Genomic DNA, 110,688 nt, shown 5'->3' with positions numbered 1-110,688 from the left:
CGCGCAAAACTCTGCCCATGCGGCGGCCTGCGCGTCGTTAAGTGCCGTCACCGGTAATTGCGTGATGGCTTTCAAAAAGGCGACCAGCGGAAAATGTGCCAGCCCGCCCAGGTTGGAAGGATTGATGGAGGTCAGTACGCCGTTTTGAATAATCCCTGTCGACGCCACCGCCACGCGACGGGCATGCGTAACGAGAGGTAAAACCAGGGCACGTAACGCCTCCTCCAGCGCGCCCGGCGTCTGACTGGCGGGAGTCTGGCACTCCCTACGCATCGACAGAACGTGTCCCTCAATCAGGGCGGCGGCGAGCTTTGTTCCGCCAATATCAATCGCCAGCGTCGTCATTTCACCACCTGCTCGCGTTTGACCGCCCCCGCCGGGAAGGCCCCGCTCAGCGGTTTACCGTCGATAGCATCGTGAGTGCGTAGCGCTTCCGGCCTGATCCAACGCTGAACGCGAGACGGCATATCCAGGCCGATCAACAGGATAACCACAAACGTCAGGCCAAAGGAGAGCGATCCCAGCGCGGTTCCCAACTCCATCCGTTGCGACAGCAGCGCGCCGATCACCGGTGCAAGCGCCCCGCCCAGCGCGCCGACGTTATAGGTAAATCCAAGCCCGGCCGCCCGCTGGTCGGTATCGAAGTAACCACCGATGAGTTTAGGCAAGATCCCGGAAATACCCTGACCCAGCATCTGCTGGAAAAAGAGCAACAGCCCGAGCACCCAGATATTCGCACCGCCGATCGCAAACACCGGAATGATGAGCATCTGCGAGGCCAGCAGGCTGCAGACGTACGCTTTACGGGTTCCCAGCCAGTCGCCAAGAAAACCGCCTACGCAGCAGCCCACCGCCGCGCCAAATCCGCTGAAGAACAGCACGCGGGCCACCGTAACCGGATCGTAGGCCAGCTCCGTTTTCAAATAGGTTGGCAGTAGCGCCTGAATCGGCCACGAGTACAGAAAGGCGAATAGCACCACTACCATCAGCGTTACGCCAGTAGGCCAGCGTTTGCCGCTGCTTTGCACCATAAAGCTGATAAAAACGACAGCGCACAGCAGCCCCAGAATGACCACCATCCCGACGTTGTTTAGCTCCCCGGCAAAGCAGAGCCACAGCGCCATACCGGCAAACAGCGTCATGGCAATATTGATTACGCGGTATTTGCCGCGATAAAGAATATCAACCATCGTACGCACCGGGGCTTTACCTTCATGCTTCGCTTGCCAGTCCTCCGCTTCCGGGATGTTTTTACGCAGCCACAGGGCAAAGACGATGGGCAAAATGCCGATAAAGAATAGCGCACGCCAGCCCCAGACGGGGACCACGAGACTGTAAACCTGCGCGGCAATGACGGCGCCCACGGAGAAACCGGAAATCAGAAAACCGCTCGCCTTGTTGCGCAGATGCTTCGGCCAGCTTTCAATCACGTAGGTTGCGCTGGAACCATATTCGCCTGCCATCCCCATGCCAATCACCATTCTGGCAATAAACATGGTGACGTAGCCTGGCGCAAACCCGCAGGCCAGAGTACCGCAGGAGAACAGAACAATGCTGGTTATCATCGCCAGCTTACGGCCATAGCGATCGCCCATCGCCCCCAGCAGCAGGCCACCAAACCAGCGTGAGATAAAGGCCGCCGAAATTAAACTCGCGGCTTCCACCGTCGTCAGGCCGAACTCACTTTTTACTTCCGTCAGAACTAAGGCAATCAGGACAAAATCGAAGCCATCAAGCAAATATCCCAACCAGGCGGCGGAGAAGGCACGCCACTGCGGGCGGCTGAGATGGCGGTACCACGGGATGCTTTGGGTAGATATACTCATTTCACTCTCCCGACGATTTATCTGTCGTTTTGCCGGACGGCGGCTGCGCCTTATCCGGCCTGCGTAATGCGTTAGCGTTTTTCCGCCATCAGCTGTTCTGCCAGGGCTTTTAACGCTGGCACAAATTTTTCGTCCACAGGGGAAAACGGCTTGCGGCACAGCGGTACGGAAACCACGTCCATGTAGTGCAGCACCGTTTTCAGACCACGGAAGACACCGGCTTTGAGCAGCAGGTCGATAACCTTATTGCACTCGCTTTGCAGACTCTGCGCGGTGGCGTTATCCCCATCCCGAACCGCTTTAGCGATTGCCTGGTAGCGCCAGCCCATGATGTTGTACGTACTGCCGATCCCTCCGTCAGCGCCTGCAAGCAGACCGGAGGCGAAGATCTCGTCGTAGCCGTTGTAGAGCACAAGTTCCGGATGCGCACGGCGGATCTGTTCCATCTGGAAGAGATCGCCAGAGGTTTGCTTCAGCGCGCCGACGCCCGGCAGCGTGACCAGGGTGTTGATCTGCTCAAGCGTCAGCTTCACGCCGCTGAGGGCCGGAATGTTGTAAACCACCATCGGTAACCCCTCTGCAGCGTCAATAATTGCACGATAGTGATCACAGTGTTCTTCAAAGCTGAACGGATAGTAAAACGGTGTGACGGCGGACACGGCGTCAAACCCAAAGCGGGCAGCAGCGGTGGCCAGCCGCTGGCTCTCTGCTGTGCTGACGCAGCCAACATGGGCAATGAGCGTAATTTTCCCCTTCGCCTCTTCCGCCACGATCTCCATGACTTGCTCACGTTCGGAAAGGCTTTGTACAAAAGCCTCTCCTGTTGAACCACCCACATAAAGCCCGTCGATGCCCTGCTCAATATTGAACTGCACCAGACGGCGCAGGCTCTCTGTATCCAGCATTTGTTGTTGAGTAAACGGGGTCAGAAGTGCGGCCATTACGCCGCGTAATTGCATTGCCATAGATACCTCAATCGATCGTGTGTTTGTTATAACGACATACCTTTATACCTTTTATACCAGACCAATTATGCAGCAGTGGAATACAGAACGCTTATATTGCGATCTGCTTCACTAAAGGATCGTTATTTTTTGGCTTTTGAATGTTGGCCGAAAGCGTGCCAGGTGGCAGAAACGCTGTTGAGATGGGTCTGGAGCGCGCGATCGGCCTCATCCGGGTCCCGGCGGCGGATCGCATCGACGATCGCAATATGCTGGTGATAGCTGACTTCATTATGCTTATACAGCTCGGCATCCGGCACTTTAGGGCGCGCGGCAATCAGCCAGTCGAGCAGCGCAACGTGGATCGCATTAAAGATCGGATTGCCGGGAATTTCCGCCAGCACGCGGTGAAAATCGACGTCGGAACGGATAAACAGGGCGTTATCATCCAGAGACTGGCTGTTGATCTCCAGCGCTTGTGTCAGCCGAGCGATTTGCTCGTCAGTGGCAAATTCAGCGGCAAAACGGACAAGGCTGGATTCAAAGAACAGACGTAGCTGTTCAAAATGGGCAATGCCGCCGGGCTGGGTAAGGAAATCTTTCGCCATGCCTGAAAGCTCGTTGATGATGGTATCGGCAGAAGGCATGGAGACGCGGGCACGTTCACCGTTGTTGATCTGCACCAGTCCTTTACGCTTTAGCGCCGCCAGCGCCTCCCGCACCGAAGGGCGACCCACGTTGAAGAACTCCATCAGCTCACGTTCGGAGGGAAGTTGTTCTCCCTGAGCAAACTCTTTGCGGCGGATCATCTGCTCGAGCTCTTCTTCCACCATATCGGACAGCTTTTTGCGCGCCAGAGGACGACGTCGCAGGCTGCGGCCAATAGTTTCATCAGAGTTTTCAGCTTTAAGATCAGTTGGTTTCATTGCAGTCCGGTGCCATAGAAGTAAAACAATTTATCATAACACAGGAAATTAGAGGGGGCGAAAAGGGGCAGAAAGCAAAACAGGCCCGATTGGGCCTGTTTGATTATTTCACGACGCGAAGAGCCGGACGACCACCACGCGGAGGCGGATCGTCATCAGGGTCATTGTCGTCGTGATGATCGGGTTTATCACCATCGATAAGTGACATCACCGTGTCGCTTTCGCGCTCATCGGATGCGTTGTCATCATTCAGGCTGGCAACATCTTCATCATACGCCGCTTCCGGCTCGAACATGGTACCCGCACCGTTTTCACGCGCGTAGATAGCCAGCACGGCTGCCAGAGGTACGGAAACCTGACGCGGCACGCCGCCGAAACGCGCGTTGAAGCGCACTTCATCGTTTGCCAGCTCCAGGTTACCCACCGCGCGCGGCGCAATGTTCAGTACGATCTGCCCGTCACGCGCGTATTCCATTGGAACCAGCACGCCCGGCAACGTCACATCCACAACCAGGTGCGGCGTGAGCTGGTTATCCAGCAGCCATTCATAGAAGGCGCGCAGCAGATACGGACGGCGTGGGGTAAGTTGTGACATTTCCACAGTCATTAGCCTCGGCCGAGACGCATTTCACGTTCCGGTTCAGTTAAAGATGCCAGGAAAGAGTCGCGTTCAAATACGCGAGTCATATAGCCCTTCAGCTCTTTCGCGCCAGGACCGCTGAATTCTACGCCCAGGGTTGGCAGACGCCACAGCAGCGGTGCCAGGTAGCAATCCACCAGGCTGAACTCATCGCTCAGGAAGAATGGTTTCTGACCAAACACAGGAGCGATCGCAAGCAGCTCTTCACGCAGTTGTTTACGTGCAGCGTCAGCTTCAGAAGCAGAACCGCTGGTAATCACGTTCATCAGCGAGTACCAGTCTTTTTCGATACGCTGCATGTACAGGCGGCTTTCACCACGCGCGACAGGGTAAACAGGCATCAGTGGCGGATGCGGGAAACGCTCATCCAGATATTCCATAATGATACGGGATTCCCACAGGGTCAGCTCGCGATCCACCAGCGTCGGTACGCTTTGGCTCGGGTTGAGATCGATCAGATCCTGAGGCGGGTTATCCTTTTCCACATGCTCGATCTCAAAACTGACACCCTTCTCGGCCAGCACGATACGAACCTGATGGCTATAAATGTCAGTAGGACCAGAAAACAGCGTCATTACCGAACGTTTGTTGGCAGCGACAGCCATGAAAACCTCCAGGTATATTCAGAATTTTTACTGCTACCAGCCCAACAGGGGCCAGCCAGATGTTGTATCGCCCATCCCAGAGAAAACACATTGTTCAAGAAACGAACAAAAATCGAGTATTCACCGATATTTGGGCAGAAAATTGGATGATAGTTTACCAGATTTTGATGGCTTTGTGGTGAGGGGATTCTGGAAATGTGGAAAAAGAGAAGATATATGCATGGATATTGTGGATAACCTGCGCATTATCCATAAAAAAACCCGCCGAAGCGGGTTTTTCGCCAATCGTTCTGCGTAAGCAGAATGGATTAACGTTTGGAGAACTGTGGACGACGACGTGCTTTACGCAGACCCACTTTCTTACGTTCAACCTGACGCGCGTCACGAGTAACGAAGCCAGCTTTACGCAGTTCAGAACGCAGGGATTCGTCGTACTCCATCAGAGCGCGGGTGATACCGTGACGGATCGCACCTGCCTGACCGGAGATACCACCACCTTTAACGGTGATGTACAGATCCAGTTTTTCTACCATGTCAACCAGTTCCAGCGGCTGGCGAACTACCATGCGGGCAGTTTCGCGACCGAAGTATTGTTCCAGAGAACGCTGGTTGATTACGATTTTACCACTGCCCGGTTTGATGAAAACGCGAGCTGCGGAACTTTTGCGGCGACCAGTGCCGTAGTATTGATTTTCAGCCATTGCCTATAATCCCGATTAGATGTCAAGAACTTGCGGTTGCTGTGCCGCGTGGTTGTGCTCGTTGCCTGCGTAAACTTTCAGTTTACGGAACATAGCACGACCCAGCGGGCCTTTTGGCAGCATGCCTTTAACCGCGATTTCAATCACACGCTCAGGACGGCGGGCAATCATCTCTTCAAAGGTCGCTTCTTTGATACCACCGATGTGGCCAGTGTGGTGATAGTACACTTTGTCAGTACGCTTGTTGCCGGTTACAGCAACTTTATCAGCGTTCAGAACGATGATGTAATCACCGGTATCAACGTGCGGAGTGTATTCCGCTTTATGCTTACCGCGCAGGCGACGAGCCAGTTCAGTAGCCAGACGGCCCAGAGTTTTACCGGTCGCGTCAACAACATACCAGTCGCGCTGTACGGTTTCTGGTTTAGCTGTAAAAGTTTTCATTAAAAGCTTACCCAAATAATAAGTTACACGTTGGTGAACACCCAAACGTTTAGTCAGTTGAGGTTCACACGACAAAGTCCGGCAAACCTACCCCTTCGAATAGCACATGCCGACACATAGAAAGTTTCGGGAAAAAAACCTTCTCGTAACGTGGGGTCGCAAGATTATAGAGAAGTTGAGGTCAAAGATCGACCCTTAAATGTGATTTGGAATGGGTTTTTCGGGGGTGTGGAAAATGCCGGGTGGCGGCTGCGCCTTACCCGGCCTACAAGGTTCCCTTCTCAGGGAGAGGGTGATATTTATGGCATATGCTCCAGCTTCAGGTATTCCTCACTCTGCATCTCCTGCAGGCGCGACAGGCAGCGCTGGAACTCAAATTTCAGCCGCTCACCCTGGTAAATCTCATATAAAGGTACCTCGGCGCTGACCACCAGCTTGACGTGGCGCTCATAAAACTCATCCACCAGCGCAATGAAGCGCCGTGCTTCGCTCTCCATCAGCCGCGTCATCACCGGCACGTCCAGCACCATCACGGTGTGGAACAGACGCGAAAGCGCAATGTAGTCGTGCTGGCTGCGGGCATCCACGCAGAGCGTCGTAAAGGAGACCGCCAGCGTTTGGTTTTCGACGCCAAGCGTGGGCAGCGGTCGATGGTTAATCTCGAGTTCCGGGGCGTGCTCGCGTTTTGCCCCCGCCAGCGCCAGCCAGAGTGTATCCATCTCGCGGGTGGTCTCTGCATTTAACGGCGAGAGCCACAGGTGCGCCTGGGTCAGCGTGCGCAGACGATAATCGACACCGGCATCGACGTTCATGATGTCGCAGTGCTGCTTGATGGCATCGATGGCGGGCAGGAAGCGTGCCCGCTGCAGGCCGTTACGATAGAGCTCATCCGGCGGGATATTCGACGTGGCCACCAGCGTGATCCCGCGGGCAAATAGCGCTTTCATCAGGCCGCCTAGCAGCATGGCATCGGTGATGTCAGACACAAAAAACTCGTCGAAGCAGAGCACGTCGGTTTCAGCTTTGAACCTGTCGGCCACAATCTCCAGCGGATCGCTTTTGCCCTGCAGTGCGGTCAGCTCTTCATGCACCCGCAGCATAAAACGATGGAAGTGCAGACGCTGCTTACGTGCGCCAGGCAGGCTCATGTAAAACAGGTCCATCAGCCAGGTTTTTCCGCGACCGACCCCGCCCCACATATATAAACCGCGTACCGGCGCGTGAGCCTGTGGCGCTTTTTTACCGAGCAACCGCCCAAATGCCGCCTTTAGCCCACCGTTCTGTTCGACTTCAGCGGGTTTTGCCGTGAGCTCCTGATAAATCATCTCCAGACGGTTTACCGCCTCACGTTGAACGTCATCAGGCTGATGAGTGCCCTCGTTAAGGGCCAGTTGATAACGCGATGCAGGGGACAGGTTTTGCATAATCTTATTGTTATTCCTTCAATTAACGCTCACCAGCAGACGTGACTGATGAAAAAAAGGCCGTTCTACACTACGCGATGATACGTCAGGATTCCACTTCTGCAGAAATAGCGGTTATAGTGGCATTATCAGGCACAGGCAGGAGCCGAGCCAACACCCTACGGAACAACAAGACAACGGGAGAAGTTCATGACCTGGGAATATGCGCTAATCGGTTTAGTCGTCGGCATCGTCATCGGTGCTGTGGCCATGCGTTTCGGTAATCGCAAATTGCGTCAGCAGCAGTCACTGCAGTACGAACTGGAAAAGAACAAAGCCGAGCTGGAAGAGTATCGTGAAGAGCTGGTCAGCCATTTTGCCCGCAGCGCCGAGCTGCTGGACAACATGGCAACCGACTATCGTCAGCTGTATCAACATATGGCAAAAAGCTCCAGCAGCCTGCTGCCGGAAATGACCGCGGAAACCAACCCGTTCCGCAACCGTCTGGCTGACTCTGAAGCCGGTAACGATCAGGCGCCCGTTCAGATGCCTCGCGACTATTCCGATGGCGCGTCCGGCCTGCTGCGCGGCGGTGTAAAACGCGATTAATCGCACAACCTGAATTTATTTTACGGGCGCAGCGATTGCGCCCGTCCTTTCCTGATGACCCCAGCTATCATTTAGTTAAACACCTCATTGTTCAGCGGTTTAAAATTCAATAACATCAACGTGTTTTTAGGGCCGTTTTTCCTTTATTCCAGGTTACGAGAGTCAACATCGATGAAGAAAAAAAACCAGCTGTTGAGCGCTATCGCGTTAAGTGTCGGGTTATCTCTCTCGGCGTCCGTCCCTGTATTTGCCGCCATTCCTTCCCAGGTGCCTGGCCAGGCGGCCATTCCAAGCCTCGCGCCCATGCTGGAAAAAGTGTTGCCTGCGGTCGTTAGCGTTCAGGTTGAGGGCACCGCAGTACAAAGCCAACGCGTCCCTGAAGAACTGAAAAAATATTTCGGCGATGAGTCTCCCGACCAGCAGGCGCAGCCTTTTGAAGGCCTGGGCTCTGGCGTCATTATTGATGCGGCAAAAGGCTATATCCTGACCAACAACCACGTCATCAGCCAGGCCGATAAAATCAGCGTCCAGCTTAACGATGGCCGTGAATTTGATGCCAAACTGATCGGCGGCGACGACCAGAGCGACATCGCGCTGCTGCAGGTACAAAACCCAAGCAACCTGACCCAGATTGCCATAGCGGATTCCGACAAACTGCGCGTCGGCGATTTTGCCGTCGCCGTGGGCAACCCCTTTGGCTTAGGGCAGACCGCAACTTCCGGGATCGTCTCGGCGCTGGGACGCAGCGGTCTCAACCTGGAAGGGCTGGAAAACTTTATCCAGACCGATGCATCAATCAACCGTGGTAACTCCGGCGGAGCATTGCTTAACCTTAACGGCGAGCTGATCGGGATTAACACGGCTATTCTGGCCCCGGGCGGCGGCAGCATCGGGATCGGTTTTGCTATCCCCAGCAATATGGCCAAAACCCTGGCGCAGCAGCTGATCCAGTTCGGTGAAATCAAACGCGGGCTGCTGGGTATTAAAGGTATGGAGATGAGCGCGGATATCGCAAAAGCCTTCAATATCAACGTACAGCGCGGGGCCTTTGTCAGTGAAGTGCTGCCAAACTCCGGCTCGGCAAAAGCGGGCGTGAAATCAGGGGATGTGATCGTCAGCCTGAACGACAAACCGTTGAACAGCTTTGCAGAACTGCGTTCACGGATTGCCACGACGGAACCTGGCGCCAAAGTGAAGCTGGGCCTGATACGTGACGGCAAGCCGCTTGACGTTGAGGTGACGCTGGATAAGAGCACCTCGTCCTCGGCCAGCGCGGAGCTTATCGCCCCGGCGCTACAGGGGGCTACGTTGAGCGACGGGCAGCTGAAGGACGGTACGAAAGGCATTAGCATCGATACCGTCGAGAAGAGCAGCCCTGCCGCACAGGCCGGATTGCATCAGGATGACGTGATTATCGGTGTCAACCGCAACCGCGTGCAGTCTATTGCCGAACTGCGCAAGGTGCTGGAAAGCAAACCAGCGGTTATTGCCCTGCAGGTCATGCGTGGCAATGAGTCCATCTATATTCTGTTGCGCTAAGCATTTGCGACCCGGACATCACCGCTGCGTGTGATGTCCGGATAACTCATGTTATGCTGCAAATCGTTCCTTTTTTAACGACACGCGCATCATGCTTTTAAAGCTCTTACGTTCTACTGTCATCGGTTTGATTGTCGCTGGCCTGCTGCTGCTGGCGCTGCCGTCTTTACGTCAGTTCAATAAACTGTCGGCTCCCCAGTTCGATAGCACGGATGAAACGCCGGCCACCTATAACCAGGCCGTCCGCCGTGCCGCACCTGCCGTGGTTAACGTCTATAACCGAGGCCTGAATACCTCAGCCCATAACCAGCTGGAGATCCGCACCCTCGGCTCCGGCGTGATCATGGACGAGCGCGGCTACATTATTACCAACAAGCACGTGATTAACGATGCCGACCAGATCATCGTCGCTCTGCAGGATGGCCGCGTGTTTGAGGCGTTACTCGTTGGTTCTGACAGCCTGACCGACCTGGCCGTTCTGAAAATTAACGCCACGGGCGGTTTGCCGGTCATCCCGATCAACCGTAAACGTACCCCGCATATTGGTGACGTCGTACTGGCTATCGGTAACCCTTACAACCTGGGCCAGACCATCACCCAGGGGATAATTAGCGCGACCGGTCGTATCGGTCTGAACCCCTCCGGGCGGCAGAACTTCCTGCAAACCGATGCCTCCATCAACCACGGTAACTCCGGCGGGGCGCTGGTCAACTCGCTGGGCGAGCTGATGGGTATCAATACCCTCTCGTTCGATAAAAGTAACGACGGTGAGACGCCGGAAGGGATCGGCTTTGCCATTCCGTTCCAGCTGGCGACCAAAATTATGGATAAACTGATCCGCGACGGACGCGTGATCCGCGGCTATATCGGTATCGGCGGGCGCGAAATTGCACCGATGCATACCCAGGGCGGCGGTATCGATCAGATTCAGGGCATCGTGGTTAACGAGGTGGCACCGGGTGGTCCGGCGGCTAACGCGGGGATTCAGGTAAACGATGTGATTGTTTCGGTCAACGGCACGCCAGCGGTCTCTGCGCTGGAGACGATGGATCAGGTGGCAGAAATTCGCCCGGGTTCTATCATCCCTGTTGAGGTCATGCGCAACGATAAGAAACTGACGCTGCACGTGACGATTCAGGAATACCCAGCCACTAACTGACAGGCATAAAAAAACGGAGCGATAAGCTCCGTTTTTTTTACCGGGAGACGGTTCGTATTACTTGTTAACGAACTCTTCGCCCAGGGTGATATCTTTCTTCAGCGTATCCAGCATGCCTTCCATCGCGTGTTGTTCAAACGCGCTCAGCGTACCAATGGATTTACGCTCTTCGATACCGTTTTTACCCAGCAGCAGCGGTTGGGAGAAGAAGCGAGCGTGTTCGCCATCGCCTTCAACGTAAGCGCATTCAACAACGCCTTTCTCGCCCTGCAGAGCGCGAACCAGTGACAGACCAAAACGCGCAGCCGCCTGGCCCATAGACAGGGTTGCAGAACCGCCACCCGCCTTCGCTTCCACCACTTCGGTGCCCGCGTTCTGGATACGTTTAGTCAGGTCAGCCACTTCCTGCTCGGTGAAGCTCACGCCTGGGATCTGCGACAGCAGAGGCAGGATGGTGACGCCAGAGTGACCGCCAATTACCGGTACTTCCACTTCTGTTGGCTGCTTGCCTTTCAGCTCAGCAACAAAGGTGTTGGAACGGATGATATCCAGCGTGGTTACGCCGAACAGTTTGTTTTTGTCGTAGACACCCGCTTTCTTCAGCACTTCTGCCGCGATAGCCACGGTGGTGTTCACCGGGTTAGTGATGATGCCGATGCATGCTTTCGGGCAGATTTCTGCAATCTGCTGCACCAGGTTTTTCACGATGCCCGCGTTGACGTTGAACAGGTCTGAACGATCCATGCCTGGCTTACGCGCCACGCCTGCAGAAATCAGCACCACGTCGGCACCCTGCAGCGCAGGACGTGCATCTTCACCGGAGAAGCCTTTGATTTTTACAGCAGTCGGGATGTGGCTCAGGTCAACCGCCACACCTGGGGTTACCGGAGCAATATCGTACAGGGAGAGTTCTGAGCCTGAAGGCAGTTGGGTTTTCAGTAGTAGGGCAAGCGCCTGGCCGATACCACCAGCAGCGCCGAGGACTGCGACTTTCATCCTAAACTCCTTATTATGGTTAACTTAAGTATCTGTAAATCCGTTGCGGCGACCATAATTCAGCAAGTAAATAATTACAATTTTCGTAGCTAAAGAATTTGAGGTCACGCGACTTTATCTCTCACCAGAAGACTATCTGACGACAGAGGGCAACGCATTAAGAGGTGGTTACAATACACCCTGCCCCGCCACCAAAACAACATCATTTTGATAACATTTAATTTACTTTTAAGCTTATTTGCGTGGCGTGACCTAGGCATGTTTTCTGATAACGAAATCTGATAAAATCACTCCCTTTCATAACATTATTTCAGCCTGGCGCTGAGTAGATAATTTGCATAAAAATTCATCCACATGCATAATAATGTTGTTTCTATCGTCATATTCCGGGTGACTTATGCGAAGCTCGTCTAAGCAAGAAGAATTAGTAAAGGCCTTTAAGGCGCTACTCAAAGAAGAGAAATTCAGTTCTCAGGGAGAAATTGTTCAGGCGCTGCAGGAACAAGGCTTCGATAATATCAACCAGTCGAAAGTCTCCCGCATGTTAACGAAATTTGGCGCGGTGCGTACGCGTAACGCCAAGATGGAGATGGTCTATTGCCTGCCGGCAGAACTTGGCGTGCCGACCACCTCCAGCCCGCTCAAAAATCTGGTTCTGGATATCGATCATAACGACGCCGTCGTGGTGATCCACACAAGCCCGGGTGCCGCGCAGCTGATTGCCCGCATGCTGGACTCGCTGGGTAAAACGGAAGGTATCCTCGGGACTATCGCCGGTGATGACACCATCTTTACCACACCGGCTAGCGGTTTCTCCGTGAAAGATCTCCACGAAGCCATTCTGGTACTGTTCGAACAGGAACTCTAATCCCCTCTCCCCGTAGCGCCGCTGCGGGGATCGTTCTGCTTCCGCTGCGTTTCTCACTTTTTTCCTCTGCTCTTCACTTTGACAAATAGTGCTTTTTACCACCTATTAACATTCATCTGGTGAATGCTAAATCAAAAAATCGCACAAAAAATCAAAGACTGATATCCATATGATTTTATTAGATATAACCAACAAAAACGAACAAAAAACGTTCAATATTATGCAATTTAGTTATAAAAAACAGGCTGGTTAACACGTAATAACAAGAGAAACCATTAGTCTGGTATTAATTTTTGCCGTTATTAGTGTATACTTGATTTTGTGATGAGGGTCACGAAACAAGACCCCACGAAAAAATTCGACGAGGTAAGAATCATGAAAATCAAATCAACTGTAGCGGCGCTCAGCGTCCTGTCCGTCTTGTCATTCGGTGCTTTCGCAGCAGACTTTATCAATGCTGACCAGGCGCAATCCCGCCAGGCCATCGGTACGGTTTCTGTCGGCGCGGTCGGCACATCGCCAATGGACATGCATGAGATGCTGAACAAAAAAGCGGAAGAACAGGGTGCGTCATCCTATCGCATCATCGAAGCGCGTTCTGGTGACCACTGGCACGCCACCGCTGAGCTGTACAAATAAGTTTTAGTAATAACTGAAGACGAAAATCTCCACTCAACGGCACCAGGCATAAAAATAGCTGTTCAACCCTTCTCGCCGTTGAGTAAAAAACCCTATTCAGGAGTAAAGACTATGAAAACCAAATTGATCATCGCAACCCTTGGTATGGCATCCGTTCTCTCTTTCGGCGCAAGCGCAGCCGTACAGCAGGTAAATGCCGACCAGGCACAAAATCTACAGCGTATGGGCAGCATCTCCGTAACGTCTGTCACCGGTTCACCGATGGATATTCGTCACGAACTTGCCGCCAAAGCTGAAAAAGCAGGCGCCAGCAGCTATCGCGTCACCGAACTGAATCAGGGTGACCACTGGCATGCAACGGCAGAGCTGTATAAATAAACCCTCGTCGTATCTCATCATACGACTTGCCCCTGGCCTCATGGTCAGGGGCTTTTTTCATTCAATGCCGCGCGTTAAAGCGCAGCTGCCCTTCAAGCTCTTCTTCCGCTTCATCGAACAGCAATATCAGCGCGCCAAAACGTCTTCGCAGCTTATCGGGCAAATGGATGAACTCAATTTCCAGCGGTAGCGGCAACTGACTGCCGGTGACCACGTCCCACAGCGTATCCAGATTCGTCACGCTTTCTCGTTCAAGATCAAACGCCCGGATAAATTCACGGTAGAAGTCTTCCTGACTGTCGATCTCGTCAAAATCAAACGTATAGGTTTTCATTGCCAGCCACCCAGTCCAGGCGAGCGGCAGATGCCGCCCTGTCTATTATAATCCCCCAATATGCAGGGTTTTAACTTCCAGATACTCTTCCAGCCCCAGCACGGAGCCCTCTCGTCCAAGACCTGACTCTTTTACGCCGCCAAAGGGCCCAAGCTCCGTGGAGACAGCGCACTCGTTGATGCCGATCATCCCGCTCTCGATGGCCTGTGAAACGCGGAAGACCCGAGAAAGATTCTGGGTGTAGAAGTAAGCCGCCAGTCCATAGGGGGTGTTGTTGGCGCGCTGGATAACTTCATCTTCCGAGGTGAAACGGAAGCACGCCGCCACCGGGCCAAACGTCTCTTCTTCTGCCAGCTTCATGCCTTCATGGCAGTCGCCCAGTACGGTTGGCATCCAGAAATTCCCGCCAAGTGGATGAGGCTTACCTCCTGCCAGTACGGTTGCGCCCCGGGCAACGGCGTCGTCGACATGCTCACGCACCTTGTTTACCGCAGAAGGTTCAATCAGCGGCCCGACCACGACCCCCTCCTCAAGACCATTACCCACCTTCAGCGCATTCACCGCATCGGCGAGTTTATTCACAAATTTGTCGTAGACGGTTTCCTGAATATAAAAACGGTTCACGCTGACGCAGACCTGCCCGGCATTGCGGAACTTGTTGGCGATCGCGCCCTTAACCGCGGCATCGATATCCGCATCCTCAAAAACGATATACGGGGCATTTCCCCCCAGTTCCATCGAGACTTTTTTCATGGTTTCTGCGGCGTTACGCACCAGCGTTTTGCCGACGGAGGTTGAGCCGGTAAAGGAGATTTTACGTACGTCGCGGCTTGCCATAATCGCATCGCTGATTTCATGCGTATTCCCGGCTACGGCGTTGAGAACACCGTCGGGCACTCCGGCCTGTTTCGCCAGCGTAAGCAGCGCAAAGGCGCTGAGCGGCGTGTTATTGGCCGGTTTAATGACCCCGGTGCATCCTGCTGCCAGCGCCGGGCCTAACTTGCGGGTGAGCATGGCCATCGGGAAGTTCCACGGCGTAATCGCCGCGACCACACCAATGGGTTCACGGGTCGCCAGGATGCGTGAGCCGGGTTTTATCGGCGGAATAATTTCACCGTTCGCGCGTTTGGCCTCTTCGGCAAACCACTGGATAAAGCTGGCGGCGTACTCGACTTCTCCCTCCGCTTCTTTCAGGGGTTTGCCCTGTTCGGTGGTCATCAACCGCCCGAGCCAGCTTTTATTCTCAATAATCAGTTCGTACCAGCGGTAGAGAATCGCCGAGCGTTCTTTCGCGGTTTTGGCACGCCATGCCGGGAAGGCCTGGGTAGCCGCTGCAATAGCGTCTTCGGTCTGTGCTTTACCCGCTTTTGCGACTTTAGCAATGACCTCGCCGGTCGCGGGATTCAGCACATCAAAGGTTGTATCCAGCGTTTTCCAGATTCCGTTGACCAGATAACCGGTCTGAAAAAGGATGTGGTCCTGAAGCGCCTTGGTCGTCATGTGTTCTCCCTTTCTGAAATGTAAGAACGTGCTGGAATAAGTATAGCCACAAAAAAACCGACGCTTTTGGCATCGGTTTTTTACTTCAGTCAGTTATCCGTGAGGGCATTCTGGTAGCGATGCAGCATAAACACCAGCCGTCCTACCGGCTCGGTCACCTGAGGCGGCGCCTCCCAGTGCTTGAGCTTTTCCTGATAGATATCGAGCTCTTCAAGCAGCTGCGTAAAGTAGCGGCGCCGTTTGTCATCGCTGCTGGCAGAAAGCACGTGATCGGCGGTACGACGCAGCTGGCGGTGGTATGCCGACAGATCGTCGTTGATCGGCACGGGCGCGTTACGCAAACGCTGGTGCGCAATGATCATGGTTAACGCCAGGCGGAACTTCGCGATATCGCCCGGGAACTTGTTCAGCAGCAAAAACAGCTGCTGGTACAGCGCGGGGAGGTGGTTCTCTTTACGGCGCGCGGTATTGGTTGTCAAAGATGACACGGCAGCCGACACGAACTGGTTCAGCAGCACGCGGCCCGTTCTTGCCTGCGAGTTATCCCGCACCAGCAGTATCACCATCATGGCCAGGAAGCAGCCCACCAGCTGGCCTAACGCGCTGTCGAGGAACTGGCTGAAATGGAAGGTCATCGGGTTATCGAGCACGATGATGTTAATCGTACTCGCCAGCGCCCCCAGCGATCCCAGACGCCGCTTTTGCACTTCAATGCCTATAAAGAACGCCATTACCGCCAGGCTAATACAGAGCAGCAGCATGCTCTGTTGCGTCGACGGGATGATGACCAGGAAATAGAGCGCGCCTATCGGCAACGCGGCAATCGTGCCGTAAAGGAAATCAATGGCGACCATACGCGGATTAGGCAGACGCATCGCCAGTGCGGTCACAACGGCAATCATCACCATCGCGCCGCTGCCGGACGTCCAGCCCGTCCACAGCCAGAACAGCGTGCCGAGCATGCAGGCAAGCGTCGTACGCCAGAAATTGACCATGGCGTGATGGCGCTCGGCGGATTCCGCCTTGATCACCACTTCCCCCTGCAGCACCTCTTCTTCCGCCGCGCTGATTTTGGTGTTACCGATTACGCCGCGCTTCAGCAGCAGATAGCGCGTCGCGGCGCCGACCCAGGTGTAGATGGTCACCGGCGTGTCGCGCTCCCCGGTCCAGGCAATCACCCGGCGCATGCGCTTAAGCTGCTTATGCACGTCCTGTACGGTTTCCACCGGCTCGGCAAACAGTTCGCGGAACGTATCGGTGACCGCTTCCGGCCGGGTGTTCTGAATCAGATAGGTTTCACAGGCCTGGGTAATCAGCATCAGAGAGACGGTGTTGAGGGCTTTAAGACGTCGATTCGCGCGGGCCCAGCGCGAGGACTCCATGTTAAGGTTGCTGCGCATACCTTCCAGCGCCTGCGTACGGCGTACCAGCCCGCTCCAGGCTTTATCCACCTCTTCGCTATCGCCATGCTTAATGCACAGCTGCATCAGCTGATACTGGGCAACAATCAGCGCGTCGAGCTCACGGTCGACCTCCTGCTTGATGGAGCGCGGGGAGAAAAGCAGATCAGCGACGATCGCGCTGACAATACCAATCACAATTTCGCTGCAGCGCTCCACCGCAAACTGCGGGGCCAGCAGCGGTTCGCTTTGGATAGTGATGATAATAATCAGCGCGGTATAGCCCGCCAGTCCCCAGGCGTAGGAGTTTTCCACTTTCACCAGAGACGAGATCCAGGTGCAGAAACCCGCCCAGATGCAGCAGACCATCAGCATCAGCAGCGGGGTGCGGATCATGAGAATAATAATGGTCAGCGCCGCGAAACAGCCGATAAACGTCCCGATAATACGCAGCATCCCGCGATAGCGGATCGCGCCAGAATAGGGTTCCCCGCCCGCGGCAAAGGCAGGGCCCGCCGCGACAATCGCAGCCGTCAGCACTGCCCAGCGAGGGGTTTCAAGCTGGAAGTGAAAGCCAACAAACAGCGCCAGCACGATGGCGCACGCCAGCTTTACGGCGAAGCGAATGTGCTGGCTGGCGATGGAAAAGATACCCATGGCGATTAACCAAACTCGCGCAGGCGGTGGGCAATTTTACGGAAGAACGAGTCCTGGCTGGCATCCCGGTCCTTTTCACCGGTGATCACCACCGTCGCCGTGGTACCCGCAGGCCACAGATTTCCCTGCTGTTCATCCAGATGAATACGTACCGGCACGCGCTGGGCCAGACGCACCCACTCCAGGTTGGAATCGACCGTCGCCATCCCTTTGGCATCGTTAGAGCTGCTGGAGTTAGTCACCCCTGCGGCAACGCTGTCGACGGTGCCTTTAAAGACGCGATTGCTGCCGAGCGGCGTAATTTCCGCCCGATAACCTGGACGCACGCCTTCCAGCTTGGTCTCTTCCATATAGGCGAGCACGTAGAAGGAGTTCTGTTTAACCAGCGCCACGGCGGTTGAGCCACGGGTAATGAATTCCCCGGCATAGACGTTGAGGTTGGTGACCCAGCCATCGGACGGCGCGCGGATCACGGTGCGCTCGAGATCGAGCTTCGCCAGATCGCGCGTTGCCTGCGCTTTCGCCAGCTGGTGCAGCACGGTTTGCAGCACGTTGTTGGACTGGTCAATCTCTTCGCGGGACATTGCCTGAACGCCCAGCTGATTACGGCGGCCTGCCTCGCGGCGTTTCTCCGCAGCGAGCGCCTGATAATAGGCCACGTCCGCTTCCGCCTCTTCCAGCGCTTTCTGGTAACGAGGCTGGTCGATGGTGAACAGAACCTGATCTTTTTTCACCAGCTGGTTATCGTGGACGTTGACCGCCGTGATAAGACCGGCCACGTCAGGGGCTATTGCCACCACATCGGCGCTGAAGCGTGCATCACGCGTCCACGGTGATTCGGTGTAATAAACCCAGGCGCGGAAAATAGCGATGAAGGCGAGGATAACCAGCGCCATTGTGATGGCAGTGCGGGAGATTTTTCTTGTTAGCGTTTTCACATCAACCTCAGACAAACATGCGCGATATCAGATAAAACAGGCAGCAATACAGCGCGGTATTGAACAATGCAGGGTGCCAGACGAAATCGTAGATCCCGGTAGGGACCAACACCTTGCGCACCAGCCAGAAGATCGCCAGTGATAAAAGAAGCTCGAAAAATATCGGTGGGAACGACAGACCGAACACCACGATAACGGGAAACAGACTCATGTTGACCTTGATAAGAGAGAGTGCAGGCTTCAGAATTTTTTAGCGCACGCCACCGCAGGAGAGCAAGAAACGCCGGGCGAGAATGGCGCAGCCGTTATGTAATTAATAATATATTAACGTAACTGTTATGCTGTTATCTATAATATGTGATCTAAATCACTTTTAAGCCAGAGTGAACAATGGAACGTTTAAAACGCATGTCGGTCTTCGCCAAAGTGGTTGAACTGGGCTCTTTTACCGCCGCTGCACGCCAGCTTCAGATGAGCGTCTCATCCATCAGCCAGACGGTGTCCAAACTGGAAGATGAGCTTCAGGTCAAGCTGCTCAACCGCAGTACCCGCAGCATTGGGCTGACGGAGGCGGGTAAAATTTACTATCAGGGCTGTCGCCGCATGCTGCTTGAAGTGCAGGATGTTCACGAACAGCTCTATGCCTTCAACAACACCCCCATCGGCACGCTGCGCATCGGGTGTTCTTCAACTATGGCACAAAATGTTCTCGCTGCCATGACGGCGGATATGCTGAAAGAGTATCCCGGTCTTACGGTCAATCTGGTGACGGGTATCCCGGCGCCGGATCTGATTGCCGACGGGCTGGACGTGGTGATCCGCGTCGGCGCGTTGCAGGATTCCAGCCTGTTCTCGCGACGGCTGGGCAGCATGCCGATGGTGGTCTGCGCATCGAAAAGCTATCTGGCGCAGTACGGCGTTCCGGAGAAACCCGCCGATCTCACCAACCACTCGTGGCTGGAGTACAGCGTGCGGCCCGATAATGAATTTGAGCTGATCGCTCCGGAAGGGATCTCTACCAGGCTGCTGCCGGAAGGACGGTTTGTCACTAACGATCCGATGACCATTTCGCGCTGGCTGGTGGCCGGCGCCGGGATCGCCTACGTGCCGTTAATGTGGGTGATCAACGAGATCAACAGCGGCGTGCTGGAGATCCTCTTCCCGCGCTACCAGTCCGATCCGCGACCGGTGTACGCCCTGTATACCGAAAAAGACAAACTCCCGCTCAAGGTACAGGTGTGTATTAACTATCTGACCGAGTATTTTGTGGACGTAGCGGAGCTGTTTCAGGGGATGCGGGGGAGAAGGAAAGAGTAGACCTTTTCCAAAAGGACGAGGGAGAAAAGACTGCGCGGAGCAGTTTCCTCTCCCCTTTGGGGAGAGGGTCAGGAAATCACGCCGTGCCGCCCACCGTCAGGTTGTCCACCTTCAGCGTTGGCTGGCCCACGCCAACCGGCAGGCTCTGGCCCTCTTTACCGCAGACGCCCACGCCGTTATCCAGCTTCAGATCGTTACCGACCATAGAGATCTGCTGCATGGCTTCAATACCGGAGCCAATCAGCGTCGCACCCTTCACCGCTTTGGTCACTTTGCCTTTCTCGATCAGATACGCTTCTGACGTGGAGAAAACAAACTTACCGGAGGTAATGTCCACCTGGCCGCCGCCAAAGTTTGGCGCAAAGATACCGTAATCAACGGATTCGATAATCTCCTGCGGCGTGGATTTGCCCGGCAGCATGTACGTGTTGGTCATGCGCGGCATCGGCAGGTGCGCGTAAGATTCACGGCGTCCGTTGCCCGTCGGCGCCACGCCCATCAGACGCGCGTTGAGTTTGTCCTGCATGTAGCCTTTCAGCACGCCATTTTCGATCAGCACATTGTACTGCCCTGGCGTACCTTCATCGTCGATAGCCACCGAGCCGCGACGATCGCGCATGGTGCCGTCATCCACCACGGTGCACAGCTCAGAGGAGACAAGCTGCCCGATTTGACCGCTGAACACGGACGTCCCGCGACGGTTAAAGTCGCCTTCCAGGCCGTGGCCTACGGCCTCGTGCAACAGCACGCCCGGCCAGCCAGCGCCCAGCACCACCGGGAATGAGCCCGCCGGCGCCGCGACGGCATTCAGATTCACCAGCGCCATACGCACGGCTTCTTTCGCCCACGCGTCGGCGCGAGCTTCACCGTCAACGTCGCCCAGGAACCAGTCATAGCCAAAACGACCGCCGCCGCCGCTTGAGCCGCGCTCGCGTTTGCCATCGTCGTCGACCTGCACGCTGATGGAGAGACGTACCAGCGGGCGAACGTCTGCCGCCAAAGTGCCGTCCGTTGCCGCCACCAGAATCAGTTCATACACACCGCTCAGGCTGGCTGAAACTTCCTGCACGCGTTTATCCGCCGCGCGGGCGACTTTGTCCACGCGACGCAGGATATCCAGCTTCTCTTCACGGCTCATGCTCTGCAGAGGATCGATGCTGGTATAGAGCGCAGAGTGCTGCACTTCTCCAAGGGTTTTCACGCGACCATCGCCGGTATCACGCACAATGGTACGCGCAGCCTGCGCGCTCTGCTCAAGTGCAGCCAGGCTAATCTGATCGGCATAGGCGAAACCGGTTTTCTCGCCGCTAACGGCGCGGACGCCGACGCCCTGGTCGATGTTGTAAGAGCCATCTTTAATGATGCTGTCTTCTAAAACCCAGGATTCGTGATAGCTCGACTGGAAATAAAGGTCGCCGTAGTCGAGACGGCGTTCGGTCAGTTGACCAAGAATGGAGAACAGGTCCTGATGATTCAGGCCGTTCGCTGCGAGCAAATGTTCACTTACCAGGTTCAGACTCATCGTATTGCTACTCGTTCGTTGCCGCCCGTGGCGGTATAAAGATCGTATTTATTGAGAGTGAGGCAATTACCTGCCCACGTCAAATCATTGCTGTGCATCTTTGCGCGGCTGGCGCAGCACCTCGTTAATCTGCGGTTTATCTACCGGACCGGTAATGCGGTAGCGCAGAATGGAGACTTTGCTCCACAGCGGACCCAGCACTTTGCTGGCGGCAAACACCGCCGCACCGACAATCGGGTTCACCACAAAGGCCGCCGCCACGCCCACGCTCGCGGAAATTTCCGGTGCCACCACGGCTTCCATATCCAGCTCGCGACGCACGAGGTTAACGGAGCCTTTCATGGCGATATCCGCTTCCAGGCCATCCACCAGCGTGTCGTCAGTATGCAGAACGCCGTCCTTGATCCACGCCGTGCTGCGGATGGAATCGTAGTAGAAACCTTCGCTGAAGGTGTCGCTGAAATCGAAGCGCAGCTTGCGCAGCAGAGCATCAAAACTCAGCAGGCGCAGGATCTGCCCGGCGCGCCCCGTGCTCACGTCGGCAATTTCACCTTTGCCGAAGCGGGTTTTCAGAATACCGTTCAGCGAGGCTTCATCCGGCTTCCACGGGGCGTCACGCCAGTGAAGATCGTAATCGACGTCAAATGACGAGCCGCGCAGCGGCGTGCTGATACCAAAGAAATTGGCTGCCGCATCCAGCTTGTTGCCTTTAATGTCACCCTTCAGGGAAGTTCGCTGCTCGCCCGGGTTATTCACCCATTCCCCTGCGGCCGTCATGCGGCCAAAACCGGTATCAACCAGGCCACCGGAGAGCGTAAGCGTATTTGCCTGGATGGTGAAATCGCCGTCGATACGGCCATATTTCTGCCCCCACAGCCAGCACTCCGCGCAGCGCAGCTGGAGATCGGGCCAGCCGCTAAAATCGACGCGGGAGACATTACTCAGCGGCGACGTCTCTGCCGGTTTATCTTTCCCGCTCGCGGCGCTTGCCGGGTTGTAGTAGAGGTAGCGGATCGCCGCCTGCCATGGCGCGTGATTGCGCATGGTCAAAGTACCGTTGATCTCTCTGCCCTGGGCCTCTACCTTCGTGCCGTTAGCGCCAGGCTGCGAGACGATGCTCAGGTTGTTCCACTGCTGCCCGCCCAGCATCAGCGACGGCGTACGTACGGTAATGGCTTGCGGGAACTGGGCGGTTTCATCAACGTTTTGCCCAACGCCTTTCTGGAACAGCGCCAGCCACTCTGCGCCGTCCATCGGCGGGAGATTCAGCTCAATGCCAGCCTGCTCCGGCAGAGGCGGCGTGGAGCGGCTATCCGTTGTCCAGATGGCTTTGTCGAGGGTGAGCTTGCGGTTAAGTAGCCATCGGCTGTTGAAGTGGTTTGTCCCGCCCGCGCTTCCGGTCAGCGCGAAGCTGTTCAGGTTGCCATCGACGTTCAGCTTTACCGGCAGGGGCTGTCCGGCCTGTTTATCCAGCGGCGCAGGCAGCTGGCTCTGAAGGTTTTTCAGATCGCCCGTGATGTCGACCTTATACCGGGCGCCCGCGTGATAAGGCAGGTCAATTGCCACTTTCCCCTGCCAGGCGACTGCGCCCTGCACTGACGCCTCAATGGGCTTCGGCAGGACGTCCATGCGCGCTGGCTGCCAGTTACCGTCCAGATTGACGGCCACCTGATAAGCCTTTTCACCCTCGGTGGTCGTGAAGTCGATATTAACGGGCTGATTAAACCAGCTGGCCGTAAGCGGCTCGCTCTTAAGGTTTCCGTTGTCAAAGCTGAACTGCCCGCTGAGATTTTTCAGCGTGCTCTCAAGGGGTTTGATGAACAGACTGTTGTTCTTCAGGCGGACGTCACCTTTGGCTGTGGTCATCTCTCCGTCCAGCGGGATATCAAGATGTAAGCGAGCATTCACATCGCCATCAAGCTGTAGCTGCTGGAGCGTCGCCGCCAGCGACTCTTTCAGGGGCGTCTCCTCAAAGTACGGTCCCACCGCTTTGCCCGGACCGTTGATGTCAGCATCAATCAGCAGCTTCTCTTTGGAGTAATCCGGGATGTTGGCCGTCAGGTTGCTGGCCGTCACGCCGCCCAGCGCCACGCTGTCGGACTTCATCCATAGCCCGTCATTGAGGAAGTTGAGCTCGATATCCAGGTCTTTCAGCGCAGGCCAGCCGGGCTGGAACGCAAAGGTCGCGTTATGCAGCGGCACCAGCACCTGGAACTGGCCTTCATTATGTTTGTACGGGAATAGATGCGGGTTACCGCCGTACACTAGCGTGGCATTGTCCGCCTGACCGCCCTGAATCGCGCCGCTGAGATAGTCCACCAGGGCTTTTCCCATCAGGTTTTCCGGGAAATAGCGCCAGGCCTGAGAGCCGTCATCGGTGCTGATCCCGGCCAGAATGCCCAGCCACGGCTCGTCACCTGCAGGCTGCATATAGCGGAAATCACCGCGCGCGTGCACCGCTTTGGCTTTCACATCGATATGGCGACCATCAAGCTGGAAACCCTTGTCGTTACGGAGCCAGTTAAGCACCGCGCTGCCCTGTTCGATTTCCAGCGGCGCGCGGAAGACCGTCTCGTAAGGCATTTTGGCGTCGTGCATATCAACCGTCAGCCTGCCGTTTTCCACGCTACCTTCCAGCTTGCCGCTAAAGTGCTCCGCCCCCGGCAGCAGCTTCCACTGCTTCCAGGCAAGATCTTTCCACGTTGCCTGGAAGCGGGTTTTTTCCGTCGCCTGGAGCGGGATATCCAGCCCCAGAGCATCGATCGTCCCGCTCGGCTGCGTTGCCAGCCAGATCTCGCCCAGGTCCGGAGAGAGCTTTGCCGCCATCGAGCGCAGGCCTTCAATGGCCGCCAAATCGAGGTTGCTGGCGCGGATGCGCAGCTCGTCGCTGCGTTTACTGGCCGTACCGCCGACGTCCTGCTCCGGCATCCAGGCCAGCGTCAGCGCACCGCGCGGCCACGGCTTGCCGTCCATAGTGATGCGCGTATCCGGAATGGCAAACTGCCAGCCCTCTTTCTCCTGCGTCACGTGCGCGGTGAGGTTATCGACGGAAAGCTGATGCTGCTGTTTTTCGCCTTTCCAGCTGGCCCCCCCCTGCTTGAGCCAGATATCGCCGCTGGCAAATTCGCCTTTGGTCAGGGTCAGCCAGCCTTCAAGGCTGAAACGGGCAGTCTCCAGCTGCATATTTTGCTGGATCCAGTCACCCAGCCACGGCTTCACGTCAACATCGTCGGCCTGCAGCCAGACTTTGCCGTTGTTTAACAGGCCGTCATCGTCCCGCAGATCCATGCGCACCTGCATCACGCCGTGCTGGCCGTTCAGGCTTGAGAGATTGACCTGCCCCTCGGCGCGGTGACGTTCTTTACCGTTGAGCCAGGTCAGCTGAGGGATCGCCAGTTCGGCGCGCTGGCCGGAAAGGGTAATGAAGCTCACTTCGCTGTCGCGCAGATCGAAGTGATCGAACTGGCGGAGGAAAAGATCGCTGAAGCGGTTGGCTTCAAGACCCTGACCGCTATCGCCGCCGGACAGCGGCGTATTGGTCAGGAACTGGAGCTGATAAAAGGTGAGATCGCGAAACTGCCAGCGCAGATGCAGCAGGCTTTGCCAGACGTCCAGCGCCAGGGTCACGCGTTTGATTTTCAGGTGGCCGCCATCTTTCAGGCTGGCGTTGATATCCCGGACATCGAGCGTCGGGCCAAAATTCTGCCAGTTAGCGCTTAGCTGGCTTACGTTCACCGGCACGCCAGTAGTGGATTCGATTTTAGCCAGCAGCTGCGGACGCCAGCTGTCCAGATGCGGTAATACGAGGCGTAGCCCGCTCACGAGCAACGCGACAATCACGACCAGCGTTGCCCCTGTAAGCAATAAAATCCCCGGCAATCGCCTCACGCATCTCTCCTTGTCAGCTTTCGTCACGCAGCGTACTGCGTCTTACATCATCACGACGTCAAACTGCTCCTGGTTATAGAGCGGTTCAATTTGTACTTTTACCTGTTTGCCGACAAAGATTTCCACTTCCGCCAGCGCGTGTGACTCTTCGCCTTTCAGCGCTTCAGCCACCGCAGGGGAAGCATAGACCAGAAAACGATCGGAGTCGTAGGCATGATGAACACGGACGATTTCACGCATAATTTCGTAGCAGACGGTCTCAACCGTCTTTACCGTTCCGCGTCCATGGCAGGTTGGGCATTCATTACACAGCACATGCTCAACGCTCTCGCGGGTACGCTTACGCGTCATTTCCACCAGCCCCAGCTGTGAGAAGCCGTTAATGCTGGTTTTCACGCGGTCTTTGCTCAGCGCCTGCTCAAGCGAGTGCAGCACGCGGCGACGGTGGTCTTCATTACTCATATCGATGAAGTCGATGATGATAATGCCGCCCAGATTGCGCAGACGAAGCTGGCGCGCAATCGCCTGCGTGGCTTCGATGTTGGTGTTGAAGATGGTGTCATCCAGGTTGCGATGGCCGACAAACGCGCCGGTGTTGATATCGACGGTGGTCATCGCTTCGGTCTGATCGATGATCAGATAGCCGCCTGACTTCAGTTCGACCTTACGCTCCAGCGCGCGCTGGATCTCGTTTTCGACATCATAGAGATCGAAGATCGGCTGACGCCCTGAATAATGCTCCAGCAGGCCGGGCATCTCCGGGATGTACTCAGCGGTAAATTCCAGCAGCGCTTCATAGGTCAGGCGCGAGTCCACGCGAATGCGGTCGAGCTGCGCATCAGCAAAGTCGCGCAGAACGCGCTGAGCAAGCGCCAGTTCACCGTAAAGCTGGTAGCGGGTCTGGTTGCGTTTTTTACGCTCCATTACCTTGGTCCAGACGCGCTTCAGGTAAGCCGCATCCGACGCGAGGTCTTCTTCGCTGATCCCTTCCGCAGCGGTACGGATGATAAACCCGCCCTGTTCATCGCAGTAGGCGCTGACCACTTTCTTCAGACGCTCGCGCTCGGTTTCGCTCTCAATACGCTGCGAAACGCCCACGTGCGACGCGCCGGGCATAAAGACCAGATAGCGGGAAGGTAAGGTGATGTCGGTGGTCAGACGGGCGCCTTTGGTACCGAGGGGATCTTTCACCACCTGCACCATCAGATCCTGCCCCTGACGTACCAGTTCAGAAATATCGCGCACGGCAAACTGCTTTTGCTCTTCGCCCGCGACGCACTCGGTGTGCGGCATGATATCGGAGGCATGTAAAAACGCCGCCTTATCCAGTCCAATATCTACAAAAGCCGCCTGCATACCCGGTAGTACACGACTGACACGACCTTTGTAGATATTGCCTACTATTCCGCGCCGCGCTTCACGCTCAATATGAATTTCCTGAAGAATGCCACCATCAATATAGGCCACACGGGTTTCCGATGGCGTTACGTTTACCAACAATTCAGCCGTCATAATTATCCCTTCCCTCACGCAGTGAGTTAAAATTGCTCAGCAACTCATACGTTTCCACCAGCGGTAAGCCGACTACGGCGTGATAGCTGCCATTAATCTTCCTGACAAAACAGCCACCCAGCCCCTGAATACCGTATGCACCTGCTTTATCCATCGGTTCACCGCTGGCAATATAAGCGGCGATGTCGTCGTCGGTAAGTACTCTGAACGTCACTTCGGTCACCACCAGGCAATCCAGCACGTGCTGGCGGTCAGCCAGCACGACGGCCGTCATCACCTGATGCGTTTGTCCGGACATTTTGTGCAGCATGCGCGCCGCATGATCGGCATCGCGCGGTTTCTCAAGCACTTCACCGTTCAGAATAACGATGGTATCTGCTCCCAGCACGGGAAGATCGCTTGGCACACTGGCCACGCCCGCCTGCGCTTTCTCGCGCGCCAGGCGAGACACATACTGTTGAGCGCTTTCGCCCTCAGCACGCTTTTCTTCAATGCCGGTAACGATGCGTTCAAAAGAGACCCCTAGCTGCGTCAGGAGTTCCTGACGGCGCGGGGAGCCGGAAGCGAGATACAAAGACGTCATAGAAACCTTTTATTGCACAGCAAACTGCTGGCGAACCTTACGCATCAGCAGGAATAACCATGGCCAGAGCACACCGTTTACTACACTACTCCAGAACACTTCCGGTCGGAAAGAGACGTTGATCACTAAAAACTCTGCCCAGAAAACAACGATATCCGCAGCGAGCGACAATAACATCACCACCAGGGCCTGTTGCCAGAGCGCAAGGTTACGAAAGAGCTGGAATTTGAGTGCGACGAGGTACGCAATAATGCTCATGGACAAGGCGCGCACGCCAAGCGTAGAGCCGCTAATGAGATCCAGTATGGCACCCATCACGAAACCTGTGCCGACATTTACGCGATGCGGCAGGGCAAGGATCCAGTAGAGTAAAATGAGCAATACCCAGTTTGGCCGGAAAACGAGAATGTCATCCGGCCAGGGCATCACTTGCAGTAACAGTGCAATGAGAAACGAGAGCCAGATGACCCAGCGCCCCTGGCTACGATAGCTTGCCACTACTGCCCTCCCGAAGAGAGTTTAGGCGGTGGCGGCGCATCCGGCAGCGGCTGCGTTAACCCTGTTGCCGGCGCCGGTACTGGCGCAGGCGGCCCCATGGAATCCGCAGGCGGGAGAACCTGCGGCATCATCTGCATCAGGCGCTCGTTTGCTACGCGATGCACCTCTTCAGGCGTCATCGGGTTAGCACCGTTACGATCGGCGCCCCACAGCAGCAGCAGATAGCGCAGACGCTGCAACCCGGCGGTTGGACGCGCCTGAATCACGGTATAGGCACGCTGGGTGTCCAGCTTGACCGAAGAGACCACCGCAACCGGATAGCCTTCAGGGAAGCGTCCGCCCAGGCCGGACGTGACCAGCACGTCCCCCACGCGAATATCCGTGTTAGCCGGCAGATGTTCCAGCTGCAGGTCGTCCGTACAGCCGTTACCGGCCGCAATCACGCGGATGTCGTTACGCAGGACCTGGATCGGCAGCGCATGCGTGGCATCGCAAATCAGCAGCACGCGGCTGGTCAGTTTGGCCACGGCAACAACCTGGCCCACAACGCCTTTATCACTGATAACAGGCTGACCTTCATACACCCCGTTCACGCTCCCTTTGTCGATCACAACCTGATCGCTGTAGGGGTCGTTCACGGTGGAGATCACCTGCGTGACCATTTTCTGCTCATCCTGACGCAGCGGCGAGCCGAGCAGTTCACGCAGACGCGCGTTTTCCTGCTTGTATTGCCCCAGCATCAGCAGTTCGCTGTTTTTCAGCAGCAATTCCTGACGTAATGCCCGGTTTTCGAGTTCGAGTTGGTCGCGCGAAGACAGCGTTTGAGAAACGGAGTCGAGCAGTTCACGGGGACCATTTGAAACAAAGTAGAAAGGACTGACGGCGGTATCCATGTACGTTCTGATCTGGCTGAACGTACCGAGGCGGCTATCGGCAATAATGACCCCAAGCGCAACCAGAACCGCCAGAATAAGGCGAAACTGTAGCGATGGGCCACGGCTAAAAATTGGCTTCATAGGCTATGCGTATTCTCGCGTCAGAGAGAAAGGGTAGCAAATTGCTACCCTCTCAAACTCGACTACTCTTCGCTGAACAAATCGCCGCCGTGCATGTCGATCATTTCCAGCGCCTTGCCACCACCACGGGCGACGCAAGTCAGTGGATCTTCTGCAACTACGACAGGAATACCTGTCTCTTCCATTAACAGGCGGTCGAGGTTACGCAGCAGCGCACCACCACCGGTCAGAACCATACCGCGCTCGGAGATATCGGACGCCAGCTCTGGTGGGCACTGTTCCAGCGCAACCATTACCGCGCTCACGATGCCCGTCAGTGGTTCCTGCAGAGCTTCCAGAATTTCGTTGGAGTTCAGGGTGAAACCGCGTGGAACACCTTCAGCCAGGTTACGGCCACGCACTTCGATCTCACGCACTTCATCGCCCGGATACGCAGAGCCGATTTCGTGTTTGATACGCTCTGCGGTGGCTTCACCGATCAGAGAGCCGTAGTTACGGCGCACATAATTAATGATGGCTTCATCGAAGCGGTCACCACCGATACGTACGGAAGAGGAGTACACCACGCCGTTCAGAGAGATAACGGCCACTTCAGTGGTACCACCACCGATATCCACCACCATAGAACCGGTAGCTTCGGAAACAGGCAGGCCCGCACCGATGGCCGCAGCCATTGGCTCTTCAATCAGGAACACTTCACGTGCACCTGCACCCTGGGCAGATTCACGGATTGCGCGACGCTCTACCTGGGTTGCGCCAACCGGCACACACACCAGAACACGCGGGCTTGGACGCATGAAGCTGTTGCTGTGAACCTGCTTGATGAAGTGCTGAAGCATTTTTTCAGTCACGAAGAAGTCGGCGATAACGCCGTCTTTCATTGGGCGAATGGCGGCGATGTTGCCAGGGGTACGACCCAGCATCTGCTTCGCGTCATGACCCACTGCAGCCACGCTTTTCGGCGAGCCTGCACGATCCTGACGAATGGCCACAACGGAAGGCTCATTCAATACGATGCCTTGTCCTTTTACATAAATAAGGGTATTCGCGGTACCCAGGTCAATGGACAGGTCATTGGAAAACATGCCACGAAATTTTTTCAACATACTAAGGGATAATCCTGAAAGCTGGGGCGGAAAACAAAATCCGCTTACTTTACCAACCACACGCAGCAGCGACAAGGCGCAAAAATCATCTGCAACGGTGAAAATTTGTGCAGTACGTTTCCTGATGTTACAAAACATCCCCTGACTCCCTCAGGGCTGAGTAAACAGTAGCGTTCCCCACTGACGTTTGTAACCCGTTACAGGTCGTTCACTGGCTTTTTGCTCGACATACTCAAAGCTACAGGCGCGATATTCTACGTGAAAACAGCGTAAACGGCAGGTCAAACAGAGTATCTTTGCAAATATTTTTTCACGTTGGTGTCAAGCGGTTGAGAGGCAGCAAAAAAATCCCCCTGACCGCCCATCACGCCGCGCGCTATTAACATCTGCCATTCGCTTCTGGAGCGCACGCCCGTGGCAAATACTTGTGTTCGCGTACCCTTGCACGCTTCTGCCAGACTCTGTACCAGCAGCTGGTTTTCCGTACGCTTCTCAATATTCCTTACCAGCCCCGGATGTAACTTTAATAACTCTACATCCAGCTCCTTGATCCAGTTGGTGCTGACCAGCGTTAAACCTGCCTGCGTCACAGCGATGCGTGCACCGAGCGCATTGATCAAACGTACCACCGGACGTAACCGGCTGATGTGTTGACCTACATCGGCCTCAGCAAGTTCAAAAATAATGTGTTTACGCTGCGATTTTTCGCATTGCATTAACGTATCACGTAGCCACCGCTGAAAACGTGGGCGTATTAACGACTCCACGGTGACCTGCAACGCCAGGTTTTCTTCAGGCCAGAAGGATAAAAACGGAATCAGCCGGGTAATTTGCTGGCGGTCATACTCTTCGGACAGGCCAAATTGCAGCACCATCGGCAGATATTCCGCAGAGATGACCTCTTCGGTGCCGTCAAAAATACGACACATCAGTTCACGGTGATGAACGTTGCCGTTTTTCATGACTGCGGGTTTTTGATAAATACGTGGACCGCCGCGGCTGAGCATTTGCTCAATCAGCGTTCGCCAGCGCACGTTGCCGCGCCCTTTTTCCGGCAGCGAGTCATCGTAAACCGCCCATCCGTTGGCCCCCTGCAACACGGCGTTGCGGGTAGCGGCTTCCGCATGTTCCATCACCTGCTCGGTGGATTGTCCGCCACGCCAGGCGCAGATCCCCATGTGGACCATATCGTCCCTGTCGAGCATTTTGCTCTGCGGCAGCGCATCTACCGCCTTCAGCAGCTGGCTGGCGATGCTTTCGGATTCCTTCAGCGTACGATGAGGCAACAGCACGGCAAAGTCGCTGCGGTGATAGCGGGCCAGCAGCGCGCCCGGGTAGCGCATAATAAAGGTGGAGAGCAGGTTGATCAGCGTAAAGAGGTTTTCTTCCGCGGCCCGCTGTCCCCAGGTGTCGCGCAGGAGATCGAAATCGGGCAGGCGAATCATCATCACCACCCCGTGAGTCCCCACTTTCTCTGAATCGTCGAGCAGCGTGGCGAGCTGATTATCAAAGAAAAGACGGTTGTTAAGGCCGGTTTTATTATCCTGCGCCGCATAAGAGCGGATCAGCGTATCCATACGGCTGCGCTGGTCGCTGGCAAACTGGATTTCGGAGAGCAGGGTATCGAGCGCGCTGCTGGCGCGTGACGGCCACTCGTGAACGGAGCCACGCACCTGCGGGCCGCGCTCACCGTTCAGGATCCGCACGGAGCGCATCTCCAGCAGCTCCTGACCGGAAAGCTGGCGGCGCAGCCAGCGGACCGCGAGAAAGATCAGCAGGACGATAAACGCAACGGCGACGGTGAGCGGCGCGGTGGTCATCATGGAACGAAAATAGCTGGCCATCGGATCGAGGTAGACCATGTGTATGGTCATCCCCGGATTTTTAAGGGAATGCACCGTCACTTCCCGATACTGGCTCACCACGCCCGCAGGCCGATAACTTCCCGGCCGTTCATGGCTTAAAACACGATGCTTTCCCTGCTGAATGTCGATCTGAACAATATCAACAGGTACCATCAACTCATCGAGCTCACGGGAGAGCGCCGGTAGCGGCGTCGTCAGCAGACGCGTATCAATCACCGAGGCAACAGACTGTACCCGGTTAACCAGCTTGTCCTGAATGGCGGTGTAAAAACTCAGGGAACAGCCCAGAAGCGTGACAAAAATGGTAAGCCCCGTCAGCAAGGTGATAAAAGCTGAGAACTTCGTCGTTAATCGCATCCTTGAGATTACTCCGTGGGTTGATGGGGTAGCGAGTGAGCGCTAACTTGCATTTCAAATGCGGCATACTACCAAATCAGGTGTATCTGGCAATTTATTGCGTTAAATCGGCACTGCGTTTCCCTGAGCGAGTATAGTCTTCAGAAATTATTTTCCAATCATCTGAGTCGTGAGGACACCGTATGCAGGCTTTGATCTTAGAACAGCAGGACGGCAAAACGCTTGCCTCAGTGCAGCCGGTAGAAGAGAACCGCCTGCCGGAAGGCGAAGTAATCGTCGACATCGACTGGTCCAGTTTAAATTATAAAGATGCGCTGGCTATTACCGGTAAGGGTAAAATCATCCGAAATTTCCCTATGGTGCCGGGTATTGATTTCGCGGGCCGGGTTCATACCAGCGAGGATCCGCGCTTCCATCCAGGCCAGCATGTACTGCTCACCGGCTGGGGCGTGGGTGAAAATCACTGGGGCGGGCTGGCAACGCAGGCGCGCGTGAAGGGCGACTGGCTGGTGCCTGTGCCGAAAGGCATGGATGGCCGCAAGGCAATGATCGTCGGCACGGCAGGCTTTACCGCCATGCTGTGCGTGATGGCGCTGGAAGATGCGGGTATCCGCCCTGAGTCAGGGGAAATTGTCGTCACCGGTGCCAGCGGCGGCGTGGGCAGCACGGCTGTCACGCTGCTCCACAAGCTGGGCTATCAGGTCGCTGCGGTTTCCGGCCGAGAAAGTACCCATGACTATCTGCGCCAGCTCGGCGCCAGCCGCATTCTCAGCCGCGACGAATTTGCCGAAACCCGTCCGCTGGAAAAACAGGTTTGGGCAGGGGCGGTGGATACCGTCGGCGATAAGGTGCTGGCAAAAGTCCTGGCGCAGATGAACTACGGCGGATGCGTGGCAGCCTGCGGTCTGGCCGGCGGATTTGCCCTGCCAACTACCGTGATGCCATTTATTCTGCGTAACGTACGCCTGCAGGGTGTGGATTCCGTGATGACCCCTGCGGCCCGTCGTCATGAAGCCTGGGAACGGCTGGTGCGAGATCTGCCGGAATCTTTCTATACCCAGAGCGCAACGGAGATAACCCTCAGCCAGGCGCCGGAATACGCCAGTAAGATCATGGACAACCAGTTCCACGGTCGTGCGCTGGTGAAAATCGCCTAATCTTCAAATTTTCGTGACATATTCGCGCGAATCCCTCTCCTCCGTCATGCTTAGAAAAACGCATGACGGAGGATGCCATGAAAAACCGAAAACTGACGGAAGCCGACGTAACGTCTGAGTCTGTCTTTATGTTACAGCGCCGCCAGATCCTGAAAATGCTTGGCATCAGCGCCACTGCCCTGACGCTCTCGCCAGCGGCACACGCCGACCTGCTCGACTGGTTTAAAGGCAACGATCGGCCAAAGGCTCCATCCGGCGCCCCGCTCACCTTTACGAAACCGGCCGAATGGCAAAACAAGCTGACGCTCACGCCGGAAGATAAAGTTACCGGCTACAACAACTTCTACGAATTTGGTCTCGATAAGGCCGATCCTGCCGCCAACGCGGGGAGCCTCAAAACCGATCCGTGGACGCTGAAAATTGATGGCGAAGTGGCGAAACCCCTGACGCTGGACCACCACGATCTCACTACCCGCTTCCCGCTCGAAGAGCGTATCTATCGCATGCGCTGCGTGGAAGCCTGGTCGATGGTGGTGCCCTGGGTCGGCTTCCCGCTTCATAAGCTGCTGGCGATGGTTGAACCCACCAGCAATGCGAAATATGTCGCTTTCCAGACGCGCTATGCGCCTGACGAGATGCCCGGGCAGAAAGATCGGTTTATCGGCGGCGGGCTTGAGTATCCGTATGTGGAAGGGTTACGCCTCGACGAAGCTATGCACCCCCTTACCCTGCTGACCGTTGGCGTTTATGGCAAAGCGCTTCCGCCGCAGAACGGCGCCCCCATCCGTTTAACCGTACCGTGGAAATATGGCTTCAAAGGGATTAAATCTATCGTCAGCATTAAGCTTACCCGCGAACGTCCGCCAACCACCTGGAATCTGGCGGCCCCGGACGAATACGGCTTCTTCGCCAACGTGAACCCGCACGTGGATCATCCGCGCTGGTCGCAGGCAACCGAGCGGTTTATTGGTTCCGGCGGTGCGCTGGACGTAAAGCGCCAGCCGACGCTGCTGTTTAACGGCTATGCGGATGAAGTGGCTTCGCTTTACCGTGGTCTCAACTTACGGGAGAATTTCTGAGTGCGTTTAACGGCAAAACAGATTACCTGGCTGAAAGTGCTGCTGCACCTGGCCGGGCTGCTTCCTTTTATATGGCTGTTCTGGGCCGCCAGCCAGGGGCTCTTTAGCGCAGACCCGGCAAAGGATATCCAGCATTTTACCGGTCGGATGGCTCTGAAATTTTTGCTGGCCACCTTGCTCGTGTCGCCGCTGGCGCGCTACGCTAAACAGCCCTTATTGATACGCACCCGTCGGCTGTTAGGGCTATGGTGTTTTGCCTGGGCGACGCTGCACCTCACCAGCTACGCCCTGCTGGAACTGGGAATTAACAATCTGGCGCTGCTTGGCCGCGAACTGGTGACACGTCCTTATCTGACGCTGGGTATCGTGAGCTGGGTGGTTTTACTGGCGTTAGCGCTGACATCCACGCAATATGCGCAGCGAAAACTGGGCAGGCGCTGGCAGCTTCTGCACAACTTCGTCTATCTTGTCGCGATCCTCGCTCCCATTCATTACCTGTGGTCGGTGAAGATCCTCTCGCCGCAGCCAATCCTTTATGCACTGGCGGCCGCGGCGCTTTTGGCATGGCGTTACAAGAAGTTCCGCCAGTGGTTGCGATAGTTCGCGAAACTGTGCGTTTTCCCGCAGATTACCCGTCAAACGCAAATCTTTTTCGGATAGCGGTTGATAATCTTCCCTGATAAGACCAGTATTTAGCTGCTAAATGCTACGAAATCGTTATAATGTGCGACCTTGGTTCGCCTGACAGCGGTTTTAAGCCTCTGAAAAGGTGACATTTGCGTTTCGAAGGTATATTTTGTTTTTTACCCGAAAATCGCAGGAGATAGCGGCATTATGACTGATAAGTTCCATATCTTAGTTTTGAACGGACCGAACCTGAACATGCTCGGCACCCGTGAGCCAGAGAAGTACGGCACGCTAACATTGAGTGAAATTGTTAACCGTCTGGGAACGGAAGCAGCGTCACTGAATGTGGATTTGGATCATTTTCAGTCGAATGCGGAGTACGCACTCATCGACCGTATTCATCAGGCTAAAGACAATGTGGACTATATCCTGATCAATCCGGCCGCGTTTACGCACACCAGTGTTGCTATCCGCGACGCACTGCTCGCGGTGAGTATCCCGTTTATCGAGATCCACCTGAGTAATGTGCACGCCCGAGAGCCGTTCCGTCACCATTCGTATCTGTCGGATATCGCTGCTGGCGTTATCTGTGGACTGGGCGCAGACGGCTATTCATACGCTTTACAGACAGCGGTAAAACGCTTGTCACAATCACACTAAACAAGAGTACGGAACCCACTCATGGATATTCGTAAGATTAAAAAACTGATCGAGCTGGTTGAAGAATCAGGCATCTCCGAACTGGAAATTTCTGAAGGCGAAGAGTCTGTACGCATCAGCCGTGCAGCCCCAGCCGCTAGCTTCCCGGTAATGCAGCAGGCTTATGCTGCGCCAGTGCAGCAGCCTGCGCTCTCCGCAGCCGTTGCGCCAGCAGCTGAAGCCGCACCTGCCGCTGCAGCAGAAATCAGTGGTCACATCGTACGTTCCCCAATGGTTGGTACTTTCTACCGCACCCCGAGCCCGGACGCGAAGGCGTTCATCGAAGTGGGTCAGAAAGTCAACGTAGGCGATACCCTGTGCATCGTTGAAGCGATGAAAATGATGAACCAGATCGAAGCAGACAAATCAGGTACTGTGAAAGCGATTCTGGTCGAAAGTGGTCAGCCGGTTGAATTTGACGAGCCGCTGGTCGTCATCGAGTAACGAGGCGTACATGCTGGATAAAATTGTTATCGCCAACCGCGGCGAGATCGCACTGCGTATTCTTCGTGCCTGTAAAGAACTGGGCATCAAGACCGTCGCTGTGCACTCAAGCGCGGATCGCGATTTAAAACACGTATTGCTGGCGGATGAGACGGTCTGTATTGGCCCGGCTCCGTCCGTAAAAAGCTATCTGAACATCCCGGCTATCATCAGCGCCGCTGAAATCACCGGCGCGGTGGCAATTCATCCGGGTTACGGCTTCCTCTCTGAGAACGCCAACTTTGCTGAGCAGGTTGAACGCTCTGGCTTCATCTTCATCGGCCCGAAAGCCGACACCATCCGCCTGATGGGCGACAAAGTGTCTGCAATCACCGCGATGAAAAAAGCCGGTGTTCCAACCGTACCAGGCTCTGACGGCCCTCTGACCGACGATATGGATGCTAACCGTGCTCATGCTAAACGCATTGGCTATCCGGTTATCATCAAGGCGTCCGGCGGCGGCGGCGGTCGCGGTATGCGCGTTGTGCGCAGCGATGCTGAACTGGCGCAGTCCATCTCCATGACCAAAGCAGAAGCGAAAGCCGCTTTCAGCAATGACATGGTGTACATGGAAAAATACCTGGAAAACCCACGCCACATCGAAATTCAGGTGCTGGCTGACGGTCAGGGTAACGCGATCTATCTGGCAGAGCGTGACTGCTCCATGCAGCGTCGTCACCAGAAAGTGGTCGAAGAAGCGCCAGCACCGGGCATTACTCCGGAACTGCGTCGCTACATCGGCGAGCGTTGCGCCAAAGCGTGTGTCGATATCGGCTATCGCGGTGCAGGTACCTTTGAGTTCCTGTTCGAAAACGGCGAGTTCTATTTCATCGAAATGAACACCCGTATTCAGGTTGAACACCCGGTTACCGAGATGATCACCGGCGTTGACCTGATCAAAGAACAGCTGCGTATCGCTGCGGGCCAGCCGTTGTCCATCAAGCAGGAAGAAGTTGTGGTGAAAGGCCATGCGGTAGAGTGCCGTATTAACGCCGAAGACCCGAACACCTTCCTGCCAAGCCCGGGTAAAATCACGCGTTTCCACGCGCCGGGTGGCTTTGGTGTGCGCTGGGAGTCTCATATTTACGCCGGTTACACCGTACCGCCGTACTATGACTCAATGATCGGCAAGCTTATCTGCTACGGCGAAAACCGTGACGTGGCGATTGCCCGCATGAAAAACGCCCTGCAGGAACTGATCATCGACGGTATCAAAACCAACGTTGATCTGCAGATGCGTATCATGAGCGACGAGCACTTCCAGAATGGTGGAACTAATATCCACTATCTGGAGAAAAAACTCGGTCTGAACGAGAAGTAAGAGACCTGTGTTGCTAAAAGGCCGGATTATCCGGCCTTTTTTATTTCTGGGGCCTGGAAAGCCTCATCATGTACAATCCCCGCTTTCTTCATCCACAAGGGACAAAAAATGGACAAACGTTTTGTTCAGGCCCATAAAGAAGCGCGCTGGGCGCTGTGGCTGACCCTTCTCTATCTCGCAGCATGGTTAGTAACTGCTTACTTACCTGACTCCGCTATTGGCATCACCGGCCTGCCGCACTGGTTCGAAATGGCGTGTCTGCTGGTACCGCTGGTCTTCATCCTGCTGTGCTGGGCAATGGTGAAATTCATCTATCGCGATATTCCGCTGGAGGACGATGATGCAGCTTGAAGTCATTCTGCCGCTTATCGCTTACCTGTTAGTGGTGTTTGGTTTATCCGTTTACGCCATGCGTAAAAGAACGACGAGCACCTTCCTGAACGAGTATTTTCTTGGCAGCCGCTCGATGGGCGGCGTCGTGCTGGCCATGACGCTGACCGCGACCTACATTAGCGCCAGTTCGTTTATCGGCGGGCCAGGTGCAGCCTATAAATACGGGTTAGGCTGGGTGCTGCTGGCGATGATCCAGCTTCCTGCCGTCTGGCTCTCGCTGGGGATACTGGGTAAAAAATTTGCCATTCTGGCGCGCCGTTATAATGCCGTGACGCTCAACGATATGCTTTTTGCCCGCTATCAGAGCCGTTTACTGGTGTGGCTGGCCAGCTTAAGCCTGCTGGTGGCCTTTATTGGCGCCATGACGGTGCAGTTTATCGGTGGAGCGCGCCTGCTGGAAACGGCTGCCGGGATCCCCTACGAGACAGGCCTGATTATCTTCGGCGTCAGCATTGCACTCTACACTGCGTTTGGCGGATTCCGCGCCAGCGTGCTGAACGATACAATGCAGGGCATGGTGATGCTTGTTGGCACCCTTGTTCTGCTGGTCGGCATTGTGCATGCTGCTGGTGGCCTGAGCCATGCGGTTGAAACGCTCGAGGCGATCGATCCAAAACTGGTTTCGCCGCAGGGCGCGGATGACATCCTTTCGCCAACCTTTATGACCTCGTTCTGGGTGTTGGTATGCTTTGGGGTGATTGGCCTGCCGCATACCGCCGTGCGCTGTATCTCTTACAAAGACAGCAAAGCCGTGCACAGAGGTATCATTATCGGCACTATCGTTGTCGCAATCCTGATGTTTGGTATGCACCTGGCAGGCGCGTTAGGTCGGGCAGTTATTCCTGACCTTACCGTACCCGATCTGGTTATCCCAACCCTGATGGTTAAAGTACTGCCGCCATTTGCCGCCGGGATCTTCCTCGCCGCACCGATGGCCGCCATTATGTCGACCATCAACGCTCAGCTGCTGCAAAGTTCCGCTACGATCATTAAAGATCTCTATCTGAACCTGCGTCCTGACCAGGCAGAGAATGAACGGCGCCTGAAGCGCATGTCGGCCGTTATTACTCTGGCGTTAGGGGCATTGCTGCTGTTAGCCGCGTGGCGCCCGCCGGAGATGATCATCTGGCTGAACCTGCTGGCATTTGGTGGGCTTGAAGCGGTATTCCTGTGGCCTCTGGTGTTAGGGCTCTACTGGGAGCGCGCGAATGCCGCCGGTGCGCTGAGCGCGATGATTGTCGGCGGCGTGCTTTACGCCGTCCTCGCAACGTTTAAGATTCAGTACCTGGGCTTCCATCCAATTGTGCCTTCGTTACTGCTAAGTTTACTGGCGTTTGTGGTGGGGAACCGTTTCGGTCAGCCCGTCCCACAACCCGCTATGATTTCTACTGATAAATAAAGAGTTTTGACATGCCGTGGATCCAACTAAAACTGAACACAACCGGAGCGAACGCCGAAGAGCTGAGCGATGCGCTGATGGAGGCCGGATCGGTCTCTATCACCTTCCAGGACACGCATGACACGCCGGTCTTTGAGCCGCTGCCGGGTGAAACCCGCCTGTGGGGTGATACCGACGTTATTGGCCTGTTTGATGCCGAAACCGATATGAAAGAGGTTGTCGCGATTCTGGAGAATCATCCTCTGCTGGGCGCGGGTTTCGTGCATAAAATCGAACAGCTGGAAGACAAAGACTGGGAACGCGAGTGGATGGATAACTTCCACCCGATGCAGTTCGGCAAACGTCTGTGGATCTGCCCAAGCTGGCGCGACGTCCCGGACGAGAATGCGGTCAACGTGATGCTCGACCCGGGTCTGGCGTTTGGTACCGGCACTCACCCCACCACGTCCCTGTGCCTGCAGTGGCTGGATGGTCTCGATCTGGACGGTAAGACCGTGATCGACTTCGGCTGTGGATCCGGGATCCTCGCGATTGCAGCCCTGAAGCTGGGCGCGGCAAAAGCCATCGGGATCGATATCGATCCGCAGGCGATTCAGGCCAGCCGCGATAATGCCGAGCGTAACGGCGTCTCCGATCGTCTGGAGCTGTATCTGCCGGATGGTCAGCCAGAAGCCATGAAAGCCGATGTGGTGGTCGCAAACATTCTGGCGGGCCCGCTGCGTGAACTGGCTCCGTTAATCAGCGTGCTGCCCGTTGAGGGCGGTCTGCTGGGGCTTTCCGGTATCCTGGCGAGCCAGGCCGACAGCGTGTGTGAAGCCTACGCCGATCTCTTTGCCCTTGATCCGGTAGTGGAAAAAGAAGAGTGGTGCCGCATCACCGGTCGTAAAAAATAAGAATCTGGCGTGGTCATCTGACCACGCCTCTCCCCCTCTGATAATCCTCTCTCCCCCGTTCATTCTTCGGTAAAATAACCCTACAAATCATGTTGATTTGTATTACAAAAATTCACCGGAAGAATATGATGACACAGGTTACAGGCAAGGCAGCGCTGCTGGCGCTGAGCATGATCTCGGCTTCAGCATTCGCATCACACTGGAGCTATGAAGGGGAAGGTTCACCGCAACACTGGGGCGAGCTGGACGAGGCATATAAGACCTGTCAAAGCGGAATGAACCAGTCCCCTATTAATATTGATTCGACCGCTATCGCCCATCTCTCCCCGCTACAAACCCACTACGTTGATGGCCCTGTTACGCTGACAAACAATGGCCATACCATTCAGGCAGGTGAACAGGCGAACACCCGCGATACTCTTACTCTCGATAAGCAAACCTGGACGTTACAGCAGTTCCATTTCCACGCGCCGAGCGAAAACACCGTACATGGCAAGAGATACGCGATGGAAATGCATCTGGTTCATAAAAATGCCAGTGGGGAACTGACGGTGGTGGCGGTCATGTTTGATAAAGGAACCGCAAACCCGGAGCTAGAAAAACTGTGGCGCGTTATGCCTCAGCAGGCCGAGCAGAACGTCTCCATCAAACAGGATCTCAACCTGAACAAACTGCTGCCAAAAAATAAAACGTACTGGCGCTTTAGCGGTTCACTGACCACTCCACCGTGTTCAGAAGGCGTTACCTGGATTGTACTTAAACAGCCCATGACGATTTCTGCAGAACAACTTGCCAGATTCACCCAGACAATGCATCACGATAATAACCGTCCGGTACAGTCGCTGCATGGGCGCGTCGTGGTCGAATAACACGCATTTTTCGCATGACGATCATGTTCTAAAATGCGACGCAGATCGCAAAGAAGAAGGGAAATCTGCTGCTAAAAACAGCAGATTATCCCGCTTCAGCGACGCATTTATTCAGAAATGATGAGAAGTTACGGGAAATTGTAAGCGCCCATAAAATAACCATTATCATATAACTTAATGATTTAAATAATGAATAATTTTTAACGGGAAGATTTGGTGGCGATTCCTTGATCTACAACAGTGGATTGTTCAAAGTTTGGCCTTTCATCTCGTGCAAAAAATGCGTAATATACGCCGCCTTGCAGTCACAGTATGGTCATTTCTTAACTCATGCGCATCGGACACCACCAGCTTAGAAATCGCCTGATCGCAGCCCCAATGGCAGGTATTACAGACCGGCCGTTCAGGACGCTGTGCTATGAGATGGGAGCCGGTTTAACCGTATCCGAGATGATGTCGTCTAACCCGCAGGTTTGGGAAAGCGATAAATCCCGCCTTCGGATGGTGCACGTTGATGAACCAGGTATTCGCACCGTGCAAATTGCCGGAAGCGTGCCTGAAGAGATGGCAGATGCCGCGCGGATTAACGTGGAAAGTGGTGCCCAGATTATTGATATCAATATGGGGTGCCCGGCCAAAAAGGTGAATCGCAAGCTTGCAGGTTCAGCCCTTCTGCAATACCCCGACCAGGTGAAAGCTATCCTGACGGCGGTTGTCAGCGCGGTGGACGTTCCTGTTACGTTGAAGATTCGCACGGGTTGGTCGCCGGAACACCGTAACTGTGTAGAGATTGCCCAACTGGCCGAAGACTGTGGCATTCAGGCCCTGACCATCCATGGACGCACTCGCGCCTGTTTGTTCAACGGTGAAGCTGAATACGACAGCATTCGGGCAGTTAAGCAGAAAGTTTCCATTCCGATTATCGCGAATGGCGACATAACTGACCCGCTTAAAGCCAGGGCTGTACTCGACTATACGGGAGCTGATGCTCTGATGATAGGACGTGCAGCTCAGGGAAGACCCTGGATCTTCCGGGAAATCCAGCATTATCTGGACACTGGGGAGCTGCTTGCCCCGCTGCCTCTGGCAGAGGTTAAGCGCTTGCTTTGTTCGCATGTTCGGGAACTGCATGACCACTACGGTCAGGCAAAAGGGTACCGAGTTGCGCGTAAACACGTCTCCTGGTATCTCCAGGAGCACGCTCCAGATGACCAGTTTCGGCGCACATTCAACGCCATAGAGGATGCCAGCGTACAGCTGGAGGCGTTGGAGGCATACTTCGAAAATCTTGCGTAATGAAATAAAGAGCTGACAGAACTATGTTCGAACAACGCGTAAATTCTGACGTACTGACCGTTTCTACCGTTAACTCTCAGGACCAGGTAACTCAAAAGCCCCTGCGTGACTCGGTTAAACAGGCACTGAAGAACTATTTTGCTCAACTGAATGGTCAGGATGTTAATGATCTGTATGAGCTGGTATTGGCTGAAGTTGAACAGCCACTGTTGGACATGGTGATGCAATACACCCGCGGTAACCAAACCCGCGCTGCGCTGATGATGGGTATCAACCGTGGTACTCTGCGTAAGAAACTGAAAAAATACGGCATGAACTGATACTAATCAGTTAAGTGTTTGTTTAAAAAGGCGCTCTTCGGCATGGGGAAGCGCCTTTTTTATTGGATTGACTGCACCACTGACTGCACTAATTGACGAACAAATTAGAGCAATAGCGAACGGTAAAAACTAAACTCCCTTAATCAAACGCCACAATGGTGAGCCAGGCATACTGGCCTGCTCGTTAATAACGCCAGTGATGGCATCTTTCAGTTGTCTGCCAGCGGCACCGGCTGTTCCCTGACTGGCCGCCTGTGGTGATCCACCCTGAATATTGATATCGCCGAAGTTAACTGAAGGCACACCACCGGAGACCTGAGGAGTGCCAACAGCCCGAACGCCCAGCGAACCATCAGCTGCACGGGTAAGCGGCATAATGGCTTCAGGTCCAGCCTCCGCAAATACACCCGCTCCTTTGGCAAACGCAAACAGCTGAGGCGTCTGAAAAACGCCATTGCTGTAAGCGCTCAGGGACGGAGAGTCGTAAACATTACCCTTCGCATTAAAGGTGAAGTTCGCACCAGCATTCTGAATAGCGGTGCCGCTACTGGCGGCTGCGGCGGAAGATGCACCGAAGCTGAAGAATGAGCCTAACGAGCTAACACCATTAGCAAGAGCCATGTTGATTGCAACATTTTCAACAATTTTGAGAACACTTATTCCCCAGTCCTTCCAACTGTCTACGTTACCGTTAAGCATGTCAGTAATGGTGGTAACCGCCCCGCCCATCGCCTGCTTCATCCCGTCAGCTGCCGTGGAAGAGTAATCTGTCGCTTCATCCACCCAGTTGGCATAGCCTTCAGACAAGCCCGTCATCCAGTCATCCCGCTGAGCATCAGAAGCAGCGTAATATCCTTCCTGGTCGCGCAGGCGCTCTTCAAGGTAACGCTTATTGAGGGCTAACTCCTGCTGGTAAACGTTCTCATTAATTTGATCGGCTTGTCGCTGGCGAAGGAGATCGGTGTTCTTCTGCTCAAATTCCTTGCGGATATTAAACTGTTCCTGCATTCGTTCACGGAACCGGGTTCCTTGCCCGTAACCAATAAGCTGAGCATCATTAGCTGCGCGGGCGCTGGCATTGCTGTCAGCAAGGCTGGCTTCGTAATTTCGCAGTTGCTCACGCAATTTAACCTGGTCTATTAGCGCAGCATTCTGTAATACCGTCTTTTTCTGGGCTTCCGTCAGAGCAGCAAGCTCTCCCTGACTGACCTGGTATTTAACCTTGGCCAGTTCAGAGCTCTGATCTTGCAGGGCGATCTGCTCTTTTTGCTGTTTGATGAGACGGTTATAAACATCCTCAGTTTTTTGTTCCGAGGTTTTACCGCGGGGCTTCTTTTGTGATTCCAGCAGATTAAAATCAGTGGCCGCATTGGACTGAATGGCGGCGATTTGTTTTTCCTGTCCCGGCAGAACGGCACCGCTGTTGTCCGTGCGAATAGCCCCCTGTCGGATGGCATCCTGTAGCGCCTTGAGCTTTGCTCTCTCCACTCCCTCACGCTGGGACAGTGCAATACTCTCTTCCTGCTGTTTAATAAACTTGTCGTAGGATGAATTATTAATTTCAGGTTTACCTGTAACCCCGCCAGACTTCTTACGCATCTCATCCATAAACTGGATGGTCACGGACATGGAAGCCGCCATCGCATCGTTAACGTTGATCGCGTTCTGAATATCCTGCTGAATCTTTCTGAAAGCAGCCCCAGAGACAGAAACCTTGTTCGCAAGCTCATCCTGTAGCTTGTTCTGGCTCTCAACGACCTTATTTAGTTGAGCCGTGGTATCGGCAATATCACGCGAAATTTGGTTATATTCCCTCTGCGCTTTGGCAGCATTGCGCACATAACCATTATTTTGATCATGCTCAACGCCAAGCTGGCGGGCCAGTTTGGTATATTCAGCAATGGAAGCCGCCGCCTCATCTTGTTTAGCCCGCAGGTCTTCCAGCTTGTCTTTCAGCGCGTCAATGGATGCCCCGGAGTCAGAGATCGAACCACGAAGCTGAATCTCGCTCATCTCCTTCGCTTTTTCCACGACACCATCGAGCGTGGACGCGTACTGAATAGCAGACTGTCGGGCCTGCTCCTGATTCTGATACCAGGCGTACCACGCGCCAGCCCCCAGCATCAGAATGCCGGGAATCCCACCAAACAGAGAAGACACGCCAGCCCATGCGGTGCGGGTGATAGAGGTCATGGCATTCAGGCGCTGATTCGCAGCAGCCAGGGCGTTCACCGTCGCTATCTCTGAGCGGTTGACCTTCACCAGATCGGCAGAGTTTTTGGCAAGGAGACCACGGATAGCCGTTCGCTGTTTCTCAGTCGTTGCAAGCTCAAGCTGAGCAACCAGAGACTGCTGGTTGCTCACCAGCATGGCCTTATCTGCTGTGATCTGCGCCAGAGAAGCGCTTGCACCTTCAATTTTTGCCGCCGTCAGGGAAATTTCCTCTGTTCTTGCGGCGATAAGCTGCTCAGTTTGCGTCTTAAGCTGCTGCGTCCAGTTGCCAAAGTAGCGGGATACGCCCACAGCGGTAAGCACACCTGCAGCGGTAGCAACGGTATCAATATTGCCTGCCAGCGATTCCAGACCTCCAGCCAGCGTGGCGGAGGCACCATAGGCATCGTTAGCGCCGCCAACCCACTGCATAAAGGAGTTTTCCACCTTCTGGAAAGAGCCGGATACCGTTTTCGGCATGGCTTCAAACTCTCCCTGCATGGCCTGTAGCTGACTCGTAATCGCAGGGACGACCTTATCAATCGTGAGCAAGCCCTGATCGGCCATTGCTTTCAGGTCTTTTCGGGCAACGCCCATGCCAGCGGCCAGCGCCCTGATAATGCGGTCGCCGTTCTCGTTCACTGAGTTAAATTCTTCACCGCGCAGCACGCCCTGCGCGAGAGCCTGGCTAAGCTGCGTGATAACCGAGCTGGCTTCCGCTGTACTGGCCCCGGATAACTTAAGGCCGGTACTCACCGCCTCTGTCACTTTAAGCACTTCGGCTGACGAATAACCGAACTCACGCATTGACGCAGAGGAACGGGCGAACAGTCCGGCATTGTCGCTGAATGCGGTGCCTGTTTTCTGGCTTATCTCCATCAGGGCACGCTGAGAATTGGAAAAATCTTCCGTCGAAGTGGAGGCCTGTTTTAGCCTCGCGTTAACGGAATTCCACTCATCGGCCAGCGTAATGAGGTGCCCGGTGGCAAATGCCCCCGCAAAAGCCCCCGCCAGCCCCGTAGCGGCCCTTTTGGTTTCACTCAGTTGCGCAGATACCGCCGCCAGCGCCTGTTGTGTTTCTCTCGTTGCAGATGATGCCTTTCGACCTCCATCCTGCATCGTTTTGTAATAGTTTTGCCCCAGACGAGAGGCCCGCTGTATCTCCGCCTGAAACGACTGTGAGTTTGCCGAAATTTTAATAATCAGCTCTCGCAACGTTGCCATAAATTACCTCGATTCAGATGCCGTCAAACTTAGCGAGACGCTGTTTGTGGCTTTCACTCATATCAAACGCAAAATCCTCGTGCTCAGCCTGGAAGGTACCGAACGCCATCAGCGCGGATACAGCCGGGTCTATCTTGTTGGAGGATTTCTTCTTGTTGGGCTTAATGTTGGCGTTGGCATCCGTCTCCATCACCACGTTACCAATCGCCCAGGACAAAACAGGATCGCCGCGATGGCGCACCACCTTACGGTTAACGAACACCTCAAAGGATTTAGCCACCGGACTGAACTTGAGATAGGTTTGCGGGAAAGGCTCCACATCAAGCCCTGCTCCCTGTAGCTGGGTGCGCAGGTGCGTGGCGTTCCACGTATCGAAACCCACCAGCCGGATATTGAAGGTTTCAGCGTCGCGCAGAATATCGTCACGGATGCGGTCATAGTCGATGCAGTCGCCGGGTGTGGTGCGTATCCATCCCGCTTTTACCCACTGTCGGTAGATGGCGCGGTTTTTGTTGGCGACGTTGAGCAGCTGTGCTTCCGGCAGATAATGACGGGTAAGGAGTCTGATCTCCCTGTCGAACGGGAACGCGTAGCTTACGCTGGTGATATCGCTGGTAGAGGACAGATCAAACCCGGCGTAGCACTCCATCCCGGCAAGGTCTTCTTCGGTGTAGTCGAGCGCACAGACATCCCATGCACCGGCCCCCATCCACGGCGTGGAGCCCTGGCACCAGATATTGAAACGCTTGGTCAGCATTTCCACCCACTGCGACGGTATGCCCCGCGCTTTCTGGATAGTGGATTCCAGTTTCGCCGCGTCAACGGACACATGCAGGTTAGGGTTAGCCTTGATCCACATTTCCGGCTGCTCAACCTCGCTTTCGTCGTCCAGCTCGTAGATCAGGACAAACAGCGAATCGTTGCTCTCTTCCCCGGCCAGAATCTGGCAGCAGTAGTCATAATGCTGTTTACAGGCAGAGACAACGTTACTCCCGGCTGTCGTGATGGCGAACAAAATCGCCTCCGGACGTGCGCCCATACCCAGCTCAAGCGCGGAATAAACGCCGTTATCCGGGTGAAGGTGGTATTCATCGACAATCGCCAGGCTGGGGTTAGTCCCCTCAATGGTGGCCGCTTTCGCCGCCAGCGGCTTTAACAGGCTGTTGCTCTTCGGGAAAATGACCTTATGCGCCTGGATATTGACGCGCTTTTTCAGCGGTTTTGACAGCAGGCACATCTGGCGGGCATCGTCGAACACGATTCGGGCCTGATCACGACTCACCGCCGCCGTGTAGATATCCTGCTGGCCCTTCTCCATTACCAGAAACCAGTTAGCCAGCATGGCGGCCACGGTTGATTTGGCGTTCTTACGCGGTACCTCAATAAATGCGCTGCTGTACTTACGGCGGCCTGACTCCCTGACTTTGAAACCCATCAGGTTAGCAAAGGCGAACTGCTGCCACGGCTCAAGCTCTATTGGCTGGCCCCGAAGCGGGCCTTTGACGTGTGGACAGAGCCGCGAGAACGCAATAAACCGCTCTACAGTCGCCGTATCGAACTCATAACGGGGGTCATTAAGGTCTGAAAAGTACCTTTCCACGGCCTGTTTTACGCGCTTACAGGCCGGAATTTCGCCCATTTTTATCGCGTTTGCGTAGTCATTCCAGACGGTCAAGTTCGTCTTCCTCTTCCGTTTCCACCGGATTCCGGCGGCGGCTTACCGGATCAAAGCCCAGCAGCGACGACATTTTAATCATGATTTTTTCAGCGTCGGCCTTTGCGCTCAGTGCCGGGTTTCGGCTCTCGCCGCCCTGGCTGTTAACAATGCTGAATCCTCGGCTGGCAAGGTCTTCAACGGCTTTGCGGTACATCGAATAGTTAACGCAAAAAAGTTCAAGGTTGTTCCAGTCGGCGGGAGTCAGATCACCGCGTTCGGCCAGCTGCTTCGCCTTTGCTTTCCACTGCTGCGCGGCTAACTCATCAAGATAAGCTGGCGGTTTTGGTGGTCTTGCCATAAAAATTTCTCGTTTCCATCGCGTTTTATTTTCAAAAAATTCACCGTGCGTAAAAATTTGAGGGGGCAGGCGGTGCCTTGCAGCAGGGGGTTTGTCTTTAAAACCTCCCCCACCCCGCCCATGCCGCCTGTCATCGGTTGCGGAAGCATTCCATAAGTTCCCGGTCACGCTGGCTCATGCGCTTTGCTACGGGCTTCGTGTGCGCTCTCTGTCTGGCTGGTTGCCATGCCTCGCGCAGCTTTATCAGCCCACTAATCAGCCGCTGCTGTTCCTGCTCAGTCATTGTCAGCCTCATGCATCCAGTCATTGCGACGGGCTGCACGATCTTCCTGCTCACGGTACAGCCCTGCTTTGCGCTTCGCTTTGGTGGTTGGGTCTTGCTGTGTGGTCTTCTGGTTATGATGCGCCTGGCATAACGGCTGGTGATTCCACTCAGGCCAGAACAGAACATCATCACCGCCGTTGATAGGGATGATGTGATCGACAATCTTTGCAGGCACGTAGAGGCCCAGCTTCTGACACTCAACGCACAGCGGATAGCGCTTAAGGTACTGAGCGCGGTACTTCTCCCATGAGGCTGAGTAACCACGCGCGCGCCGGTGGCCGCGTCTGGCATCCTCTGCCCGCCACGCTTCCCGCTTATGCTCGTCACACTTGCCAGACTTCACCCGTTTATTGCATCCCGGCTCTGTGCACCGGCGTAGTGGTTGCCACGGCATCAGTACACCCCCACATCTCGGTAGACAGACCACAAGGCAGAGACAGCCATCGGTATCTCTTTGGCGTCGGTGTCACCAATCATCGTGCGGTACTCGTACAACTGAGAAACGTACATCAGACAGCCGATCTTGATAGCAGGGGTGAACTCCAAACCGTTATCAAATCGCTTGCCGATATGCTTCTGGCAGACCTCCAGCGCAGCTTCGATGTACGCCTGTATCAGCGTGTCTTCATAATCATCATCAATACGGCAATGCAGCTTTGCTTCTTCCAGACCGATTAACTCACTCATTGAAAATGCCTCCCTTGCACAGCAGCTCAAGCCGGGTGTGATCCACATCAGGAATGACGGCCACAATGCCGTAAACCTGCCCCCGGACGTTTGGAGAGCGGTACAGAATGCGGTTTGCGGCGGTTATATCGTGGCGGTAGCGCGTCCAGATTCGCACTGTAGCCTCGGAGTAAAGTGCCCCGGAAGACATGCGCTCACGCCCGCTGATAGCACGAATTTCAGCCCAGACTGTGGCAAGGTCAGCCCATTCATAGATAACCTGACCAGTCGGGTCGCGGTGAGATTCAGACTTCTGAAAGATAACGCGGCGTTTCATCTTTCCGGCTCTCATTCGTCCCCCTCCTTGCCGTCTTTGCTGATCTTCACTTCCTGCTTCCATGCCTGGCTGAATTCGTCACCACCTTCACGCGGCGGCATCCCCTCACGTTCACGGGCTTCGTTCGGGTTCATGATCCCGTTCTTAATACCGCGCTCATAAGTGGCATAACGTTCGGTTGGCGTGGCGCGGAGAAGATCAGCAGAGTCAAACTCCACCTGATAGCGGGTTCCCGGAACGGGAGAGGCCACCAGCAGCGCAGATTTGATTTGCTGTTCGAAGTTAGCCAGCCACGGGCGCATCGTCATGGTGAGGAATGCGCGGCTCGCTTCACTAAAGTTGCTGTAGGTGCTGTTGCTGTATTCCTGGAGGAAAATAGGCGACACGTTGAACATGCGGGCAATGTCTTCGATGGTGAAGCGGCGAGAGGCCAGCCATTCGGCATCCTGGTTGCTCATACCAAGCTGCTTGTAGTCCATCCCGCCCTCAAGGATCGGCACTTTCCCTGCATTTTTAGCGCCTTTATATCGATCCAGTGCATCCATAGCCTGCTTGCCCTTTACGCTGTCGAGATACTCAGCTGTGGTTATGACTCCCGCCGCCATCATGCCATCTTTCATAATGCTGGCACCGTGGCGCTGCTGTGCCAGACCTAAACCCAGCGCCTCACGGCAGATGGAGATCGGAGAACGCCCCAGAAAACCATCATCGGTGGAGTAACGCAGGTGCAGGATCTCTTCCTGTAGATAGGTGCGCACAGCCCCGCTAAACGGCTCAGTAACAGTGTATTTGTACTTATGCTGGCCGATACGCTCAGGAACAACCGCCCCCGGCGCATACGGATGCAGGGATTGTGGCTGGCCGTCACGGCCCCACTGGATCACCGCATAGGCGTTACCATTAAGTAGGCAGTGACGCATCATCGTGCGTTTAAACTGGTAAGGCGTCTGGCAGTCGTTCGGCTGCTCGTTCAGGAGAAAATCCACTGGGTGATTACTCAGCCATTCTCGCGCCTCACGACCATTATCATTACGGACGCGGTAGAGATAGCAGGGCATTGTTGCCACCGCCTCACTGATAACTGATACGGCGTTCATGACCGCAGGCAGAGATTCCGCAGTACCCGCAGACACATGCTCGCCTGATCCGGTATTAGGAATCCCTGCCATCGCCAGCCACTCATCAATGGTCATACTGCGCTGTTCGGAGGGTTCAGACTTACGGCCAAACGGCCAGATATTCCACATATCAGAGCCCCGCTAATTCAGCCCAGCGGCGACGGTTATCGCCAGCGCGGCGCAGTTCAGGATGTTGGGAGAAAAGAGAACGGTGCGCGATTTCCACGCCAGACTCAGGATAAGCAGGCATAGAGGTAACGGTAATCTCCCGCAGTTCGGCAGCGGTAACAGTGCGCAGATATGGAGACTGAGCAATATCCCACGCCTCTTTCAGCGCACGAAAACCGAAGCTCATGCCAGAGATATCCCCGCGCTCCACCAGCTCCAGTACATCGTTGCCAAGCTGGGTATTCGGCGGGGTCAGCTCGAAGCGCAGCCCGGTATCGTCTTCGGACAGCACCAGCGTGCCGGATTTGGTACGCCCCAGCAGCTGGGTATAGTTATGCTCGTACAGCGCCCGCACATCGCTACCGGATGCCAGGCTGTCTTTAAACGCTCCCGGCGCAAACTGCTCGCGGAACTCGTCCCAGATAATTTCTGAGAGACTGTTCCAGCGCACGGCATAGCCCACCAGCTTTTTGTTGCTGGCGCTCACTTCGGAGGTACGGATTTCAAAATCTATTGTTTTCATTACTGGACTCCACAGAGGGCAAAAAGGGGCCGAAGCCCCTTAAACGTCAAATCAGGAACCGGAGCCGGAAAGCTCAAGCACCTTGATGGCGTTGGAGTCCACCACGCCGCCGCCCAGGTATTTATCGGTATGCACCTTGTAGAAACCCGGTTCGGTGATGTTGTCAGGACGGGTACGCACGCCAGTGGTGTGATCAACGATGAAGTAGCCGCGCTTGAAGTCGCCCACAGCGAGGAACGCTTTACCTGCCTCCGCATCCGGCATGGTTTCCAGGTACTGAACAGGACGGCCCAGCAGCGTATCGGGAGAACCGGCAACCAGACGATCGCGCCAGATGTAATCCCCGTTGCCGTTTTTCAGCTTTTGCAGTTTGGCTGCGGTGTTGGAGTTCATCACCCATACGGCGTTTTTGCGGTATTTGGCTTTCAGCTTATACAGCAGGTCGATCAGGCCATCAGAGGAAACGTCAGCGGCTTCCATCTTCTCCAGCGTACCGAACGGACGGGTTTTATCGGCAGTGGCCGCGCGAGGGTAAGACAGGAAGCCCTTGGATTTTTTATCACCGTCGCCGTTTACGAAGTCACTCTCTTCGGTCGCGGTGAAGGTGTCGGCAATTTCAGAAGACAGCCAGCCCAGAATGTCCACCTCGGAGAAGTCGAGAATCTCCTGAGTGGTTTTCGGGTAGGCGTAGATCGGGTTGAGTTTGATATCAACGCGCTCCATCTTCGGCGTGCTGGTTTCGGTACGTGGTTCACCTTCGGTGCCGCGATTAACGGTAGTGCCGCCTACAGATACCAGCTTCTGGTATTCGTTGGTTTTGGTGGTCTTCACCGTTGCGATGGAGCGCATCACGCTATCATCCTGCAACTGGCGCATAATCTCTTTGTCCAGCTCAGGGATAACGGTATAGCCGCCGTCAGCCTGCACCAGCATGGAGAGAGAGCGGGTATCACCGGTCATGATGTAGTGGCGTAGCTCGTCGTTGCTTACTGGCTCACCTTCAACGGAAGTACCAGGCAGATTGCGCTGATCGTCGGCGACGGCTTCAAGACGGGTAATTTCAACTTCAAGCGCATCAGCCTGGGCGCGGAGTTCGTCGAACTGTTTGCCCTCTTCATCGTTCAGGCTGCGTTTTTCGGTGTCGGCTTTGTCCAGCATGGAACGCATCTGGGTTTTGAGTGCGGCTTTCTGCTGGCGTAATTCGAGTAATTTCTTCATGGAGTGGTTTCCGTAACAATTAACGTTGAGACGTGAAACCAGCGCGGGAAAGGGTGAGGCCGTTTAATCTTTTTCTGCATCCCACAGGCTACTTCGCGCAGCTTGATTAAACGGCCAGTGGCGGCTCACGTCTGAGTGCCACTCTTCAAAATATACATACTTATTAATAAGTAAACGTCATTTTTCAGTGATGAACAGTAATGAAAATTAACGAGCAATTAATTTACAAATCTATTCTTTAGCGCAGTCAAGAGCGTCATCAAGAAGCTCTCGCTTCGCTTTCAGTTCCCCGATAAGAATATCCAACTGCTCTTTGCTGGCGGCAATAACTTCACCAGAAAATTGATGCCGTAGAAAGCCATTGTGATCGATGAAAAAGAATGACTCCCGCTTTACCATCTCGCGGTATTCACTCAGCGGCATAAGCTGTAATTCCGCTTTGCTGTCTGGTATACCGAACGTATCTTTGTGCTCTACTATTTTCTGGATCAGAACCTTCGAATAAACAACATCATCAGTTTTACTTGTCATGAAATTTGTCCTTTAGTGGATGGTTTTTCCGAGTGTGACAACATTAGCTGTCTTCTTCATTGAGCTGAGTAAGTGGCGCATGGATTCCACTTCTGAAAGCCCCATGCTGGCACCATGCTCAATAATTCTGCCTATTGCCTCCGTAGCCATTTCCGAGGCAGCCTGCTCTGCAATGTCACGGGGCATATCAGGATGCAGGTAGCCCAAAAAACAAAGCCTTATTTCCGACTCCATTTGCTCAATCAATTTTTCACTTTCTTTGCTCATAATTAAACCGCCATAATTTAAATGCCACTCATGCCGCACTTAGCGCCGCTCTTGCTAATGCCACACTTAATGCCGCGCCAGATTTTTCAAAAACACGCTCAAAGCCAGTAATGACGGGGGTTTCAGCTACCCGCCGCATTTAGCGCGTGTATACAGGGGCAAAGTGCGGCAATTGGTCAAAAAACGCACCAAACGCCGCACATGCCGCTTTTACTGCCGCGCTTGGTCGATTGTTGCCGGATAGAGGTTGTCACCTTCAATGCGAATGATTTGCTCACTCTCCAGCTTGTTCAGCCAGCGTGAGAAGGACTTTCTTACATTCTCTGCACCCAGCGTTGCACGCAGATCGTCTTTAATGACAGCGATAGTACAAGGCTCACCGCTTGCTGTTCGGCTGCGTACCGCCTGCCACAGCGCCTGATGGTTATCGCTAAGGCGTGACACGCTGGTAAGCTCAGGCTCTACCTCCCTTGCGTCTCTCGGATGATCATGTACCACCAGAGAGCAAACCAGCTCACCATCATCATCGGTGTAAAGCTCAGCCGTTCTCAGGTCATACGCCTTACGTTCTGGCTCCTCCGCGTCTTTCATCTTGGTACAGGTCAGAATAAGCGCCTTTCCATCCCCTTCACGCTTAACGTTAAATTCAGTATCAAGCGCAGCGCGGAAAGCACTGGAACCGCGAGCGCCTTTCCCTTCATCTTTGCCGGAGTGGTGAACTACCAGCACCGTTGCACCCGTTTTCTGTTTGATAACGTCACACCCTTCAATAAATGCCCCCATATCACGAGCATCGTTCTCGTCGTTACCGCCAAAACAACGGGCCAGGGTATCGATCACCACCATGCGAACCGGCACACCACATTCAGCTTCAATCTGCCTGGCAGCCAGAAGCACTTCCGTTACCTCTGACTCGCGCACAGGAAACACCGGACGATTGACCAGCCAGAGGTTGTCTGCCTGTATGCCGTGCACCTGCTCCCAAGCCTTTATACGCCGGGGAACGCCTACGCCCCCCTCACCAACCACATACAGCACCGCGCCGGAAGTGACCTTCTTCCCAGCCCATGGCAGACCCGCAGCAATGTGACAGGCCCACGACACGGCGAGAAAACTCTTATACGAACCGCTGGGACCGTAAATGCTGCACAGTGATTGCGCTGGCAGAAAGTGTTTAAGGATATAGTCCTGACGGATATCAAATCCCTCAGAACCGCGAGAGAGAGGCAGCTTTGTCCTGAACTTTGCACCAGCATCAGGGAAGACGCGGTGAATGCGCTGCACGTCAGACAGCATGGCATTCATTTCCCCTTCGCCTATCTCTTCCACCAGCACAGAACGCCGCGCAGTAATCATTTGTTTGCGGTCAGTATCAAGATACCCGGCATCACAAAGCTCCTCATACGGCATTGCTGCTATCTGGTTGAGGCGAGCCACCAGCTTCCCGTAACGGGTAGTTGGATCTTTATGCTGGTGGAGCGCTTTATCCAAATCGCTGCGGCTGTACTGCTTGCCGTGCGCCCACAGATACGAACAGGTAAACAGGGCATCAGATACAGTTTCTACAGCTGTCAGTTGTACCGTCATTTTGGAATGCCCCCGCTCATCTGGAATTTACCGATCAGAGGATGGAACCAGTACGCAGAGCCATATTTGCGCTTAGCGCTGCGTAACACCAGCCGAGCCGCTTCCCTGAACTTTTCATCAGGCGCAACAAATCCGCCAGATTTCAGCTTAACCAGCATCACCCCTGTGTTTTTCGCCAACTCCTCAGCCTTTTTGGTTGAGATACCGTATTCAGCGGCCAGTGTTGCTACTGGCGTCATACCCGGAGGGATTTCTCCTCCCTGACTATCGGTGAGTGACTTAACCTGTGCCTCAAGATGCAAAATCTTTTCAACCAGCAGATCAACGCGGTTAGCCAGCTCGTTGAATTTCACGTTACTGATCATTTGCGTTCCCCTTCAGCTGGAAGGACGAATGACTTATCCAAAGCGTTAGCCAGATCATCAGCCAAGCGCGATGCAATATCCATTAAAGCCATCAGGTGGATGCGCTTCTTTTCATCGTTCGCTATAGCTACAAAAGCTGCACACGAAAGAAGAGCCGAAACCTCTTGAGCAGTGGTCAATAAGTCTTGATCGCTCTTGTAGGTATAAAGGTTATCCATTGAGCGCCCCCTTTGAATTCTGCTCGACCATGCTTGCCGCCAGTTGATCCGATACTCGTCTGGCCAGACTGATAAGGTTTTCACGCTCAACCTGATCTACGTCGCACTCCTCGACAACCATCAACAACGCAGCCAGTTCACAGGCTATTGACGTGCTTTTATTGGTTAATTCACGCATGGCAAACCTCCACAACCCGAAGATCATGAAATGGCAGGCGAGCAGCAAAAATGAGGTTTACCCCCGGCATAGTCTCGCGGGCCTCCTGTTCGCTGGATGCGTTGACGTAGATCACCAATGGTTTGGCGGTAGGGTAGTGCTCAGAAGCGGAGAGAAATCTCCATGTAAATTCCGGGCGAGTTTGGGTAGACTTCTTGAAAGCCATAGCTGTTACCTCAGATAACGGTTTGGTTAGAGGCCCGTTGGTGTTGGTAGCGCCAGCGGGCTTCGTCTTTTCTGTACCCTGATTATCAACCAAGGTGTAAGTAACTTTATTTTTAGGTGGCTTACATGTCAATGCTTTTGTGTAAGACTGATTCTGTGTATATTGTCTTACACCAGCATACGGAGGATTGCAGATGGCTACAGGCCCCAAAAACACGAAGTCACAATCATTAACCGCCCGCATCCCACACGATGTCATAGAGGGAATGGAGTCCGTCAAACGGAACGACGAAAGCAATGCAGCGTTCATCGTAGCCGCCATGCGCGGGGAGATCGCCCGACGCCAAGCAGAAGGAAACGGGGAAAATATCCTTGTTTCTTCCCTCGATACGCTAGCGCAGGCAGAAAAGATTGGAGTCAAAGCCTCCGAAGAGATCGGACAACTTATCAGCGTTGTTCGTGACGAACTCCAGCGCAGGAAGGCCAAGTAAGCAGACAAGGAGTGATACCCGATATCTGGATAACGGTCGAAACTACGGGATTTTCCCGGGGTATGCTGCATTGCAGTACACCCGGCACTCTGTTCCAGTTCTCCCGAAGTTTCGGGAGATTGGGTATGCGCCAATGCCGTACACCCTAAACAGCCCAATTTCTGGGTAGTTTCACGTAACCGCTCCATTGACGCAGTTCCTGTAATCACAGGAGCGCTCAGGCTTTGACCACCAGCTATAGGCCTGGTATGCTGATTCTGTTCTTTGTTTTCGGTACTACACTGGCGGCCCTGCATGGTCGCCTTTGTTTTTTGTGCCATACCTCCCCCTTAAGCTGCTTTGCAGCGGCTTTGCTGCCACTCAGAAACTTCAGAGAGAAGCCAACCCACAGCACGGCCACCCAGTTTACGGCGGGCTGGGAATTGACCTTCTTTTTCCATCATGTAGCGGGTTGTACGGCAGATGCCTGTTAACTGGCGGCACTCGGCTTCGCGGATAACTCTTTCTGCTGGCAGCTGGGGTTGTTTAATGTTGTTCATAAAAAAATGCTCTCGTTCGCTAAGGTTCGAGAGCATTTAAAAACAACGTTAAAATTGATCGGGTGATATCACATTATCTAGTGGTGATATCACCTACCTAAATATTTCTGCCATGTCTGCCGGTGGGTTTCCGGGAGGTCAACACCTTTCCTCGCTGCTGTTGCTTCTATGATGTTTACGATTTTTGATACAGGGGTATTATCGAAATCTACATCAGACATATCATCAATGAGACGTAATAAGCATTTAATTAACTCGCCTTTTTTAGCAACTGTTTTTCCAGACTCATCCATAGACGGGAAAGATGGTTCCTGCTTTATGTCTTCCAATTGCTCAGCCATTACGCAAAGAAATCTCTTTGAAATTCTAAAGTCCTTTTCAAAGAGAACTACAAGTGCTTCTTCTGATGTAATATCTGGCTCAGTAGATATACCTGACACTGAGAAATAGTCGTCTTCATCTGTAAACTCCAGATCTATGCAGTCAATTGGCCCAATATAGAAAAAGCCCTTAACCTTTTCGACGTTATACCCTCTACCAAAATCACCATCTTTATTAATGATGTTAGAAATAGAAATGCGCCAATGCTCATCAACAATATCAGTTGCATTGCCAATATCCTCATGAAAACCAAAAGGAACATTCATAACCATTCGCCCTATATTTTCGTCGGGCACAATATCACAGTAAAAACACAATCTTAGCGATTCAGTCGCTGCATAATGAAAAATATCTCTCGCAGAGCAATGTAATTTTTGCGCAGCAATATCAATCGGATAATATAATCTTTCAGGAAGCTCGTACTTCTTTTCATCGGTTCTTTTCATTATTTCACCGCCATTATAACAACATTATTTTGGCTTTCAGAGAGCAGGTCTAAACGATCCATCCACTTATTCAATGCGTCCAGCTTTTCAGGTAAATACTGACTGCGGTTATAAACGGACATGACACCCCCCAGCGCATGGCCCAGAAGCTGCTCGACAACATGCGGAGCAATTCCCATGTTGTTCAGAGTCGTGGAAAACGTACGGCGTAGATCGTGAAGCGTCCACGGTTCAGAGTGGCCCAGACGCTTATACAACATCCTTCCCCACTGACTGACAGCTTCCGGTTTCTTTATCTCTCCAAGCAAAAGCCCTGTGCTTTGGTGCTGCTCTAAGAGCTGTTTGATAAATGGGCGGATATCTACGGGAATAGGCCGTAGTATTTTCTCACCACCTTTGCTGTGCTCTTTTGGTACCGTCCAAACCCAATCATTTAGATCCCATTCGCTTACGCGAGACAATCTCAATTCCTGAGTTCGGCACCCAAACACCACTAGCAGACGTAAAAGCGCTGAGTAGTAGGGCTTAAATTTCAGTCCGGTACTTTCCCGCCAGATATCGGCAAGCTCCTGTCTGGTATGTTCCCGGTCGCGCTTATTCTGCTTTCTGCCTACATCGTCGATCGTCAGGTCGTCCAGGACGTTGCTCACCGCGTACCGATGAACCCGGCAGAACTTAAGAGCTTGCTTACACATCTGCAAAAGATAGCCAGCAGCTACAGGCGCTTCGTTCCTTACCCTGGCGAAACATTCCAACCAGTGGCGAGTTTCACACATAGAAAGCGGATAAGTGCCTATATAAGGAAAGATATGCTTATTGAGCTGCTCAATGTGCTTTTCAACATTAGCGCGGTTATGGGTGGCATATTCCCTGATCCAGTATTCAAGGACATCCCTGACCGTCACCGGTTTTAACGTTTCCTGAGTGGTAACGCTCAACTGGTGCTTTGGATTCTTTCCTTCTGCGAGCCATGCGCGACACTGCTCTCGTTTCTCACGAGCTGCTTTAAGTGAAAGGTCTGGATAATTACCCAGCTTTATACGCTGAGATTTTGATTCCCGGCCACCTATGCGGAAAGTGAAATACCAGGTCAATACGCCCGATCTGGACACCTTCACACTTAGCCCATCGCCATCAGCATAGAAGCTGTCTCCGGGGCTTTCTCTTCCCAGCATTTTACGAAGCGACGTGTCGCTTAATTTGTTCGTTCCACCAGCCATAGAAAACCTTAGTTCATATTGGAGACTGACTGCACCACTGACTGCACATCTCAATGTTACTCTATGAACGGCAATGAACAAAGGCAAACCAGAAAAACAATTTTATTGTTTTGTATCAGCATGATAGACGAACATTATCAAACATAGCCAAACGGTAAAAAACGTAGGTTTTGAAAATACGGCATGAACTGATACTAATCAGTTAAATGCTTGTTTAAAAAGGCGCTCTTCGGCATGGGGAAGCGCCTTTTTTATTACCTGCGCTTCTCCGTCAACGCATTGTAAACCTTCGCCTCTCCCGCTTTTCAACCACGGTTTTTCGTGTATATTTCCCCCACCTTACTGGCGATCTTCTCGCGGAATGACACAATGATTCGTAAATACTGGTGGCTGGTTGTCTTTGCAATCTCCGTTCTCATTTTCGATACACTCCTGATGCAGTGGATTGAACTGATGAGCACCGAAACCGATAAGTGTCGCAATATGAACTCCGTTAATCCGCTGAAACTCGTGAACTGCTCAGAGCTCGACTAACCGCCCGATTGCGCAAACCACCCCGTTATTACCCACTAAAAACGGGGATTTAAATCCCTTTGAGCCATTACCTGACGGTGATAATGTCTCGCCCTTCTCAACCGCTCTAGCGTAACCCCACACTCGAGTAGAACCGTCCATGCTGGTCAGCCAATACAACCCTATCCTTGTCGTCCTCTCCTTTGTTGTTGCCATTCTTGCTGCGTATACCGCGTTGAACATGGCTGCACGCGTCGCCGGGAGTGAAGGTGTCGCTGCCCGCGTCTGGCTGGCTGGCGGCGGTATTGCTATGGGCATCGGCGTATGGGCCATGCATTTTATCGGCATGCTGGCGATGGACCTCTCCATGAGCATGAGCTACAACGCCACCCTGACGGTGTTATCCATGGTCATCGCCGTGGGTTCGTCGCTGTTTGCGCTATGGCTCGTGAGCTGCGAGCAACTACGCCTGCGCCGACTGCTGCCCGGCGCGCTGGTGATGGGGAGCGGTATTGTTGCTATGCATTACACCGGCATGGCGGCGCTGGAAGTGATGCCCGGGATTATCTGGGACAAGATGTGGGTGGCCATGTCGGTCGTGATTGCGCTTGCCGCTTCGCTCGCGGCATTATGGCTCACCTTCCGCCTGCGTCGCGAAGCCGCGCAGGTCGTGCTGATGCGCATGGGTGCCGCCATCACGATGGGAATTGCCATTGCCGGCATGCACTATGCCGGGATGAAAGCGGCGCAGTTTCCGATGTCCACAATGGTTCACCATGAGGGAATCAACGGGAGCTGGCTGGCGGTGCTGGTCAGCGTCGTCGCGCTCTCAATTCTTGGGATCACCCTGCTGGTGTCGATGCTGGATGCCCGCCTTCAGGCACGTACCGCCCTTCTGGCCTCGTCGCTGGCAGAAGCTAACCGGGAACTCGCTCAACTGGCGCTACACGATACCCTGACGCGCCTGCCCAACCGTATCCTGCTGGAAGACAGACTCGATCAGGCCATCAGCAAAGCCGATCGTGAAGGGAACCACTTTGCCCTGATGTTCATGGATCTTGACGGCTTTAAAGCCATCAATGATGCCTACGGCCATGATGTTGGTGACAGGCTGCTGGTCGCAGTTACGCAGCGTCTGCTGCTTCTTCTGAAAGGCCAGTTCACCCTTGCACGTATCGGCGGTGATGAATTTGTTCTGCTGGCAGAGGGAGAAGGTCCGGACGACGCTGCATCGCTTGCGAATTCGCTGGTGCGCGCGATCGATAGCCCGTTCAACCTCAGCCCCTATGAACTGGTAGTGACCCTCAGCATTGGTATCGCGCTGTACCCTCACGACGGCAAAACCGAGCGTGAGCTGATGTTTAACGCCGACGCGGCGATGTATCACACGAAGCATATGGGCCGTAACGGTTACCACTTTTTCCAGCCCTCCATGAACACCCTGGCGCAGACCCATCTCCAGTTAATGAACGATCTGTGGATGGCAATCGATCGCAATGAGCTGCGCCTGCTGTATCAGCCAAAATTTCACGCCCCGGCGGGCCCGGTCCTCGGATTCGAGGCGTTATTGCGCTGGCAGCATCCTAAGCAGGGGCTACTGACGCCGGACCTTTTTCTGCCGCTGGCGGAAAAAACGGGGCTAATCGTCCCCATTGGCAACTGGGTGATTCATGAAGCCTGCCGCCAGCTGCGGGAATGGCATCTCCAGGGGCATCAAAGCTGGTCAATGGCGGTAAACCTGTCGACACTGCAGTTTGAACAACCTTCACTGGTTAAAACGGTTCTCGACTGCCTGGCACTTCACCAGGTGCCACCGGAAATGTTGATCCTCGAAGTGACGGAAACCACGGCGATGAGCAACCCGGATGAGAGCGTACGCGTGCTGACAGAGCTGACGGATGCGGGCGTGAAGGCTTCCATTGATGATTTTGGCACCGGATATTCGAGCCTGCTGTACCTCAAGCGATTACCGGCCTGCGAATTGAAAATCGACAGGGCGTTTGTGAAAGAGCTCAGCGGCGAGAGCGAGGATGCCACTATTGTCTCAGCAATTGTGGCTCTCGCTAAAACACTTAACCTGAAAGTCGTGGCTGAAGGTGTGGAAACCGAAGCGCAGCAAGCCTTTTTAACCGAGCTTGGCTGTAACACCCTTCAGGGTTATCTGTTAGGTAAACCCGTCAGCGCGCAGACCATAGAGGCACTTTGTGCCCGAGGGGAAATGTTACCTGGCGCTGAACAGTAAGCACCCCCATCTGGCGACACGCGAATAACCGGGAGTGTCGCCAGTATGCTATCGACCAGAACGGGAGCCTGCTGATAAAGATTAAAGCTGTCGTTATTCATTAACCAGTTTTTGATTATTCCGCTAAAAAAACCGTGGAATACAATCAAGGTGAGATCAACATTCACCTGTGGCGAAATGATGTTTCGCGAAATACAGGTCTCCAGCGCGGCGCGTAGCGTGTCATCGTTGAATCCGATACGCTTTCTGATTTCACGCTCAGAAATCATATCACTGCTAAATTCACACTTATGATACAGAATTTGTAAAAGCGCACATTGCCGGGGGTCATGGGCAATATACTGCAGCGCGGTAATAAATTGCTCACGAAGTTTTAACAATGGATCATCACTATCGGAAAGGGAAAGCCTGTCGTGAATAATGTCGCGAAGCGGTAATTGCTGTTCCCAGATGGCATTAAATATTTCAGATTTACTGGTGAAGTGCCAGTAGATCGCACCGCGCGTCACCTTAGCGGCATCAGCGATATCCGTCAGCGTCGTGCTGGCTACGCCACGCGTGGCAAACTGTCCGATAGCCGCCTCAATCAGCTGCTGCCGGGTTTGTTGAGCCTCTTCTTTCTTTTTACGCGCCATAGGCAACTACTCGTTACTCACAAGGTTTAAAGATCATATTGCGTTCATGCAAATGTAAGTATTCACTAAAATCCGTTTTAATTTTGCACAAAAAAAGTCACCCCTCTTGATTTATAATTAATACAAATATATCCAATCAATTAAATTGACGGAATGAATAATTATAAAATATTAAACTCATTTACCTGATTAACATGTCTGACTATATCCCAGAATGAAGCCGGCCTGATTCTTATTTTTTTCTACAAACATGGTCATTCGCACTTATAAATTAAAAAACATTAAATACCCTCATTATTATACGCAGCTACATTTTATTTTTATCCCTCTGCCCCTGCTACCGATTCGCGGCATATATCGGTTAATGGGTATTTAAAGGAACAGTAATGACGAATCATTTCAGACTCTTGCCTTTATCCGGTTTCATTGTCTGCACGGTACTGCTCACTGGATGCGATGGTCAGGAAAATCAACAACAGCATCTGCAGGCGCCTCAGGTCAGCGTGCATATTGTGAAAAGCGCGCCTCTGGCTGTCACCACTGAACTCCCGGGCAGAACAGATGCATTTCGCGTTGCGGAGGTTCGTCCTCAGGTCAGCGGCATTATTCTTCGCCGCAACTTCGCGGAGGGTAGCGATGTAAAAGCGGGCGAGTCACTCTACCAGATCGATCCTGCGACCTATCAGGCGGCCTATGACAGCGCGAAAGGCGAACTGGCGAAGGCTCAGGCGGCAGCCAATATTGCACACCTGACGGTGAAACGTTATCTCCCGCTGGTAGGCACCCGGTATGTCAGTAAGCAGGAGTATGACCAGGCCGTAGCGACGGCTCAGCAGGCAGATGCCAGCGTGGTTGCCGCAAAAGCGGGCGTTGAAAGCGCACGTATCAACCTTGCCTACACCAAAGTAACCTCTCCGGTTGATGGTCGTATCGGAAAATCCAGTGTGACCGAAGGGGCGCTGGTGACGAACGGGCAAGCCGCAGCGCTGGCAACGGTCCAGCAGCTCGATCCGATTTATGTCGATGTCACCCAGTCCAGTAATGATTTTATGCGCCTGAAACAGACGAGCCTGCAAAAAGGCGATACCGCCAGCAGCGTTGAACTGCTGATGGAGAACGGGCAGTCCTATCCGCTGAAAGGCACATTGCAGTTCTCTGACGTCACGGTTGATGAAAGTACCGGCTCGATCACCCTGCGCGCCATTTTCCGTAACCCTCAGCATCAGCTGTTACCCGGCATGTTCGTTCGCGCCCGCATTGATGAAGGCACCCAGCCGGATGCGATTCTGGTACCACAGCAGGGCGTGACCCGCACACCGCGAGGCGATGCAACCGTCCTGGTGGTGAACGATAAAAACCAGGTTGAGCCGCGAACCGTCGTGGCCCCTCAGGCAATTGGCGATCGCTGGATGGTAACGGAAGGGCTGAAAAACGGTGATCGTGTGATTGTCAGCGGGCTACAGAAAGTCAGACCCGGGGTAACCGTCGTCGCCACGCCGGATACCACCACGACCCCAGCCGGTTAAGGGACGACGACATGGCTAATTTCTTTATTCAGAGACCGGTTTTCGCCTGGGTACTTGCCATCATTTTGATGATTGCAGGCGGGCTGGCCATTCTCAAACTTCCCGTCGCACAGTATCCGACCATTGCCCCTCCCGCTGTGGCGATATCCGCGACCTACCCGGGAGCTGACGCTCAAACGGTGCAGGATACCGTGACCCAGGTTATCGAACAGAACATGAACGGTATCGATAAGCTGATGTATATGTCCTCCACCAGCGATTCAGCGGGTAACGTCACCATCACCCTGACCTTCGAGTCAGGAACCGATCCGGACATCGCCCAGGTGCAGGTGCAGAACAAGCTGCAGCTCGCCATGCCGCTACTGCCGCAAGAGGTACAGCAGCAAGGGATTGGCGTGGAGAAATCCAGCAGCAGTTTTCTGCTGGTCGCCGGCTTTGTTTCAGACAACAAAAATCTCACGCAGAATGACATCTCTGACTATGTCGCGTCGAACGTCAAAGATGCCATCAGCCGAACGTCTGGCGTCGGTGACGTTCAGCTGTTTGGCGCTCAGTATGCGATGCGTATCTGGCTCGACAGCAACGCGATGAACAAATACCAGCTGACGCCGCAGGATATTATCAACCAGCTGAAAACGCAGAACGACCAGATAGCGGCAGGCCAGTTGGGCGGGACGCCGTCCATTCCCGGGCAGCAGCTGAATGCCTCGATCATCGCGCAAACCCGCCTGAAATCACCGGAGGAGTTTGGCCGCGTGACGCTTAAGGTGAACCAGGACGGCTCGATGGTTCATTTGAAGGACGTGGCTCGCATTGAGCTGGGTGGCGAAAACTACAATATGGTCACTAAAATCAACGGGCAGGCGGCAACCGGTCTGGGGATTAAGCTGGCAACCGGGGCAAATGCGCTGGACACTGCGGCAGCCATTAAGAGCAAGCTGGCGCAACTGCAGCAGTTCTTCCCGCAGGGGCTGAAAGTGGTCTATCCCTATGACACCACGCCTTTTGTGAAGATCTCCATTCACGAAGTGGTGAAGACCCTGTTTGAAGCAATCATTCTCGTCTTCCTGGTCATGTACCTGTTCCTGCAAAACCTGCGCGCGACCCTCATCCCAACTATCGCGGTGCCGGTCGTTCTGCTGGGTACCTTCGCGGTTCTGGCGGCATTCGGTTTCTCCATCAATACCCTGACGATGTTCGGCATGGTGCTGGCGATAGGTCTGCTGGTCGATGACGCTATCGTGGTCGTTGAGAACGTTGAACGCGTCATGGTCGAGGACAAACTGCCGCCGAAAGAGGCCACGCAGAAGTCTATGGAGCAGATCCAGGGTGCACTGGTCGGGATCGCCATGGTGCTCTCGGCGGTCTTTATTCCGATGGCCTTTTTTGGCGGCTCGACGGGGGCAATCTATCGCCAGTTCTCGCTGACTATCGTTTCAGCGATGGCGTTGTCCGTTCTGGTTGCGCTAATCCTGACGCCCGCACTCTGCGCAACATTGCTTAAGCCCGTATCCGGCGACGATCATGAGAAAAAAGGTGGTTTCTTCGGCTGGTTTAATGCGCTCTTCGATAAAAGCGTGGAGCACTACAGCAACAGCGTGAGCGGTATTTTGAGTAAGGCAGGGCGCTATCTGGCGGTGTACGTCATTATCGTCGGTGGGATGGCGGTGCTCTTCCTGCGCTTGCCTACCTCCTTCCTGCCCGAAGAGGATCAGGGGGTGTTTATGACGATGGTTCAACTCCCGGCGGGTGCAACCCAGACGCGTACTCAGCAGGTCCTTGATCAGGTTCAGGACTACTATCTGAACAAAGAGAAAGCGAACGTTGATTCTGTCTTTACCGTAAACGGCTTTAGCTTTAGCGGCCAGGGCCAGAACGCCGGTATTGCCTTCGTCAGCCTGAAGCCCTGGGAGGAGCGACCGGGGTCGGAAAACGGCGTTGAAGCCATTGTGGGTCGCGCGACAAAAGCCTTCAGTCAGATTAAAGATGGCCTCGTGTTCCCTTTTAACCTGCCTGCCATTATTGAGCTGGGTACCGCCACGGGCTTCGATTTTGAGTTGATCGATCAGGCGAACCTGGGGCATAACCAGCTGACGCAAGCGCGTGATCAGCTGCTTAGCATGGTGAAAGAGCACCCTGACCTGCTGGTTCGCGTGCGACCTAACGGCCTTGAAGATACGCCTCAGTTCAAGCTGGATGTCGATCAGGAGAAAGCGCAGGCGCTGGGCGTCAGTCTTTCTGACGTCAACCAGACGATTTCGACGGCCTTAGGTGGCACCTATGTGAACGACTTTATCGATCGTGGGCGCGTGAAAAAGGTCTACGTACAGGCCGACGCAAAATTCCGTATGTTGCCGGGAGATATTAATAACCTTTACGTACGCAGCGCGAATGGGGAAATGGTCCCGTTCTCCGCCTTCAGCAACGCTCGCTGGGTGTATGGTTCACCTCGTCTGGAACGCTATAACGGGATGCCTTCTATGGAGATCCTGGGTGAATCAGCCCCGGGTAAAAGTACCGGTGAGGCCATGGCTATGATGGAAAGCCTCGCGGCAAAACTACCTTCCGGTATCGGCTATGACTGGACGGGGATGTCTTATCAGGAGCGCCTCTCGGGTAACCAGGCGCCAGCACTGTACGCCATTTCACTGATCGTGGTGTTCCTGTGCCTGGCTGCGCTGTATGAAAGCTGGTCCATTCCGTTCTCCGTCATGCTGGTTGTGCCGCTGGGGGTCATTGGGGCTCTTCTCGCAGCGTCGCTGCGCGGGTTAAACAACGACGTCTATTTCCAGGTCGGTCTGCTGACGACGATTGGTTTATCGGCTAAAAACGCCATCCTGATCGTCGAATTTGCTAAAGACCTGATGGATAAAGAAGGCAAAGGCATTATTGAAGCCACGCTGGAAGCTTCCAGGATGCGCCTTCGACCGATCCTGATGACGTCCCTGGCCTTTATTCTTGGCGTCATGCCGCTGGTGATCAGCACCGGGGCCGGGAGCGGTGCGCAAAACGCCGTCGGTACGGGTGTGATGGGGGGAATGCTTTCCGCAACGCTTCTGGCGATTTTCTTCGTGCCCGTCTTCTTTGTGGTTGTTCGTCGACGCTTTACCCGCCATAAAGATTAACATTTCCCTAAAAAGGCACCTCTGGTGCCTTTTTTATTTTTAACATAAACAATGAATTAGGCATTAAGCAAAAGCCATGTTAAAAATACAGTGATTTGTATTAAGTAAAAACACTCTCTTACCCCTTCATAATTTCTCCATTAATTCGTCCTGAAATCGATTTTTCTCCACGATTTTTACAAACTACATAATTTGAGATTATTCCTCGTGTAACGCGGACTTACCCCGGTGGTAAAATAACCTCCAGTTCGTTAATTGCCCTCCTGGCTTTATAGCGGACGAGAAATAATACTGAGGTAACATCATGAAAAGATTCATTTCCGTTGCACTTCTCGCTGCGCTGCTTGCTGGTTGCGCGCACGACTCTCCATGTGTACCGGTTTACGACGACCAGGGCCGACTGGTTCATACCAATACCTGTATGAAAGGCACCACCCAGGATAACTGGGAGACTGCGGGTGCTATCGCCGGCGGTGCTGCCGCAGTAGCGGGTCTGACGCTGGGTATTGTTGCCCTGACCAAGTAAAATTTGTTGAGAAAGCGCGGCTCTGGCCGCGCTTTTGCTTTTAATGAGTGCAGTATTTTCAAATAAGTAAAAAAATAGCCCCGTATTTATTCACGTAATTAATCTAAGCCTGAAGTCAGTCACAGCTTTTTTGCATACTCATTCAAATTACTTATTCTATCGTGATGATTTTCACACATTAATATTATTGAATACCCTGCCAATATTCACGCTAAAAACTATCTCTTCTTTTTCCAGACCCGACTCGCAACTTTTGCTCCAATTTGTGGCACAGGTTGTAATTTCGCACCGTTTCGGGGCGCTCGTTTTATTTAAGCCTGTCTACACTCAGCATTAAGCGTTCACTCGTCTCTTATTTTGTCGAACGCAAAACTGGCATTACGTTTGCTTTATAAACGTTGGCCAAAGCCACAGACAGGTAAAGCGTTTAAAAACGCCTCTATAACGATAAATTACGCCACACAGGATGCATTATGAAAAAGACGATGATAGCCAGCCTGGCCGCTGCAGGTATGTTGTTTGCCGTAGCCGGTCAAGCCCATGCGGGAACGACACTGGATGCCGTTAAAAAGAAAGGTTTTGTTCAATGCGGTATCAGTGACGGTTTGCCTGGCTTCTCTTATGCCGATGCGAACGGCAAATTTACCGGTATTGATGTGGACGTCTGCCGTGGCGTTGCAGCCGCCGTTTTTGGCGATGACAGCAAAGTAAAATATACCCCGCTGACGGCGAAAGAACGCTTTACGGCGCTGCAGTCCGGCGAGGTCGACATGCTCTCCCGTAATACCACCTGGACCTCCTCCCGTGATGCAGGCATGGGGATGTCATTTACGGGCGTAACCTATTATGACGGCATCGGCTTCCTGACCCACAATAAAGCCGGCCTGAAAAGCGCTAAGGAACTGGATGGCGCCACCGTTTGTATCCAGGCGGGCACCGATACCGAGCTGAACGTGGCGGATTATTTCAAAGCAAACAACATGAAATACACCCCGGTGACATTCGACCGCTCGGATGAATCGGCCAAAGCGCTGGAATCCGGCCGTTGCGACACGCTGGCCTCTGACCAGTCACAGCTGTATGCCTTACGCATTAAGCTGAGCAATCCGGCAGAGTGGATTGTCCTGCCTGAAGTGATCTCCAAAGAGCCTCTCGGCCCCGTCGTTCGTCGCGGCGATGAAGACTGGTTCTCTATCGTTCGCTGGACGCTGTTTGCCATGCTGAACGCAGAAGAGATGGGCATCAACTCTAAAAACGTTGATGAGAAAGCCGCTAAGCCATCCAACCCTGATATGGCGCACCTGCTCGGTAAAGAAGGTGATTTCGGCAAGGATCTGAAGCTGGATAACAAGTGGGCTTACAACATCATCAAACAGGTGGGCAACTACTCTGAGATCTTTGAACGCAACGTGGGATTGGAAAGCCCGCTGAAGATCAAACGCGGCCAGAACAATCTCTGGAACAACGGCGGTATTCAGTACGCACCACCAGTACGTTAAGTCATAGCTGTAACGGGCACTGCTCCGGCAGTGCCCACTCCAGAGTCATGGTTACTGAGGTTTCTTTATGTCCCATCGCCGCTCAGCCGTAAAAGGATCGCTATCCTTTTCTCATCCCGCGGTCCGCGCCTGGCTATTCCAGATTATTGCTATTGTTGCGGTTGTTCTCATCGCCGTGTATCTCATCCATAATACAATCACCAACCTGAATAATCGCGGCATTACCTCCGGTTTCGCGTTTTTAGACCGCAGCGCGGGGTTTGGTATTGTTCAGCACCTTATTGATTATCAGGAAGGTGACACGTACGGACGCGTGTTCGTGGTCGGTTTACTGAATACGCTGTTGGTATCGGCGCTTTGTATCGTTTTCGCGTCGGTACTGGGCTTCTTTATTGGCCTGGCGCGTCTTTCTGAAAACTGGCTCCTGCGGAAACTGTCGACCGTTTATATCGAGACGTTCCGTAATATCCCCCCGCTCCTGCAGATCTTCTTCTGGTATTTCGCCGTACTGCGTAACCTTCCCGGTCCCCGTCAGGCCGTCGACGCGTTTGAGCTGTTTTTCCTGAGTAACCGTGGATTGTCCATTCCTTCTCCTCAGCCGGGTGAAGGGCTGTACGCTTTTATCGGCGCGATTGTGATAGCGCTTGCGCTCTCTGCGGGGGTATTCCGTTTTAACCGCAAGCATCAGATCAAAACCGGTCAGCTTCGTAGAACCTGGCCCACGGCAGCTGTCCTGATCGTTAGCCTGCCGCTAATTGCACACTGGCTGTTTGGGGCCGCTTTGCACTGGGATATTCCACATCTGCGGGGCTTTAACTTTCAGGGCGGGATGGTATTAATTCCCGAGCTGGCAGCCCTGACGCTGGCGCTGTCGATTTATACGTCCGCCTTTATCGCAGAGATTATCCGTGCAGGGATCCAGGCAGTTCCTTATGGGCAGCACGAGGCGGCGCGCTCGCTGGGATTACCCCATACCGTGACGCTTCGCCAGGTCATTATTCCGCAGGCTTTACGGGTCATCATTCCCCCCCTGACCAGCCAGTATCTCAATATTGTCAAAAACTCGTCTCTGGCCGCTGCCATTGGTTACCCGGATATGGTGTCACTCTTCGCCGGAACCGTGCTTAACCAGACCGGACAAGCCATTGAAACCATCGCCATCACGATGTCTGTCTATCTGATCATCAGCCTGGTAATTTCACTGCTGATGAACCTCTATAACCGTCGTATAGCACTGGTCGAGCGCTAAGGATTTATGATGACAAAAGCGATACTGTCGCACTCCTCGCGCCCTGCCAACTCGACAGGTGGACGTTTCATTCTCTGGGCGCGCAAGAATCTGTTCTCCAGCTGGAGTAACAGCCTGCTGACGATTGTCTGCCTGTGGCTCATGTGGGAGTTGATTCCTCCCCTGCTGAATTGGGCGTTTTTACAGGCCAACTGGGTCGGTTCAACCCGGGCAGACTGTACAAAAGCCGGCGCCTGCTGGGTGTTTATCCATGAACGCTTCGGTCAGTTCATGTATGGGTTGTATCCCCATGAACAGCGCTGGCGGATTAATCTGGCGCTGGTTATCGGTCTGCTCTCTGTCGCAGTCATGTTCTGGAAAAAACTGCCTCACCGTGGACGCTATATTGCCGTCTGGGCGGTGGTTTATCCGATTATTGTCTGGGTGCTGCTGTATGGCGGTTTTCTGGGGCTGGAACGCGTTGAAACACGCCAGTGGGGCGGGCTGACGCTGACGTTGATTATCGCATCAGTGGGGATAGCCGGTGCTCTGCCGTGGGGGATTTTACTGGCCCTGGGACGGCGTTCAAAAATGCCGATCGTCCGCGTGCTCTCCGTTATCTTTATTGAGTTCTGGCGCGGCGTACCGCTTATCACCGTCCTGTTTATGTCGTCGGTCATGCTGCCGCTGTTTATGGCAGAGGGAACAACCATCGACAAGCTGATCCGTGCCCTGGTGGGGGTGATTCTCTTCCAGTCCGCCTATGTCGCTGAAGTTGTGCGAGGTGGTTTGCAGGCGTTGCCTAAAGGCCAGTACGAAGCGGCGGAATCACTGGCTCTCGGTTACTGGAAAACGCAGGGACTGGTCATTCTTCCACAAGCACTCAAGCTGGTCATTCCGGGTCTGGTCAACACGATCATTGCCCTCTTCAAGGATACCAGCCTGGTGATCATCATCGGATTGTTCGATCTCTTTAGCAGCGTGCAACAGGCAACCGTTGACCCTGTCTGGCTGGGTATGTCCACCGAAGGATATGTCTTTGCTGCCCTGATCTACTGGATCTTTTGTTTTAGCATGTCGCGCTACAGCCAGCATCTGGAAAAGCGCTTTAACACCGGGCGTACACCGCACTGAGGAAATTATGAGCCAAATAACTATGACACCCGCCGACGCGATGATTACGCTGGAAAATGTGAATAAATGGTACGGACAATTTCATGTCCTGAGGGACATTAATCTTAAGGTAAAGCAGGGAGAACGCATCGTCCTTTGCGGCCCTTCGGGCTCCGGAAAATCCACAACCATTCGCTGTATTAATCATCTTGAAGAACATCAGCAAGGACGCATTGTAGTTGATGGTATCGAGCTGAATGAAGATATCCGCAATATCGAACGCGTACGTCAGGAAGTAGGAATGGTATTTCAACACTTTAATCTGTTTCCGCACCTGACCGTTCTGCAGAACTGTACGCTTGCGCCGATTTGGGTACGAAAGATGCCGAAAAAGGAAGCGGAGGCATTGGCAATGCACTACCTGGAGCGTGTACGTATCGCAGAGCATGCCAATAAATTCCCTGGCCAGATATCGGGTGGCCAACAGCAGCGTGTGGCTATCGCCCGTTCGCTGTGTATGAAACCGAAAATTATGCTGTTTGATGAACCGACATCTGCCCTCGATCCGGAAATGGTGAAAGAGGTTCTGGACACCATGATTGGGCTGGCTCAATCCGGCATGACCATGTTGTGTGTGACGCATGAGATGGGGTTTGCGCGAACCGTGGCCGACCGGGTGATCTTTATGGACCGCGGGGAGATTGTTGAGCAAGCTCCGCCGGATGAGTTCTTTGCGCATCCGAAGTCAGAACGTACGCGAGCATTCCTGTCGCAGGTGATTCATTAGTTGTTTGCTCTGCCGGGTGGCGGCTTCGCCTTACCCGGCCTACCGTTTTATCGGCGCATAAACGCAAAAAGGCCATCCTTTCGGATGGCCTTTTCACTTATTTGATGTCTGGCAGTTCCCTACTCTCACATGGGGAGACCCCACACTACCATCGGCGCTACGGCGTTTCACTTCTGAGTTCGGCATGGGGTCAGGTGGGACCACCGCGCTAAAGCCGCCAGACAAATTCTTTTACTTCTTGCCGAACTTTAACCTAAGTATAAAGTGGTGCTGATACCCAGAGTCGAACTGGGGACCTCACCCTTACCAAGGGTGCGCTCTACCAACTGAGCCATATCAGCACGCTAAATTTGATGCCTGGCAGTTCCCTACTCTCACATGGGGAGACCCCACACTACCATCGGCGCTACGGCGTTTCACTTCTGAGTTCGGCATGGGTCAGGTGGGACCACCGCGCTAAAGCCGCCAGGCAAATTCTGTTAATCTGTATCAGGCTGAAAATCGTTGTCTGTCTCTTCGCCGAAACAGCTTCGGCGTTGTAAGGTTAAGCCTCACGGTTCATTAGTATCGGTTAGCTCAACGCATCGCTGCGCTTACACACCCGACCTATCAACGTCGTCGTCTTCAACGTTCCTTCAGGACCCTTAAAGGGTCAGGGAGAACTCATCTCGGGGCAAGTTTCGTGCTTAGATGCTTTCAGCACTTATCTTTTCCGCATTTAGCTACCGGGCAGTGCCATTGGCATGACAACCCGAACACCAGTGATGCGTCCACTCCGGTCCTCTCGTACTAGGAGCAGCCCCCCTCAATTCTCCAGCGCCCACGGCAGATAGGGACCGAACTGTCTCACGACGTTCTAAACCCAGCTCGCGTACCACTTTAAATGGCGAACAGCCATACCCTTGGGACCTACTTCAGCCCCAGGATGTGATGAGCCGACATCGAGGTGCCAAACACCGCCGTCGATATGAACTCTTGGGCGGTATCAGCCTGTTATCCCCGGAGTACCTTTTATCCGTTGAGCGATGGCCCTTCCATTCAGAACCACCGGATCACTATGACCTGCTTTCGCACCTGCTCGAGCCGTCACTCTCGCAGTCAAGCTAGCTTATGCCATTGCACTAACCTCCTGATGTCCGACCAGGATTAGCTAACCTTCGTGCTCCTCCGTTACTCTTTGGGAGGAGACCGCCCCAGTCAAACTACCCACCAGACACTGTCCGCAACCCGGATTACGGGTCTACGTTAGAACACCAGCCATTAAAGGGTGGTATTTCAAGGACGGCTCCACGCAGACTGGCGTCCACGCTTCAAAGCCTCCCACCTATCCTACACATCAAGGACCAGTGTTCAGTGTCAAGCTATAGTAAAGGTTCACGGGGTCTTTCCGTCTTGCCGCGGGTACACTGCATCTTCACAGCGAGTTCAATTTCACTGAGTCTCGGGTGGAGACAGCCTGGCCATCATTACGCCATTCGTGCAGGTCGGAACTTACCCGACAAGGAATTTCGCTACCTTAGGACCGTTATAGTTACGGCCGCCGTTTACCGGGGCTTCGATCAAGAGCTTCGCGTTGCCGCTAACCCCATCAATTAACCTTCCGGCACCGGGCAGGCGTCACACCGTATACGTCCACTTTCGTGTTTGCACAGTGCTGTGTTTTTAATAAACAGTTGCAGCCAGCTGGTATCTTCGACTGATTTCAGCTCCACCCGCAGGGGCTTCACCTACATATCAGCGTGCCTTCTCCCGAAGTTACGGCACCATTTTGCCTAGTTCCTTCACCCGAGTTCTCTCAAGCGCCTTGGTATTCTCTACCTGACCACCTGTGTCGGTTTGGGGTACGATTTCGTGTTACCTGATGCTTAGAGGCTTTTCCTGGAAGCAGGGCATTTGTTACTTCAGCACCGTAGTGCCTCGTCGTCACACCTCAGCGTTAAAAGGTACCGGATTTACCTGGAACCTCCGCCTACATGCTTAAACCGGGACAACCGTCGCCCGGCTAACATAGCCTTCTCCGTCCCCCCTTCGCAGTAACACCAAGTACAGGAATATTAACCTGTTTCCCATCGACTACGCCTTTCGGCCTCGCCTTAGGGGTCGACTCACCCTGCCCCGATTAACGTTGGACAGGAACCCTTGGTCTTCCGGCGAGCGGGCTTTTCACCCGCTTTATCGTTACTTATGTCAGCATTCGCACTTCTGATACCTCCAGCATGCCTCACAGCACACCTTCAACGGCTTACAGAACGCTCCCCTACCCAACAACGCATACGCGTCGCTGCCGCAGCTTCGGTGCATGGTTTAGCCCCGTTACATCTTCCGCGCAGGCCGACTCGACCAGTGAGCTATTACGCTTTCTTTAAATGATGGCTGCTTCTAAGCCAACATCCTGGCTGTCTGTGCCTTCCCACATCGTTTCCCACTTAACCATGACTTTGGGACCTTAGCTGGCGGTCTGGGTTGTTTCCCTCTTCACGACGGACGTTAGCACCCGCCGTGTGTCTCCCGTGATAACATTCTTCGGTATTCGTAGTTTGCATCGGGTTGGTAAGCCGGGATGGCCCCCTAGCCGAAACAGTGCTCTACCCCCGAAGATGAGTTCACGAGGCGCTACCTAAATAGCTTTCGGGGAGAACCAGCTATCTCCCGGTTTGATTGGCCTTTCACCCCCAGCCACAAGTCATCCGCTAATTTTTCAACATTAGTCGGTTCGGTCCTCCAGTTAGTGTTACCCAACCTTCAACCTGCCCATGGCTAGATCACCGGGTTTCGGGTCTATACCCTGCAACTTAACGCCCAGTTAAGACTCGGTTTCCCTTCGGCTCCCCTATACGGTTAACCTTGCTACAGAATATAAGTCGCTGACCCATTATACAAAAGGTACGCAGTCACACCACAAGGGTGCTCCCACTGCTTGTACGTACACGGTTTCAGGTTCTTTTTCACTCCCCTCGCCGGGGTTCTTTTCGCCTTTCCCTCACGGTACTGGTTCACTATCGGTCAGTCAGGAGTATTTAGCCTTGGAGGATGGTCCCCCCATATTCAGACAGGATACCACGTGTCCCGCCCTACTCTTCGAGTTCACAGCCTGTGTGCTTTCGTGTACGGGACTGTCACCCTGTACCGTGCGACTTTCCAGACGCTTCCACTAACACACAAGCTGATTCAGACTCTGGGCTGCTCCCCGTTCGCTCGCCGCTACTGGGGGAATCTCGGTTGATTTCTTTTCCTCGGGGTACTTAGATGTTTCAGTTCCCCCGGTTCGCCTCGTTAACCTATGTATTCAGTTAACGATAGTGCAACGAATTGCACTGGGTTTCCCCATTCGGACATCGCCGGGTCAAAGGTTCATATCACCTCGCCGGCGCTTTTCGCAGATTAGCACGTCCTTCATCGCCTCTGACTGCCAGGGCATCCACCGTGTACGCTTAGTCGCTTAACCTCACAACCCGAAGATGTTTCTTTCGATTCATCATCGACTTGCGAAAATTTGAGAGACTCGAACACACCATTTAAGATGTGTCGTTTCAATTTTCAGCTTGATCCAGATTTTTAAAGAGCAAATATCTCAAACGTCACCCGAAGATGAGTTTTGAGATATGACGGCAGGTGACTTTCACTCACGAACCAGCAAGTGGCGTCCCCTAGGGGATTCGAACCCCTGTTACCGCCGTGAAAGGGCGGTGTCCTGGGCCTCTAGACGAAGGGGACGTGTAAGTCTCAATCGCAAGACGCCTTGCTATTTACTTTTCATCAGACAATCTGTGTGAGCACTGCAAAGGCATGTTCTTTAAGGTAAGGAGGTGATCCAACCGCAGGTTCCCCTACGGTTACCTTGTTACGACTTCACCCCAGTCATGAATCACAAAGTGGTAAGCGCCCTCCCGAAGGTTAAGCTACCTACTTCTTTTGCAACCCACTCCCATGGTGTGACGGGCGGTGTGTACAAGGCCCGGGAACGTATTCACCGTAGCATTCTGATCTACGATTACTAGCGATTCCGACTTCATGGAGTCGAGTTGCAGACTCCAATCCGGACTACGACGCACTTTATGAGGTCCGCTTGCTCTCGCGAGGTCGCTTCTCTTTGTATGCGCCATTGTAGCACGTGTGTAGCCCTACTCGTAAGGGCCATGATGACTTGACGTCATCCCCACCTTCCTCCAGTTTATCACTGGCAGTCTCCTTTGAGTTCCCGGCCGGACCGCTGGCAACAAAGGATAAGGGTTGCGCTCGTTGCGGGACTTAACCCAACATTTCACAACACGAGCTGACGACAGCCATGCAGCACCTGTCTCAGAGTTCCCGAAGGCACCAAAGCATCTCTGCTAAGTTCTCTGGATGTCAAGAGTAGGTAAGGTTCTTCGCGTTGCATCGAATTAAACCACATGCTCCACCGCTTGTGCGGGCCCCCGTCAATTCATTTGAGTTTTAACCTTGCGGCCGTACTCCCCAGGCGGTCGACTTAACGCGTTAGCTCCGGAAGCCACGCCTCAAGGGCACAACCTCCAAGTCGACATCGTTTACGGCGTGGACTACCAGGGTATCTAATCCTGTTTGCTCCCCACGCTTTCGCACCTGAGCGTCAGTCTTTGTCCAGGGGGCCGCCTTCGCCACCGGTATTCCTCCAGATCTCTACGCATTTCACCGCTACACCTGGAATTCTACCCCCCTCTACAAGACTCTAGCCTGCCAGTTTCGAATGCAGTTCCCAGGTTGAGCCCGGGGATTTCACATCCGACTTGACAGACCGCCTGCGTGCGCTTTACGCCCAGTAATTCCGATTAACGCTTGCACCCTCCGTATTACCGCGGCTGCTGGCACGGAGTTAGCCGGTGCTTCTTCTGCGGGTAACGTCAATTGCTGAGGTTATTAACCTCAGCACCTTCCTCCCCGCTGAAAGTACTTTACAACCCGAAGGCCTTCTTCATACACGCGGCATGGCTGCATCAGGCTTGCGCCCATTGTGCAATATTCCCCACTGCTGCCTCCCGTAGGAGTCTGGACCGTGTCTCAGTTCCAGTGTGGCTGGTCATCCTCTCAGACCAGCTAGGGATCGTCGCCTAGGTGAGCCGTTACCCCACCTACTAGCTAATCCCATCTGGGCACATCTGATGGCAAGAGGCCCGAAGGTCCCCCTCTTTGGTCTTGCGACGTTATGCGGTATTAGCTACCGTTTCCAGTAGTTATCCCCCTCCATCAGGCAGTTTCCCAGACATTACTCACCCGTCCGCCGCTCGCCGGCAAAGTAGCAAGCTACTTTCCGCTGCCGCTCGACTTGCATGTGTTAGGCCTGCCGCCAGCGTTCAATCTGAGCCATGATCAAACTCTTCAATTTAAGTTTGATGCTCGTGAATTAAACTTCGTAATGAATTACGTATGTTCACTCAGAGACTTGGTATTCATTTTTCGTCTTGCGACGTTAAGAATCCATGTCACTTTGAGTGCCCACACAGATTGTCTGATAAATTGTTAAAGAGCAGTGCAACGCGGCTTTCGCTCACCGTTGCGAGGTGGCGTATATTACGCTTTCCTCTTTGAGAGTCAACCCGTTATTTCAGGATTTTTTCTCTTCAACCGAACCGCTTGTTGTGTGAAGTGATTCACATCCGCCGTGTCGATGGAGGCGCATTATAGGGATCCCATTTTTTAGCACAAGTATTTTTTAGATCTTTTTTTCCGACTGCTGATTTTCCGCTCTTTTCGCTGAAATCCCGCCCGATCTGCTTAAATATTGACGTATTTTGCCTTGCCTCGATCCCAAAATATGATCAAAGTCTTCTGTATAGCGCCCATTGTTAGAGGTAGATATGCCCGCAGTATTACGTCCTTATAAAGATCTGTTCCCCCAAAAAGGCGATCGCGTGATGATCGATGCCAGCAGCGTGGTGATTGGTGATGTCCGAATAGCCGATGATGTCAGCATCTGGCCGCTCGTCGCCATCAGGGGTGATGTTAACTATGTGTCGATTGGTGCACGTACCAACATTCAGGACGGTTGCGTTCTGCATGTCACGCACAAATCCTCCTATAACCCGGAGGGCAATCCCCTCATCATTGGAGAAAAGGTTACCGTCGGTCATAAAGTGATGCTTCACGGCTGCACTATCGGAAATCGCGTGCTTGTTGGCATGGGGTCGATTTTGCTGGATGGCGTCATAGTAGAAGATGACGTAATGATTGGTGCCGGTAGCCTGGTCCCGCAGAACAAACGGCTGGAGAGCGGCTATCTCTATCTGGGAAGCCCGGTAAAACAGATCCGCCCCCTGAAGGAGGCAGAGATCGAAGGGTTAAAATACTCAGCGAACAACTACGTTACGTGGAAGAATGAGTATCTGGATCAGGACAACCAAACCCAGCCCTGATCGTCTTCCTGCTGTTCGCGGATTAAATCGCTGGCTTCCTCTTCCAGATCCCAGCGATTTTCGCAAAATACCGCTATCGGGTTTGAACCGCCAAAACGACGCAGCAGCGTTTCCCCATGAATGGCACAGGTAAGTTGCATACCCTGCACCAGCACCGGAAAACAAACCGCTTGTTTACTCTCATCCCAGCTCTCTCTGTCCGGGAAATGAATAGCCTGGTTCACGCCGAAAGCTCCTGCTTTAACTTTTCAATGACAGGTTCAACCGCAGGCAACACGCCATGCCAGAACAGCACCGCATGCGCGGCCTGACCCACCAGCATTCCCATCCCATCGGCTAACTGTTTCGCGCCGTGTTGTTCGCACCAGTTAAGGAAAGGCGTCTTCCCTTTCTGATAAAACATGTCATAGAAGTACATATGCGCGCTGACCAGAGAAGCGGGAATTGCCGGGATCTCTCCATTGATGCCGCTGGACGTGGCGTTGATGACAAGATCGAACTCACGATCGGCAAGATCGTCAAGCGCTACCGCGCTCACGCTGCCGGTATGGGCAAACAACGCCGCCAGCGCTTCTGCGCGGGAAAAGGTTCTGTTGGTAATGGTCACCGCGCAGTCCAGTGAAAGCAGAGGCAACAGCACTCCCCGCGATGCGCCACCCGCACCAATCAGCAGGACCCGAAACCCGGGCTTAATAAACGACAGTCGTTCCAGGTCGCTAAGTAAACCAATCCCGTCGGTGTTGTCACCCAAAAGGCGCCCATCCTCAAGCCGTTTTACGGTATTGACTGCACCAGCCAGTGAAGCGCGCTCGGTGAGCTCATCCGCTCGTTCGAAGGCTTCCTCTTTAAAAGGAACCGTCACATTCGCGCCTTTACCGCCCGCGGCGAAAAAAGCCTCCAGCGTTGGAATAAATGCATCCACCGGTGCCAGTACGCGACCATAGGGATGATTTATCTGCAGCTGCTTCGCAAATTGCTGATGGATCAAAGGTGACTTGCTATGTGCGATCGGATTACCAAAAACAGCATAGGTTTCCATGAGATTACCCCTGGCGAAAACGTTCGCCGGTCAAAGCATCGCGAATTTCAGACGGATTCAGGCGCCCTCCCGTTTCACCGACAGCGACTGGGAAGTCATTCCCGAACTGCGCCAGTACTTCTTCGGTTGTCCGGCAAGGTGGCAATCCGGTCAAGTTGGCGCTGGTTGAGACCAGCGGTTTACCAAATGCCAGACACAGCTCAACCACCAGCGGATGGTCAGTTACGCGAACGGCGAGGGAATCAAAACGTCCGGTTAACCAGCGAGGCGTTGTCGGCTGCGCCGGGAAAACGAAGGTCACCGGGCCAGGCCACGCGGAGAAGATAGTCTCGCGCTGCGCCGGCGTCAGCATGGAGTCATTGATATAGGGTTTAAGCTGCTCGTAATTCGCAGCGATCAAAATCAGCCCTTTCTCGACGGGTCTTTGTTTTAAGGCAAGCAGTCGGCTCACGGCCATCTCGCTGTCAGGATCGCAACCGACTCCAAAAACAGCTTCAGTTGGATAGGCGATGACTTCTTCTTTTTTCAGTACGTCCACAGCATGCGCAATGGAGCCTGATGGCAGGTTATTATTCACTATTTTGATCCGCCGTAACCGGCTTTCCACATTGTTTACTGGCGCAGAAGCGTTTCATGCCTTGCGCCGTTTTCTTCTCTATAAGTAGCGGATAATTGCAATGAGGGCAGGTTCCCGCTACCGGTTTAAAATTGATAACGAACTGGCATTCAGGGTAGCGATCGCACGAATGGAAAGTCTTACCATAACGGGAGCGGCGCTGTACCAACAGACCGCGCTGACACTGTGGGCACGCAATTGCCGTTTCATCAGGCTTATCGATTTGTTCCGTATGCTCACATTCCGGGTAGCGGCTACATCCAATAAACATGCCGAAACGCCCCTGCCGCAGGGCTAATTCACCACCGCAGAGTGGGCAATACTGACCCTCCAGAATTTTAACGATATGTCCATCCGCCTGGCTTTTCAGGGGACGGACATAATCACATTCCGGATAGTGTGAACAACCGAGAAACGGGCCGTGTTTCCCGGACCGAATAACAAGTTCAGCCCCGCACTGCGGGCAGGGCTCGCTTTTATGCACCGTGAATAGTGCTGATTTGGCCATAACAACTCTTGGTGCTGCACATTGAATTAGTGCAGCATACCTTCATTCACTTCAAAGAGTAATTCTTCCATTTGCTGATAGGCGTTTTCACAGCCCGGGATATTAAACAGAACCATCAGGATCACCCACTTGAGATCTTCCAGTTCAAATTCTGCTGTATCCAGCGCCATGACGCGCTCTATCACCATTTCTCTCGTTTCGAGGTTCAGCACCTGAATCTGCTCAAGGAATAAGATGAACCCCCGGCAGCTGGCGTCCAGCCTTTCACACTCTTCCGCGGTATAAATGCGTACTGACAATGGGTCAGAAGCAAGCTGCATCGGTTCGGCGAGGCCTTCCTGATAATCAGCCAGTTTTTCCAGCCACATCAACGCATTATAGATATCTTCCCGCTCAAACCCCGCATCGGTAAGATCCTGTGTCAATTTGTCCTGATCCACTCGCATTTCTGCTTCGTTATGGATGTAAGTCTCAAACAAATACATCAGTACGTCGAACATGGCATGCCCTCCTTAATCGGACATAGCCGCCGGGTACAGCTGCGATCCACCCTGCTAACTCCAGTTCGAGTAGCTGTGCTACCGTTACTGGCACAGGTTGGCCGGCACGTTCAGCGACAACGTCAACAGGTGTTACCTCATCTCCTACGTTAGCCAGGAGCTTGAGAAATGGCAATGCCACCTTTCCCTGATCTGATGAATATTGTCGCTTTTCGGGATCTTCCTGCAGCCATTGCAACCCATATTGCAAATTTTCAAGAATATCTCCTACTTCTGTTACCGGCGTTGCCCCTTGCTTAATAAGCCAATGGGGCCCCTCGCATCCGGGATTACCTATCGGACCAGGCAAGGCGAAGACTTCTCTCCCCTGTTCGAGCGCGCATCGCGCCGTGACCAGCGAACCGCTTCGGCGCGCCGCTTCAACCACCAGCACGCCTTTGCTAAGCCCGCTGATAATCCGATTACGACGCGGAAAGTTTGCCGGCCTGGGCTGTGCGGAAAGCGGAAACTCAGACACTATAGCGCCGTCAGATTCGATAAGCCGCATCGCCAGTGCCTGATGCCGGCGTGGATAAATGCTAAAAAGACCGTTCCCCAGCACCGCTACGCTTCGTCGCTTAACTGAAAGCGCCGCGCTGTGGGCTACGCCGTCAATACCGCAGGCCAGCCCGCTGGTGATCGTGAAACCGCTTTGCGACAGTTGTTCGCACAGGATTTTCCCCCATCGCTCGCCGTACCATGACGGCGCACGACTGCCTACCACCGCCAGCTGAACCGTATTAAGCGCCTCAGGATTACCTTTTATGAATAACGCCCCGGGATAATCAGGAATCGTGCGGAGCAAAGGAGGATAAAGGGGATGGTTGGCCGTTAATAAATGATGTCCCGGCTGCTCAAGCCACATAAGGCTACGTTCCAGCTCGCTCTCATCGAGTGCAAAGAAGCGTTCAACCTGCTTTGCTGTCAGCCCGGCGTTTCTGGCCACGAGCACGTTGAGGTGTTCCTGCTTCTGCAGTCGCGCAGCCGCTTCCAGCATTACATCACCACACAGCGACCCTGTGTGTATTAGCCGTAGCCATATTTCGGTAGACGTCATCCTTTCCCCTGCCATAAGCGGCCTCCGCAATCATTGCGATTGGTCACTGATGCTGTCAATCGATGGGGGATTTGTCTAGAATAGAGAGAGTATTCTTATCAACTCCTGAACACGACTCTGGAAATTTATGGCAGTTTTGCAAGTGTTACATATTCCGGACGAGCGCCTTCGCATCGTCGCTGAACCGGTCAAAGAAGTGAATGCAGAAATCCAGCGTATCGTTGATGATATGTTCGATACCATGTACGCCGAAGAAGGCATTGGCCTGGCGGCGACGCAGGTGGACATTCATAAGCGTATTATCGTGATTGATGTTTCCGAAAATCGCGATGAGCGTCTGGTGCTGATCAACCCTGAACTACTCGAAAAGAGTGGCGAAACCGGTATTGAGGAAGGCTGTCTGTCCATTCCTGAACAGCGCGCTTTAGTACCGCGTGCCGAAAAGGTGAAAATTCGCGCTCTGGATCGTGACGGTAACCCGTTCGAACTGGAAGCAGACGACCTGCTGGCAATTTGTATTCAGCATGAGATGGATCACCTGGTCGGTAAACTGTTTATCGATTATCTCTCGCCGCTGAAACAGCAGCGTATTCGTCAAAAAGTAGAGAAACTGGATCGTTTGCGTTCTCGCGCATAGCGTCCCCCCGGATACAAGGATCATCGTGTCTAAAACACTACGTATTATCTTCGCGGGAACCCCTGATTTTGCAGCGCGTCATCTTGACGCGCTGTTATCGTCTGGTCACCAGGTTGTTGGCGTCTTTACCCAGCCGGACCGTCCTGCTGGTCGCGGCAAAAAACTGATGCCGAGCCCGGTAAAGGTGCTGGCAGAAGAGCATGGGCTACCCGTTTTTCAGCCCGCATCGTTGCGCCCACAGGAAAATCAGCAGCTGGTTGCTGACCTGAATGCCGACGTAATGGTGGTGGTGGCTTACGGTTTAATTTTGCCGAAAGCTGTGCTCGATATGCCTCGCCTGGGGTGCATCAACGTGCATGGGTCTCTGCTCCCGCGCTGGCGTGGTGCTGCACCTATCCAGCGCTCGCTGTGGGCAGGTGATGCCGAAACGGGCGTTACCATCATGAAGATGGACGTAGGTTTAGACACCGGCGATATGCTGTATAAACTGGCGTGCCCCATAACGTCAGACGATACCAGCGCTACGCTGTATGACAAACTGGCAGACCTTGGTCCACAAGGGCTTATTGAGACGCTCCAGCAGCTTGCTGACAATACGGCGAAACCGGAAGTTCAGGATGACGCGCTGGCGACTTATGCCGAAAAACTGAGCAAAGAAGAAGCGCGGCTCGACTGGTCCCTGTCAGCAGCTCAACTTGAACGCTGCATTCGCGCCTTTAATCCGTGGCCAATGAGCTGGATGGAGATTGATGAGCAGCCGGTGAAAGTCTGGAAAGCCTCCGTCATTAGCGGTACTACCACGGCTGAACCCGGCACGATTGTTGACGCCAACAAGAACGGGATCCAGGTGGCGACTGCGCAAGGGATCCTGAATCTTGAATCGCTACAACCGGCCGGCAAGAAGGCCATGAGCGCTCAGGATCTGTTAAATTCCCGCCGCGAATGGTTTATTCCGGGCAATCGTCTTGCCTGAGCAAATCTATCCTTAAGGCCCGGTGTTTCCGGGCATTTTTATTTTTACGGTTATGAAAAAACAAAATCTACGCAGTATGGCGGCTCAGGCCGTTGAGCAGGTTATCGAGCAGGGCCAGTCATTAAGTAACGTCCTGCCTCCTCTGCAACTAAAAGTCTCTGATAAAGACAAAGCCCTGCTTCAGGAGCTCTGCTTTGGCGTTCTGCGCACGCTTTCTCAGCTTGAATGGTTGATTAACAAGCTGATGTCACGCCCAATGACAGGCAAGCAGCGCACCGTACACTATTTGATTATGGTGGGCTTTTATCAGCTTCTTCATACCCGCATCCCACCTCATGCCGCGCTGGCTGAGACGGTGGAAGGCGCCGTTGCGATTAAACGTCCTCAGCTGAAAGGCCTGATCAACGGAGTACTGCGTCAGTTCCAGAGACAGCAGGAAGAGCTTCTGGCTGAATTTGCCCAAAGCGAAGCACGTTTCCTGCACCCGGACTGGCTGTTGAAGCGCCTGAAAAAAGCCTATCCACAGCAGTGGCAGGAGATTGCCGATGCCAACAATCAGCGTCCGCCAATGTGGTTACGCGTGAATCGGAATCACCACACCCGAGCCGCATGGCTGGCATTGCTTGAAGAAGCTGGAATGAGTGGATTCCCGCATCAAGCCTATCCGGATGCCGTACGCTTAGCCTCACCGGCACCGGTACATGCATTACCCGGTTTTGATGAAGGCTGGGTAACCGTACAGGATGCCTCGGCTCAGGGTTGCATGACCTGGCTTGAACCCAAAAATGGTGAGCAGATCCTCGATCTTTGCGCCGCGCCTGGGGGCAAAACGACGCATATTCTGGAAGTGGCTCCGCAGGCCAGCGTGATGGCAGTGGACGTAGATGAACAGCGTCTCTCACGCGTCTACGACAACCTTAAGCGTCTGGGCATGAAGGCTCAGGTTAAGCAGGGCGATGGACGCAAACCCGCAGAATGGTGTGGTGAAACGCAATTCGATCGCATTTTGCTGGATGCCCCCTGCTCTGCAACAGGTGTTATTCGTCGTCATCCGGACATCAAGTGGCTACGCCGCGATCGTGATATTCAGGAACTTGCCCAACTGCAATCCGACATTCTCGACGCCATTTGGCCGCATCTTAAATCTGGCGGAACGCTGGTCTATGCGACCTGCTCCGTACTGCCGGAAGAAAACAGCCAGCAAATCGCGGCCTTCCTTAAACGTACGCCGGACGCCGCGCTGCGCGATACGGGAACGCCTGAATCCCCGGGTCTGCAGAACCTGCCGGGTGCTGAAGAGGGCGATGGCTTCTTTTACGCTAAGCTAATCAAAGAGTGATGTTGAGAACAGGTCACGAGATATGAAGATTATCATTCTGGGTGCAGGACAGGTGGGCGGAACGCTGGCGGAAAACCTGGTTGGCGAAAACAACGACATCACAATTGTTGATACCAACGGCGATCGTCTGCGCGTCTTGCAGGACAAGTTTGACCTGCGCGTGGTGCAGGGTCATGGTTCGCACCCACGTGTTCTTCGTGAGGCGGGCGCCGACGATGCCGACATGCTGGTTGCGGTAACTAGTTCTGACGAAACCAATATGGTGGCCTGTCAGGTGGCATACTCGCTTTTCAACACGCCAAACCGAATTGCGCGTATTCGCTCTCCGGACTATGTTCGCGATGCTGAAAAACTGTTTAATTCCGAAGCGGTCCCCATTGACCATCTCATCGCGCCAGAACAGCTGGTTATCGACAATATCTATCGCCTGATCGAATATCCGGGTGCCCTGCAGGTGGTGAACTTTGCCGAGGGCAAAGTGAGCCTGGCAGTGGTTAAGGCCTATTATGGCGGACCATTGATCGGCAATGCGCTTTCCACCATGCGCGAGCACATGCCGCATATCGATACGCGCGTTGCAGCGATTTTCCGTCACGACAGGCCAATTCGCCCGCAAGGCTCCACGATTGTCGAAGCCGGTGATGAGGTCTTCTTTATTGCGGCCTCACAGCATATTCGTGCGGTGATGAGTGAACTTCAGCGCCTCGAAAAACCCTATAAACGCATTATGCTGGTCGGCGGCGGCAATATCGGTGCCGGCCTGGCACATCGGCTGGAAAAAGATTACAGCGTCAAGTTGATCGAGCGCGATCAACAGCGTGCTGCTGAACTGGCGGAAAAACTGCAAAATACGATTGTATTTTATGGTGATGCGTCTGATCAGGAGTTGCTGGCTGAAGAGCATATCGATCAAGTTGATCTCTTTATTGCCGTCACCAACGACGACGAGGCGAATATAATGTCCGCCATGCTCGCGAAGCGCATGGGGGCTAAAAAAGTCATGGTGCTTATTCAGCGCAAGGCGTATGTCGATCTGGTTCAGGGCAGCGTTATTGATATTGCCATTTCCCCTCAGCAGGCGACAATTTCCGCTCTCCTGAGCCATGTTCGTAAAGCGGATATTGTCGGTGTGTCATCGCTCCGCCGCGGCGTAGCGGAAGCCATTGAAGCCGTTGCTCACGGAGATGAAACGACGTCACGCGTCGTCGGCCGTTCAATCGACGAAATTAAACTGCCGCCAGGCACGATTATCGGCGCCGTTGTGCGCGGGAATGATGTCATGATTGCCAATGATAATTTACGAATTGAGCAAGGCGATCACGTTATTATGTTCCTTACCGATAAAAAGTTTATTACCGACGTCGAACGTTTATTCCAGCCAAGTCCATTCTTCCTTTAAAGAATTGGGTGCTCGAGAAAGAGCACCCTTACTTTATCCTTCTCATTTCTGTGCCTTTTGTTTTTCATAATGTTTAATTATCCCGAATGGCAATTGGCTAATGATTTGTTAAACTTAAACTCGTCAGCTGGCACAAGGAGAGAACAATGAGTTTTATTAAAGAATTTCGCGAATTTGCGATGCGCGGGAACGTGGTGGATTTGGCAGTGGGTGTCATTATTGGTGCGGCATTCGGCAAGATTGTTTCATCATTAGTGGCTGACATTATCATGCCACCTTTAGGGTTGTTAATCGGCGGCATTGATTTCAAACAGTTCGCTTTCACGCTGCGTGAAGCGCAGGGTGATGTTCCGGCAGTAGTAATGCACTACGGCGTATTTATTCAGAACGTATTTGATTTTGTGATTGTCGCGTTTGCCATATTTATGGCTATCAAGCTGATCAACAGGCTCAACCGTAAAAAAGAAGAGCCGGCTGCAGCACCTGCGCCAACGAAAGAAGAAGTGCTGTTAAGTGAGATCCGCGATCTGTTAAAAGAGCAGAATAACCGCGTCTAATCAATAGATAAAAGCAGGAAGGCCAGTGGTAAATAAGCGGTTCGCTTGCTTGCCACTGGCCTCCCAGTTACCCCGTTTTTCATGTTTGTCTTTACGCAGATAACTTCCTTTCCCTTTTTTATTCTTCTCAACGCGCTGCCTGAATAACGGGTCGTGAAGTAACGCCTCAATGGCATTGTCCTTAATTTGTCCTTTCGTGTGCTGATAGCGGCTCATAATGTCTCCAGAGCAGGGTTTATGACGACGGGAGTCTAGACCCGGTTGAACTAAAAATCAACAGCCCTGCGTTTCTCCACTCGCTCCCTGTTCAAGGGCTTCGAGGATCGAACAATAAATGCTGCTGTGTGCCGTACCGCAGCAGGCATCATTCAGCCTTTGCAGAGAGCGCTGCATGGTTTGCAGTTCCTGTATACGCGCTTCGACTTCATCCAGCCGGGCCTGCACGATGCTTTTAGATTCCTGGCAGGTGTGATGTTCCGGATCGATGCGGATCGATAATAACTCGCGGATCGAATCCAGCGTGAAACCGAGCTGACGCGCATAACGAATAAACCGCAGGCGCTGCAGATCGTTATCGGTATAAAGGCGAAAGCCTCCTTCAGTACGTACTTCATGATCGATCATCTGCTGCTTTTCGTAATATCGGATGGTATCCGGCGTAACGTTCGCAAGCTTCGCAAGTTCACCGATGCGGTACATAACTACTCCTCGCTTATTCTCTGCATCAATCTTTCACCGTATTCACCGTGAAGAAAATTAGTGTTCATCCCAGCCTGGCGCAGCTTGAGTTCAAGCAGGGCGAGACGGCGGCTAAGTTCAGAATGTCGTGGATCGTCATGGCGGATCTCTCTGAGAAGATCGGCCAGTTCAACAGCTTCTCTGCGCTGTTCGAGCTCCGGGGGGAGACAGCCCGCATTTTTCAGCAAACGGTATCCAGCCCGTAGTTCAGGCGCGATGTGCGAATCATCGTCAAGCGCAAGGGGTTCGCCGCTTCCCGGGAGATCGTCGAATTCACCTTTTTTTTGGGCATCGCGAATATGGCGTTCTGCCCACTGGTCGAGCAACCACATTACCAGCTCCAGGGATTGAACAGAATTGATACAGACATTTTAGAGAAGTGGTGGTATCGCGGATATAAAAAAACCCGCCGGAGCGGGTTTTTTTACGTTACTGCAGATTACTCTGCAGCAGCTTCTGCTTTCTCTGAACGATCAACCAGCTCGATGTAAGCCATCGGCGCGTTGTCGCCTGCACGGAAACCACACTTCAGAATGCGAGTGTAACCACCGGCACGGCTCGCGAAACGCGGGCCCAGTTCGTTAAACAGTTTTGCCACGATCTCGTTATCACGAGTACGGGCGAATGCCAGACGACGATTAGCAACGCTGTCAGTCTTGGCAAGAGTAATCAGCGGCTCAACTACGCGACGCAGCTCTTTCGCTTTAGGCAGGGTCGTCTTGATGATCTCATGACGAACCAGTGAACCTGCCATGTTGCGGAACATAGCCTGGCGATGGCTGCTGTTGCGGTTCAGTTGACGACCACTCTTACGATGGCGCATGACCTTATCCTTCTCAGTAAAACCTTAACCTGTGATCCGGTTACTCGTCAGCAATGCTTGCCGGTGGCCAGTTTTCCAGGCGCATGCCCAGAGACAGACCACGTGAAGCCAGCACGTCTTTAATCTCAGTAAGAGATTTTTTACCCAGGTTCGGCGTTTTCAGCAACTCAACCTCGGTACGCTGTACCAGATCACCGATATAGTGGATAGCTTCTGCCTTGAGGCAGTTAGCAGAGCGGACAGTCAACTCGAGATCGTCAACAGGGCGCAGCAGGATCGGATCGAATTCTGGTTTCTCTTCTTTCACTTCCGGCTGACGTACATCACGTAAGTCAACGAAAGCTTCCAGTTGTTCTGCCAGGATGGTTGCCGCACGACGAATCGCCTCTTCAGGATCGATTGTGCCGTTGGTTTCCATTTCGATGACCAGCTTGTCCAGGTCGGTACGCTGTTCTACACGCGCTGCTTCAACATTGTAGGCAATACGCTCTACAGGGCTATAGCATGCGTCGACCAGCAGACGGCCGATTGGGCGCTCATCTTCTTCCGAATGAATTCGGGCAGAAGCCGGCACATAACCACGACCGCGCTGAACTTTGATACGCATGCTAATAGCTGCGTTCTCATCGGTCAGGTGGCAGATCACGTGCTGCGGCTTGACGATTTCAACATCACCGTCATGGGTGATGTCGGCTGCAGTCACAGGGCCAATGCCAGATTTATTCAGAGTAAGAATAACTTCATCTTTACCCTGAACTCTCACCGCCAGCCCTTTCAGGTTGAGCAGGATTTCAAGGATATCTTCCTGAACGCCTTCTTTGGTGCTGTACTCATGAAGTACACCATCAATCTCAACCTCGGTCACCGCGCAACCCGGCATCGATGAGAGCAGAATACGGCGCAGTGCGTTACCCAGAGTATGGCCAAAGCCACGCTCTAAAGGCTCAAGGGTCACCTTGGCGTGCGTCGAACTCACTTGCTCGATATCTACCAGGCGCGGTTTTAGAAACTCTGTCACAGAACCCTGCATTGTGTCCTCTCTTTGGTACTAAGCTTTACTTGGAGTAAAGCTCGACGATCAGGTGTTCGTTAATGTCCGCAGACAGATCAGAACGTTCTGGCTGACGCTTGAACGTACCTTCCATCTTGCCAGCATCAACTTCCAGCCAGGTTGGCTTTTCACGCTGCTCAGCCAGCTCCAGAGCGGCCTTCACGCGAGATTGCTTTTTCGCTTTCTCACGAATGCTAACAACGTCATTCGCTTTAACCTGATAAGAAGCGATGTTAACAACACGACCGTTTACCATGATTGCTTTGTGGCTAACCAGCTGACGTGATTCAGCACGAGTAGCGCCGAAGCCCATACGGTATACAACGTTGTCCAGACGACCTTCCAGCAGAGCCAGCAGGTTTTCACCTGTGTTGCCTTTCAGACGTGCTGCTTCTTTATAGTAGTTACGGAACTGACGCTCCAGCACACCGTACATACGGCGAACTTTTTGCTTTTCACGCAACTGCACACCATAGTCAGACAGACGCGGTTTACGCGCACCGTGCTGGCCAGGAGCTTGTTCAATTTTACACTTGGTATCGATCGCGCGAACGCCAGACTTAAGGAATAAGTCGGTGCCCTCACGACGGCTCAGCTTGAGCTTAGGACCCAAATATCTTGCCATTTTCTATCTCCAACTAACCTAAAAAACGGAGCGTTATACGCGACGTTTTTTCGGCGGACGACAACCGTTATGAGGGATCGGAGTCACATCAGTAATATTCGTGATGCGGAAACCAGCGGCGTTCAGAGCGCGAACAGTAGATTCACGACCCGGACCCGGACCTTTAACCATAACTTCCAGATTCTTGATGCCGTATTCTTTTACGGCTTCTGCGCAACGCTCTGCTGCAACCTGAGCTGCGAACGGAGTGGATTTGCGAGAACCACGGAAACCGGAACCACCGGCTGTTGCCCAACCCAATGCGTTACCCTGACGATCAGTAATAGTAACGATGGTGTTGTTGAAAGAAGCATGGATATGAGCCACGCCATCAGAGACTTGTTTTCTTACACGTTTACGTGCACGAACTGGTGCCTTTGCCATTATTCAATCACCCCGATTATTTCTTGATCGGTTTGCGCGGACCCTTACGGGTACGTGCGTTGGTCTTAGTACGCTGACCGCGTACTGGCAGACCACGACGATGACGCAAACCGCGATAGCAACCAAGATCCATCAGGCGCTTGATGCTCATGCTGATTTCACGGCGCAGATCACCTTCAACGACAAATTTGGCAACTTCGTCACGCAGCGTGTCGATTTGTTCTTCAGACAGCTCACTGATCTTAACATCTTCAGCGATACCCGCTGCAGCCAGAATGGCTTTAGAACGGGTCTTGCCGACGCCGTAGATCGAAGTTAATGCGATCACAGCATGTTTCTGATCAGGAATGTTAATGCCTGCTATACGGGCCACTATGCACTCCTACTATTTAATATGTACGCACCATGCTGAAAAGCCCGTTTTCAGGATACTCAAATGGAAACGTACAGACATACAAAAGATTGGCTGGCTAATCTAGCCAGCTCAACCCAACTTTGCAAGAAAAATATGCGAAATAATCAGCCTTGGCGCTGTTTATGCTTCGGCTCGGCACTGCAAATCACACGGATGACACCATCACGCTTAACGATTTTGCAGTTACGGCATAATTTCTTGACGGAAGCACGAACTTTCATTTTTACTCTCCGTAACTTCTCAGGCGACCATTTAGCGACCGTAGCCTTTCAGGTTCGCCTTCTTCAATGCAGACTCGTACTGACTGGACATCATCAGAGTTTGCACTTGAGCCATAAAGTCCATAATCACGACAACAACGATAAGCAGTGAGGTCCCACCGAAGTAGAACGGTACTTTCATTGCATCACGCATGAACTCCGGGATCAGGCAGATAAAAGTAATATAAAGCGCACCAACCAAAGTCAGACGAGTCATTACTTTATCGATATACTTCGCCGTTTGCTCTCCCGGACGAATTCCTGGTACAAATGCACCGGACTTCTTCAGGTTATCTGCTGTTTCACGCGGGTTGAAGACCAACGCCGTGTAGAAGAAACAGAAGAAGATGATCGCAGACGCATAGAGTAACACATAAAGTGGTTGCCCAGGCTGCAAATACAGCGAAATTGTTGTCAGCCAGTTCCAACCAGTACCGCCCCCGAACCATGACGCGATGGTCGCCGGGAACAGAATAATACTGGAAGCGAAGATAGCCGGGATAACCCCCGCCATGTTCACTTTCAGCGGTAAATGTGTGCTCTGTGCAGCATAGACACGACGACCCTGCTGACGTTTAGCGTAGTTCACCACAATGCGGCGTTGACCACGTTCAACGAAGACAACAAAGAACGTCACTGCAAATACTAATACTGCAACCAACAGCAACAGGAGGAAGTGCAGGTCGCCTTGACGCGCTTGCTCGATAGTATGGGCGATGGCTGGCGGGAGGCCCGCAACAATACCGGCGAAGATAATGATAGAGATACCGTTACCGATACCACGCTCAGTAATCTGTTCGCCGAGCCACATCAGGAACATAGTCCCTGTAACCAGACTTACAACAGCGGTGAAGTAGAATGCAAAGCCCGGGTTTAACACCAGGCCCTGCATACCAGGCATATTCGGCAAACCGGTAGCAATACCGATCGACTGGAATATTGCCAGCACCAGAGTACCGTAACGGGTGTACTGACTAATCTTACGACGTCCAGACTCCCCTTCTTTCTTCAACTCTGCCAGGGCCGGATGAACGACCGTCAGCAGCTGGATAATAATTGATGCCGAAATGTACGGCATAATACCCAATGCGAAGATAGAAGCACGGCTGAGAGCACCACCAGAGAACATGTTGAACATTTCAATGATGGTGCCTCGCTGTTGCTCAAGCAGTTTGGCAAGTACAGCGGCATCGATACCAGGGATCGGAATAAAAGAGCCAATACGGAACACAATCAGCGCGCCGATAACAAACAGCAGTCTGCGTTTCAGCTCGCCAAATCCACCTTTGGCACTTTGAAAATCTAATCCCGGTTGCTTAGCCATCTGCTACTTATTCCTCAATTTTACCGCCAGCAGCTTCGATAGCAGCACGAGCACCTTTAGTAACACGCAGGCCACGAACAGTTACCGGAGTAGAAACTTCACCAGCCAGGATCACTTTCGCGAACTCGATCTGGATACCGATAATGTTTGCTGCTTTCAGCGTGTTCAGGTCTACAACGCCGCCTTCAACTTTCGCCAGGTCAGACAGACGGATTTCCGCTGTGATCGCTGCTTTGCGAGAAGTGAAGCCGAACTTCGGCAGACGACGGTACAGTGGCATCTGGCCACCCTCGAAACCGCGACGCACGCCACCGCCAGAACGAGAGTTCTGACCTTTGTGACCACGACCACCGGTTTTGCCGAGGCCAGAACCGATACCACGACCCAGGCGTTTACCCGCCTTTTTAGAGCCTTCGGCCGGAGACAGAGTATTTAAACGCATCTCTTACTCCTCAACTTTAACCATGAAGTAAACCGCGTTGACCATACCACGAACAGCAGGAGTATCCTCGCGCTCAACGGTATGACCAATACGACGCAGACCCAGGCCAAGCAGCGTTGCCTTGTGTTTCGGCAGACGACCGATTGCACTGCGGGTTTGAGTGATTTTAATAGTCTTTGCCATGGTCAATTACCCCAGAATTTCTTCAACGGATTTACCACGCTTGGCAGCGACCATTTCTGGAGAATTCATATTTTCCAGGCCATCAATAGTTGCACGAACCACGTTGATCGGGTTAGTGGAACCATATGCTTTGGCCAGAACGTTATGAACCCCAGCAACTTCCAGAACGGCGCGCATTGCACCACCGGCGATAATACCGGTACCTTCTGAAGCTGGCTGCATGAATACACGAGAACCCGTGTGAACACCTTTAACTGGGTGCTGCAGGGTGCCGTTGTTCAGCGCGACGTTAATCATATTGCGACGGGCTTTTTCCATCGCTTTCTGGATCGCTGCTGGAACTTCACGCGCTTTACCGTAACCAAAACCAACGCGACCGTTACCATCGCCTACTACAGTCAGAGCTGTGAAGGAGAAAATACGACCACCTTTAACGGTTTTAGATACGCGGTTTACCGCGATCAGCTTTTCCTGCAGTTCGCCAGCCTGTTTTTCGATGTGAGCCATCTTACACCTCTACCTTAGAACTGAAGGCCAGCTTCACGGGCAGCATCTGCCAGTGCCTGGACACGACCATGATATTGGAACCCGGAACGGTCAAAGGAAACATTGCTGATGCCTTTTTCCAGAGCGCGTTCAGCAACAGCTTTACCTACAGCTGCAGCGGCGTCTTTGTTACCGGTGTACTTCAATTGTTCTGAGATAGCTTTTTCTACAGTAGAAGCAGCTACCAGAACTTCAGAACCGTTCGGTGCAATTACCTGTGCGTAAATATGACGCGGGGTACGATGTACCACCAGGCGAGTTGCACCCAGCTCTTTGAGCTTGCGGCGTGCGCGGGTCGCACGACGGATACGAGCAGATTTCTTATCCATAGTGTTACCTTACTTCTTCTTAGCCTCTTTGGTACGCACGACTTCGTCGGCGTAACGAACACCCTTGCCTTTGTAAGGCTCAGGACGACGGTAGGCGCGCAGATCTGCTGCAACCTGACCGATCAGCTGCTTATCAGCGCCTTTCAGCACGATTTCAGTTTGAGTCGGACATTCTGCAGTGATACCGGCCGGCAGCGGATGCTCAACAGGGTGTGAGAAGCCCAGAGACAGGCCTACTGCATTCCCTTTGATAGCTGCACGATAACCTACACCAACCAGCTGAAGCTTTTTAGTGAAGCCTTCGGTAACACCAACAACCATTGAGTTCAGCAGGGCACGCGCGGTACCAGCCTGAGCCCATCCATCCACGAAACCATCACGTGGACCGAAGGTCAGAGCGTTATCTGCATGTTTAACTTCAACAGCTTTGTTGAGGGTACGAGTCAGCTCGCCGTTTTTACCTTTGATCGTAATAACCTGACCGTCGATTTTTACATCAACGCCGGCAGGAATAACGACCGGTGCTTTAGCAACACGAGACATTCTTTCCTCCGATTAGGCTACGTAGCAGATAATTTCGCCACCAAGACCAGCCTGGCGCGCTGCACGATCAGTCATAACACCTTTAGAGGTAGAAACAACTGCGATACCAAGACCAGCCATAACTTTTGGCAGCTCATCTTTTTTCTTATAGATGCGCAGACCTGGGCGGCTGACACGCTGAATGCTTTCTACAACAGCTTTACCCTGGAAATACTTAAGAGTAAGTTCCAGTTCCGGCTTGGTGTCGCCTTCAACTTTAAAATCTTCGATAAAACCTTCTTCCTTCAGCACGTTGGCAATTGCCACTTTCAGCTTGGCGGAAGGCATGGTGACCGCAACTTTGTTCGCGGCCTGACCGTTACGGATACGGGTCAGCATATCCGCGATCGGATCTTGCATGCTCATCTGTCTTTACTCCCGTGATTCAATTGGTAATTACCAGCTAGCCTTTTTCAAGCCTGGCACTTCACCGCGCATGGCGGCTTCACGCAGTTTGATACGGCTCAACCCAAACTTGCCCACATAACCATGTGGACGACCTGTTTGACGACAGCGGTTACGCTGACGAGACGGGCTGGAATCACGCGGCAGAGACTGCAGCTTGAGAACCGCATTCCAACGATCTTCGTCGGAAGCGTTCACATCAGAAATGATCGCTTTCAGTTCAGCGCGTTTAGCGAAGAATTTATCAGCTAAAGCTACGCGCTTTACTTCGCGTGCTTTCATTGATTGCTTAGCCATTCAGTAACCCTACCTTACTTGCGGAACGGGAAGTCAAAGGCAGCCAGCAGAGCACGGCCTTCTTCGTCAGATTTCGCAGTAGTGGTAATGGTAATATCCAAACCACGCACGCGGTCGACTTTATCGTAGTCGATTTCTGGGAAGATGATCTGCTCACGGACACCCATGCTGTAGTTACCACGACCGTCGAAAGACTTAGCGGACAAGCCACGGAAGTCACGGATACGTGGAACAGCAATAGTGATCAGGCGCTCAAAGAACTCCCACATGCGTTCGCCACGCAGAGTTACTTTACAGCCGATCGGATAGCCCTGACGGATTTTGAAGCCTGCAACAGATTTGCGTGCTTTGGTGATCAGCGGTTTTTGACCGGAGATTGCTGTCAGGTCAGCTGCTGCGTTATCCAGCAGTTTCTTGTCAGCGATCGCTTCACCAACACCCATGTTCAGGGTGATCTTCTCGACCCGAGGGACTTGCATGACAGAATTGTAGTTAAACTCAGTCATGAGTTTGTTAACTACTTCGTCTTTGTAGTAATCATGCAGTTTCGCCATCGTACTACTCCAAATTACTTGATAGTTTCGCTGTTAGACTTGAAGAAACGGACTTTTTTGCCGTCTTCGAATCTAAAGCCTACACGGTCAGCCTTGCCGGTAGCCGCATTGAAGATTGCAACGTTAGAAACCTGAATAGCAGCTTCTTTTTCAACGATGCCACCTGGTTGGTTCAGGGCCGGAACCGGCTTCTGATGTTTCTTAACCAGGTTGATACCTTCAACGACAAGTTTGCCGGAAGACAGAACATTTTTTACTTTACCGCGTTTACCTTTATCTTTACCGGTTAACACGATAACTTCGTCATCACGACGGATTTTCGCTGCCATGATTCGCTCCTTAGAGTACTTCTGGTGCCAGAGAGATAATTTTCATGAACTTCTCAGTACGAAGTTCACGAGTTACCGGCCCAAAGATACGCGTGCCGATAGGCTGCTCGCTGTTATTGTTTAAAATAACGCATGCATTACCATCGAAGCGAATGACAGAACCGTCAGGGCGACGAACACCCTTCTTGGTGCGCACCACTACCGCCTTCAGCACATCACCTTTTTTGACCTTACCACGTGGAATTGCTTCCTTGATGGTGATCTTGATGATGTCGCCTACGCCTGCGTAGCGACGGTGCGAGCCACCCAGAACCTTGATACACATTACGCGACGTGCACCGGAGTTGTCGGCGACGTTCAGCATAGTCTGTTCTTGGATCATTTTAGTGCTCCGCTAATGTCAACTACTACCTGAGACTCTAAAATCAGAGCCGTTAAAAAGCCCCATATCGAGGGCGCGGCATTATAACACCGCTTCTGCAATATGGGTAGAAAAAATAAACGGCTCATCGCTGAGCCGTTTATTCGTATTGAGAAGGCGTACTGTATTACAGAACCGCTTTCTCTACAACGCGAACCAGCGTCCAGGACTTAGTCTTGGACAGTGGACGGCATTCACGGATTTCAACCTTGTCGCCGATACCACATTCGTTGTTCTCGTCATGTACGTGCAGTTTGGTCGTACGCTTGATGAATTTACCGTAGATCGGGTGTTTCACAATACGTTCGATAGCTACAACAATGGATTTCTCCATTTTGTCGCTAACAACACGACCTTGCAGAGTACGGATTTTATCGGTCATTACGCACCCGCCTTCTGAGTCAGTAAAGTCTTAACGCGTGCAACATTGCGACGCACTTGCTTCAGCAGGTGAGTCTGTTGCAGCTGGCCACTTGCAGCCTGCATACGCAGGTTGAACTGCTCACGCAGCAGGTTCAGCAGCTCAGCGTTCAGCTCTTCAACGCTTTTTTCACGCAGCTCTTTTGCTTTCATTACATCACCGTCTTAGTTACAAAGGTGGTTTTGATAGGCAGTTTCGCTGCTGCCAGGCCGAAGGCTTCACGGGCCAGCTCTTCCGGAACACCGTCCATTTCATAAAGGACTTTGCCCGGTTGGATCAAGGCAACCCAGTACTCCACGTTACCTTTACCTTTACCCATACGAACTTCCAGTGGCTTCTCGGTGATCGGTTTGTCCGGGAATACACGGATCCAGATCTTACCTTGACGCTTAACTGCACGGGTCATTGCACGACGTGCTGCTTCGATCTGACGTGCAGTCAGACGACCACGGCCAACAGCTTTCAGACCGAAAGTGCCGAAGCTAACATCCGTACCCTGCGCCAGACCACGGTTGCGGCCTTTGTGCACTTTACGGAATTTTGTACGCTTTGGTTGTAACATCAGCGACGCTCCTTATTTACGGCCTTTACGCTGCTGCTTTTTAGGTTGAGCAGCCGGTTTTTCCGGTTGTTCAACAGCAGCCATACCACCCAGGATCTCACCTTTGAAGATCCATACCTTAACGCCGATTACACCGTAAGTGGTGTGCGCTTCAGAGGTGTTGTAGTCGATGTCAGCACGCAGAGTGTGCAGCGGTACGCGACCTTCGCGGTACCATTCGGTACGTGCGATTTCCGCGCCGCCCAGACGGCCGCTAACTTCAACTTTGATACCTTTAGCGCCCAGACGCATTGCGTTCTGTACAGCACGCTTCATAGCACGACGGAACATAACACGACGTTCCAGCTGTGAAGTGATGCTGTCAGCAACCAATTTAGCGTCCAGTTCAGGCTTACGAACTTCAGCGATATTGATCTGTGCAGGAACGCCAGCGATATCCGCTACGACCTTGCGCAGTTTTTCTACGTCTTCGCCTTTCTTACCGATAACGATGCCAGGACGAGCAGTGTGAATAGTCACACGGATGCTCTTCGCTGGACGCTCGATAACGATACGAGATACAGACGCTTTAGCCAGTTCCTTAGTCAGGTACTGACGTACTTTAAAATCGCTGTCCAGGTTGTCAGCGAATTCTTTGGTGTTCGCAAACCAGGTAGAGTTCCATGGTTTTACAATACCCAGGCGAATACCATTAGGATGTACTTTCTGACCCATTGCTAGTCTCCAGAGTCTCAGCGATCGGACACAACCACAGTAATGTGGCTGGTGCGCTTCAGGATGCGATCTGCACGACCTTTCGCACGCGGCATAATGCGCTTCATGCTTGGGCCTTCATCTACGAAAATTTTCGCGACTTTCAGATCGTCGATGTCAGCGCCATCGTTGTGTTCAGCGTTAGCAATGGCAGATTCCAGTACTTTCTTGACCAATACCGCAGCTTTCTTGTTGGTATAGGTCAGGATGTCCAGGGCCTGCGACACTTTCTTACCGCGAATCAGGTCAGCAACAAGGCGAACCTTCTGAGCAGAAGAACGAGCATGGCGATGTTGAGCTAAAGTTTCCATCTCTTCCTCCTACCTTATTTCTTCTTCGCTTTTTTATCAGCAGCGTGGCCGCGATAAGTACGAGTCGGTGCGAATTCACCCAGTTTGTGACCAACCATTTCGTCGGTAACAAAGACTGGAACGTGCTGACGACCATTATGGACAGCGATGGTCAAACCGATCATGTTAGGAAAGATCGTTGAACGACGGGACCAAGTGCGCAGGGGCTTCTTGTCTCCGCTTTCCACCGCTTTCTCTACCTTCTTCAGCAAGTGCAGGTCAATAAAAGGACCTTTCTTGAGAGAACGTGGCATGGCTTATCCTCTAAAATTATTTGCTACGGCGACGTACGATAAATTTATCAGTACGCTTGTTGCTGCGGGTCTTCTTACCTTTGGTCTGAACGCCCCACGGAGTTACCGGGTGCTTACCAAAGTTACGACCTTCACCACCACCATGTGGGTGGTCGACTGGGTTCATCGCAGTACCGCGAACGGTAGGACGAACACCACGCCAGCGTGCAGCACCTGCTTTACCCAGAACGCGCAGCATATGCTCAGCATTGCCAACTTCGCCCAGAGTAGCGCGGCAGTCTGCTTCGACTTTACGCATTTCACCAGAACGCAGACGCAGGGTGACATAAGCACCATCACGAGCAACGATCTGAACGTAAGTACCAGCGGAACGTGCCAGCTGACCGCCTTTACCTGGTTTCATTTCTACGTTATGAACGGTAGAACCAACCGGGATATTGCGCATCGGCAGGGTGTTGCCTGCTTTGATTGCAGCATCAACGCCAGACTGAATCTGGTCACCAGCTTTCAGGCCTTTAGGGGCCAGGATGTAACGGCGTTCGCCGTCTTTGTACAGAACCAGCGCGATGTTCGCGGAACGGTTCGGATCGTACTCAAGACGTTCAACAACTGCTGGGATACCGTCTTTGTTGCGTTTGAAGTCAACAATACGATAAGCCTGCTTGTGGCCACCACCGATGTGACGAGTGGTGATACGGCCATTGTTGTTACGACCACCGGATTTGCTGTTTTTTTCCAGCAACGGAGCAAAAGGTTTGCCCTTGTGCAGCTCAGGGTTAACCACTTTAACTACGTGGCGACGACCCGGAGATGTCGGTTTACATTTAACAACTGCCATTGTATTACTCCTCCGACTTACTCAGCGCCGCCAACGAAGTCCAGATTCTGGCCTTCTTTCAGGGTGACGTAAGCTTTTTTCCAGTCGCTACGACGACCGATACGCTGTCCGTGACGTTTAACTTTCCCTTTAACTACCAGGGTGTTAACGACTTCGACTTCGACTTCAAACAGTTTCTGCACAGCAGCTTTGATCTCTGCTTTGGTCGCGTCTTTAGCAACTTTGAGAACGATGGTGTTTGTTTTTTCCATCGCAGTAGACGCTTTTTCAGAAACGTGCGGTGCGCGAAGCACCTTCAGCAGACGTTCTTCACGAATCATGCCAGCATCTCCTCAACTTGCTTAACAGCATCAGCAGTCATTACGACTTTGTCGAAGGCGATCAGGCTAACCGGGTCGATACCAGTCGCATCGCGTACGTCAACCTTGTGCAGGTTACGTGCGGCCAGGAACAGGTTCTCGTCCAGCTCACCGGTGATGATCAGCACATCTTCCAGAGCCATGTCTTTCAGTTTCTGTGCCAGCAGCTTAGTTTTAGGCGCTTCAACAGAGAACTTCTCGACAACGATCAGACGATCCTGACGTACCAGTTCGGACAGGATGCTTTTCAGCGCGCCGCGGTACATCTTTTTGTTAACTTTTTGACTGTGGTCCTGTGGACGCGCAGCGAAGGTCACGCCACCTGAACGCCAGATCGGGCTCTTGATAGAACCTGAACGCGCACGGCCGGTACCTTTCTGGCGCCATGGCTTTTTGCCAGAACCAGTTACTTCAGCACGAGTCTTCTGAGCACGAGTACCCTGACGAGCACCAGCTGCATAAGCAACAACAACCTGGTGAACCAGCGCTTCGTTGAAATCACGACCGAAGGTAGTTTCGGAAACAGTCAGCGCGCTCTGCGCGTCTTTCAATACTAATTCCATTGCTATCCCCTTACGCCTTCACAGCTGGTTTAACGATCAGGTCGCTACCGGTTGCACCCGGGACCGCACCTTTAACCAGCAGCAGGTTGCGCTCAGCGTCAACACGTACTACGTCCAGGCTCTGAACGGTTACACGTTCGTTACCCAGCTGACCTGCCATTTTCTTGCCTTTGAACACTTTGCCCGGAGTCTGGTTCTGACCGATAGAACCCGGAACGCGGTGAGACAAGGAGTTACCGTGGGTAGCGTCCTGGGTACGGAAGTTCCAGCGCTTAACGGTACCAGCAAAACCTTTACCTTTAGAGGTACCGGTTACGTCAACTTTTTTAACGTCAGCAAACAGCTCAACGCTAATGTCCTGACCTACGGTGAACTCTTCGCCTTCAGCAAGACGGAATTCCCACAGACCACGGCCAGCTTCTACGCCAGCTTTAGCGAAGTGACCCGCTTCTGGTTTGGTTACACGGTTAGCTTTTTTAGCACCAGTGGTAACCTGAATAGCGCGGTAGCCATCGTTAGCCAGATCTTTAACCTGAGTAACGCGGTTTGCTTCAACTTCGATTACGGTTACTGGGATAGAAACGCCATCTTCAGTGAAGATGCGGGTCATACCCACTTTTTTACCGACTAAACCAATCATTGTTTCAACCTCTCAATCGCTCGATGACCTGATTAACCCAGGCTGATCTGCACGTCTACACCGGCAGCCAGATCCAGACGCATCAGAGCATCAACGGTTTTCTCAGTTGGCTCAACGATGTCAACCAGACGCTTGTGAGTGCGGATTTCGTACTGATCGCGCGCGTCTTTGTTGACGTGCGGAGAGATCAGAACGGTGAAGCGCTCTTTGCGGGTCGGCAGCGGGATCGGACCACGGACTTGCGCACCAGTGCGCTTAGCAGTCTCGACGATTTCCGCGGTTGATTGATCGATCAGACGATGATCAAACGCTTTAAGGCGGATACGGATTCTTTGGTTCTGCATGAGACCAGAGCTCCAATTATTTTATAAACGAAAATGATTACTCCTCAAACCCATTACGATTGATGGGAGAGTGTAACCGTTCTTACGTAGCTCCCCAATTGGGAGCATTGTTGAGTAACAAAATGAGCTACTCTGGTTCTGATTGAACCCGCCGTCAATTACGACAAGCCCGCGCATTATACGTAAATCTGGACAAGACGCAAGTGCCGTTTAGAAATTAAGCGCCAGAGGCGCAGTATGCGTAAGGGCGCGCAACTTTTTACGCAATGTATCCCTTCTCAAGGCTTTGTCTCGAGCCCCTACGCAAGTGTCGTTTTTATAGATTGCCGACCAGGCCGATTATAGCGAGGATGCGCTCAAACCCCTTTGAGGCCTTTGCCATGTTAACCACCCTCCCCTTTTTGCTGATCTATTTTTCGCTGACTGCCTTTCTTGTACATGCGGATATTCGCTACGGACTGCTTCCCGATAAATTTCTCTGCCCGCTGCTATGGGCGGGCCTGCTCTTCCAGCTCTGTGTCCAACCTGATTTTCTGCCAAGTGCAGTGGTGGGTGCGATGGCTGGATATGTCGGCTTTGCCGTTATTTACTGGGGATATCGGTTTATCTGCCGGCGTGAAGGGATGGGATACGGCGATGTAAAATACCTGGCGGCGCTTGGTGCGTGGCATGGCTGGTGCATACTGCCTACGCTGGCGTTACTCGCTGCGCTTATGGCGCTACTTAGCATTCTTGTGTTTTCGTTACTCACCGGCGATAAGGGAGCATTAAAAAACCCACTGCCTTTTGGGCCATTTCTGGCAGCAGCGGGTTTATGCGTAGGCTGGAAGACGGTGATTACTCTTCCACTTTAATCTGCGACTGAAGGTAGTTCTGCAGACCGATTTTAGCAATCAGATCCAGCTCCGTTTCCAGCCAGTCAATATGGCCTTCTTCATCGGCCAGGATCTGGATCATCATATCGCGACTGACGTAGTCATGTACGCTGTCGGCATAGGCAATGGCTTCACGGAGATCTTTGGCGCCTTCCAGTTCCAGCCTGAGGTCGGAACGCAGCATCTCTTCGACATCTTCTCCGATGCCCAGCTTTCCGAGATCCTGCAGGTTTGGAATACCTTCAAGGAATAAAATACGCTCGATATATTTATCAGCGTGCTTCATTTCATCAATCGATTCATGGTACTCAACGTCGTTCAGACGTTTAAGCCCCCAGTTTTTGAACATTCTCGCGTGAAGAAAGTACTGGTTAATTGCGACAAGCTCATTTCCCAATAATTTATTGAGATAACTTATGATTTTAACATCACCTTTCATTATATAGTCCCTCCGCTTCCACTCATTGAAGCGTAGATCGGGCTACAGGGATGTCAAAAAAAAGATGGGCGCTTACGCGATCTCTTTGTATTCCGGGATCTGCATCAATTCGTCCTGCATGATCTCTCGCGCAGCACGTACACATTTACCGCATTGATTTCCCACAGGAACAAATTTGCGTAGCTGCTGAAATGACTGAGGCTGAAACTGACGAACGGCCTGACGTATTTTCTTGTCGCTTACACCATTACATAAACAAACGTACATAGAGACTCCCGTTCAAATTATGCGCAAAGTGTAAGTGAGAATGGTTATGATTACAATAGCACAAACGCCACAATACGGGGCGGGAGCAGGCAAAAAATGCGTAATTTTGTGACAGTACCTGAGTGGTAGAAAACAAAAAAGGACGCCGAAGCGTCCTTTTTTTATTCGGGGATAATTAATTAGCCCAGAACTTTAGCAACAACGCCCGCGCCAACGGTACGGCCGCCTTCACGGATTGCGAAACGCAGACCGTCGTCCATCGCGATTGGGTGGATCAGCGTCACAACCATCTTGATGTTGTCGCCTGGCATTACCATCTCAACGCCTTCTGGCAGTTCGATGGTACCGGTCACGTCAGTTGTACGGAAGTAGAACTGTGGACGGTAGCCTTTGAAGAACGGAGTATGACGGCCGCCTTCGTCTTTGGACAGAATGTACACTTCAGATTCGAACTTGGTGTGTGGCTTGATTGAGCCTGGCTTCGCCAGAACCTGACCACGTTCGATTTCTTCACGTTTGATACCACGCAGCAGAACACCAACGTTCTCACCAGCACGGCCTTCGTCCAGCAGTTTGCGGAACATTTCAACGCCAGTACAGGTAGACTTCGCAGTCTCTTTGATACCAACGATTTCAACTTCTTCGCCAACTTTGATGATACCGCGCTCAACACGACCGGTAACAACGGTACCACGACCGGAGATGGAGAATACGTCTTCGATTGGCAGCAGGAATGGCTTGTCAATCGCACGCTCTGGTTCTGGGATGTAAGAATCCAGGAAGCCAGCCAGTTCGATGATTTTCGCTTCCCACTCTGCTTCGCCTTCCAGCGCTTTCAGAGCAGAACCACGAACGATTGGGGTATCGTCGCCCGGGAAATCGTACTGAGACAGCAGTTCACGAACTTCCATCTCTACCAGTTCCAGCAGCTCTTCGTCATCAACCATGTCGCATTTGTTCAGGAACACGATGATGAAAGGAACGCCTACCTGACGACCCAGCAGGATGTGCTCACGAGTCTGAGGCATTGGGCCGTCAGTCGCAGCAACAACCAGGATCGCGCCGTCCATCTGCGCAGCACCGGTGATCATGTTTTTAACATAGTCGGCGTGGCCTGGGCAGTCTACGTGTGCGTAGTGGCGAGTCGGGGTGTCATATTCAACGTGGGAAGTGTTGATGGTGATACCACGAGCTTTTTCTTCTGGTGCGTTATCGATCTGGTCGAATGCACGAGCAGAACCACCGTAGGTTTTAGCCAGAACGGTAGTGATTGCAGCAGTCAGGGTAGTTTTACCATGGTCAACGTGGCCAATAGTACCAACGTTGACGTGCGGTTTTGTACGTTCAAATTTTTCTTTAGACACGGCTATATTCCTTACTATAGTGCTCTCCCCTGTGGAGAGAGCACGGGACTTAGGTTTTAATCCTGTGGATTACTTACCACGGGCTTCAATAACGGCCTGAGCAACGTTGTTAGGCGCATCATCATACTTCAGGAATTCCATGGTGTATGATGCACGACCTTTGGTCAGAGAACGCAGCTGAGTTGCATATCCGAACATTTCAGACAGCGGAACTTCAGCGTGGATCTTAACGCCAGTTACTTCGGATTCCTGACCACGCAGCATACCGCGACGACGGCTCAAGTCACCGATAACGTCACCGGTGTTCTCTTCAGGAGTTTCTACTTCAACCTTCATGATTGGCTCAAGCAGAACTGGTTTTGCTTTCTTAAAGCCTTCTTTAAAGGCAATAGACGCAGCCAGTTTAAACGCCAGTTCAGAGGAGTCAACGTCGTGGTAAGAACCGAAGTGCAGACGAACACCCATATCAACAACCGGATAGCCAGCCAGAGGGCCCGCTTTCAGCTGTTCCTGGATGCCTTTATCAACGGCTGGGATGTATTCGCCAGGAATTACACCACCTTTGATGTCGTTGATGAACTCGTAACCTTTCGGGTTAGAGCCCGGCTCCAGTGGGTACATGTCGATCACAACGTGACCGTACTGACCGCGACCACCAGACTGCTTAGCGTGCTTACCTTCAATGTCGGTAACTTTCGCGCGAATCGCTTCGCGGTAAGCAACCTGAGGTTTACCCACGTTCGCTTCAACGTTGAATTCACGCTTCATACGGTCAACGATGATGTCCAGGTGCAGTTCACCCATACCAGCGATGATGGTCTGGTTAGATTCTTCATCAGTCCATACGCGGAATGATGGGTCTTCTTTCGCCAGACGGCCCAGAGCCAGACCCATTTTTTCCTGGTCAGCTTTGGTTTTTGGTTCAACTGCGATGGAGATTACCGGCTCAGGGAATTCCATACGCTCCAGAATGATCGGGTGATCCGGGTCACACAGGGTGTCACCAGTGGTCACGTCTTTCAGACCGATAGCTGCAGCGATGTCGCCCGCACGAACTTCTTTGATCTCTTCACGTTTGTTAGCGTGCATCTGTACGATACGGCCAAAACGTTCACGCGCCGCTTTCACGGAGTTCAGGATGGTGTCACCGGAGTTAACCACACCAGAGTAAACGCGGAAGAAGGTCAGGTTACCCACGAATGGGTCGGTAGCAATTTTGAACGCCAGTGCAGAGAATGGCTCTTCGTCGCTTGCGTGACGCTCAGCCGGAGTATCTTTACCGTCGTCCAGGATGCCGTTGATCGCAGGAACGTCAACCGGGGATGGCAGGTAGTCAACTACCGCATCCAGCATCGCCTGAACACCTTTGTTCTTGAACGCAGAACCACAGGTTACCAGGATGATTTCGTTGTTCAGAACGCGCTGACGCAGAGCTTTTTTGATCTCTTCTTCAGTCAGTTCTTCACCACCCAGGTATTTCTCCATCAGCTCTTCAGAAGCTTCAGCAGCGGATTCGATCAGGTTCTGGTGCCATTCGTCAGCCAGGTCCTGCATTGCAGCTGGGATATCTTCGTATTCGAAGGTAACGCCCTGGTCTGCATCGTTCCAGTTGATGGCTTTCATTTTCACCAGGTCGATAACGCCGGTGAAGCCTTCTTCAGCACCAATTGCCAGCTGCAGCGGAACAGGGTTCGCGCCCAGACGGGTTTTGATCTGGCCAACAACTTTCAGGAAGTTAGCACCCATACGGTCCATTTTGTTAACGAACGCGATGCGTGGAACTTTATATTTGTTCGCCTGACGCCATACGGTTTCAGACTGTGGCTGAACACCACCAACTGCGCAATAAACCATTACCGCGCCGTCAAGAACACGCATGGAACGTTCTACTTCGATGGTGAAGTCAACGTGCCCTGGGGTGTCGATGATGTTTACGCGATGCGGTTCGTACTGCTTAGCCATACCTGACCAGAATGCAGTAGTCGCTGCGGAGGTGATAGTGATACCACGCTCCTGCTCCTGTTCCATCCAGTCCATGGTGGCTGCGCCGTCATGAACTTCACCGATTTTATGGTTTACACCGGTGTAGAACAGAATACGTTCGGTAGTAGTGGTTTTACCGGCGTCGATGTGCGCACTGATACCGATGTTACGGTAGCGTGCGATGGGTGTTGTACGAGCCATTTGATTCCTCGTTTATATCTTTAGGCGTTCAGTTAAGTTACCCAGAGCGGGCTGCTTCTCTGAAGCGCCCGCCTGGTGACTAATACTCCGAAGGGATTACCAACGGTAGTGTGCGAACGCCTTGTTGGCTTCTGCCATACGGTGAACGTCTTCACGTTTCTTAACTGCAGTACCTTTGTTGTCTGCAGCATCAGAAAGTTCGTTCGCCAGACGCAGAGCCATGGATTTATCACCGCGTTTACGAGCAGCTTCAACGATCCAACGCATTGCCAGAGCATTACGACGAACCGGACGAACTTCAACTGGAACCTGATAAGTAGAACCACCAACGCGGCGGGACTTAACTTCTACGGTTGGGCGAACGTTGTCGAGAGCGACTTCGAAAGCTTCCAGTTCATTTTTACCAGAACGCTGAGCCAGGGTCTCAAGCGCGCTGTATACGATTGCTTCTGCAGTAGATTTTTTACCATCTACCATCAGGATATTTACAAATTTTGCCAGCAGTTCTGATCCGAATTTCGGATCTGGAAGAATTTTACGCTGACCAATGACGCGACGACGTGGCATGGGAATACTCCGTTGTTAATTCAGGATTGTCCAAAACTCAAAGAGTTTAGTTTGACATTAAGATAAATCAGTTTGGCCTTACTTAACGGAGAACCATTAAGCCTTAGGACGCTTCACGCCGTACTTGGAGCGAGCCTGCTTACGGTCTTTAACACCTGAGCAGTCGAGCGCACCACGAACGGTGTGGTAACGAACACCCGGAAGGTCTTTAACACGACCGCCACGGATCAGGATCACGGAGTGTTCCTGCAGGTTGTGACCTTCACCACCGATGTAGGAAGTCACTTCGAAACCGTTAGTCAAACGCACACGGCATACTTTACGCAGTGCGGAGTTTGGTTTTTTAGGAGTGGTGGTATATACACGAGTACATACACCACGTTTCTGCGGGCAGGCTTCCAGCGCAGGCACGTTGCTCTTTGCAACTTTGCGCGCGCGTGGTTTGCGTACCAGCTGGTTAACTGTTGCCATTAAATAGCTCCTGGTTTTAGCTTTTGCTTCGTAAACACGTAATAAAACGACCTCATACAATATGAGGACGCGAAATTTTAGGGCTACGTCGAAAAGGTGTCAAGAAATATACAGCGATCTCAAATCACCAGTTCATTTGACTGGCGTGCGTCACAGTAAGATTGACGAAATCAGTATAGCCAACCACGTCAATTTTGGTTGAAATTTGACCAGAAAGACCCCGCGCATCCAGATCGTCCTTCAGCGCAGAGACTGTTATGGGGGCATTCGTGAGAATTTCAACGAAACGACTGCCTTCCAGTGCGGCAAGCACGCCATCCTGAATCAGCAGCAGATCATCACCTTCGCGCAGCATACTCAGTAACGCGTCGATATCACATTGCCACGGTGAATGGCTCAGAGTATGGAGCATGTCAGCCTCAGAAAGTCAGAACGGTGTCGTAGTGGGAAAGGTGTTCGCGCAATGCAGCAGAAGACATGACTGTCACATCCAGCACGAAAGGCGTTGCCTCGTTTAAACCGCGCGCGGCCAGGGAGTCGGCACAGACATAGAAGGTTTCGATATCGTAAAGCGGTAACACTTTGAACGTTGCGATGTAATCACGCGCCAGAATGGCCTGAGGCTGTTGCCCCGCCAGAAGCTGAAATACGCCGTCGCCCAAAAAGAAGACACCGATATCTTCGGTCAATGCTGAGGTCGCGAGCAGCGCATCCAGCCCTTCTCTGCCTGACGCATTGCCGTGCGGTGCGGAGGAAAAAACAAACGCGACACGCTTCATCAGAATTGCACCACTCTGTCGCAGGTCAATGCCGCCTGTGCCAGTGCACCCAGGCCACTCAACGAAAAGCCGGGCTGCAGGTTAGAACCCGATAAACCAAGACGCGCGGCTTCGGTTGCATCGGTCACGCCGCGGCGCAGTGCCGCCGCCACGCAGATGTGCAGTTCTACGCCCTGCTTTTCGTTTAATGCCTGCCAGGAACGCACCAGATCGAACTCGTCGCTCGCCGGTGACGTAAACTGATTCGCGTTATACACCCCTTCCCGATAGAAGAAGACGCTCGCCAGCTCGTGTCCGGCCGCCAGTAGCGCATGCGCAAACTGCAGCGCGCTGCTGGCCTGCTGAGTGCCGTACGCCGGGCCTGTCACCATTAACGCAAAACGCATTACTTGTCTTGTCCCAGGAAATCGCCGCTTTTGAACTGGCGAATGTAGAGGTAGACCGTGTGCTTGGAGATGTTCAGACGATCGGCCACCTGGTTGATGGCGTCTTTAATATCAAAAATCCCTTTTTCATAAAGATTGAGCACGATCTGACGATTCTTGGCGTTGTTCGAGACGTTGCGATCGGCATTCACCTCTTCAATCGTAAACTCAAGCGTCTGCGTCACCAGATCTTCAACAGAGGAGGCAAAGTTAACAGAAGAGCCAACATCCGGCGTTTCTGGTGGAATAAAGGTGCTCATGATTTGCGAGAATGGCACATCAAGGTTCATGTTGATGCACAGCAGCCCAATAACACGATGCTCGCGGTTTCGAATCGCGATGGTTTCTGATTTCATCAGCACGCCGCTTTTGGCGCGGGTGAAATAGCATTTGGAGACGCTGCTGTCCGCGCCGGTCATGTCATGCAGCATACGCAATGCAAGGTCGGTAATTGGCGAACCAATTTTACGGCCAGTATGCTCACCATTCGCAATGCGGATGGCGGAACACTTCAGATCTTGCAGGGAGTGCAATACGATTTCGCAGTGGGAGCCAATGAGCATCGCTAACCCGTCCACTACCGCTTCGTAGGATTTCAGAATATCGAAGTCGGTCTGATCGAAAGGACGTTGATCCAGCAAATCAAGTTCACTGGTTTCGTTGGTTAAAAGCGACCTGGACATGAAAAAAACACTCCTTTTCAGGAGCCTGTCGTTAGGTTTTCAGGGCAGGCTCATTATCTACACGGACAACTAAATTAATACAGCGTGCGTAGCGCTTTCCAGTGTTAATTATATCTGCCCCACAATAAAAAAACCGCCGCCTGAAAGGCGGCGGTTTTTTTCAACATTACTTCTTAGCAGCAGCTGCTTTATCGTCAGCCGGTGCGTCTGCTTTCGCATCCGCTTTCGGTGCCGGTTTGATATCCAGCAGCTCTACGTCAAAGACCAGCGTAGAGTTGGCAGGGATACCCGGAACGCCGGTTTTGCCATAGGCCAGATCCGGTGGGATAACCATCTTGATCTTGCCGCCTTTCTTGATGTTTTTCAGGCCTTCAGTCCAGCCAGGGATCACACCATCCAGACGGAAGGAGAGCGGCTCACCGCGGGTGTAAGAGTTATCGAACTCTTTACCGTCGATCAGCGTACCTTTGTAGTTCACAACAACGGTGTCGCTGTCTTTAGGCGCATCGCCGGTGCCTTCTTTCTCAACTTTGTACACCAGGCCGGTAGAAGAGGTTTTCACACCCTTCTCTTTGGCAAAAGTATCGCGGTAGGCTTTGCCTTTCGCTTCGTTGTCTTTAGCGTCCGCGTCCATCTTGG

128 protein-coding genes, 2 tRNA genes and 4 rRNA genes (2 of these 134 cut by a window edge) are annotated in these 110,688 nt (G+C 53.1%); 36 read left to right on the top strand and 98 right to left on the bottom strand.

The window, feature by feature from the left end; genetic code table 11:
* The 9 genes from nanK to zapE form a co-directional block, all read right to left on the bottom strand.
* Positions 1 to 345: the beginning of an N-acetylmannosamine kinase gene (gene nanK, locus AC1VYI_RS04020; RefSeq protein ID WP_023309379.1), read on the bottom strand. The gene continues 516 nt to the left of window position 1, outside the view; the window shows 345 of its 861 coding nt (coding positions 1-345); its start codon is at positions 343 to 345; its stop codon lies off the left edge, out of view.
* A complete protein-coding gene (locus tag AC1VYI_RS04015; RefSeq protein ID WP_023309380.1) occupies positions 342 to 1,826 on the bottom strand; it encodes an MFS transporter in 1,485 nt (494 codons plus the stop codon). The genes nanK and AC1VYI_RS04015 overlap by 4 nt, the downstream gene beginning before the upstream one ends.
* A 71-nt stretch (positions 1,827 to 1,897) precedes the next feature.
* A complete protein-coding gene (nanA, locus tag AC1VYI_RS04010; RefSeq protein WP_134867096.1) occupies positions 1,898 to 2,791 on the bottom strand; it encodes an N-acetylneuraminate lyase in 894 nt (297 codons plus the stop codon).
* 122 nt (positions 2,792 to 2,913) lie between these two features.
* Positions 2,914 to 3,696, bottom strand: a complete 783-nt coding sequence (gene nanR, locus AC1VYI_RS04005; protein ID WP_023309382.1) for a transcriptional regulator NanR — start codon at positions 3,694 to 3,696, stop codon at positions 2,914 to 2,916.
* A gap of 103 nt (positions 3,697 to 3,799) precedes the next feature.
* On the bottom strand, positions 3,800 to 4,297 hold the full coding sequence (gene sspB / locus AC1VYI_RS04000) for a ClpXP protease specificity-enhancing factor (protein WP_024906337.1): 498 nt from the start codon (positions 4,295 to 4,297) through the stop codon (positions 3,800 to 3,802).
* A gap of 5 nt (positions 4,298 to 4,302) precedes the next feature.
* Positions 4,303 to 4,941 carry a stringent starvation protein SspA gene (gene sspA, locus AC1VYI_RS03995; protein ID WP_014885418.1) on the bottom strand — a complete coding sequence of 213 codons (639 nt, stop codon included), beginning with the start codon at positions 4,939 to 4,941 and terminating at the stop codon, positions 4,303 to 4,305.
* 308 nt (positions 4,942 to 5,249) lie between these two features.
* Complete coding sequence (gene rpsI / locus AC1VYI_RS03990; protein ID WP_003860436.1) at positions 5,250 to 5,642, bottom strand: 30S ribosomal protein S9; 393 nt, start codon at positions 5,640 to 5,642, stop codon at positions 5,250 to 5,252.
* Between the two features lie 15 nt (positions 5,643 to 5,657).
* Positions 5,658 to 6,086, bottom strand: a complete 429-nt coding sequence (gene rplM, locus AC1VYI_RS03985; protein WP_006178824.1) for a 50S ribosomal protein L13 — start codon at positions 6,084 to 6,086, stop codon at positions 5,658 to 5,660.
* Between the two features lie 299 nt (positions 6,087 to 6,385).
* Complete coding sequence (zapE, locus tag AC1VYI_RS03980) at positions 6,386 to 7,510, bottom strand: cell division protein ZapE (protein WP_023309384.1); 1,125 nt, start codon at positions 7,508 to 7,510, stop codon at positions 6,386 to 6,388.
* Positions 7,511 to 7,699: 189 nt separating this feature from the next.
* On the opposite strand from zapE, the gene zapG reads away from it, so the two are divergent.
* The 3 genes from zapG to degS all read left to right on the top strand — a co-directional run bounded on the left by zapG (position 7,700) and on the right by degS (position 10,796).
* Positions 7,700 to 8,098 (top strand): Z-ring associated protein ZapG, encoded by a 399-nt coding sequence (gene zapG, locus AC1VYI_RS03975; protein ID WP_008502832.1) that lies wholly within the window; start codon positions 7,700 to 7,702, stop codon positions 8,096 to 8,098.
* A gap of 171 nt (positions 8,099 to 8,269) precedes the next feature.
* A complete protein-coding gene (degQ, locus tag AC1VYI_RS03970) occupies positions 8,270 to 9,637 on the top strand; it encodes a serine endoprotease DegQ (protein WP_023309385.1) in 1,368 nt (455 codons plus the stop codon).
* A 91-nt stretch (positions 9,638 to 9,728) separates the two neighbouring features.
* Positions 9,729 to 10,796, top strand: coding sequence for an outer membrane-stress sensor serine endopeptidase DegS (gene degS, locus AC1VYI_RS03965; RefSeq protein WP_023309386.1), 1,068 nt, complete (start codon positions 9,729 to 9,731; stop codon positions 10,794 to 10,796).
* A gap of 57 nt (positions 10,797 to 10,853) precedes the next feature.
* On the opposite strand, the gene mdh is transcribed toward degS, so the two are convergent.
* Positions 10,854 to 11,792 (bottom strand): malate dehydrogenase, encoded by a 939-nt coding sequence (gene mdh, locus AC1VYI_RS03960; protein ID WP_023309387.1) that lies wholly within the window; start codon positions 11,790 to 11,792, stop codon positions 10,854 to 10,856.
* Positions 11,793 to 12,189: 397 nt separating this feature from the next.
* Here mdh and argR point away from each other — a divergent pair, with 397 nt between their 5' ends.
* From argR to yhcN (AC1VYI_RS03945), 3 genes are all read left to right on the top strand, one after another.
* The gene (argR, locus tag AC1VYI_RS03955) at positions 12,190 to 12,660 is read left to right on the top strand and encodes a transcriptional regulator ArgR (protein ID WP_023309388.1); all 471 of its coding nucleotides are present in this window, start codon (positions 12,190 to 12,192) and stop codon (positions 12,658 to 12,660) included.
* A gap of 375 nt (positions 12,661 to 13,035) precedes the next feature.
* Positions 13,036 to 13,299, top strand: coding sequence for a peroxide/acid stress response protein YhcN (gene yhcN / locus AC1VYI_RS03950; RefSeq protein WP_134867094.1), 264 nt, complete (start codon positions 13,036 to 13,038; stop codon positions 13,297 to 13,299).
* Positions 13,300 to 13,410: 111 nt separating this feature from the next.
* Positions 13,411 to 13,677 (top strand): peroxide/acid stress response protein YhcN, encoded by a 267-nt coding sequence (gene yhcN / locus AC1VYI_RS03945; RefSeq protein WP_023309390.1) that lies wholly within the window; start codon positions 13,411 to 13,413, stop codon positions 13,675 to 13,677.
* A gap of 61 nt (positions 13,678 to 13,738) precedes the next feature.
* On the opposite strand, the gene AC1VYI_RS03940 is transcribed toward yhcN (AC1VYI_RS03945), so the two are convergent.
* The 5 genes from AC1VYI_RS03940 to aaeX all read right to left on the bottom strand — a co-directional run bounded on the left by AC1VYI_RS03940 (position 13,739) and on the right by aaeX (position 18,717).
* Positions 13,739 to 14,011, bottom strand: coding sequence for a barstar family protein (locus AC1VYI_RS03940; RefSeq protein ID WP_023309391.1), 273 nt, complete (start codon positions 14,009 to 14,011; stop codon positions 13,739 to 13,741).
* A gap of 45 nt (positions 14,012 to 14,056) precedes the next feature.
* Positions 14,057 to 15,511, bottom strand: coding sequence for an NAD-dependent succinate-semialdehyde dehydrogenase (locus AC1VYI_RS03935; RefSeq protein ID WP_134867093.1), 1,455 nt, complete (start codon positions 15,509 to 15,511; stop codon positions 14,057 to 14,059).
* An 89-nt stretch (positions 15,512 to 15,600) separates the two neighbouring features.
* The gene (aaeB, locus tag AC1VYI_RS03930) at positions 15,601 to 17,568 is read right to left on the bottom strand and encodes a p-hydroxybenzoic acid efflux pump subunit AaeB (protein WP_134867092.1); all 1,968 of its coding nucleotides are present in this window, start codon (positions 17,566 to 17,568) and stop codon (positions 15,601 to 15,603) included.
* 5 nt (positions 17,569 to 17,573) lie between these two features.
* On the bottom strand, positions 17,574 to 18,506 hold the full coding sequence (gene aaeA, locus AC1VYI_RS03925) for a p-hydroxybenzoic acid efflux pump subunit AaeA (RefSeq protein WP_023309394.1): 933 nt from the start codon (positions 18,504 to 18,506) through the stop codon (positions 17,574 to 17,576).
* Positions 18,507 to 18,513: 7 nt separating this feature from the next.
* Positions 18,514 to 18,717 (bottom strand): p-hydroxybenzoic acid efflux pump operon protein AaeX, encoded by a 204-nt coding sequence (gene aaeX, locus AC1VYI_RS03920; RefSeq protein WP_003860416.1) that lies wholly within the window; start codon positions 18,715 to 18,717, stop codon positions 18,514 to 18,516.
* Between the two features lie 179 nt (positions 18,718 to 18,896).
* On the opposite strand from aaeX, the gene aaeR reads away from it, so the two are divergent.
* On the top strand, positions 18,897 to 19,823 hold the full coding sequence (aaeR, locus tag AC1VYI_RS03915; RefSeq protein WP_023309395.1) for an HTH-type transcriptional activator AaeR: 927 nt from the start codon (positions 18,897 to 18,899) through the stop codon (positions 19,821 to 19,823).
* A 76-nt stretch (positions 19,824 to 19,899) separates the two neighbouring features.
* Here aaeR and tldD read toward each other — a convergent pair whose 3' ends face one another.
* The 8 genes from tldD to csrD all read right to left on the bottom strand — a co-directional run bounded on the left by tldD (position 19,900) and on the right by csrD (position 32,170).
* The gene (gene tldD, locus AC1VYI_RS03910) at positions 19,900 to 21,345 is read right to left on the bottom strand and encodes a metalloprotease TldD (protein ID WP_023309396.1); all 1,446 of its coding nucleotides are present in this window, start codon (positions 21,343 to 21,345) and stop codon (positions 19,900 to 19,902) included.
* 84 nt (positions 21,346 to 21,429) lie between these two features.
* On the bottom strand, positions 21,430 to 25,233 hold the full coding sequence (gene yhdP / locus AC1VYI_RS03905) for an AsmA2 domain-containing protein YhdP (protein WP_226484366.1): 3,804 nt from the start codon (positions 25,231 to 25,233) through the stop codon (positions 21,430 to 21,432).
* A gap of 42 nt (positions 25,234 to 25,275) precedes the next feature.
* Positions 25,276 to 26,745, bottom strand: a complete 1,470-nt coding sequence (rng, locus tag AC1VYI_RS03900) for a ribonuclease G (protein WP_010436156.1) — start codon at positions 26,743 to 26,745, stop codon at positions 25,276 to 25,278.
* Positions 26,735 to 27,328, bottom strand: coding sequence for a Maf family protein (locus tag AC1VYI_RS03895; RefSeq protein ID WP_134867091.1), 594 nt, complete (start codon positions 27,326 to 27,328; stop codon positions 26,735 to 26,737). The genes rng and AC1VYI_RS03895 overlap by 11 nt, the downstream gene beginning before the upstream one ends.
* A 9-nt stretch (positions 27,329 to 27,337) precedes the next feature.
* Positions 27,338 to 27,826, bottom strand: coding sequence for a rod shape-determining protein MreD (gene mreD, locus AC1VYI_RS03890; protein WP_023309399.1), 489 nt, complete (start codon positions 27,824 to 27,826; stop codon positions 27,338 to 27,340).
* Positions 27,826 to 28,842: a rod shape-determining protein MreC gene (gene mreC / locus AC1VYI_RS03885; protein ID WP_023309400.1), complete on the bottom strand. Its 1,017-nt coding sequence runs from the start codon at positions 28,840 to 28,842 to the stop codon at positions 27,826 to 27,828. Before mreC ends, mreD begins: the two co-directional genes overlap by 1 nt.
* A 62-nt stretch (positions 28,843 to 28,904) precedes the next feature.
* Positions 28,905 to 29,948 carry a rod shape-determining protein MreB gene (mreB, locus tag AC1VYI_RS03880; RefSeq protein ID WP_000913396.1) on the bottom strand — a complete coding sequence of 348 codons (1,044 nt, stop codon included), beginning with the start codon at positions 29,946 to 29,948 and terminating at the stop codon, positions 28,905 to 28,907.
* A 281-nt stretch (positions 29,949 to 30,229) separates the two neighbouring features.
* Entirely contained in the window at positions 30,230 to 32,170 is a 1,941-nt protein-coding gene (csrD, locus tag AC1VYI_RS03875; RefSeq protein ID WP_134867090.1) for an RNase E specificity factor CsrD, read from the bottom strand.
* Between the two features lie 182 nt (positions 32,171 to 32,352).
* Between csrD and acuI the strand changes: the two genes are divergently transcribed.
* The 12 genes from acuI (at position 32,353) to fis (ending at position 42,706) form a co-directional block, all read left to right on the top strand.
* On the top strand, positions 32,353 to 33,327 hold the full coding sequence (acuI, locus tag AC1VYI_RS03870; RefSeq protein ID WP_134867089.1) for an acrylyl-CoA reductase (NADPH): 975 nt from the start codon (positions 32,353 to 32,355) through the stop codon (positions 33,325 to 33,327).
* Positions 33,328 to 33,404: 77 nt separating this feature from the next.
* Positions 33,405 to 34,406 (top strand): protein-methionine-sulfoxide reductase catalytic subunit MsrP, encoded by a 1,002-nt coding sequence (gene msrP / locus AC1VYI_RS03865; RefSeq protein ID WP_032659657.1) that lies wholly within the window; start codon positions 33,405 to 33,407, stop codon positions 34,404 to 34,406.
* Positions 34,407 to 35,006, top strand: coding sequence for a protein-methionine-sulfoxide reductase heme-binding subunit MsrQ (gene msrQ, locus AC1VYI_RS03860; RefSeq protein WP_047174083.1), 600 nt, complete (start codon positions 34,407 to 34,409; stop codon positions 35,004 to 35,006).
* A 234-nt stretch (positions 35,007 to 35,240) separates the two neighbouring features.
* Positions 35,241 to 35,693, top strand: a complete 453-nt coding sequence (gene aroQ / locus AC1VYI_RS03855; RefSeq protein WP_023309405.1) for a type II 3-dehydroquinate dehydratase — start codon at positions 35,241 to 35,243, stop codon at positions 35,691 to 35,693.
* A gap of 21 nt (positions 35,694 to 35,714) precedes the next feature.
* Positions 35,715 to 36,176 (top strand): acetyl-CoA carboxylase biotin carboxyl carrier protein, encoded by a 462-nt coding sequence (accB, locus tag AC1VYI_RS03850; RefSeq protein WP_010436174.1) that lies wholly within the window; start codon positions 35,715 to 35,717, stop codon positions 36,174 to 36,176.
* A gap of 10 nt (positions 36,177 to 36,186) precedes the next feature.
* Positions 36,187 to 37,536: an acetyl-CoA carboxylase biotin carboxylase subunit gene (gene accC, locus AC1VYI_RS03845; RefSeq protein ID WP_003860388.1), complete on the top strand. Its 1,350-nt coding sequence runs from the start codon at positions 36,187 to 36,189 to the stop codon at positions 37,534 to 37,536.
* Positions 37,537 to 37,644: 108 nt separating this feature from the next.
* The gene (locus AC1VYI_RS03840; RefSeq protein WP_006178860.1) at positions 37,645 to 37,887 is read left to right on the top strand and encodes a YhdT family protein; all 243 of its coding nucleotides are present in this window, start codon (positions 37,645 to 37,647) and stop codon (positions 37,885 to 37,887) included.
* Complete coding sequence (gene panF, locus AC1VYI_RS03835; RefSeq protein WP_134867417.1) at positions 37,877 to 39,328, top strand: sodium/pantothenate symporter; 1,452 nt, start codon at positions 37,877 to 37,879, stop codon at positions 39,326 to 39,328. The genes AC1VYI_RS03840 and panF overlap by 11 nt, the downstream gene beginning before the upstream one ends.
* 11 nt (positions 39,329 to 39,339) lie before the next feature.
* Positions 39,340 to 40,221 carry a 50S ribosomal protein L11 methyltransferase gene (prmA, locus tag AC1VYI_RS03830; protein WP_023309407.1) on the top strand — a complete coding sequence of 294 codons (882 nt, stop codon included), beginning with the start codon at positions 39,340 to 39,342 and terminating at the stop codon, positions 40,219 to 40,221.
* A 128-nt stretch (positions 40,222 to 40,349) separates the two neighbouring features.
* Entirely contained in the window at positions 40,350 to 41,090 is a 741-nt protein-coding gene (locus AC1VYI_RS03825) for a carbonic anhydrase (protein ID WP_134867416.1), read from the top strand.
* Positions 41,091 to 41,420: 330 nt separating this feature from the next.
* Positions 41,421 to 42,386 (top strand): tRNA dihydrouridine synthase DusB, encoded by a 966-nt coding sequence (dusB, locus tag AC1VYI_RS03820; protein ID WP_134867088.1) that lies wholly within the window; start codon positions 41,421 to 41,423, stop codon positions 42,384 to 42,386.
* 23 nt (positions 42,387 to 42,409) lie between these two features.
* Entirely contained in the window at positions 42,410 to 42,706 is a 297-nt protein-coding gene (gene fis, locus AC1VYI_RS03815; protein WP_000462905.1) for a DNA-binding transcriptional regulator Fis, read from the top strand.
* A gap of 129 nt (positions 42,707 to 42,835) precedes the next feature.
* Here fis and AC1VYI_RS03810 read toward each other — a convergent pair whose 3' ends face one another.
* The 17 genes from AC1VYI_RS03810 to AC1VYI_RS03730 form a co-directional block, all read right to left on the bottom strand.
* Positions 42,836 to 46,141, bottom strand: a complete 3,306-nt coding sequence (locus AC1VYI_RS03810) for a phage tail tape measure protein (protein WP_482877625.1) — start codon at positions 46,139 to 46,141, stop codon at positions 42,836 to 42,838.
* 13 nt (positions 46,142 to 46,154) lie between these two features.
* Positions 46,155 to 47,816 carry a terminase large subunit gene (locus AC1VYI_RS03805; RefSeq protein ID WP_482877621.1) on the bottom strand — a complete coding sequence of 554 codons (1,662 nt, stop codon included), beginning with the start codon at positions 47,814 to 47,816 and terminating at the stop codon, positions 46,155 to 46,157.
* Positions 47,800 to 48,156: a phage terminase small subunit P27 family gene (locus tag AC1VYI_RS03800; RefSeq protein WP_000113647.1), complete on the bottom strand. Its 357-nt coding sequence runs from the start codon at positions 48,154 to 48,156 to the stop codon at positions 47,800 to 47,802. The genes AC1VYI_RS03805 and AC1VYI_RS03800 overlap by 17 nt, the downstream gene beginning before the upstream one ends.
* 130 nt (positions 48,157 to 48,286) lie before the next feature.
* A complete protein-coding gene (locus tag AC1VYI_RS03795) occupies positions 48,287 to 48,439 on the bottom strand; it encodes a hypothetical protein (protein WP_232969629.1) in 153 nt (50 codons plus the stop codon).
* The gene (locus AC1VYI_RS03790) at positions 48,432 to 48,875 is read right to left on the bottom strand and encodes an HNH endonuclease signature motif containing protein (protein WP_063448492.1); all 444 of its coding nucleotides are present in this window, start codon (positions 48,873 to 48,875) and stop codon (positions 48,432 to 48,434) included. Before AC1VYI_RS03790 ends, AC1VYI_RS03795 begins: the two co-directional genes overlap by 8 nt.
* The gene (locus AC1VYI_RS03785; RefSeq protein ID WP_001549740.1) at positions 48,875 to 49,168 is read right to left on the bottom strand and encodes a head-tail connector protein; all 294 of its coding nucleotides are present in this window, start codon (positions 49,166 to 49,168) and stop codon (positions 48,875 to 48,877) included. Before AC1VYI_RS03785 ends, AC1VYI_RS03790 begins: the two co-directional genes overlap by 1 nt.
* A complete protein-coding gene (locus AC1VYI_RS03780) occupies positions 49,161 to 49,499 on the bottom strand; it encodes a phage head closure protein (RefSeq protein WP_063613752.1) in 339 nt (112 codons plus the stop codon). The genes AC1VYI_RS03785 and AC1VYI_RS03780 overlap by 8 nt, the downstream gene beginning before the upstream one ends.
* Positions 49,496 to 50,731, bottom strand: coding sequence for a phage portal protein (locus tag AC1VYI_RS03775; RefSeq protein WP_063613747.1), 1,236 nt, complete (start codon positions 50,729 to 50,731; stop codon positions 49,496 to 49,498). The genes AC1VYI_RS03780 and AC1VYI_RS03775 overlap by 4 nt, the downstream gene beginning before the upstream one ends.
* A gap of 1 nt (position 50,732) precedes the next feature.
* Positions 50,733 to 51,293 carry an HK97 family phage prohead protease gene (locus AC1VYI_RS03770; protein ID WP_019077813.1) on the bottom strand — a complete coding sequence of 187 codons (561 nt, stop codon included), beginning with the start codon at positions 51,291 to 51,293 and terminating at the stop codon, positions 50,733 to 50,735.
* A gap of 51 nt (positions 51,294 to 51,344) precedes the next feature.
* A complete protein-coding gene (locus AC1VYI_RS03765; protein ID WP_482877596.1) occupies positions 51,345 to 52,511 on the bottom strand; it encodes a phage major capsid protein in 1,167 nt (388 codons plus the stop codon).
* A 231-nt stretch (positions 52,512 to 52,742) separates the two neighbouring features.
* On the bottom strand, positions 52,743 to 53,042 hold the full coding sequence (locus AC1VYI_RS03760; RefSeq protein WP_045327391.1) for a hypothetical protein: 300 nt from the start codon (positions 53,040 to 53,042) through the stop codon (positions 52,743 to 52,745).
* Positions 53,043 to 53,054: 12 nt separating this feature from the next.
* Complete coding sequence (locus tag AC1VYI_RS03755) at positions 53,055 to 53,309, bottom strand: hypothetical protein (RefSeq protein WP_045329600.1); 255 nt, start codon at positions 53,307 to 53,309, stop codon at positions 53,055 to 53,057.
* A gap of 210 nt (positions 53,310 to 53,519) precedes the next feature.
* Positions 53,520 to 54,896: a helicase RepA family protein gene (locus AC1VYI_RS03750; RefSeq protein WP_045327395.1), complete on the bottom strand. Its 1,377-nt coding sequence runs from the start codon at positions 54,894 to 54,896 to the stop codon at positions 53,520 to 53,522.
* Positions 54,893 to 55,261, bottom strand: a complete 369-nt coding sequence (locus tag AC1VYI_RS03745) for a hypothetical protein (protein WP_014072026.1) — start codon at positions 55,259 to 55,261, stop codon at positions 54,893 to 54,895. The genes AC1VYI_RS03750 and AC1VYI_RS03745 overlap by 4 nt, the downstream gene beginning before the upstream one ends.
* Complete coding sequence (locus tag AC1VYI_RS03740) at positions 55,258 to 55,479, bottom strand: hypothetical protein (RefSeq protein WP_006178882.1); 222 nt, start codon at positions 55,477 to 55,479, stop codon at positions 55,258 to 55,260. Before AC1VYI_RS03740 ends, AC1VYI_RS03745 begins: the two co-directional genes overlap by 4 nt.
* Complete coding sequence (locus AC1VYI_RS03735; protein ID WP_047723482.1) at positions 55,472 to 55,657, bottom strand: hypothetical protein; 186 nt, start codon at positions 55,655 to 55,657, stop codon at positions 55,472 to 55,474. Before AC1VYI_RS03735 ends, AC1VYI_RS03740 begins: the two co-directional genes overlap by 8 nt.
* Complete coding sequence (locus AC1VYI_RS03730; protein WP_047344599.1) at positions 55,650 to 55,862, bottom strand: host cell division inhibitor Icd-like protein; 213 nt, start codon at positions 55,860 to 55,862, stop codon at positions 55,650 to 55,652. Before AC1VYI_RS03730 ends, AC1VYI_RS03735 begins: the two co-directional genes overlap by 8 nt.
* A 193-nt stretch (positions 55,863 to 56,055) precedes the next feature.
* On the opposite strand from AC1VYI_RS03730, the gene AC1VYI_RS03725 reads away from it, so the two are divergent.
* Positions 56,056 to 56,352, top strand: a complete 297-nt coding sequence (locus tag AC1VYI_RS03725; RefSeq protein ID WP_063613739.1) for a YlcI/YnfO family protein — start codon at positions 56,056 to 56,058, stop codon at positions 56,350 to 56,352.
* Positions 56,353 to 56,681: 329 nt separating this feature from the next.
* On the opposite strand, the gene AC1VYI_RS03720 is transcribed toward AC1VYI_RS03725, so the two are convergent.
* The 3 genes from AC1VYI_RS03720 to AC1VYI_RS03710 form a co-directional block, all read right to left on the bottom strand.
* Positions 56,682 to 56,891, bottom strand: a complete 210-nt coding sequence (locus AC1VYI_RS03720) for a helix-turn-helix transcriptional regulator (RefSeq protein ID WP_045327403.1) — start codon at positions 56,889 to 56,891, stop codon at positions 56,682 to 56,684.
* A gap of 89 nt (positions 56,892 to 56,980) precedes the next feature.
* Complete coding sequence (locus AC1VYI_RS03715; protein ID WP_045327405.1) at positions 56,981 to 57,718, bottom strand: hypothetical protein; 738 nt, start codon at positions 57,716 to 57,718, stop codon at positions 56,981 to 56,983.
* The gene (locus tag AC1VYI_RS03710; RefSeq protein WP_482877560.1) at positions 57,718 to 58,938 is read right to left on the bottom strand and encodes a tyrosine-type recombinase/integrase; all 1,221 of its coding nucleotides are present in this window, start codon (positions 58,936 to 58,938) and stop codon (positions 57,718 to 57,720) included. The genes AC1VYI_RS03715 and AC1VYI_RS03710 overlap by 1 nt, the downstream gene beginning before the upstream one ends.
* A 369-nt stretch (positions 58,939 to 59,307) precedes the next feature.
* Between AC1VYI_RS03710 and AC1VYI_RS03705 the strand changes: the two genes are divergently transcribed.
* Together AC1VYI_RS03705 and AC1VYI_RS03700 are read left to right on the top strand one after the other, a co-directional pair.
* Positions 59,308 to 59,472, top strand: coding sequence for a DUF2556 family protein (locus AC1VYI_RS03705; RefSeq protein WP_023309432.1), 165 nt, complete (start codon positions 59,308 to 59,310; stop codon positions 59,470 to 59,472).
* 139 nt (positions 59,473 to 59,611) lie between these two features.
* A complete protein-coding gene (locus tag AC1VYI_RS03700) occupies positions 59,612 to 61,693 on the top strand; it encodes a putative bifunctional diguanylate cyclase/phosphodiesterase (RefSeq protein ID WP_226484380.1) in 2,082 nt (693 codons plus the stop codon).
* On the opposite strand, the gene envR is transcribed toward AC1VYI_RS03700, so the two are convergent.
* Positions 61,609 to 62,328, bottom strand: a complete 720-nt coding sequence (gene envR, locus AC1VYI_RS03695; RefSeq protein ID WP_134867087.1) for an acrEF/envCD operon transcriptional regulator — start codon at positions 62,326 to 62,328, stop codon at positions 61,609 to 61,611. The two genes, AC1VYI_RS03700 and envR, sit on opposite strands and share 85 nt — an antisense overlap.
* 386 nt (positions 62,329 to 62,714) lie before the next feature.
* On the opposite strand from envR, the gene AC1VYI_RS03690 reads away from it, so the two are divergent.
* From AC1VYI_RS03690 to AC1VYI_RS03660, 7 genes are all read left to right on the top strand, one after another.
* Complete coding sequence (locus AC1VYI_RS03690) at positions 62,715 to 63,854, top strand: efflux RND transporter periplasmic adaptor subunit (protein ID WP_134867086.1); 1,140 nt, start codon at positions 62,715 to 62,717, stop codon at positions 63,852 to 63,854.
* A gap of 11 nt (positions 63,855 to 63,865) precedes the next feature.
* Entirely contained in the window at positions 63,866 to 66,979 is a 3,114-nt protein-coding gene (locus AC1VYI_RS03685; RefSeq protein ID WP_134867085.1) for an efflux RND transporter permease subunit, read from the top strand.
* Between the two features lie 304 nt (positions 66,980 to 67,283).
* Positions 67,284 to 67,505, top strand: a complete 222-nt coding sequence (locus tag AC1VYI_RS03680) for a lipoprotein (RefSeq protein ID WP_008502867.1) — start codon at positions 67,284 to 67,286, stop codon at positions 67,503 to 67,505.
* Between the two features lie 473 nt (positions 67,506 to 67,978).
* On the top strand, positions 67,979 to 69,004 hold the full coding sequence (locus AC1VYI_RS03675) for an amino acid ABC transporter substrate-binding protein (RefSeq protein WP_134867084.1): 1,026 nt from the start codon (positions 67,979 to 67,981) through the stop codon (positions 69,002 to 69,004).
* A gap of 67 nt (positions 69,005 to 69,071) precedes the next feature.
* The gene (locus AC1VYI_RS03670) at positions 69,072 to 70,253 is read left to right on the top strand and encodes an amino acid ABC transporter permease (protein WP_038417798.1); all 1,182 of its coding nucleotides are present in this window, start codon (positions 69,072 to 69,074) and stop codon (positions 70,251 to 70,253) included.
* 9 nt (positions 70,254 to 70,262) lie between these two features.
* Positions 70,263 to 71,366: an amino acid ABC transporter permease gene (locus AC1VYI_RS03665; protein WP_023309439.1), complete on the top strand. Its 1,104-nt coding sequence runs from the start codon at positions 70,263 to 70,265 to the stop codon at positions 71,364 to 71,366.
* A gap of 7 nt (positions 71,367 to 71,373) precedes the next feature.
* Positions 71,374 to 72,132: an amino acid ABC transporter ATP-binding protein gene (locus AC1VYI_RS03660; protein ID WP_023309440.1), complete on the top strand. Its 759-nt coding sequence runs from the start codon at positions 71,374 to 71,376 to the stop codon at positions 72,130 to 72,132.
* Positions 72,133 to 72,238: 106 nt separating this feature from the next.
* On the opposite strand, the gene rrf (AC1VYI_RS03655) is transcribed toward AC1VYI_RS03660, so the two are convergent.
* The 6 genes from rrf (AC1VYI_RS03655) to AC1VYI_RS03630 form a co-directional block, all read right to left on the bottom strand.
* A 5S ribosomal RNA gene (gene rrf / locus AC1VYI_RS03655) occupies positions 72,239 to 72,354 on the bottom strand.
* A gap of 43 nt (positions 72,355 to 72,397) precedes the next feature.
* Positions 72,398 to 72,473 (bottom strand) — tRNA-Thr (locus AC1VYI_RS03650).
* A gap of 14 nt (positions 72,474 to 72,487) precedes the next feature.
* Positions 72,488 to 72,602, bottom strand: a 5S ribosomal RNA gene (rrf, locus tag AC1VYI_RS03645).
* Positions 72,603 to 72,672: 70 nt separating this feature from the next.
* Positions 72,673 to 75,577, bottom strand: a 23S ribosomal RNA gene (locus AC1VYI_RS03640).
* A 193-nt stretch (positions 75,578 to 75,770) separates the two neighbouring features.
* Positions 75,771 to 75,846: transfer RNA gene (locus AC1VYI_RS03635), tRNA-Glu, on the bottom strand.
* An 85-nt stretch (positions 75,847 to 75,931) separates the two neighbouring features.
* Positions 75,932 to 77,473 (bottom strand): 16S ribosomal RNA (locus AC1VYI_RS03630).
* The 16S, 23S and 5S rRNA genes sit together here with 2 tRNA genes alongside, the layout of an rRNA operon.
* A gap of 472 nt (positions 77,474 to 77,945) precedes the next feature.
* Here AC1VYI_RS03630 and AC1VYI_RS03625 point away from each other — a divergent pair.
* On the top strand, positions 77,946 to 78,500 hold the full coding sequence (locus tag AC1VYI_RS03625) for a gamma carbonic anhydrase family protein (RefSeq protein WP_134867083.1): 555 nt from the start codon (positions 77,946 to 77,948) through the stop codon (positions 78,498 to 78,500).
* Here AC1VYI_RS03625 and AC1VYI_RS03620 read toward each other — a convergent pair.
* From AC1VYI_RS03620 to dprA, 6 genes are read right to left on the bottom strand one after another with little or no spacing between them, the layout of a single operon-like run.
* A complete protein-coding gene (locus AC1VYI_RS03620; RefSeq protein WP_023309442.1) occupies positions 78,476 to 78,724 on the bottom strand; it encodes a DUF1488 family protein in 249 nt (82 codons plus the stop codon). The two genes, AC1VYI_RS03625 and AC1VYI_RS03620, sit on opposite strands and share 25 nt — an antisense overlap.
* Positions 78,721 to 79,539, bottom strand: a complete 819-nt coding sequence (gene aroE, locus AC1VYI_RS03615) for a shikimate dehydrogenase (protein WP_226484382.1) — start codon at positions 79,537 to 79,539, stop codon at positions 78,721 to 78,723. The genes AC1VYI_RS03620 and aroE overlap by 4 nt, the downstream gene beginning before the upstream one ends.
* A gap of 4 nt (positions 79,540 to 79,543) precedes the next feature.
* Entirely contained in the window at positions 79,544 to 80,116 is a 573-nt protein-coding gene (gene tsaC, locus AC1VYI_RS03610) for an L-threonylcarbamoyladenylate synthase type 1 TsaC (RefSeq protein WP_134867081.1), read from the bottom strand.
* Positions 80,109 to 80,663: a DNA topoisomerase family protein gene (locus AC1VYI_RS03605; RefSeq protein WP_134867080.1), complete on the bottom strand. Its 555-nt coding sequence runs from the start codon at positions 80,661 to 80,663 to the stop codon at positions 80,109 to 80,111. Before AC1VYI_RS03605 ends, tsaC begins: the two co-directional genes overlap by 8 nt.
* Positions 80,664 to 80,689: 26 nt before the next feature.
* The gene (smg, locus tag AC1VYI_RS03600) at positions 80,690 to 81,163 is read right to left on the bottom strand and encodes a DUF494 family protein Smg (RefSeq protein ID WP_008503477.1); all 474 of its coding nucleotides are present in this window, start codon (positions 81,161 to 81,163) and stop codon (positions 80,690 to 80,692) included.
* Positions 81,135 to 82,259, bottom strand: a complete 1,125-nt coding sequence (gene dprA, locus AC1VYI_RS03595) for a DNA-protecting protein DprA (protein ID WP_134867079.1) — start codon at positions 82,257 to 82,259, stop codon at positions 81,135 to 81,137. Before dprA ends, smg begins: the two co-directional genes overlap by 29 nt.
* 127 nt (positions 82,260 to 82,386) lie before the next feature.
* Between dprA and def the strand changes: the two genes are divergently transcribed.
* The 5 genes from def (at position 82,387) to mscL (ending at position 87,164) form a co-directional block, all read left to right on the top strand.
* A complete protein-coding gene (def, locus tag AC1VYI_RS03590; RefSeq protein ID WP_006812188.1) occupies positions 82,387 to 82,896 on the top strand; it encodes a peptide deformylase in 510 nt (169 codons plus the stop codon).
* Between the two features lie 25 nt (positions 82,897 to 82,921).
* On the top strand, positions 82,922 to 83,869 hold the full coding sequence (gene fmt / locus AC1VYI_RS03585; RefSeq protein WP_134867078.1) for a methionyl-tRNA formyltransferase: 948 nt from the start codon (positions 82,922 to 82,924) through the stop codon (positions 83,867 to 83,869).
* Positions 83,870 to 83,921: 52 nt separating this feature from the next.
* A complete protein-coding gene (gene rsmB / locus AC1VYI_RS03580) occupies positions 83,922 to 85,208 on the top strand; it encodes a 16S rRNA (cytosine(967)-C(5))-methyltransferase RsmB (protein WP_134867077.1) in 1,287 nt (428 codons plus the stop codon).
* Positions 85,209 to 85,230: 22 nt separating this feature from the next.
* On the top strand, positions 85,231 to 86,607 hold the full coding sequence (gene trkA, locus AC1VYI_RS03575) for a Trk system potassium transporter TrkA (RefSeq protein WP_008503482.1): 1,377 nt from the start codon (positions 85,231 to 85,233) through the stop codon (positions 86,605 to 86,607).
* 146 nt (positions 86,608 to 86,753) lie between these two features.
* Complete coding sequence (mscL, locus tag AC1VYI_RS03570) at positions 86,754 to 87,164, top strand: large-conductance mechanosensitive channel protein MscL (RefSeq protein WP_023309449.1); 411 nt, start codon at positions 86,754 to 86,756, stop codon at positions 87,162 to 87,164.
* On the opposite strand, the gene AC1VYI_RS03565 is transcribed toward mscL, so the two are convergent.
* The 31 genes from AC1VYI_RS03565 to rpsJ all read right to left on the bottom strand — a co-directional run bounded on the left by AC1VYI_RS03565 (position 87,165) and on the right by rpsJ (position 101,995).
* A complete protein-coding gene (locus AC1VYI_RS03565; protein WP_023309450.1) occupies positions 87,165 to 87,380 on the bottom strand; it encodes an alternative ribosome-rescue factor A in 216 nt (71 codons plus the stop codon).
* A gap of 57 nt (positions 87,381 to 87,437) precedes the next feature.
* Complete coding sequence (zntR, locus tag AC1VYI_RS03560; RefSeq protein WP_029740638.1) at positions 87,438 to 87,863, bottom strand: Zn(2+)-responsive transcriptional regulator; 426 nt, start codon at positions 87,861 to 87,863, stop codon at positions 87,438 to 87,440.
* Positions 87,864 to 87,865: 2 nt separating this feature from the next.
* Positions 87,866 to 88,234: a DnaJ family domain-containing protein gene (locus AC1VYI_RS03555; protein WP_482877490.1), complete on the bottom strand. Its 369-nt coding sequence runs from the start codon at positions 88,232 to 88,234 to the stop codon at positions 87,866 to 87,868.
* Between the two features lie 107 nt (positions 88,235 to 88,341).
* A complete protein-coding gene (gene rplQ / locus AC1VYI_RS03550) occupies positions 88,342 to 88,725 on the bottom strand; it encodes a 50S ribosomal protein L17 (RefSeq protein ID WP_001216368.1) in 384 nt (127 codons plus the stop codon).
* Positions 88,726 to 88,765: 40 nt separating this feature from the next.
* Complete coding sequence (locus AC1VYI_RS03545; RefSeq protein ID WP_002919219.1) at positions 88,766 to 89,755, bottom strand: DNA-directed RNA polymerase subunit alpha; 990 nt, start codon at positions 89,753 to 89,755, stop codon at positions 88,766 to 88,768.
* Between the two features lie 25 nt (positions 89,756 to 89,780).
* The gene (gene rpsD / locus AC1VYI_RS03540) at positions 89,781 to 90,401 is read right to left on the bottom strand and encodes a 30S ribosomal protein S4 (RefSeq protein WP_004868345.1); all 621 of its coding nucleotides are present in this window, start codon (positions 90,399 to 90,401) and stop codon (positions 89,781 to 89,783) included.
* 33 nt (positions 90,402 to 90,434) lie between these two features.
* A complete protein-coding gene (gene rpsK / locus AC1VYI_RS03535) occupies positions 90,435 to 90,824 on the bottom strand; it encodes a 30S ribosomal protein S11 (RefSeq protein WP_003863312.1) in 390 nt (129 codons plus the stop codon).
* A gap of 16 nt (positions 90,825 to 90,840) precedes the next feature.
* Positions 90,841 to 91,197: a 30S ribosomal protein S13 gene (rpsM, locus tag AC1VYI_RS03530; protein WP_003863308.1), complete on the bottom strand. Its 357-nt coding sequence runs from the start codon at positions 91,195 to 91,197 to the stop codon at positions 90,841 to 90,843.
* 146 nt (positions 91,198 to 91,343) lie between these two features.
* Positions 91,344 to 91,460, bottom strand: coding sequence for a 50S ribosomal protein L36 (rpmJ, locus tag AC1VYI_RS03525; protein WP_000868187.1), 117 nt, complete (start codon positions 91,458 to 91,460; stop codon positions 91,344 to 91,346).
* A gap of 31 nt (positions 91,461 to 91,491) precedes the next feature.
* Entirely contained in the window at positions 91,492 to 92,823 is a 1,332-nt protein-coding gene (gene secY / locus AC1VYI_RS03520) for a preprotein translocase subunit SecY (protein WP_003863305.1), read from the bottom strand.
* Positions 92,824 to 92,830: 7 nt separating this feature from the next.
* Complete coding sequence (gene rplO / locus AC1VYI_RS03515; protein WP_003863304.1) at positions 92,831 to 93,265, bottom strand: 50S ribosomal protein L15; 435 nt, start codon at positions 93,263 to 93,265, stop codon at positions 92,831 to 92,833.
* A gap of 3 nt (positions 93,266 to 93,268) precedes the next feature.
* Positions 93,269 to 93,448, bottom strand: a complete 180-nt coding sequence (gene rpmD, locus AC1VYI_RS03510) for a 50S ribosomal protein L30 (RefSeq protein WP_003863301.1) — start codon at positions 93,446 to 93,448, stop codon at positions 93,269 to 93,271.
* Positions 93,449 to 93,454: 6 nt separating this feature from the next.
* Positions 93,455 to 93,955 carry a 30S ribosomal protein S5 gene (gene rpsE, locus AC1VYI_RS03505; RefSeq protein WP_003863299.1) on the bottom strand — a complete coding sequence of 167 codons (501 nt, stop codon included), beginning with the start codon at positions 93,953 to 93,955 and terminating at the stop codon, positions 93,455 to 93,457.
* Between the two features lie 14 nt (positions 93,956 to 93,969).
* Positions 93,970 to 94,323 carry a 50S ribosomal protein L18 gene (gene rplR / locus AC1VYI_RS03500; RefSeq protein ID WP_003863297.1) on the bottom strand — a complete coding sequence of 118 codons (354 nt, stop codon included), beginning with the start codon at positions 94,321 to 94,323 and terminating at the stop codon, positions 93,970 to 93,972.
* A gap of 9 nt (positions 94,324 to 94,332) precedes the next feature.
* Entirely contained in the window at positions 94,333 to 94,866 is a 534-nt protein-coding gene (gene rplF, locus AC1VYI_RS03495) for a 50S ribosomal protein L6 (RefSeq protein WP_003863296.1), read from the bottom strand.
* A gap of 12 nt (positions 94,867 to 94,878) precedes the next feature.
* A complete protein-coding gene (gene rpsH, locus AC1VYI_RS03490; RefSeq protein ID WP_006178918.1) occupies positions 94,879 to 95,271 on the bottom strand; it encodes a 30S ribosomal protein S8 in 393 nt (130 codons plus the stop codon).
* Between the two features lie 30 nt (positions 95,272 to 95,301).
* Positions 95,302 to 95,607 carry a 30S ribosomal protein S14 gene (gene rpsN, locus AC1VYI_RS03485; protein WP_003863291.1) on the bottom strand — a complete coding sequence of 102 codons (306 nt, stop codon included), beginning with the start codon at positions 95,605 to 95,607 and terminating at the stop codon, positions 95,302 to 95,304.
* A gap of 14 nt (positions 95,608 to 95,621) precedes the next feature.
* Positions 95,622 to 96,161, bottom strand: a complete 540-nt coding sequence (gene rplE, locus AC1VYI_RS03480; RefSeq protein ID WP_001096206.1) for a 50S ribosomal protein L5 — start codon at positions 96,159 to 96,161, stop codon at positions 95,622 to 95,624.
* Positions 96,162 to 96,175: 14 nt separating this feature from the next.
* Entirely contained in the window at positions 96,176 to 96,490 is a 315-nt protein-coding gene (rplX, locus tag AC1VYI_RS03475; protein WP_003863287.1) for a 50S ribosomal protein L24, read from the bottom strand.
* A 10-nt stretch (positions 96,491 to 96,500) separates the two neighbouring features.
* Positions 96,501 to 96,872 (bottom strand): 50S ribosomal protein L14, encoded by a 372-nt coding sequence (gene rplN, locus AC1VYI_RS03470; RefSeq protein WP_002919748.1) that lies wholly within the window; start codon positions 96,870 to 96,872, stop codon positions 96,501 to 96,503.
* 166 nt (positions 96,873 to 97,038) lie between these two features.
* Positions 97,039 to 97,293, bottom strand: coding sequence for a 30S ribosomal protein S17 (gene rpsQ / locus AC1VYI_RS03465; RefSeq protein WP_008503489.1), 255 nt, complete (start codon positions 97,291 to 97,293; stop codon positions 97,039 to 97,041).
* On the bottom strand, positions 97,293 to 97,484 hold the full coding sequence (gene rpmC, locus AC1VYI_RS03460) for a 50S ribosomal protein L29 (RefSeq protein ID WP_003863282.1): 192 nt from the start codon (positions 97,482 to 97,484) through the stop codon (positions 97,293 to 97,295). Before rpmC ends, rpsQ begins: the two co-directional genes overlap by 1 nt.
* Positions 97,484 to 97,894: a 50S ribosomal protein L16 gene (gene rplP / locus AC1VYI_RS03455; RefSeq protein WP_002919759.1), complete on the bottom strand. Its 411-nt coding sequence runs from the start codon at positions 97,892 to 97,894 to the stop codon at positions 97,484 to 97,486. Before rplP ends, rpmC begins: the two co-directional genes overlap by 1 nt.
* A gap of 12 nt (positions 97,895 to 97,906) precedes the next feature.
* Positions 97,907 to 98,608, bottom strand: a complete 702-nt coding sequence (gene rpsC / locus AC1VYI_RS03450; protein ID WP_000529945.1) for a 30S ribosomal protein S3 — start codon at positions 98,606 to 98,608, stop codon at positions 97,907 to 97,909.
* A gap of 17 nt (positions 98,609 to 98,625) precedes the next feature.
* A complete protein-coding gene (gene rplV, locus AC1VYI_RS03445) occupies positions 98,626 to 98,958 on the bottom strand; it encodes a 50S ribosomal protein L22 (protein ID WP_002919773.1) in 333 nt (110 codons plus the stop codon).
* A gap of 14 nt (positions 98,959 to 98,972) precedes the next feature.
* Positions 98,973 to 99,251, bottom strand: coding sequence for a 30S ribosomal protein S19 (rpsS, locus tag AC1VYI_RS03440; protein ID WP_001138117.1), 279 nt, complete (start codon positions 99,249 to 99,251; stop codon positions 98,973 to 98,975).
* A gap of 16 nt (positions 99,252 to 99,267) precedes the next feature.
* A complete protein-coding gene (gene rplB / locus AC1VYI_RS03435; RefSeq protein WP_000301859.1) occupies positions 99,268 to 100,089 on the bottom strand; it encodes a 50S ribosomal protein L2 in 822 nt (273 codons plus the stop codon).
* Positions 100,090 to 100,106: 17 nt separating this feature from the next.
* Positions 100,107 to 100,409 carry a 50S ribosomal protein L23 gene (rplW, locus tag AC1VYI_RS03430; RefSeq protein WP_000617546.1) on the bottom strand — a complete coding sequence of 101 codons (303 nt, stop codon included), beginning with the start codon at positions 100,407 to 100,409 and terminating at the stop codon, positions 100,107 to 100,109.
* On the bottom strand, positions 100,406 to 101,011 hold the full coding sequence (gene rplD / locus AC1VYI_RS03425; protein ID WP_000424395.1) for a 50S ribosomal protein L4: 606 nt from the start codon (positions 101,009 to 101,011) through the stop codon (positions 100,406 to 100,408). The genes rplW and rplD overlap by 4 nt, the downstream gene beginning before the upstream one ends.
* Before the next feature lie 10 nt (positions 101,012 to 101,021).
* Positions 101,022 to 101,651: a 50S ribosomal protein L3 gene (rplC, locus tag AC1VYI_RS03420; RefSeq protein ID WP_003863274.1), complete on the bottom strand. Its 630-nt coding sequence runs from the start codon at positions 101,649 to 101,651 to the stop codon at positions 101,022 to 101,024.
* Between the two features lie 32 nt (positions 101,652 to 101,683).
* A complete protein-coding gene (rpsJ, locus tag AC1VYI_RS03415; RefSeq protein ID WP_001181005.1) occupies positions 101,684 to 101,995 on the bottom strand; it encodes a 30S ribosomal protein S10 in 312 nt (103 codons plus the stop codon).
* A gap of 380 nt (positions 101,996 to 102,375) precedes the next feature.
* On the opposite strand from rpsJ, the gene AC1VYI_RS03410 reads away from it, so the two are divergent.
* Positions 102,376 to 102,849, top strand: a complete 474-nt coding sequence (locus tag AC1VYI_RS03410; protein WP_134867075.1) for a prepilin peptidase — start codon at positions 102,376 to 102,378, stop codon at positions 102,847 to 102,849.
* On the opposite strand, the gene bfr is transcribed toward AC1VYI_RS03410, so the two are convergent.
* The 11 genes from bfr to fkpA all read right to left on the bottom strand — a co-directional run.
* Positions 102,833 to 103,309: a bacterioferritin gene (bfr, locus tag AC1VYI_RS03405; RefSeq protein ID WP_008503492.1), complete on the bottom strand. Its 477-nt coding sequence runs from the start codon at positions 103,307 to 103,309 to the stop codon at positions 102,833 to 102,835. The two genes, AC1VYI_RS03410 and bfr, sit on opposite strands and share 17 nt — an antisense overlap.
* Before the next feature lie 72 nt (positions 103,310 to 103,381).
* The gene (gene bfd, locus AC1VYI_RS03400; RefSeq protein ID WP_008503493.1) at positions 103,382 to 103,576 is read right to left on the bottom strand and encodes a bacterioferritin-associated ferredoxin; all 195 of its coding nucleotides are present in this window, start codon (positions 103,574 to 103,576) and stop codon (positions 103,382 to 103,384) included.
* 179 nt (positions 103,577 to 103,755) lie between these two features.
* On the bottom strand, positions 103,756 to 104,940 hold the full coding sequence (gene tuf, locus AC1VYI_RS03395; protein WP_014068448.1) for an elongation factor Tu: 1,185 nt from the start codon (positions 104,938 to 104,940) through the stop codon (positions 103,756 to 103,758).
* Between the two features lie 69 nt (positions 104,941 to 105,009).
* Positions 105,010 to 107,124, bottom strand: coding sequence for an elongation factor G (fusA, locus tag AC1VYI_RS03390; RefSeq protein WP_008503004.1), 2,115 nt, complete (start codon positions 107,122 to 107,124; stop codon positions 105,010 to 105,012).
* A gap of 96 nt (positions 107,125 to 107,220) precedes the next feature.
* Positions 107,221 to 107,691, bottom strand: a complete 471-nt coding sequence (gene rpsG / locus AC1VYI_RS03385) for a 30S ribosomal protein S7 (RefSeq protein WP_004106370.1) — start codon at positions 107,689 to 107,691, stop codon at positions 107,221 to 107,223.
* A 96-nt stretch (positions 107,692 to 107,787) separates the two neighbouring features.
* Entirely contained in the window at positions 107,788 to 108,162 is a 375-nt protein-coding gene (gene rpsL / locus AC1VYI_RS03380) for a 30S ribosomal protein S12 (RefSeq protein ID WP_000246815.1), read from the bottom strand.
* A 124-nt stretch (positions 108,163 to 108,286) separates the two neighbouring features.
* Positions 108,287 to 108,574 (bottom strand): sulfurtransferase complex subunit TusB, encoded by a 288-nt coding sequence (tusB, locus tag AC1VYI_RS03375; protein WP_023309457.1) that lies wholly within the window; start codon positions 108,572 to 108,574, stop codon positions 108,287 to 108,289.
* Positions 108,575 to 108,581: 7 nt separating this feature from the next.
* Complete coding sequence (gene tusC / locus AC1VYI_RS03370) at positions 108,582 to 108,941, bottom strand: sulfurtransferase complex subunit TusC (RefSeq protein WP_045357598.1); 360 nt, start codon at positions 108,939 to 108,941, stop codon at positions 108,582 to 108,584.
* Positions 108,941 to 109,327 (bottom strand): sulfurtransferase complex subunit TusD, encoded by a 387-nt coding sequence (gene tusD / locus AC1VYI_RS03365; RefSeq protein WP_023309459.1) that lies wholly within the window; start codon positions 109,325 to 109,327, stop codon positions 108,941 to 108,943. Before tusD ends, tusC begins: the two co-directional genes overlap by 1 nt.
* The gene (locus AC1VYI_RS03360) at positions 109,327 to 110,049 is read right to left on the bottom strand and encodes a helix-turn-helix transcriptional regulator (protein ID WP_003861697.1); all 723 of its coding nucleotides are present in this window, start codon (positions 110,047 to 110,049) and stop codon (positions 109,327 to 109,329) included. The genes tusD and AC1VYI_RS03360 overlap by 1 nt, the downstream gene beginning before the upstream one ends.
* A gap of 166 nt (positions 110,050 to 110,215) precedes the next feature.
* Positions 110,216 to 110,688, bottom strand: partial view of an FKBP-type peptidyl-prolyl cis-trans isomerase gene (gene fkpA, locus AC1VYI_RS03355; RefSeq protein ID WP_023309460.1) — the 3' portion only. The gene runs 346 nt beyond the window's last position; the window shows 473 of its 819 coding nt (coding positions 347-819); the start codon falls outside the window, past its right edge — the gene reads right to left on this strand; it ends in the stop codon at positions 110,216 to 110,218.

The sequence above is a fragment of the Enterobacter sp. QK-SA4 genome, assembly GCF_056856775.1.
This window is presented reverse-complemented; position numbering and strand designations above follow the sequence as displayed.

Coding starts and splice junctions, on each gene's coding strand:
- AC1VYI_RS04015 (WP_023309380.1), bottom strand. CDS start 1,826: ATGAGTATATCTACCCAAAGCATCCCGTGGTACCGCCATCTCAGCCGC.
- nanA (WP_134867096.1), bottom strand. CDS start 2,791: ATGGCAATGCAATTACGCGGCGTAATGGCCGCACTTCTGACCCCGTTT.
- nanR (WP_023309382.1), bottom strand. CDS start 3,696: ATGAAACCAACTGATCTTAAAGCTGAAAACTCTGATGAAACTATTGGC.
- sspA (WP_014885418.1), bottom strand. CDS start 4,941: ATGGCTGTCGCTGCCAACAAACGTTCGGTAATGACGCTGTTTTCTGGT.
- rpsI (WP_003860436.1), bottom strand. CDS start 5,642: ATGGCTGAAAATCAATACTACGGCACTGGTCGCCGCAAAAGTTCCGCA.
- rplM (WP_006178824.1), bottom strand. CDS start 6,086: ATGAAAACTTTTACAGCTAAACCAGAAACCGTACAGCGCGACTGGTAT.
- zapE (WP_023309384.1), bottom strand. CDS start 7,510: ATGCAAAACCTGTCCCCTGCATCGCGTTATCAACTGGCCCTTAACGAG.
- zapG (WP_008502832.1), top strand. CDS start 7,700: ATGACCTGGGAATATGCGCTAATCGGTTTAGTCGTCGGCATCGTCATC.
- degQ (WP_023309385.1), top strand. CDS start 8,270: ATGAAGAAAAAAAACCAGCTGTTGAGCGCTATCGCGTTAAGTGTCGGG.
- degS (WP_023309386.1), top strand. CDS start 9,729: ATGCTTTTAAAGCTCTTACGTTCTACTGTCATCGGTTTGATTGTCGCT.
- mdh (WP_023309387.1), bottom strand. CDS start 11,792: ATGAAAGTCGCAGTCCTCGGCGCTGCTGGTGGTATCGGCCAGGCGCTT.
- argR (WP_023309388.1), top strand. CDS start 12,190: ATGCGAAGCTCGTCTAAGCAAGAAGAATTAGTAAAGGCCTTTAAGGCG.
- yhcN (WP_134867094.1), top strand. CDS start 13,036: ATGAAAATCAAATCAACTGTAGCGGCGCTCAGCGTCCTGTCCGTCTTG.
- yhcN (WP_023309390.1), top strand. CDS start 13,411: ATGAAAACCAAATTGATCATCGCAACCCTTGGTATGGCATCCGTTCTC.
- AC1VYI_RS03940 (WP_023309391.1), bottom strand. CDS start 14,011: ATGAAAACCTATACGTTTGATTTTGACGAGATCGACAGTCAGGAAGAC.
- AC1VYI_RS03935 (WP_134867093.1), bottom strand. CDS start 15,511: ATGACGACCAAGGCGCTTCAGGACCACATCCTTTTTCAGACCGGTTAT.
- aaeB (WP_134867092.1), bottom strand. CDS start 17,568: ATGGGTATCTTTTCCATCGCCAGCCAGCACATTCGCTTCGCCGTAAAG.
- aaeX (WP_003860416.1), bottom strand. CDS start 18,717: ATGAGTCTGTTTCCCGTTATCGTGGTGTTCGGTCTGTCGTTCCCACCG.
- aaeR (WP_023309395.1), top strand. CDS start 18,897: ATGGAACGTTTAAAACGCATGTCGGTCTTCGCCAAAGTGGTTGAACTG.
- tldD (WP_023309396.1), bottom strand. CDS start 21,345: ATGAGTCTGAACCTGGTAAGTGAACATTTGCTCGCAGCGAACGGCCTG.
- rng (WP_010436156.1), bottom strand. CDS start 26,745: ATGACGGCTGAATTGTTGGTAAACGTAACGCCATCGGAAACCCGTGTG.
- AC1VYI_RS03895 (WP_134867091.1), bottom strand. CDS start 27,328: ATGACGTCTTTGTATCTCGCTTCCGGCTCCCCGCGCCGTCAGGAACTC.
- mreC (WP_023309400.1), bottom strand. CDS start 28,842: ATGAAGCCAATTTTTAGCCGTGGCCCATCGCTACAGTTTCGCCTTATT.
- mreB (WP_000913396.1), bottom strand. CDS start 29,948: ATGTTGAAAAAATTTCGTGGCATGTTTTCCAATGACCTGTCCATTGAC.
- csrD (WP_134867090.1), bottom strand. CDS start 32,170: ATGCGATTAACGACGAAGTTCTCAGCTTTTATCACCTTGCTGACGGGG.
- acuI (WP_134867089.1), top strand. CDS start 32,353: ATGCAGGCTTTGATCTTAGAACAGCAGGACGGCAAAACGCTTGCCTCA.
- msrP (WP_032659657.1), top strand. CDS start 33,405: ATGAAAAACCGAAAACTGACGGAAGCCGACGTAACGTCTGAGTCTGTC.
- aroQ (WP_023309405.1), top strand. CDS start 35,241: ATGACTGATAAGTTCCATATCTTAGTTTTGAACGGACCGAACCTGAAC.
- accB (WP_010436174.1), top strand. CDS start 35,715: ATGGATATTCGTAAGATTAAAAAACTGATCGAGCTGGTTGAAGAATCA.
- accC (WP_003860388.1), top strand. CDS start 36,187: ATGCTGGATAAAATTGTTATCGCCAACCGCGGCGAGATCGCACTGCGT.
- AC1VYI_RS03840 (WP_006178860.1), top strand. CDS start 37,645: ATGGACAAACGTTTTGTTCAGGCCCATAAAGAAGCGCGCTGGGCGCTG.
- panF (WP_134867417.1), top strand. CDS start 37,877: ATGCAGCTTGAAGTCATTCTGCCGCTTATCGCTTACCTGTTAGTGGTG.
- prmA (WP_023309407.1), top strand. CDS start 39,340: ATGCCGTGGATCCAACTAAAACTGAACACAACCGGAGCGAACGCCGAA.
- AC1VYI_RS03825 (WP_134867416.1), top strand. CDS start 40,350: ATGACACAGGTTACAGGCAAGGCAGCGCTGCTGGCGCTGAGCATGATC.
- dusB (WP_134867088.1), top strand. CDS start 41,421: ATGCGCATCGGACACCACCAGCTTAGAAATCGCCTGATCGCAGCCCCA.
- fis (WP_000462905.1), top strand. CDS start 42,410: ATGTTCGAACAACGCGTAAATTCTGACGTACTGACCGTTTCTACCGTT.
- AC1VYI_RS03810 (WP_482877625.1), bottom strand. CDS start 46,141: ATGGCAACGTTGCGAGAGCTGATTATTAAAATTTCGGCAAACTCACAG.
- AC1VYI_RS03800 (WP_000113647.1), bottom strand. CDS start 48,156: ATGGCAAGACCACCAAAACCGCCAGCTTATCTTGATGAGTTAGCCGCG.
- AC1VYI_RS03795 (WP_232969629.1), bottom strand. CDS start 48,439: ATGACTGAGCAGGAACAGCAGCGGCTGATTAGTGGGCTGATAAAGCTG.
- AC1VYI_RS03790 (WP_063448492.1), bottom strand. CDS start 48,875: ATGCCGTGGCAACCACTACGCCGGTGCACAGAGCCGGGATGCAATAAA.
- AC1VYI_RS03785 (WP_001549740.1), bottom strand. CDS start 49,168: ATGAGTGAGTTAATCGGTCTGGAAGAAGCAAAGCTGCATTGCCGTATT.
- AC1VYI_RS03780 (WP_063613752.1), bottom strand. CDS start 49,499: ATGAGAGCCGGAAAGATGAAACGCCGCGTTATCTTTCAGAAGTCTGAA.
- AC1VYI_RS03775 (WP_063613747.1), bottom strand. CDS start 50,731: ATGTGGAATATCTGGCCGTTTGGCCGTAAGTCTGAACCCTCCGAACAG.
- AC1VYI_RS03770 (WP_019077813.1), bottom strand. CDS start 51,293: ATGAAAACAATAGATTTTGAAATCCGTACCTCCGAAGTGAGCGCCAGC.
- AC1VYI_RS03765 (WP_482877596.1), bottom strand. CDS start 52,511: ATGAAGAAATTACTCGAATTACGCCAGCAGAAAGCCGCACTCAAAACC.
- AC1VYI_RS03760 (WP_045327391.1), bottom strand. CDS start 53,042: ATGACAAGTAAAACTGATGATGTTGTTTATTCGAAGGTTCTGATCCAG.
- AC1VYI_RS03755 (WP_045329600.1), bottom strand. CDS start 53,309: ATGAGCAAAGAAAGTGAAAAATTGATTGAGCAAATGGAGTCGGAAATA.
- AC1VYI_RS03750 (WP_045327395.1), bottom strand. CDS start 54,896: ATGACGGTACAACTGACAGCTGTAGAAACTGTATCTGATGCCCTGTTT.
- AC1VYI_RS03745 (WP_014072026.1), bottom strand. CDS start 55,261: ATGATCAGTAACGTGAAATTCAACGAGCTGGCTAACCGCGTTGATCTG.
- AC1VYI_RS03740 (WP_006178882.1), bottom strand. CDS start 55,479: ATGGATAACCTTTATACCTACAAGAGCGATCAAGACTTATTGACCACT.
- AC1VYI_RS03735 (WP_047723482.1), bottom strand. CDS start 55,657: ATGCGTGAATTAACCAATAAAAGCACGTCAATAGCCTGTGAACTGGCT.
- AC1VYI_RS03730 (WP_047344599.1), bottom strand. CDS start 55,862: ATGGCTTTCAAGAAGTCTACCCAAACTCGCCCGGAATTTACATGGAGA.
- AC1VYI_RS03725 (WP_063613739.1), top strand. CDS start 56,056: ATGGCTACAGGCCCCAAAAACACGAAGTCACAATCATTAACCGCCCGC.
- AC1VYI_RS03720 (WP_045327403.1), bottom strand. CDS start 56,891: ATGAACAACATTAAACAACCCCAGCTGCCAGCAGAAAGAGTTATCCGC.
- AC1VYI_RS03715 (WP_045327405.1), bottom strand. CDS start 57,718: ATGAAAAGAACCGATGAAAAGAAGTACGAGCTTCCTGAAAGATTATAT.
- AC1VYI_RS03710 (WP_482877560.1), bottom strand. CDS start 58,938: ATGGCTGGTGGAACGAACAAATTAAGCGACACGTCGCTTCGTAAAATG.
- AC1VYI_RS03705 (WP_023309432.1), top strand. CDS start 59,308: ATGATTCGTAAATACTGGTGGCTGGTTGTCTTTGCAATCTCCGTTCTC.
- AC1VYI_RS03700 (WP_226484380.1), top strand. CDS start 59,612: ATGCTGGTCAGCCAATACAACCCTATCCTTGTCGTCCTCTCCTTTGTT.
- envR (WP_134867087.1), bottom strand. CDS start 62,328: ATGGCGCGTAAAAAGAAAGAAGAGGCTCAACAAACCCGGCAGCAGCTG.
- AC1VYI_RS03690 (WP_134867086.1), top strand. CDS start 62,715: ATGACGAATCATTTCAGACTCTTGCCTTTATCCGGTTTCATTGTCTGC.
- AC1VYI_RS03685 (WP_134867085.1), top strand. CDS start 63,866: ATGGCTAATTTCTTTATTCAGAGACCGGTTTTCGCCTGGGTACTTGCC.
- AC1VYI_RS03680 (WP_008502867.1), top strand. CDS start 67,284: ATGAAAAGATTCATTTCCGTTGCACTTCTCGCTGCGCTGCTTGCTGGT.
- AC1VYI_RS03675 (WP_134867084.1), top strand. CDS start 67,979: ATGAAAAAGACGATGATAGCCAGCCTGGCCGCTGCAGGTATGTTGTTT.
- AC1VYI_RS03670 (WP_038417798.1), top strand. CDS start 69,072: ATGTCCCATCGCCGCTCAGCCGTAAAAGGATCGCTATCCTTTTCTCAT.
- AC1VYI_RS03665 (WP_023309439.1), top strand. CDS start 70,263: ATGACAAAAGCGATACTGTCGCACTCCTCGCGCCCTGCCAACTCGACA.
- AC1VYI_RS03660 (WP_023309440.1), top strand. CDS start 71,374: ATGAGCCAAATAACTATGACACCCGCCGACGCGATGATTACGCTGGAA.
- AC1VYI_RS03625 (WP_134867083.1), top strand. CDS start 77,946: ATGCCCGCAGTATTACGTCCTTATAAAGATCTGTTCCCCCAAAAAGGC.
- aroE (WP_226484382.1), bottom strand. CDS start 79,539: ATGGAAACCTATGCTGTTTTTGGTAATCCGATCGCACATAGCAAGTCA.
- AC1VYI_RS03605 (WP_134867080.1), bottom strand. CDS start 80,663: ATGGCCAAATCAGCACTATTCACGGTGCATAAAAGCGAGCCCTGCCCG.
- smg (WP_008503477.1), bottom strand. CDS start 81,163: ATGTTCGACGTACTGATGTATTTGTTTGAGACTTACATCCATAACGAA.
- dprA (WP_134867079.1), bottom strand. CDS start 82,259: ATGACGTCTACCGAAATATGGCTACGGCTAATACACACAGGGTCGCTG.
- def (WP_006812188.1), top strand. CDS start 82,387: ATGGCAGTTTTGCAAGTGTTACATATTCCGGACGAGCGCCTTCGCATC.
- rsmB (WP_134867077.1), top strand. CDS start 83,922: ATGAAAAAACAAAATCTACGCAGTATGGCGGCTCAGGCCGTTGAGCAG.
- trkA (WP_008503482.1), top strand. CDS start 85,231: ATGAAGATTATCATTCTGGGTGCAGGACAGGTGGGCGGAACGCTGGCG.
- mscL (WP_023309449.1), top strand. CDS start 86,754: ATGAGTTTTATTAAAGAATTTCGCGAATTTGCGATGCGCGGGAACGTG.
- AC1VYI_RS03565 (WP_023309450.1), bottom strand. CDS start 87,380: ATGAGCCGCTATCAGCACACGAAAGGACAAATTAAGGACAATGCCATT.
- zntR (WP_029740638.1), bottom strand. CDS start 87,863: ATGTACCGCATCGGTGAACTTGCGAAGCTTGCGAACGTTACGCCGGAT.
- AC1VYI_RS03555 (WP_482877490.1), bottom strand. CDS start 88,234: ATGTGGTTGCTCGACCAGTGGGCAGAACGCCATATTCGCGATGCCCAA.
- rplQ (WP_001216368.1), bottom strand. CDS start 88,725: ATGCGCCATCGTAAGAGTGGTCGTCAACTGAACCGCAACAGCAGCCAT.
- AC1VYI_RS03545 (WP_002919219.1), bottom strand. CDS start 89,755: ATGCAGGGTTCTGTGACAGAGTTTCTAAAACCGCGCCTGGTAGATATC.
- rpsD (WP_004868345.1), bottom strand. CDS start 90,401: ATGGCAAGATATTTGGGTCCTAAGCTCAAGCTGAGCCGTCGTGAGGGC.
- rpsK (WP_003863312.1), bottom strand. CDS start 90,824: ATGGCAAAGGCACCAGTTCGTGCACGTAAACGTGTAAGAAAACAAGTC.
- rpmJ (WP_000868187.1), bottom strand. CDS start 91,460: ATGAAAGTTCGTGCTTCCGTCAAGAAATTATGCCGTAACTGCAAAATC.
- secY (WP_003863305.1), bottom strand. CDS start 92,823: ATGGCTAAGCAACCGGGATTAGATTTTCAAAGTGCCAAAGGTGGATTT.
- rplO (WP_003863304.1), bottom strand. CDS start 93,265: ATGCGTTTAAATACTCTGTCTCCGGCCGAAGGCTCTAAAAAGGCGGGT.
- rpmD (WP_003863301.1), bottom strand. CDS start 93,448: ATGGCAAAGACTATTAAAATCACTCAAACCCGCAGTGCAATCGGTCGT.
- rpsE (WP_003863299.1), bottom strand. CDS start 93,955: ATGGCTCACATCGAAAAACAGGCTGGCGAACTGCAGGAAAAGCTGATC.
- rplR (WP_003863297.1), bottom strand. CDS start 94,323: ATGGATAAGAAATCTGCTCGTATCCGTCGTGCGACCCGCGCACGCCGC.
- rplF (WP_003863296.1), bottom strand. CDS start 94,866: ATGTCTCGTGTTGCTAAAGCACCGGTCGTTATTCCTGCCGGCGTTGAT.
- rpsH (WP_006178918.1), bottom strand. CDS start 95,271: ATGAGCATGCAAGATCCGATCGCGGATATGCTGACCCGTATCCGTAAC.
- rpsN (WP_003863291.1), bottom strand. CDS start 95,607: ATGGCTAAGCAATCAATGAAAGCACGCGAAGTAAAGCGCGTAGCTTTA.
- rplE (WP_001096206.1), bottom strand. CDS start 96,161: ATGGCGAAACTGCATGATTACTACAAAGACGAAGTAGTTAACAAACTC.
- rplX (WP_003863287.1), bottom strand. CDS start 96,490: ATGGCAGCGAAAATCCGTCGTGATGACGAAGTTATCGTGTTAACCGGT.
- rplN (WP_002919748.1), bottom strand. CDS start 96,872: ATGATCCAAGAACAGACTATGCTGAACGTCGCCGACAACTCCGGTGCA.
- rpsQ (WP_008503489.1), bottom strand. CDS start 97,293: ATGACCGATAAAATCCGTACTCTGCAAGGTCGTGTTGTTAGCGACAAA.
- rpmC (WP_003863282.1), bottom strand. CDS start 97,484: ATGAAAGCAAAAGAGCTGCGTGAAAAAAGCGTTGAAGAGCTGAACGCT.
- rplP (WP_002919759.1), bottom strand. CDS start 97,894: ATGTTACAACCAAAGCGTACAAAATTCCGTAAAGTGCACAAAGGCCGC.
- rpsC (WP_000529945.1), bottom strand. CDS start 98,608: ATGGGTCAGAAAGTACATCCTAATGGTATTCGCCTGGGTATTGTAAAA.
- rplV (WP_002919773.1), bottom strand. CDS start 98,958: ATGGAAACTTTAGCTCAACATCGCCATGCTCGTTCTTCTGCTCAGAAG.
- rpsS (WP_001138117.1), bottom strand. CDS start 99,251: ATGCCACGTTCTCTCAAGAAAGGTCCTTTTATTGACCTGCACTTGCTG.
- rplB (WP_000301859.1), bottom strand. CDS start 100,089: ATGGCAGTTGTTAAATGTAAACCGACATCTCCGGGTCGTCGCCACGTA.
- rplW (WP_000617546.1), bottom strand. CDS start 100,409: ATGATTCGTGAAGAACGTCTGCTGAAGGTGCTTCGCGCACCGCACGTT.
- rplD (WP_000424395.1), bottom strand. CDS start 101,011: ATGGAATTAGTATTGAAAGACGCGCAGAGCGCGCTGACTGTTTCCGAA.
- rplC (WP_003863274.1), bottom strand. CDS start 101,651: ATGATTGGTTTAGTCGGTAAAAAAGTGGGTATGACCCGCATCTTCACT.
- rpsJ (WP_001181005.1), bottom strand. CDS start 101,995: ATGCAGAACCAAAGAATCCGTATCCGCCTTAAAGCGTTTGATCATCGT.
- AC1VYI_RS03410 (WP_134867075.1), top strand. CDS start 102,376: ATGTTAACCACCCTCCCCTTTTTGCTGATCTATTTTTCGCTGACTGCC.
- bfr (WP_008503492.1), bottom strand. CDS start 103,309: ATGAAAGGTGATGTTAAAATCATAAGTTATCTCAATAAATTATTGGGA.
- bfd (WP_008503493.1), bottom strand. CDS start 103,576: ATGTACGTTTGTTTATGTAATGGTGTAAGCGACAAGAAAATACGTCAG.
- fusA (WP_008503004.1), bottom strand. CDS start 107,124: ATGGCTCGTACAACACCCATCGCACGCTACCGTAACATCGGTATCAGT.
- rpsG (WP_004106370.1), bottom strand. CDS start 107,691: ATGCCACGTCGTCGCGTCATTGGTCAGCGTAAAATTCTTCCAGATCCG.
- rpsL (WP_000246815.1), bottom strand. CDS start 108,162: ATGGCAACAGTTAACCAGCTGGTACGCAAACCACGCGCGCGCAAAGTT.
- tusB (WP_023309457.1), bottom strand. CDS start 108,574: ATGCTCCATACTCTGAGCCATTCACCGTGGCAATGTGATATCGACGCG.
- tusC (WP_045357598.1), bottom strand. CDS start 108,941: ATGAAGCGTGTCGCGTTTGTTTTTTCCTCCGCACCGCACGGCAATGCG.
- tusD (WP_023309459.1), bottom strand. CDS start 109,327: ATGCGTTTTGCGTTAATGGTGACAGGCCCGGCGTACGGCACTCAGCAG.
- AC1VYI_RS03360 (WP_003861697.1), bottom strand. CDS start 110,049: ATGTCCAGGTCGCTTTTAACCAACGAAACCAGTGAACTTGATTTGCTG.